General features: G+C 67.8%; 123 protein-coding genes and 3 pseudogenes (1 of these 126 cut by a window edge). 74 read left to right on the top strand and 52 right to left on the bottom strand.

Going from position 1 to position 111,187, the window contains the following annotated elements:
* The 5 genes from NP4_RS26995 to proB all read left to right on the top strand — a co-directional run.
* On the top strand, positions 1–160 hold the end of the coding sequence (locus NP4_RS26995) for a translation initiation factor IF-2 N-terminal domain-containing protein (protein WP_068003535.1). Its footprint begins 3,080 nt before the window's first position; 160 of the gene's 3,240 nt are visible here — the last part of the coding sequence; the start codon falls outside the window, past its left edge; it ends in the stop codon at positions 158–160.
* 307 nt (positions 161–467) lie between these two features.
* Positions 468–779 (top strand): 50S ribosomal protein L21, encoded by a 312-nt coding sequence (rplU, locus tag NP4_RS26990; protein WP_068003532.1) that lies wholly within the window; start codon positions 468–470, stop codon positions 777–779.
* A 34-nt stretch (positions 780–813) separates the two neighbouring features.
* Positions 814–1,080: a 50S ribosomal protein L27 gene (gene rpmA, locus NP4_RS26985; RefSeq protein ID WP_062515311.1), complete on the top strand. Its 267-nt coding sequence runs from the start codon at positions 814–816 to the stop codon at positions 1,078–1,080.
* Positions 1,081–1,193: 113 nt separating this feature from the next.
* Entirely contained in the window at positions 1,194–2,648 is a 1,455-nt protein-coding gene (gene obgE / locus NP4_RS26980; protein WP_068003604.1) for a GTPase ObgE, read from the top strand.
* A gap of 63 nt (positions 2,649–2,711) precedes the next feature.
* Positions 2,712–3,833, top strand: a complete 1,122-nt coding sequence (proB, locus tag NP4_RS26975; protein ID WP_068003529.1) for a glutamate 5-kinase — start codon at positions 2,712–2,714, stop codon at positions 3,831–3,833.
* Between the two features lie 7 nt (positions 3,834–3,840).
* On the opposite strand, the gene NP4_RS26970 is transcribed toward proB, so the two are convergent.
* From NP4_RS26970 to NP4_RS26935, 8 genes are all read right to left on the bottom strand, one after another.
* Entirely contained in the window at positions 3,841–4,986 is a 1,146-nt protein-coding gene (locus tag NP4_RS26970; protein ID WP_068003526.1) for an RNA polymerase sigma factor, read from the bottom strand.
* Positions 4,983–5,390, bottom strand: coding sequence for a YciI family protein (locus tag NP4_RS26965; protein WP_068003525.1), 408 nt, complete (start codon positions 5,388–5,390; stop codon positions 4,983–4,985). The genes NP4_RS26970 and NP4_RS26965 overlap by 4 nt, the downstream gene beginning before the upstream one ends.
* 44 nt (positions 5,391–5,434) lie before the next feature.
* Positions 5,435–5,932: a pyridoxamine 5'-phosphate oxidase family protein gene (locus NP4_RS26960; protein WP_068003521.1), complete on the bottom strand. Its 498-nt coding sequence runs from the start codon at positions 5,930–5,932 to the stop codon at positions 5,435–5,437.
* A 70-nt stretch (positions 5,933–6,002) separates the two neighbouring features.
* Positions 6,003–6,557, bottom strand: a complete 555-nt coding sequence (locus NP4_RS26955; RefSeq protein WP_068003519.1) for an SRPBCC family protein — start codon at positions 6,555–6,557, stop codon at positions 6,003–6,005.
* A complete protein-coding gene (locus NP4_RS26950; RefSeq protein ID WP_068003516.1) occupies positions 6,554–6,871 on the bottom strand; it encodes an ArsR/SmtB family transcription factor in 318 nt (105 codons plus the stop codon). The genes NP4_RS26955 and NP4_RS26950 overlap by 4 nt, the downstream gene beginning before the upstream one ends.
* A 60-nt stretch (positions 6,872–6,931) precedes the next feature.
* Positions 6,932–7,969, bottom strand: coding sequence for a hypothetical protein (locus NP4_RS40245; RefSeq protein WP_082876262.1), 1,038 nt, complete (start codon positions 7,967–7,969; stop codon positions 6,932–6,934).
* Positions 7,966–8,340 carry a hypothetical protein gene (locus NP4_RS26940; RefSeq protein WP_068003510.1) on the bottom strand — a complete coding sequence of 125 codons (375 nt, stop codon included), beginning with the start codon at positions 8,338–8,340 and terminating at the stop codon, positions 7,966–7,968. Before NP4_RS26940 ends, NP4_RS40245 begins: the two co-directional genes overlap by 4 nt.
* A 93-nt stretch (positions 8,341–8,433) precedes the next feature.
* The gene (locus tag NP4_RS26935) at positions 8,434–9,135 is read right to left on the bottom strand and encodes an ESX secretion-associated protein EspG (RefSeq protein ID WP_068003507.1); all 702 of its coding nucleotides are present in this window, start codon (positions 9,133–9,135) and stop codon (positions 8,434–8,436) included.
* 301 nt (positions 9,136–9,436) lie between these two features.
* On the opposite strand from NP4_RS26935, the gene NP4_RS26930 reads away from it, so the two are divergent.
* Positions 9,437–9,940, top strand: a complete 504-nt coding sequence (locus NP4_RS26930; RefSeq protein ID WP_245998332.1) for a DUF4254 domain-containing protein — start codon at positions 9,437–9,439, stop codon at positions 9,938–9,940.
* Here NP4_RS26930 and NP4_RS26925 read toward each other — a convergent pair.
* Both NP4_RS26925 and NP4_RS26920 read right to left on the bottom strand, forming a co-directional pair.
* Positions 9,937–10,320, bottom strand: coding sequence for an SDR family oxidoreductase (locus tag NP4_RS26925; RefSeq protein ID WP_114755783.1), 384 nt, complete (start codon positions 10,318–10,320; stop codon positions 9,937–9,939). The genes NP4_RS26930 and NP4_RS26925 overlap by 4 nt on opposite strands.
* A 108-nt stretch (positions 10,321–10,428) precedes the next feature.
* Entirely contained in the window at positions 10,429–11,142 is a 714-nt protein-coding gene (locus NP4_RS26920; protein ID WP_082876261.1) for a GAF and ANTAR domain-containing protein, read from the bottom strand.
* A gap of 161 nt (positions 11,143–11,303) precedes the next feature.
* Between NP4_RS26920 and NP4_RS26915 the strand changes: the two genes are divergently transcribed.
* Positions 11,304–11,756, top strand: a complete 453-nt coding sequence (locus NP4_RS26915) for a pyridoxamine 5'-phosphate oxidase family protein (protein ID WP_082876260.1) — start codon at positions 11,304–11,306, stop codon at positions 11,754–11,756.
* A gap of 5 nt (positions 11,757–11,761) precedes the next feature.
* Here NP4_RS26915 and NP4_RS26910 read toward each other — a convergent pair whose 3' ends face one another.
* The 5 genes and pseudogenes from NP4_RS26910 to NP4_RS26895 all read right to left on the bottom strand — a co-directional run bounded on the left by NP4_RS26910 (position 11,762) and on the right by NP4_RS26895 (position 15,818).
* The gene (locus NP4_RS26910) at positions 11,762–12,697 is read right to left on the bottom strand and encodes a D-isomer specific 2-hydroxyacid dehydrogenase family protein (protein WP_068003499.1); all 936 of its coding nucleotides are present in this window, start codon (positions 12,695–12,697) and stop codon (positions 11,762–11,764) included.
* Positions 12,694–13,671 carry a non-homologous end-joining DNA ligase gene (gene ligD / locus NP4_RS26905; protein WP_068003496.1) on the bottom strand — a complete coding sequence of 326 codons (978 nt, stop codon included), beginning with the start codon at positions 13,669–13,671 and terminating at the stop codon, positions 12,694–12,696. Before ligD ends, NP4_RS26910 begins: the two co-directional genes overlap by 4 nt.
* 152 nt (positions 13,672–13,823) lie before the next feature.
* Positions 13,824–14,027 (bottom strand): annotated as a pseudogene (locus tag NP4_RS43450) (MerR family transcriptional regulator); the annotation flags it as partial.
* A 42-nt stretch (positions 14,028–14,069) separates the two neighbouring features.
* Complete coding sequence (locus tag NP4_RS26900) at positions 14,070–15,020, bottom strand: AurF N-oxygenase family protein (protein ID WP_068003494.1); 951 nt, start codon at positions 15,018–15,020, stop codon at positions 14,070–14,072.
* A 108-nt stretch (positions 15,021–15,128) separates the two neighbouring features.
* Positions 15,129–15,818 (bottom strand): TetR/AcrR family transcriptional regulator, encoded by a 690-nt coding sequence (locus NP4_RS26895; protein WP_068003492.1) that lies wholly within the window; start codon positions 15,816–15,818, stop codon positions 15,129–15,131.
* A gap of 78 nt (positions 15,819–15,896) precedes the next feature.
* Between NP4_RS26895 and NP4_RS26890 the strand changes: the two genes are divergently transcribed.
* Positions 15,897–16,559, top strand: a complete 663-nt coding sequence (locus NP4_RS26890) for a TetR/AcrR family transcriptional regulator (protein WP_068003491.1) — start codon at positions 15,897–15,899, stop codon at positions 16,557–16,559.
* 9 nt (positions 16,560–16,568) lie between these two features.
* On the opposite strand, the gene NP4_RS26885 is transcribed toward NP4_RS26890, so the two are convergent.
* Entirely contained in the window at positions 16,569–17,954 is a 1,386-nt protein-coding gene (locus NP4_RS26885; protein WP_068003489.1) for a serine hydrolase domain-containing protein, read from the bottom strand.
* Between the two features lie 8 nt (positions 17,955–17,962).
* Positions 17,963–18,973 carry a poly(ethylene terephthalate) hydrolase family protein gene (locus tag NP4_RS26880; RefSeq protein WP_068003486.1) on the bottom strand — a complete coding sequence of 337 codons (1,011 nt, stop codon included), beginning with the start codon at positions 18,971–18,973 and terminating at the stop codon, positions 17,963–17,965.
* A gap of 310 nt (positions 18,974–19,283) precedes the next feature.
* Here NP4_RS26880 and NP4_RS26875 point away from each other — a divergent pair, with 310 nt between their 5' ends.
* From NP4_RS26875 to NP4_RS26860, 4 genes are all read left to right on the top strand, one after another.
* Positions 19,284–19,823 (top strand): hypothetical protein, encoded by a 540-nt coding sequence (locus tag NP4_RS26875; protein ID WP_255285558.1) that lies wholly within the window; start codon positions 19,284–19,286, stop codon positions 19,821–19,823.
* A gap of 72 nt (positions 19,824–19,895) precedes the next feature.
* Positions 19,896–20,552, top strand: coding sequence for a maleylpyruvate isomerase N-terminal domain-containing protein (locus tag NP4_RS26870; RefSeq protein WP_068003484.1), 657 nt, complete (start codon positions 19,896–19,898; stop codon positions 20,550–20,552).
* Between the two features lie 9 nt (positions 20,553–20,561).
* On the top strand, positions 20,562–21,065 hold the full coding sequence (locus tag NP4_RS26865) for a DinB family protein (protein ID WP_068003481.1): 504 nt from the start codon (positions 20,562–20,564) through the stop codon (positions 21,063–21,065).
* 109 nt (positions 21,066–21,174) lie between these two features.
* A complete protein-coding gene (locus tag NP4_RS26860; RefSeq protein WP_068003478.1) occupies positions 21,175–22,242 on the top strand; it encodes a toll/interleukin-1 receptor domain-containing protein in 1,068 nt (355 codons plus the stop codon).
* Positions 22,243–22,255: 13 nt separating this feature from the next.
* Here the strand turns inward: NP4_RS26860 and NP4_RS41200 are convergent, their stop codons facing one another.
* The 3 genes from NP4_RS41200 to NP4_RS26845 all read right to left on the bottom strand — a co-directional run bounded on the left by NP4_RS41200 (position 22,256) and on the right by NP4_RS26845 (position 24,744).
* Positions 22,256–22,675, bottom strand: a complete 420-nt coding sequence (locus NP4_RS41200) for a DUF4231 domain-containing protein (RefSeq protein WP_068003474.1) — start codon at positions 22,673–22,675, stop codon at positions 22,256–22,258.
* Between the two features lie 22 nt (positions 22,676–22,697).
* The gene (locus tag NP4_RS41195; protein WP_147288028.1) at positions 22,698–23,354 is read right to left on the bottom strand and encodes a hypothetical protein; all 657 of its coding nucleotides are present in this window, start codon (positions 23,352–23,354) and stop codon (positions 22,698–22,700) included.
* Positions 23,355–23,622: 268 nt separating this feature from the next.
* Positions 23,623–24,744: an acyl-CoA dehydrogenase family protein gene (locus NP4_RS26845; protein ID WP_082876255.1), complete on the bottom strand. Its 1,122-nt coding sequence runs from the start codon at positions 24,742–24,744 to the stop codon at positions 23,623–23,625.
* A 116-nt stretch (positions 24,745–24,860) separates the two neighbouring features.
* Between NP4_RS26845 and NP4_RS26840 the strand changes: the two genes are divergently transcribed.
* Both NP4_RS26840 and NP4_RS26835 read left to right on the top strand, forming a co-directional pair.
* Entirely contained in the window at positions 24,861–25,391 is a 531-nt protein-coding gene (locus NP4_RS26840) for a putative immunity protein (RefSeq protein WP_068003465.1), read from the top strand.
* A 70-nt stretch (positions 25,392–25,461) separates the two neighbouring features.
* The gene (locus tag NP4_RS26835; protein ID WP_068003462.1) at positions 25,462–26,517 is read left to right on the top strand and encodes a fused (3R)-hydroxyacyl-ACP dehydratase subunits HadA/HadB; all 1,056 of its coding nucleotides are present in this window, start codon (positions 25,462–25,464) and stop codon (positions 26,515–26,517) included.
* A gap of 17 nt (positions 26,518–26,534) precedes the next feature.
* On the opposite strand, the gene NP4_RS26830 is transcribed toward NP4_RS26835, so the two are convergent.
* Genes NP4_RS26830 through aztA form a run of 3 tightly spaced genes read right to left on the bottom strand, consistent with a single transcriptional unit; the run spans position 26,535 to position 28,434 of the window.
* The gene (locus NP4_RS26830) at positions 26,535–27,074 is read right to left on the bottom strand and encodes a cysteine hydrolase family protein (protein WP_068003459.1); all 540 of its coding nucleotides are present in this window, start codon (positions 27,072–27,074) and stop codon (positions 26,535–26,537) included.
* A gap of 34 nt (positions 27,075–27,108) precedes the next feature.
* Positions 27,109–27,738: an HD domain-containing protein gene (locus NP4_RS26825; protein WP_068003456.1), complete on the bottom strand. Its 630-nt coding sequence runs from the start codon at positions 27,736–27,738 to the stop codon at positions 27,109–27,111.
* Between the two features lie 39 nt (positions 27,739–27,777).
* Positions 27,778–28,434: a zinc ABC transporter ATP-binding protein AztA gene (gene aztA / locus NP4_RS26820; protein WP_068003453.1), complete on the bottom strand. Its 657-nt coding sequence runs from the start codon at positions 28,432–28,434 to the stop codon at positions 27,778–27,780.
* A 51-nt stretch (positions 28,435–28,485) separates the two neighbouring features.
* Between aztA and aztB the strand changes: the two genes are divergently transcribed.
* The 4 genes from aztB to NP4_RS26800 all read left to right on the top strand — a co-directional run bounded on the left by aztB (position 28,486) and on the right by NP4_RS26800 (position 33,654).
* Positions 28,486–30,453, top strand: coding sequence for a zinc ABC transporter permease AztB (gene aztB, locus NP4_RS26815; RefSeq protein ID WP_068003451.1), 1,968 nt, complete (start codon positions 28,486–28,488; stop codon positions 30,451–30,453).
* On the top strand, positions 30,450–31,358 hold the full coding sequence (gene aztC / locus NP4_RS26810) for a zinc ABC transporter substrate-binding protein AztC (RefSeq protein ID WP_068003448.1): 909 nt from the start codon (positions 30,450–30,452) through the stop codon (positions 31,356–31,358). Before aztB ends, aztC begins: the two co-directional genes overlap by 4 nt.
* A gap of 32 nt (positions 31,359–31,390) precedes the next feature.
* Entirely contained in the window at positions 31,391–32,554 is a 1,164-nt protein-coding gene (aztD, locus tag NP4_RS26805) for a zinc metallochaperone AztD (protein ID WP_068003596.1), read from the top strand.
* A gap of 236 nt (positions 32,555–32,790) precedes the next feature.
* A complete protein-coding gene (locus NP4_RS26800) occupies positions 32,791–33,654 on the top strand; it encodes a class I SAM-dependent methyltransferase (protein ID WP_068003444.1) in 864 nt (287 codons plus the stop codon).
* A gap of 1 nt (position 33,655) precedes the next feature.
* Here NP4_RS26800 and NP4_RS26795 read toward each other — a convergent pair whose 3' ends face one another.
* From NP4_RS26795 to NP4_RS26790, 3 genes are all read right to left on the bottom strand, one after another.
* Positions 33,656–34,384: a phosphotransferase family protein gene (locus NP4_RS26795; protein WP_068003441.1), complete on the bottom strand. Its 729-nt coding sequence runs from the start codon at positions 34,382–34,384 to the stop codon at positions 33,656–33,658.
* Positions 34,385–34,432: 48 nt separating this feature from the next.
* A complete protein-coding gene (locus NP4_RS43445) occupies positions 34,433–34,651 on the bottom strand; it encodes a DUF6228 family protein (protein WP_373863874.1) in 219 nt (72 codons plus the stop codon).
* Positions 34,652–34,745: 94 nt separating this feature from the next.
* Positions 34,746–36,836: a RecQ family ATP-dependent DNA helicase gene (locus NP4_RS26790; protein WP_373863873.1), complete on the bottom strand. Its 2,091-nt coding sequence runs from the start codon at positions 36,834–36,836 to the stop codon at positions 34,746–34,748.
* A gap of 221 nt (positions 36,837–37,057) precedes the next feature.
* Between NP4_RS26790 and NP4_RS26785 the strand changes: the two genes are divergently transcribed.
* The 4 genes from NP4_RS26785 (at position 37,058) to NP4_RS26770 (ending at position 40,188) form a co-directional block, all read left to right on the top strand.
* The gene (locus tag NP4_RS26785) at positions 37,058–38,653 is read left to right on the top strand and encodes a peptide ABC transporter substrate-binding protein (protein ID WP_068003436.1); all 1,596 of its coding nucleotides are present in this window, start codon (positions 37,058–37,060) and stop codon (positions 38,651–38,653) included.
* A 200-nt stretch (positions 38,654–38,853) separates the two neighbouring features.
* Positions 38,854–39,405, top strand: a complete 552-nt coding sequence (locus NP4_RS26780) for a P-loop NTPase family protein (protein WP_211335910.1) — start codon at positions 38,854–38,856, stop codon at positions 39,403–39,405.
* A gap of 23 nt (positions 39,406–39,428) precedes the next feature.
* Complete coding sequence (locus NP4_RS26775; RefSeq protein ID WP_068003434.1) at positions 39,429–39,803, top strand: DUF4186 domain-containing protein; 375 nt, start codon at positions 39,429–39,431, stop codon at positions 39,801–39,803.
* 88 nt (positions 39,804–39,891) lie between these two features.
* The gene (locus NP4_RS26770) at positions 39,892–40,188 is read left to right on the top strand and encodes a DUF222 domain-containing protein (RefSeq protein WP_245998338.1); all 297 of its coding nucleotides are present in this window, start codon (positions 39,892–39,894) and stop codon (positions 40,186–40,188) included.
* A 20-nt stretch (positions 40,189–40,208) separates the two neighbouring features.
* Here the strand turns inward: NP4_RS26770 and NP4_RS26765 are convergent, their stop codons facing one another.
* Positions 40,209–40,577 carry a winged helix-turn-helix transcriptional regulator gene (locus NP4_RS26765; RefSeq protein ID WP_245998339.1) on the bottom strand — a complete coding sequence of 123 codons (369 nt, stop codon included), beginning with the start codon at positions 40,575–40,577 and terminating at the stop codon, positions 40,209–40,211.
* A gap of 49 nt (positions 40,578–40,626) precedes the next feature.
* Here NP4_RS26765 and NP4_RS26760 point away from each other — a divergent pair, with 49 nt between their 5' ends.
* Positions 40,627–40,986: a DoxX family protein gene (locus NP4_RS26760; protein ID WP_068003425.1), complete on the top strand. Its 360-nt coding sequence runs from the start codon at positions 40,627–40,629 to the stop codon at positions 40,984–40,986.
* A gap of 532 nt (positions 40,987–41,518) precedes the next feature.
* Here the strand turns inward: NP4_RS26760 and NP4_RS43595 are convergent.
* Positions 41,519–41,773: pseudogene (locus NP4_RS43595) on the bottom strand (hypothetical protein); the annotation flags it as partial.
* 829 nt (positions 41,774–42,602) lie between these two features.
* Here NP4_RS43595 and NP4_RS26750 point away from each other — a divergent pair.
* The 3 genes from NP4_RS26750 to NP4_RS26740 all read left to right on the top strand — a co-directional run bounded on the left by NP4_RS26750 (position 42,603) and on the right by NP4_RS26740 (position 45,114).
* Entirely contained in the window at positions 42,603–43,700 is a 1,098-nt protein-coding gene (locus NP4_RS26750) for a winged helix DNA-binding domain-containing protein (protein ID WP_245998351.1), read from the top strand.
* 336 nt (positions 43,701–44,036) lie between these two features.
* A complete protein-coding gene (locus tag NP4_RS26745) occupies positions 44,037–44,942 on the top strand; it encodes a helix-turn-helix domain-containing protein (protein WP_068003415.1) in 906 nt (301 codons plus the stop codon).
* Complete coding sequence (locus NP4_RS26740; protein WP_373863872.1) at positions 44,926–45,114, top strand: DUF397 domain-containing protein; 189 nt, start codon at positions 44,926–44,928, stop codon at positions 45,112–45,114. The genes NP4_RS26745 and NP4_RS26740 overlap by 17 nt, the downstream gene beginning before the upstream one ends.
* A gap of 35 nt (positions 45,115–45,149) precedes the next feature.
* Here the strand turns inward: NP4_RS26740 and NP4_RS26735 are convergent, their stop codons facing one another.
* Together NP4_RS26735 and NP4_RS26730 are read right to left on the bottom strand one after the other, a co-directional pair.
* Positions 45,150–45,584, bottom strand: coding sequence for a GNAT family N-acetyltransferase (locus tag NP4_RS26735; protein ID WP_068003411.1), 435 nt, complete (start codon positions 45,582–45,584; stop codon positions 45,150–45,152).
* A gap of 4 nt (positions 45,585–45,588) precedes the next feature.
* Positions 45,589–45,975, bottom strand: a complete 387-nt coding sequence (locus tag NP4_RS26730; RefSeq protein ID WP_068003407.1) for a helix-turn-helix domain-containing protein — start codon at positions 45,973–45,975, stop codon at positions 45,589–45,591.
* Between the two features lie 66 nt (positions 45,976–46,041).
* Between NP4_RS26730 and NP4_RS26725 the strand changes: the two genes are divergently transcribed.
* On the top strand, positions 46,042–46,944 hold the full coding sequence (locus NP4_RS26725) for an LLM class flavin-dependent oxidoreductase (RefSeq protein ID WP_068003584.1): 903 nt from the start codon (positions 46,042–46,044) through the stop codon (positions 46,942–46,944).
* On the opposite strand, the gene NP4_RS26720 is transcribed toward NP4_RS26725, so the two are convergent.
* The gene (locus NP4_RS26720; protein WP_068003405.1) at positions 46,941–47,828 is read right to left on the bottom strand and encodes an alpha/beta fold hydrolase; all 888 of its coding nucleotides are present in this window, start codon (positions 47,826–47,828) and stop codon (positions 46,941–46,943) included. The two genes, NP4_RS26725 and NP4_RS26720, sit on opposite strands and share 4 nt — an antisense overlap.
* Positions 47,829–47,951: 123 nt before the next feature.
* Here NP4_RS26720 and NP4_RS26715 point away from each other — a divergent pair, with 123 nt between their 5' ends.
* Positions 47,952–48,434, top strand: a complete 483-nt coding sequence (locus NP4_RS26715) for a hypothetical protein (protein WP_068003403.1) — start codon at positions 47,952–47,954, stop codon at positions 48,432–48,434.
* A 4-nt stretch (positions 48,435–48,438) separates the two neighbouring features.
* On the opposite strand, the gene NP4_RS26710 is transcribed toward NP4_RS26715, so the two are convergent.
* Together NP4_RS26710 and NP4_RS26705 are read right to left on the bottom strand one after the other, a co-directional pair.
* A complete protein-coding gene (locus NP4_RS26710) occupies positions 48,439–49,920 on the bottom strand; it encodes an alpha/beta hydrolase (protein ID WP_068003400.1) in 1,482 nt (493 codons plus the stop codon).
* Between the two features lie 95 nt (positions 49,921–50,015).
* Positions 50,016–51,179: a pyridoxal phosphate-dependent aminotransferase gene (locus tag NP4_RS26705; protein WP_082876250.1), complete on the bottom strand. Its 1,164-nt coding sequence runs from the start codon at positions 51,177–51,179 to the stop codon at positions 50,016–50,018.
* A 101-nt stretch (positions 51,180–51,280) separates the two neighbouring features.
* Here NP4_RS26705 and NP4_RS26700 point away from each other — a divergent pair, with 101 nt between their 5' ends.
* The 4 genes from NP4_RS26700 (at position 51,281) to NP4_RS26685 (ending at position 53,717) form a co-directional block, all read left to right on the top strand.
* Positions 51,281–51,646, top strand: coding sequence for a VOC family protein (locus NP4_RS26700; RefSeq protein WP_068003393.1), 366 nt, complete (start codon positions 51,281–51,283; stop codon positions 51,644–51,646).
* A 257-nt stretch (positions 51,647–51,903) separates the two neighbouring features.
* Positions 51,904–52,155: a hypothetical protein gene (locus NP4_RS26695; protein ID WP_068003391.1), complete on the top strand. Its 252-nt coding sequence runs from the start codon at positions 51,904–51,906 to the stop codon at positions 52,153–52,155.
* A gap of 45 nt (positions 52,156–52,200) precedes the next feature.
* Complete coding sequence (locus tag NP4_RS26690; protein ID WP_245998340.1) at positions 52,201–53,307, top strand: FAD-dependent oxidoreductase; 1,107 nt, start codon at positions 52,201–52,203, stop codon at positions 53,305–53,307.
* Between the two features lie 134 nt (positions 53,308–53,441).
* Complete coding sequence (locus NP4_RS26685) at positions 53,442–53,717, top strand: hypothetical protein (RefSeq protein ID WP_147288031.1); 276 nt, start codon at positions 53,442–53,444, stop codon at positions 53,715–53,717.
* An 11-nt stretch (positions 53,718–53,728) separates the two neighbouring features.
* Here the strand turns inward: NP4_RS26685 and NP4_RS26680 are convergent, their stop codons facing one another.
* Positions 53,729–54,778, bottom strand: a complete 1,050-nt coding sequence (locus NP4_RS26680; RefSeq protein WP_068003388.1) for a zinc-binding dehydrogenase — start codon at positions 54,776–54,778, stop codon at positions 53,729–53,731.
* 141 nt (positions 54,779–54,919) lie between these two features.
* On the opposite strand from NP4_RS26680, the gene NP4_RS26675 reads away from it, so the two are divergent.
* Positions 54,920–55,615, top strand: a complete 696-nt coding sequence (locus tag NP4_RS26675; RefSeq protein ID WP_211335911.1) for a helix-turn-helix domain-containing protein — start codon at positions 54,920–54,922, stop codon at positions 55,613–55,615.
* A 38-nt stretch (positions 55,616–55,653) separates the two neighbouring features.
* Here NP4_RS26675 and NP4_RS26670 read toward each other — a convergent pair whose 3' ends face one another.
* Together NP4_RS26670 and NP4_RS26665 are read right to left on the bottom strand one after the other, a co-directional pair.
* Complete coding sequence (locus tag NP4_RS26670; RefSeq protein WP_068003386.1) at positions 55,654–56,871, bottom strand: cytochrome P450; 1,218 nt, start codon at positions 56,869–56,871, stop codon at positions 55,654–55,656.
* A 20-nt stretch (positions 56,872–56,891) separates the two neighbouring features.
* Entirely contained in the window at positions 56,892–57,083 is a 192-nt protein-coding gene (locus tag NP4_RS26665) for a ferredoxin (protein WP_068003575.1), read from the bottom strand.
* Positions 57,084–57,183: 100 nt separating this feature from the next.
* On the opposite strand from NP4_RS26665, the gene NP4_RS26660 reads away from it, so the two are divergent.
* Positions 57,184–60,306 carry an AfsR/SARP family transcriptional regulator gene (locus tag NP4_RS26660; protein WP_211335912.1) on the top strand — a complete coding sequence of 1,041 codons (3,123 nt, stop codon included), beginning with the start codon at positions 57,184–57,186 and terminating at the stop codon, positions 60,304–60,306.
* Here the strand turns inward: NP4_RS26660 and NP4_RS26655 are convergent.
* A complete protein-coding gene (locus NP4_RS26655; protein WP_068003571.1) occupies positions 60,303–60,941 on the bottom strand; it encodes a DUF4097 family beta strand repeat-containing protein in 639 nt (212 codons plus the stop codon). The two genes, NP4_RS26660 and NP4_RS26655, sit on opposite strands and share 4 nt — an antisense overlap.
* Before the next feature lie 309 nt (positions 60,942–61,250).
* Here NP4_RS26655 and NP4_RS43205 point away from each other — a divergent pair.
* Positions 61,251–61,781, top strand: a pseudogene (locus NP4_RS43205) (CPBP family intramembrane glutamic endopeptidase); the annotation flags it as partial.
* Between the two features lie 156 nt (positions 61,782–61,937).
* Here NP4_RS43205 and NP4_RS40230 read toward each other — a convergent pair.
* Complete coding sequence (locus NP4_RS40230; RefSeq protein WP_245998341.1) at positions 61,938–62,867, bottom strand: endonuclease/exonuclease/phosphatase family protein; 930 nt, start codon at positions 62,865–62,867, stop codon at positions 61,938–61,940.
* 74 nt (positions 62,868–62,941) lie between these two features.
* The gene (locus tag NP4_RS26640) at positions 62,942–63,706 is read right to left on the bottom strand and encodes a helix-turn-helix domain-containing protein (protein WP_068003380.1); all 765 of its coding nucleotides are present in this window, start codon (positions 63,704–63,706) and stop codon (positions 62,942–62,944) included.
* A 32-nt stretch (positions 63,707–63,738) separates the two neighbouring features.
* On the opposite strand from NP4_RS26640, the gene NP4_RS26635 reads away from it, so the two are divergent.
* A complete protein-coding gene (locus NP4_RS26635; RefSeq protein ID WP_068003378.1) occupies positions 63,739–63,960 on the top strand; it encodes a hypothetical protein in 222 nt (73 codons plus the stop codon).
* 112 nt (positions 63,961–64,072) lie between these two features.
* Complete coding sequence (locus NP4_RS26630) at positions 64,073–65,278, top strand: MFS transporter (protein WP_211335913.1); 1,206 nt, start codon at positions 64,073–64,075, stop codon at positions 65,276–65,278.
* Here the strand turns inward: NP4_RS26630 and NP4_RS26625 are convergent.
* The 3 genes from NP4_RS26625 to NP4_RS26610 form a co-directional block, all read right to left on the bottom strand.
* Positions 65,219–65,602 carry a DUF6188 family protein gene (locus NP4_RS26625; protein ID WP_068003368.1) on the bottom strand — a complete coding sequence of 128 codons (384 nt, stop codon included), beginning with the start codon at positions 65,600–65,602 and terminating at the stop codon, positions 65,219–65,221. The two genes, NP4_RS26630 and NP4_RS26625, sit on opposite strands and share 60 nt — an antisense overlap.
* 29 nt (positions 65,603–65,631) lie before the next feature.
* Positions 65,632–65,820, bottom strand: a complete 189-nt coding sequence (locus NP4_RS40225; protein WP_255285559.1) for a helix-turn-helix domain-containing protein — start codon at positions 65,818–65,820, stop codon at positions 65,632–65,634.
* 627 nt (positions 65,821–66,447) lie between these two features.
* The gene (locus tag NP4_RS26610) at positions 66,448–67,248 is read right to left on the bottom strand and encodes an endo alpha-1,4 polygalactosaminidase (protein WP_068003359.1); all 801 of its coding nucleotides are present in this window, start codon (positions 67,246–67,248) and stop codon (positions 66,448–66,450) included.
* A 105-nt stretch (positions 67,249–67,353) separates the two neighbouring features.
* On the opposite strand from NP4_RS26610, the gene NP4_RS26605 reads away from it, so the two are divergent.
* The 4 genes from NP4_RS26605 to NP4_RS26590 all read left to right on the top strand — a co-directional run bounded on the left by NP4_RS26605 (position 67,354) and on the right by NP4_RS26590 (position 71,211).
* Positions 67,354–68,913 carry an esterase-like activity of phytase family protein gene (locus tag NP4_RS26605; protein WP_068003357.1) on the top strand — a complete coding sequence of 520 codons (1,560 nt, stop codon included), beginning with the start codon at positions 67,354–67,356 and terminating at the stop codon, positions 68,911–68,913.
* Between the two features lie 75 nt (positions 68,914–68,988).
* Complete coding sequence (locus NP4_RS26600) at positions 68,989–69,564, top strand: dihydrofolate reductase family protein (protein ID WP_068003352.1); 576 nt, start codon at positions 68,989–68,991, stop codon at positions 69,562–69,564.
* 14 nt (positions 69,565–69,578) lie between these two features.
* Entirely contained in the window at positions 69,579–69,932 is a 354-nt protein-coding gene (locus NP4_RS26595) for a YciI family protein (RefSeq protein WP_211335914.1), read from the top strand.
* Between the two features lie 13 nt (positions 69,933–69,945).
* On the top strand, positions 69,946–71,211 hold the full coding sequence (locus NP4_RS26590) for an RNA polymerase sigma factor (RefSeq protein ID WP_068003347.1): 1,266 nt from the start codon (positions 69,946–69,948) through the stop codon (positions 71,209–71,211).
* On the opposite strand, the gene NP4_RS26585 is transcribed toward NP4_RS26590, so the two are convergent.
* Positions 71,202–71,441: a hypothetical protein gene (locus tag NP4_RS26585; RefSeq protein ID WP_147288033.1), complete on the bottom strand. Its 240-nt coding sequence runs from the start codon at positions 71,439–71,441 to the stop codon at positions 71,202–71,204. The two genes, NP4_RS26590 and NP4_RS26585, sit on opposite strands and share 10 nt — an antisense overlap.
* A gap of 34 nt (positions 71,442–71,475) precedes the next feature.
* Here NP4_RS26585 and NP4_RS26580 point away from each other — a divergent pair, with 34 nt between their 5' ends.
* From NP4_RS26580 to NP4_RS26570, 3 genes are read left to right on the top strand one after another with little or no spacing between them, the layout of a single operon-like run.
* The gene (locus NP4_RS26580) at positions 71,476–72,315 is read left to right on the top strand and encodes a glycoside hydrolase family 32 protein (protein ID WP_068003569.1); all 840 of its coding nucleotides are present in this window, start codon (positions 71,476–71,478) and stop codon (positions 72,313–72,315) included.
* Positions 72,312–73,811 carry an FGGY-family carbohydrate kinase gene (locus NP4_RS26575; RefSeq protein ID WP_307597916.1) on the top strand — a complete coding sequence of 500 codons (1,500 nt, stop codon included), beginning with the start codon at positions 72,312–72,314 and terminating at the stop codon, positions 73,809–73,811. Before NP4_RS26580 ends, NP4_RS26575 begins: the two co-directional genes overlap by 4 nt.
* Before the next feature lie 32 nt (positions 73,812–73,843).
* Complete coding sequence (locus NP4_RS26570) at positions 73,844–74,311, top strand: thioredoxin family protein (protein WP_068003338.1); 468 nt, start codon at positions 73,844–73,846, stop codon at positions 74,309–74,311.
* A gap of 1 nt (position 74,312) precedes the next feature.
* Here NP4_RS26570 and NP4_RS26565 read toward each other — a convergent pair whose 3' ends face one another.
* Entirely contained in the window at positions 74,313–75,713 is a 1,401-nt protein-coding gene (locus tag NP4_RS26565) for an MFS transporter (protein WP_068003335.1), read from the bottom strand.
* A 71-nt stretch (positions 75,714–75,784) separates the two neighbouring features.
* Here NP4_RS26565 and NP4_RS26560 point away from each other — a divergent pair, with 71 nt between their 5' ends.
* A complete protein-coding gene (locus NP4_RS26560) occupies positions 75,785–76,777 on the top strand; it encodes a GlxA family transcriptional regulator (protein WP_068003330.1) in 993 nt (330 codons plus the stop codon).
* Between the two features lie 2 nt (positions 76,778–76,779).
* On the opposite strand, the gene NP4_RS26555 is transcribed toward NP4_RS26560, so the two are convergent.
* Together NP4_RS26555 and NP4_RS26550 are read right to left on the bottom strand one after the other, a co-directional pair.
* Positions 76,780–77,538, bottom strand: a complete 759-nt coding sequence (locus NP4_RS26555) for a maleylpyruvate isomerase family mycothiol-dependent enzyme (RefSeq protein ID WP_211335915.1) — start codon at positions 77,536–77,538, stop codon at positions 76,780–76,782.
* Between the two features lie 10 nt (positions 77,539–77,548).
* Positions 77,549–78,310, bottom strand: coding sequence for a nucleotidyltransferase domain-containing protein (locus NP4_RS26550; RefSeq protein WP_068003565.1), 762 nt, complete (start codon positions 78,308–78,310; stop codon positions 77,549–77,551).
* An 87-nt stretch (positions 78,311–78,397) separates the two neighbouring features.
* On the opposite strand from NP4_RS26550, the gene NP4_RS26545 reads away from it, so the two are divergent.
* From NP4_RS26545 to NP4_RS26530, 4 genes are read left to right on the top strand one after another with little or no spacing between them, the layout of a single operon-like run.
* Positions 78,398–79,420: a DUF2961 domain-containing protein gene (locus NP4_RS26545; protein ID WP_068003325.1), complete on the top strand. Its 1,023-nt coding sequence runs from the start codon at positions 78,398–78,400 to the stop codon at positions 79,418–79,420.
* A 23-nt stretch (positions 79,421–79,443) separates the two neighbouring features.
* Positions 79,444–80,448, top strand: coding sequence for a zinc-dependent alcohol dehydrogenase family protein (locus tag NP4_RS26540; RefSeq protein WP_068003322.1), 1,005 nt, complete (start codon positions 79,444–79,446; stop codon positions 80,446–80,448).
* The gene (gene xylB, locus NP4_RS26535) at positions 80,445–81,845 is read left to right on the top strand and encodes a xylulokinase (protein WP_211335927.1); all 1,401 of its coding nucleotides are present in this window, start codon (positions 80,445–80,447) and stop codon (positions 81,843–81,845) included. Before NP4_RS26540 ends, xylB begins: the two co-directional genes overlap by 4 nt.
* A 54-nt stretch (positions 81,846–81,899) precedes the next feature.
* A complete protein-coding gene (locus NP4_RS26530) occupies positions 81,900–82,421 on the top strand; it encodes a DinB family protein (RefSeq protein WP_068003317.1) in 522 nt (173 codons plus the stop codon).
* Here NP4_RS26530 and NP4_RS26525 read toward each other — a convergent pair.
* Positions 82,408–84,696 (bottom strand): LuxR C-terminal-related transcriptional regulator, encoded by a 2,289-nt coding sequence (locus NP4_RS26525; protein WP_068003315.1) that lies wholly within the window; start codon positions 84,694–84,696, stop codon positions 82,408–82,410. The genes NP4_RS26530 and NP4_RS26525 overlap by 14 nt on opposite strands.
* 100 nt (positions 84,697–84,796) lie before the next feature.
* On the opposite strand from NP4_RS26525, the gene NP4_RS26520 reads away from it, so the two are divergent.
* From NP4_RS26520 to NP4_RS26505, 4 genes are all read left to right on the top strand, one after another.
* Positions 84,797–85,708, top strand: a complete 912-nt coding sequence (locus NP4_RS26520; RefSeq protein ID WP_068003312.1) for an LLM class F420-dependent oxidoreductase — start codon at positions 84,797–84,799, stop codon at positions 85,706–85,708.
* Positions 85,709–85,712: 4 nt separating this feature from the next.
* On the top strand, positions 85,713–86,144 hold the full coding sequence (locus NP4_RS26515; RefSeq protein WP_068003310.1) for an MmcQ/YjbR family DNA-binding protein: 432 nt from the start codon (positions 85,713–85,715) through the stop codon (positions 86,142–86,144).
* Positions 86,141–86,803 carry a class I SAM-dependent methyltransferase gene (locus tag NP4_RS26510; RefSeq protein ID WP_068003307.1) on the top strand — a complete coding sequence of 221 codons (663 nt, stop codon included), beginning with the start codon at positions 86,141–86,143 and terminating at the stop codon, positions 86,801–86,803. Before NP4_RS26515 ends, NP4_RS26510 begins: the two co-directional genes overlap by 4 nt.
* Positions 86,804–86,933: 130 nt before the next feature.
* Positions 86,934–88,379 carry a glycosyltransferase family 39 protein gene (locus NP4_RS26505; RefSeq protein ID WP_245998342.1) on the top strand — a complete coding sequence of 482 codons (1,446 nt, stop codon included), beginning with the start codon at positions 86,934–86,936 and terminating at the stop codon, positions 88,377–88,379.
* A gap of 4 nt (positions 88,380–88,383) precedes the next feature.
* Here NP4_RS26505 and NP4_RS26500 read toward each other — a convergent pair whose 3' ends face one another.
* Entirely contained in the window at positions 88,384–89,205 is an 822-nt protein-coding gene (locus NP4_RS26500; RefSeq protein ID WP_068003301.1) for an IclR family transcriptional regulator, read from the bottom strand.
* A 125-nt stretch (positions 89,206–89,330) separates the two neighbouring features.
* On the bottom strand, positions 89,331–91,013 hold the full coding sequence (locus tag NP4_RS26495) for a nitroreductase family deazaflavin-dependent oxidoreductase (RefSeq protein WP_068003563.1): 1,683 nt from the start codon (positions 91,011–91,013) through the stop codon (positions 89,331–89,333).
* 125 nt (positions 91,014–91,138) lie between these two features.
* Here NP4_RS26495 and NP4_RS26490 point away from each other — a divergent pair, with 125 nt between their 5' ends.
* From NP4_RS26490 to NP4_RS26480, 3 genes are all read left to right on the top strand, one after another.
* Positions 91,139–91,705 carry a TetR/AcrR family transcriptional regulator gene (locus tag NP4_RS26490; RefSeq protein ID WP_068003298.1) on the top strand — a complete coding sequence of 189 codons (567 nt, stop codon included), beginning with the start codon at positions 91,139–91,141 and terminating at the stop codon, positions 91,703–91,705.
* A gap of 379 nt (positions 91,706–92,084) precedes the next feature.
* A complete protein-coding gene (locus NP4_RS26485; RefSeq protein ID WP_068003294.1) occupies positions 92,085–92,846 on the top strand; it encodes a transcriptional regulator in 762 nt (253 codons plus the stop codon).
* Entirely contained in the window at positions 92,830–93,303 is a 474-nt protein-coding gene (locus tag NP4_RS26480; RefSeq protein WP_068003290.1) for an NUDIX domain-containing protein, read from the top strand. The genes NP4_RS26485 and NP4_RS26480 overlap by 17 nt, the downstream gene beginning before the upstream one ends.
* A gap of 6 nt (positions 93,304–93,309) precedes the next feature.
* On the opposite strand, the gene NP4_RS26475 is transcribed toward NP4_RS26480, so the two are convergent.
* A complete protein-coding gene (locus tag NP4_RS26475; protein WP_068003560.1) occupies positions 93,310–94,164 on the bottom strand; it encodes a ribokinase in 855 nt (284 codons plus the stop codon).
* Positions 94,165–94,250: 86 nt separating this feature from the next.
* Here NP4_RS26475 and NP4_RS26470 point away from each other — a divergent pair, with 86 nt between their 5' ends.
* The 15 genes from NP4_RS26470 (at position 94,251) to NP4_RS26405 (ending at position 106,728) form a co-directional block, all read left to right on the top strand.
* Positions 94,251–95,120: a thermonuclease family protein gene (locus NP4_RS26470; protein ID WP_068003287.1), complete on the top strand. Its 870-nt coding sequence runs from the start codon at positions 94,251–94,253 to the stop codon at positions 95,118–95,120.
* An 18-nt stretch (positions 95,121–95,138) separates the two neighbouring features.
* The gene (locus NP4_RS26465; protein WP_068003284.1) at positions 95,139–95,483 is read left to right on the top strand and encodes a hypothetical protein; all 345 of its coding nucleotides are present in this window, start codon (positions 95,139–95,141) and stop codon (positions 95,481–95,483) included.
* 10 nt (positions 95,484–95,493) lie between these two features.
* The gene (locus NP4_RS26460) at positions 95,494–96,762 is read left to right on the top strand and encodes a glutamate-5-semialdehyde dehydrogenase (protein WP_068003281.1); all 1,269 of its coding nucleotides are present in this window, start codon (positions 95,494–95,496) and stop codon (positions 96,760–96,762) included.
* Positions 96,763–96,803: 41 nt separating this feature from the next.
* Complete coding sequence (locus NP4_RS26455; RefSeq protein WP_068003279.1) at positions 96,804–97,709, top strand: AAA family ATPase; 906 nt, start codon at positions 96,804–96,806, stop codon at positions 97,707–97,709.
* Between the two features lies 1 nt (position 97,710).
* Entirely contained in the window at positions 97,711–99,189 is a 1,479-nt protein-coding gene (locus NP4_RS26450) for a vWA domain-containing protein (RefSeq protein WP_082876248.1), read from the top strand.
* A 10-nt stretch (positions 99,190–99,199) separates the two neighbouring features.
* Positions 99,200–99,532 carry an MmcQ/YjbR family DNA-binding protein gene (locus tag NP4_RS26445; protein WP_068003276.1) on the top strand — a complete coding sequence of 111 codons (333 nt, stop codon included), beginning with the start codon at positions 99,200–99,202 and terminating at the stop codon, positions 99,530–99,532.
* Between the two features lie 32 nt (positions 99,533–99,564).
* Positions 99,565–100,197, top strand: a complete 633-nt coding sequence (gene nadD, locus NP4_RS26440; RefSeq protein ID WP_082876247.1) for a nicotinate-nucleotide adenylyltransferase — start codon at positions 99,565–99,567, stop codon at positions 100,195–100,197.
* 81 nt (positions 100,198–100,278) lie between these two features.
* Positions 100,279–100,674 (top strand): ribosome silencing factor, encoded by a 396-nt coding sequence (rsfS, locus tag NP4_RS26435; protein WP_068003270.1) that lies wholly within the window; start codon positions 100,279–100,281, stop codon positions 100,672–100,674.
* Between the two features lie 29 nt (positions 100,675–100,703).
* Positions 100,704–101,330: a histidine phosphatase family protein gene (locus NP4_RS26430; RefSeq protein ID WP_068003554.1), complete on the top strand. Its 627-nt coding sequence runs from the start codon at positions 100,704–100,706 to the stop codon at positions 101,328–101,330.
* A gap of 352 nt (positions 101,331–101,682) precedes the next feature.
* Positions 101,683–102,396, top strand: coding sequence for a diglucosylglycerate octanoyltransferase (gene octT, locus NP4_RS26425; RefSeq protein ID WP_068003552.1), 714 nt, complete (start codon positions 101,683–101,685; stop codon positions 102,394–102,396).
* Positions 102,397–102,410: 14 nt separating this feature from the next.
* On the top strand, positions 102,411–103,256 hold the full coding sequence (locus NP4_RS26420; protein ID WP_068003267.1) for a DegV family protein: 846 nt from the start codon (positions 102,411–102,413) through the stop codon (positions 103,254–103,256).
* 137 nt (positions 103,257–103,393) lie between these two features.
* Positions 103,394–103,774 (top strand): STAS domain-containing protein, encoded by a 381-nt coding sequence (locus NP4_RS26415; protein ID WP_082876246.1) that lies wholly within the window; start codon positions 103,394–103,396, stop codon positions 103,772–103,774.
* Complete coding sequence (locus NP4_RS41190) at positions 103,771–103,935, top strand: hypothetical protein (protein ID WP_156524945.1); 165 nt, start codon at positions 103,771–103,773, stop codon at positions 103,933–103,935. Before NP4_RS26415 ends, NP4_RS41190 begins: the two co-directional genes overlap by 4 nt.
* Before the next feature lie 101 nt (positions 103,936–104,036).
* Positions 104,037–105,656, top strand: coding sequence for a PP2C family protein-serine/threonine phosphatase (locus NP4_RS26410; RefSeq protein WP_068003265.1), 1,620 nt, complete (start codon positions 104,037–104,039; stop codon positions 105,654–105,656).
* Positions 105,657–105,660: 4 nt separating this feature from the next.
* On the top strand, positions 105,661–106,728 hold the full coding sequence (locus tag NP4_RS26405) for a cobalamin B12-binding domain-containing protein (protein WP_068003263.1): 1,068 nt from the start codon (positions 105,661–105,663) through the stop codon (positions 106,726–106,728).
* Between the two features lie 9 nt (positions 106,729–106,737).
* Here NP4_RS26405 and NP4_RS26400 read toward each other — a convergent pair whose 3' ends face one another.
* Together NP4_RS26400 and NP4_RS26395 are read right to left on the bottom strand one after the other, a co-directional pair.
* The gene (locus NP4_RS26400; protein ID WP_068003261.1) at positions 106,738–107,697 is read right to left on the bottom strand and encodes a D-alanine--D-alanine ligase family protein; all 960 of its coding nucleotides are present in this window, start codon (positions 107,695–107,697) and stop codon (positions 106,738–106,740) included.
* 2 nt (positions 107,698–107,699) lie between these two features.
* Positions 107,700–108,911, bottom strand: coding sequence for a pyridoxal phosphate-dependent aminotransferase (locus NP4_RS26395; protein WP_068003548.1), 1,212 nt, complete (start codon positions 108,909–108,911; stop codon positions 107,700–107,702).
* A gap of 92 nt (positions 108,912–109,003) precedes the next feature.
* On the opposite strand from NP4_RS26395, the gene NP4_RS26390 reads away from it, so the two are divergent.
* From NP4_RS26390 to NP4_RS26380, 3 genes are all read left to right on the top strand, one after another.
* Entirely contained in the window at positions 109,004–109,603 is a 600-nt protein-coding gene (locus tag NP4_RS26390) for a winged helix-turn-helix transcriptional regulator (protein WP_068003258.1), read from the top strand.
* A gap of 11 nt (positions 109,604–109,614) precedes the next feature.
* The gene (locus tag NP4_RS26385; protein ID WP_068003255.1) at positions 109,615–110,688 is read left to right on the top strand and encodes a dTDP-glucose 4,6-dehydratase; all 1,074 of its coding nucleotides are present in this window, start codon (positions 109,615–109,617) and stop codon (positions 110,686–110,688) included.
* Positions 110,689–110,857: 169 nt separating this feature from the next.
* The coding region (locus NP4_RS26380; RefSeq protein WP_218023991.1) for a hypothetical protein at positions 110,858–111,187 on the top strand (330 nt) is incomplete at its 3' end.

The following is a 111,187-nucleotide window of genomic DNA, read 5'->3' as shown; positions in this document are numbered from 1 at the left end:
CGACAGCAAGGGCGCGGTATTCGTGCTCAGCAGCGCCGACCGGGACGAGACGCCGAGCTTCTCGGTCGCCGATGCCGCCCCGGCCGAGGTGACGCCGCGCAGCCGTCCCCGCCGCCGGTCGGCCGGTCGCGCCGCGGGGGCTCCGGAGCATTCGGACTGATCGATCCGACGCCGGTGCCCCGTCAGCTCGAGCCGACGGGGCACCGGTTGTTTCGGGGAGAGTCCGGCAACCCGGTTTGGTTGCGGAGCGGGGTGTCCTGTAGCCTTGGACAGTCGCTGCCCGGTGACAGCAGTCTGCTGCTCGGCCTGGACGTCGAAAGACGAAGGCCCGGTTCGATCGAGAGCCACCAGGCGCTGAGGCGGCGGTATTACCAGACCAACTTGCGGCGGTCTCCGGTGCGAACCGGCAGGCGCGCCGCGCGAAGCCAAGTGCCGAGCACTAGTAGAGAAAAGAGGGCAGCCGACCGATGGCAACGTACGCGATCGTCAAGACCGGCGGAAAGCAGTACAAGGTCGCGGTCGGTGACCTGGTGAAGGTCGAGAAGCTCGAGGGTGCGCCCGGTACCGCGGTGTCGCTGGAGCCGGTGCTGATCGTCGATGGCGCCACGCTGACCACCGACAAGGACGCGCTGGCCAAGATCTCGGTGTCCGCCGAGGTGGTCGATCAGACCAAGGGCCCGAAGATCCGCATCCACAAGTTCAAGAACAAGACCGGCTACCACAAGCGTCAGGGCCACCGTCAGAAGCTGACGGTCCTGAAGGTCACCGGCATCAAGTAAGTCCGACCGGACACTGCACGAGGAGTTCTGAGACATGGCACATAAGAAGGGTGCATCCAGCTCGCGCAACGGTCGCGACTCGAATGCCCAGCGGCTCGGTGTGAAGCGTTTCGGCGGCCAGGTCGTCAAGGCCGGCGAGATCCTGGTTCGCCAGCGCGGCACGCACTTCCACCCCGGCGTCAACGTCGGCCGTGGCGGCGACGACACGCTGTTCGCCCTCGCGGCGGGTGCGGTCGAGTTCGGTTCCAAGCGGGGCCGCAAGACCGTCAACATCGTGGTCCCGGAGCCGGCGCAGGCCTGAGCCGCGCCGGAGCCGTCCGACACACTTCGAAGCGGGTCAGGGTGACAGACACCCTGACCCGCTTCGCTGTTTCCAGTACCGACCGATTTCGTTGAAGGAGGATGATCAAGGTCGTGTCCAAATTCATCGATCGCGTCGTGCTGCATGTCCGCGCGGGCAAGGGCGGACACGGGTGCGCCTCGGTGCACCGGGAGAAGTACAAGCCGCTGGGTGGTCCCGACGGTGGTAACGGTGGCAACGGTGGGGATGTGATCCTCGAGGTCGACCCGAATGTGCACACCCTGCTGGACTTCCACTTCCACCCGCACGCCAAGGCCGGTAACGGCAAGCCGGGCGAGGGCGGTAATCGCAATGGCAAACAGGGTGAGGAACTGCTGCTGAAGGTGCCCGACGGCACCGTGGTGATGAGCGCCGACGGCGAGGTGCTGGCCGATATGGTCGGCGCGGGCTATCGGTACATCGCCGCTCAGGGCGGCCGCGGCGGGCTCGGCAATGCCGCGCTGGTGTCCAAGGCGCGCAAGGCCCCCGGTTTCGCCCTGCTCGGTGAGGAAGGTCACGAGCGCGACCTCGTCCTCGAGCTGAAGTCCGTGGCCGATGTCGGCCTGGTCGGCTTTCCGTCGGCGGGTAAGTCCTCGCTGGTGTCGGTGCTGTCGGCGGCCAAGCCGAAGATCGCCGATTACCCGTTCACCACACTGGTGCCCAATCTCGGTGTGGTTCAGTCCGGTGAGACCACCTTCACCATCGCCGATGTGCCGGGTCTGATCCCGGGCGCCAGCGACGGGCGCGGACTGGGCCTGGACTTCCTGCGGCATCTGGAACGCTGCGCGGTGCTCGCGCATGTGGTCGACTGCGCGACCATGGAACCCGGCCGCGATCCGATCTCCGATGTGGACGCCCTCGAGGCCGAATTGGCCGCCTACCGGCCCGCGCTGGACGCCGATTCCGGCCTGGGCGATCTGGGCGATCGCCCCCGCGTGGTCATTCTGAACAAGGTCGATATCCCCGATGCCGACGAACTCGCCGAGTTTTTGATGCCGGAGTTCGCCAAGCGCGGCTGGCCGGTGTTCAAGGTGTCGGCGGTCAGCCGGGAGGGCCTGCGCCCCTTGACCTTCGCACTGGCGCAGCTGGTCGGCGACTATCGCGAGGCGCATCCGAAGGCGGAGCCGAAGCGGCAGATCATTCGTCCGGTCGCCAAGGGCGACAGCGGTTTCCGGGTCCTGGTCGATCCGGAGGTCGAGGGCGGCTTCATCGTCACCGGCGAACGTCCGGAGCGGTGGGTGGCCCAGACCCAGTTCGACAACGACGAGGCCGTGGGCTATCTCGCCGACCGCCTGGCGCGCCTCGGGGTCGAGGAGCAGCTGGTTCGGATGGGCGCGCAACCCGGTGCGCCGGTTACGATCGGCGACGTCTGCTTCGATTGGGAGCCACAGATTTCCGCGGGCGTCGAGGTCATGATGACTCGTCGCGGTGTGGATCCGCGTCTGGATCAGACCGACCGCCGCAGCGCCGCCGAACGCAAGCATTCCTCGCGCGTGCGCCGTGGTCTGGTCGCGGAGGACGAAGAATAGTAGCGCATCGCGAATTGGGGTGTGGCGCAAGTGGATTCGAGCACGACCGGAGTAACGGCCGAGATGGCCGACGAGCGGAACGGGCTCAGTGACGCCCGGCGGGCGATCGCGACCGCGCGCAGTGTCGTCGTCAAGATCGGCTCCTCGGCGCTGACGAGCCTCGAGGGCGGCCTGGATACCGAGCGGCTCGACGCACTGGCCGATGCGGTGGAGGCGCGGATGCGCGCCGGATCGGATCTGGTGGTGGTTTCCTCGGGTGCGATCGGCGCGGGTATGGCGCCGCTCGGATTGTCCAGGCGCCCCAAGGATCTCGCGACCAAACAGGCCGCCGCGAGCGTCGGCCAGCTGGCTCTTGCCCATGCGTGGGGCACCTCGTTCGCGCGCTACGACCGCGTGGTCGGACAGGTCCTGCTCAGCGCGGGCGACTTCGGCCGCCGCGAACATCACCGCAATGCCCAGCGCACCCTGGACCGGCTGCGCTCACTGCACGCCATCGCCGTGGTGAACGAAAACGACACCGTCGCAACCGAAGAGATCCGCTTCGGCGACAACGACCGGCTGGCCGCCCTGGTCGCCCATCTGGTCGGCGCGGACGCGCTGATCCTGCTGTCGGATGTGGACGGCCTCTACGACGGCGACCCGCGCAAGGGTCCGGCCACCTTCATTCCCGAGGTCCGCACCACCGCCGATCTCGACGGTGTGATCGCGGGCAGCGGCGGTGCGCTCGGCACCGGCGGTATGGCCTCCAAACTGTCGGCGGCGCGACTGGCCGCCGACGCGGGCGTCCCCGTCCTGCTCGCCGCCGCCTCCGACGCCGCGACCGCCCTGTCCGCCGCCACCGCGGGCACGGCCTTCGCCGCACGTCCGGTTCGGCTGTCGGCCCGCAAGTTCTGGGTCCGCCACGCCGCCGACAGCCGCGGCGCGCTGATTCTCGACGAGGGCGCGGTCCAGGCGGTGGCCCATCGCCGCCGCTCCCTGCTGGCGGCGGGCATCACCGAGATTCGCGGCACCTTCTACGGCGGCGATGTGGTCGATCTGCTGTCCCCCGACGGCGCGGTAATCGCCCGCGGCGTGGTCGAATACGACAACACCGAGCTGCGGACCATGATCGGCCGCTCCACCAACGAACTGCCCGAGGGGCTGCATCGCCCGGTCATCCACGCCGACGATCTGGTGAAGGTGTAGGCGGCGCTCACGAACGCGCGGACCGCCGCACCCGCGCCGCCTCGCGGGTGAGGTGGTCGCGCTCGGGCAGACTGGTGGCCGCGTCGGCGGCCTCGGCGTACAGCCGCGCGGCCTGCGCGAGATCGCCCGCGCGTTCGAGCAGATAGGCCCGCACCGCGGTGTATCGAGGCAGATCGGGCTCCACCTTCTCCAACTCCGCCAGACCCGCCCGCGGCCCGTCGGCCTCGCCGACCGCGACCGCGCGGTTGAGCCGAACCACCGGGCTGCCGGTGAGGTGCAGCAGTTCGTCGTACCACTCCACGATCTGCACCCAGTCGGTCTCGGCGGCGTGGCGGGCATCCGCGTGCAGCGCTGCGATCGCGGCCTGCGCCTGATATTCGCCCAATCGGTCGCGGGCCAGCGCTGCCTGCAGAATCACCACCCCCTCGGCGATAAGCCCTGTGTCCCAACGGGTTCGGTCCTGTTCGGCCAGCGGTATCAGCCGACCGTCCGGGGCGAGTCGGGACGCGCGGCGGGCATGGTGCAGCAGCATGAGCGCCAGCAGACCCGCGACCTCGGGTTCGTCGGTGGCCGCGGCGAGTTGGCGGGTGAGACGGATGGCCTCGGCCGCCAGATCCACATCGCCGCCGTAACCCTCGTTGAAGACGAGGTAGAGCACACGCAGCACGGTCGCCGGATCGCCGGGCCGGTTCAGCGGCAGTCCCGTGATGCGCCGCTTGGCCCGGCTGATCCGTTGTGCCATGGTCGCTTCGGGCACGAGGTAGGCCTCCGCGATCTGACGCGTCGTGAGGCCGCCGACCGCGCGCAGTGTCAACGCCACGGCCGAACTCGGCGACAGCGACGGATGCGCGCACAGGAAGTAGAGCCACAGTGAGTCGTCGGTATCCGGCACGGGTCCGGTCGTCGGCTCGACCTCGACGGCGAGTTCCCTTCCCTGCCGTGCGGTTTCGGACCGCGCGGCGTCGAGGAACTTGTGCCAGGCGGCCGCGACGAGCCAGGCCTTCGGATCGTGCGGTGGATCGTCCGGCCAACTCCGCACCGCGCGAATCAGGGCCTCCTGCACGGCATCCTCGGCCGCCGCGAAGTCGGCTCCGCGGCGGACGAGGATGCCGATCACCGCGGGTACCAGCTCCCGCAGCAGCGCTTCGTTCACTCGGTCGCCCGGAGCGTCGCGTCGAGCAGCGGCCGTATCTCGAGCCATTCCTGAATCGGCTTTCCGCCCGCGCCGGGGGCCGCGGACAGTTCGGCGGCCAATTCCAGTGCGCGCTCGTAGGTTTCGACGTCGATGATCATCCAGCCCGCGATCAGGTCCTTGGTCTCCGCGAACGGTCCGTCGGTGACCGGTGCGCGGCCCTCGCCGTCCGAGCGGACGAAGGCGCCCTGCGGGGAGAGGGCTCGCTCGTCGACGAATTCACCGGTGTCCACGAGCCGCGTGGCGAAGTCCCGCATGTACTGGATGTGGGCGGTGAACTCCTCGGGGGTCCACTGGTCCATGGGTACGTTGTTGGTCGGAGCGGGTGCGCCCCGGTAGTGCTTGAGCAGAAGGTACTTGGGCATCGGGTTCTCCTCGAGGTAATGAATTCGATCTTGCCGAATCGATCTCAGGCGTGCTGGCGTTCGGCGCGTTCGCGGATCAATTCCTCGACCGCGGAGGGCAGCGTGGTCTCGAAGTCGATGAGTTTCGCCCAGGTCGGGGTGACGACGATGCGGACCATACCGTCGTAGAGCGAGCGGACCTCGGCCTCCCACTCGACGCGCTGTTCGGGGGTCATCTCGTAGCTGCCGTTCATCTGGAGGTATTCCTCCGGGATCCCGTCGACGACGTCCAGTTCGACGCGCCCACGAATGAGCAGGATCTTCGGCGGATGGACCTCGGTGTCGATGGTCAGGGCGACCATCGGATTCTTGCGCAGCGCAGGCAGTTTCGGGGCGTTCTTCGTGGTGCACAGCACGATCTGCGAGCCGTTCCAGGCGAACGCGATCGGGATACTGCGCGGTGTGCCGTCGGTGGCGACATAGGCCAGCCGGGTCAGATCGCGGGCCAGCAGTTCCCGGCTGACGGGGCGGTTCAGGATCTCGGTGATCTCGTTCTGTTTCATACCCCTGGGACGGAGCCGCTCGGACGTTCTCGACATCCGGAGCGAAGGAATTCTCCAGATTTTTCGACGACTAATTCTCGATGGGAGGTTCGATCGGCTCCAGGCCGAGTTCGGCGGAGTATTGCCGGTTCAGGTCGCGCCAGCCGTAGTCGAGGGCCTTGGGGCCGACGATGGGACCGATCGGGGTTCCGGCCAGCAGGAGCGCGGCGACGTCGAGGCACAGGTGCCAACCCGCGGCCATCATCGCGCCCTGGGCACGGTCGGGGAGCTGATGGGTGAGGCGTAGGCGGGTGCCCGTGGAGGTTTCGGTGAGGGCCCAGCAGAGCGCTTGGTCGGCCCAGGTGTATTCGAGGAGTGTGGGCCGTTCGGCGCGGGAGATCCGGCCCGGCAGTTCCTGATTCGTATCGCCGTCGAGCATGATGAGGGTGACCGGGCCGGGGGAGGTCAGCGGGCGGTCGGCGGTGTAGGGGGCCCATTCGCGCAGTTCGTCGGGTTCGGTGAGGGCGGACCAGACCGCCTCGGGCCGCTGCGGGAACTCGCGGGTGAAGGCGAGCGACCATTGGCCGCCGTCGTCGACGAGTTCGACCGGATGAGCGGGGCTCGGTTGGTAGGAACGAGTGGTCATGATGAACGGTCCTTTCTGTCGAGGTGCCGCCCGAGGGCGTCGAGATGGTGATTCCACAGCCGCAGATACGGCGACAGCCAGCTGTCGAACTGCTCGAAGGGCCCGGGCGCGAGCCGATAGATCCGCTTCTGGGCCGCCACCTCGCAGGTGACGAATCCCGCGTCCCGCAATACCTTCAAATGCTTCGACACCGTCGGCTGGGAAAGCTCCAACCGGTCCACCAGTTCACCGACGGTCGCGTCCCCACCTCGCAACTGCTCGAGAATCCGCCGCCGCTGAGGTTCGGCCACCACGGTGAAGAGATCGGCTGCCATGGACTCAACATACCGCTATACGTATATACGCGCAAAGGCATGTTCGAAGCGGGCGCGGAGCTACCGCCCCGGCGGCACCACGCCCGGCTGGTCCGATGTGCTCGGGGTGGTGGACTGGTTCGGGATGGGTCCGGTGACGCCCGGTTGGCCGCCCTGATCGTTGAGCGGCGGCCCGGCCGGTGGGGGTGGGGTCGGTGCGGGCGGCGGTGGGGCCGGGGGAGGCGGTGTGGGAGAAGGGGTTTGGGGCGGCGGTGGTGGGGTCGCGGGCGTGGGGGAAGGGGATGCCGGAGGCGGGGGAGGGGGTGCGGGAGTGGAAGGTGTTGTGGGCGTTGGTGTTTGGGGTGCCGGGGTGGGCTGTGGCGGTTGGGGTGCCGGGGTTTGCTGGGGTGATTGCGGTGCCGATGGCTGGGGAGTCGGAGGCACTTCCGGTGCGGGTGGAGTCTGTGGCGGCACCGGAATCTTCTGCTGTGGTGGAACCGGTTGGGGCGCAAGAGGTTCGGGATGTGACTGTCCGGGCGCGGGCGCACCCGGCAGCGCCGGGGGTTCGGGCAGCGCCGGAATCCCGCTGCCCGCGGCCGAATACGACGGTTTGTAGATCATATTCATGGCCAGCACCGCCTCCTGGCGCATGGCCTCGGCCGCTATCTGCGCGTCGATGACGTGCACGGCCTCGAGTACGCGGGCGATCGCCCCGATCGGCCCGACCCCGCCGGGCGGAACCACGGCCAGCTTCACCGCCTCGGCCGCCGCGGCCACCGCGCCGAGCCGCGCGCCCACCTCGCCCATCACCGCGGCCAATTCGTCCAGCGATTCGGCGAAACTGCGGGTGCACGCGGCGGCCGCATCGGCGGCGGGTCCCACCCACTGCACCGAATCGATGATCCGATCGGCGTTTCCATGGGTGAGCGGCATCGAGGCGGCCAGTGTGGCGGCCCCCTCCAGCCATGCCAGCGACGCCTGCACGATCGCGCCCGCGTCGATCCGCTGGGTTCCGGCGTAGATCTGCTCGTGCGGCATGGATTCGAAATGCTCCATGGCGCTGATGTATTCGGGGTCGGTGCGCCGGGGCTGGGGCCCGTATCGGAATTCGGTCGTCATCGCGGCTGCCTCGGCGCGACCGCTCGTAGCGCGGCGGCGTGCGCCGCGTCGGCCTCCTCGTACAGGCCGGCGCTGACCAGGAACGCCTCCTTCAGCCGATAGGAGGCCGCGATGTACTGGTCGAGCAGTTGCGCGGCGTCGCGGGCCTTGCGCCCGAAACCGGCCTGTAGCTGTTCGGCGGAGAAGAAACCCCCGAACCCGTCCGTCCGCGCCGCCGACTCCAAGCGCTGCTGCAACTGCCGTAGCCGGTCGGCCTGCTGCTCGTAGATCTCGGCGCAGCGGCGAGCCGCGGCCGGATCGAAGCGCACGGTGCCGCTCTGGGCCGCCTGCAGAAACCGTGCGATATCGGCCTGGCTGGTCTCGATCGTCATGCCTACCCCTGGGATCCGGTCGGTAGTGACTCAGCCTAATCGGTCGGCGATGTCCGGACAGTACGTCTTGCCGGTATCCGCGGCGGCCGAAAGTCAGTGCGGAATACGTTTTTGCAGGTGAACCGCGATCTGCTGCGGTGAGGCCGGGACAACGTGCACAGTGTCCCCGGCCCGGATCAGATAGCGGCCGTCGCCCGCGACATCGATCCAGGTGTAGTAGACCGCAGGCGGCGGATCGCCGCGGTCCAGCCGCGGTTCGATCCGGATATGGCCCTCGGCGGTATGCGGTTTCACCAGCAGCCGTCGGATTCGCGGGGCGAGCCCGGCGGCCAGTACGGTCTCCTCGTCGCGCACCTGCTCGGCGGGCGCCGACCGCGCGGGTTCGCGACCCGCGGGCGTATCGGGCAGCAGCGCGGCGATCCGGGCGCCCAGTTTGCTGCTGTGACCGATCGAAATCGTCACCCGCCCACCGAAATCCGAGGATCGTCCCGGCTCCTGCACCGCCAGCACCGCATGGTCGTAGACCGCCGCGCCGAGCACCCGGATCTCACTGCCCGGCCCGTGCGCGCCACCGATGGCGACCACCCGGGTATGCGGCTGCGCCAGAATGCGCAGGCAGGCCGATAGATCGGGATCAGACCGCAACGGCATCCGCGCCAGCAGACTCTGCCGCAGCGCGGCCGCCTCGTCCTCGGTGCGCGGGGATTCCAGCACCCGGATCGGAAACGGGTGCCGATCCAGATCGGTCTCCCGCCAGATATGTGCGAACTCGTCCGGTGTGAAAGACCAACTCACGCCGCCAAACACCCTTCACCCGATCGTCCCGAGCCTGAACGTAGCGTAACCGGGTACCGGGCGGTCGGCCAGGCGACGGGAAAACCACTGCGCTGGGTCATCGGAAGGCCACCGAAAGGGCAGTGGGAGGGCCGGGCGAAGCGAGCATCCTGGAACTGCACCCGGCGCCGCTTAGAAGATGTCCCCTTCGCAGATTGCGGTGCTCCGGATCCGGTGCGGTCCGCCCTTGCCGCACCGGGCTCGCGGTCCGGTGCCCGTGCGCGGCGCCGGGTGCGCCCGATCGCCGCCTTGGAGGTACACGATGTACGTACCGCATCAGGACGGCTGTGCGCAGGCGCCGCCGTCCGGACCCGTCCTGTCGAGACGAACCGTCGTCTCGACACCGCCCGACTGGCACGAGTTGCTAGCGGCGTTCTGCGGGCATATCGGCGATCAACCCGAAGACCATCCCGTCACCCGGTGGGCGCGCGGCCTGGCCGAACTCCATCTGACCCGCCGCGAACACCCTCTCAACGCCGCCGAGATCGACTGTCGTCGTAATGAACTCGTCGCCCGCATCGACGACTGGATCGGCGCGCACACCACCCGTCGCCCGCGCTCGCAGTCGCTGGGCGCGGTGGTCGACGGCATGGCCGCCGCGCAGGTCCGCGCCAGCCACCTGCTGCGCAGCGTCGACGATGTCACCGACGAGCGCGTGCACGCGGCCTGGTTCCTATTGGCGTCGATGGCCGACAGCTGGACCGATCTGGTGCACGAGGCCTTCGGCATGCTGCCCGGCATACCCCGCGCGGTGCGCGGCGCCTAGCGTCGCCGACGCCGGGCCGGACGGCCGTTCACGGTGGGACGCACCGGTTTCGGCCGGGCCGGATCGGGCCGGACGGCGAGCTCGAGCATGGTCAATCCGGCGTCGCGAATCAGGATGTCCAGATCGTCGAGTACCTCGAGCACCCGCCCGCCGGCCGCGCGAATCTGCTCCGGATCGGCGGCGTCGTCCTCGAAAACCGTTCGCACCGAATGCAATCGGAGTCCTATGTCGAACAGGTGGCGCACCAGTCGATCGTGGGATTCGGGTATCGCCGAGGGCACGCCGAGCGGCACGATCTCGGAATCGAAGGCGGTGGCGACGGGTTCGACGCTGCTCGCCGCGGGCTCGGCGAGCATACGAGCAGCCTGATCGGCGGACATGGTGGCCTTCCTACGTCGAGGAGAGGACCCCAGCCGCGCTACTGGACTCGGGAGACAGGTACGTCAGCAGTGTAGCCTCCCCGCGGGGTCGCCGGAGTATCCGCTCGATCAAGAATTGCGCCGAACTCGTTTCGGCCGCGTCGGAACATTGAAATGCGGTGGTGTCGGATCGTTTCCGGTGACCGCGCGAATGACCTGAGCGGCCACCACGACCAGTTTGACGTTCTCGCGCTGGGAGGCCGCGCGCAGCACCTCGAAGGCGGCGTCGCGATCACAGTGCCGCTGCGCCATGGTGATTCCCAGGGCCTGATCGATGATCGAGCGCGAGGCCAGCGCGGACCGCAATTGCGCGGTCAATTCGGCCTGACGCGCGGAGTTGATCGCCGCGGACAGCAGGATCGCGGTGTGCGCGCTGGTCAGCATGATGGCGCGCAGGGCCGCGGGCCCGAAGGTTTCCGGCCGCGGCGAATACAGATTCAGCGTGCCGACGGCCGCGTCGTCGACCAACAACGGTTGCGAATGCACCGAGTGGATGCCCTGTGCGAGCATCCGCGCCGGATAAGCGCCCCACCGGGTTTCGGTGCTCATATCGGTGACGGCCACGGGCGTGGCGGTGTGCAGCGCCTCGAGGCACGGTCCCAGGCCCTGTCCGCGCTGCAGTTCGTCGATGAGCGTCGCGTGCGGACCGGTGGAGGCGACCGTGATCGCATCGCCGTCGCGCCGCAGGGTGATCGCGACCATCGGATGTTCGGGCAGCATTCGGGAGGTGATATCGGCGACCTCGCGCAGCGAGCCCTCCAGATCCGGAGTCGACAAGACCACCGCGGTCAGCTCCGACAGCCCGACCGCGAATTCGTCGAGATGGAAGGGTTCTTCGGCTATCCAATATTTCTAGCACCGCCGGGTTTGGTCGGCAGCCGATCCGGGAACCTGGATATGAACCGGGGGCCATCCGGTGCACAACGATCGGGGCAGACAGGGTAATGACCAGCCGAGCCGACGAATATCCGCGGTTCACGCGCCCGCCACACTCGGTCCAGCAGGTCACGCGGGATCTGTCGACGGCCGAGGCTTTCCAATTGCTGAGCCGAGTCGGAGTCGGACGCATCGTCTACACCCGCTACGCGCTCCCGACGATCCGACCGGTCAATCATCTGCTCGACGGCGAAACGATCGTCATCCACGCCCATCGCGGCGCGACCCTGACCGCCGACCGGCAGGTGGTGGCCTACGAGGCCGACACCATCGACGAGCGCACCCGTCACGGCTGGTGTGTGATCGTCACCGGCACCGCCGAACCGATCACCGATCCACAGCAGATCGCCCACTACCGAACCCTGCTGCGCCCCTGGCTGCCGGGTCCGCGCGATCAGCTCGTGCGCATCGACCCCGACATCATCACCGGCGTCGAATTCGTCGATCCCGATCCGGTCTGAGGCGATCAGTACCCGGCGGCGACGTCGATCCGGGCATTCAGCTCGCGCCCGGCGACGAAGCGCGCGACATTGTCGGCCACATGTTCGGCGAAGGCGACGGTGCGCAACTGCGGCGGATTCGAATCATGCGGCGTCACAATGGCATTCGGCAGATCCCAGAGCGGGTGGCCGTCGGGGAGCGGTTCGGGCTCGGTGACGTCGAGTCCGGCCCCGCCGATCGTTCCGTCGCGCAGGGCGTCCACCAGGGCGTCGGTGTCGATCAGGCTGCCGCGGGCGATATTGATCACCCAGGAGGTCGGCTTCAACTGGGACAGTTCGTTCTTGCCGATCAGATGGCGGGTGTCCGGGGTGGCGGGCGCGGCCACGACCACATGATCGGTGCGCGGCCAGATCTCCGAAAGCCGTTGCGCCGGAACCGTTTCGATCACCGCGGAATGTGAGATCGGCCGACCGGAGCGATTGACGGCGATGACCCGCGCGCCCAGCGGCGCGAGTAGGTCGATGAGTTCGCCGCCGATGCCGCCCGTGCCGATCACGGCCACCGTCGCCTCGCGCAGGGTGCCGATGCGCGGAAAGAATTCCGCCTGCCGCCAGGCGCGGGCGCGCAGCTGTTCGGGTAGATGTCGCACGCCCGCCAGCAGCATCGCCAGCGCGTGTTCGGCCACGCTGCGGGCGAAAGCGCCCGCGGCCGAGGTGAAGACGATATCGGGATGGCGTTCGAACACATCGGTGTCGAACCACTCCTCGACCCCGGCGGAGAACAGCTGCACCCATTCGATTCCGACGGGCAGCCGCTGCGGGAATCCGGCCGGTCCGCCGTCCCATACCAGAGCGCGCGCGTCGTCCAGCTCCGCCAGCGTCGCGCCGGCGCGGGTGATCGCCCGGCCGAGCAGTTCGGAAGTCTTGGGGCCCACTGCGATTCGTACGGGCTCCGGGGTCATGCGTTCTCCTCGTTCGATACTTCCTCGTCCAGATCGACCTCGACCTTGTCGCGGTCGGCCCATTCCACCAGTGTGGCCAGATCGAAGACCGTGTCGTCGATGCCCGCGTGCAGATCACCGAGTTGGGCGTAGCGGGCGGGCACGGTGGCGATGGTGAAATCGCGCGGATCGACCTCGTCGATCTCGTCCCAGCGGATCGGCGTGGATACGGTCGCGGCGGGATTGCCGCGCACCGAATAGGCGGCGGCGATCGTATGGTCGCGGGCGTTCTGGTTGTAGTCGACGAACAGAAGTTTCGGATCGCGGTCGCGCCGCCACCAGGTGGTGGTCACATCATCGGGGGCGCGGCGCTCGACCTCGCGGGCGAAGGCCAGCGCGGCGCGGCGCACATCCTGGAAGCCCCAGTCGGGCGCGATGCGCACATATACGTGTAAACCGTTGCCGCCGGAGGTCTTCGGCCACCCGACCGCGCCGAGTTCGTCGAGCACCTCGTGCACCACACCGGCCACCCGTCGCACCCGCGACCACGGGCAGTCGGGCATCGGATCCAGATCGATGCGCCATTCGTCGGGCTTCTCGGTATCGAAGCGGCGCGAGTTCCACGGGTGGAACTCCACCGTCGACATCTGCACGGCCCAGATCACATCGGCCAGCTCGGGCACGCACAGCTCATCGGCGTGGCGGCCGTAGCGGGGAAAGTAGACCCGCACGGTCGGGATCCAGTCCGGCGCGCCCGCGGGCAGCCGCTTCTGATGCACCTTGCCGCCCGGCAGGCCCTTGGGGAACCGATGCAGCATGCACGGACGATCCCGCAGCGCGTTGACGATCCCGTCGCCCACGCTGAGGTAGTACCGCACCAGGTCGATCTTGGTCGCCCCGGTCTCGGGGAAGTACACCCGATCGGGGTTGGATATCCGTACTGTGCGGTCGCCGACGTCCAATTCGATCGCCGGCGCCGCGGACTTGCCGGCCACCCGTCCGACGATAGCGACTCATCCGAGCACTCGTCGCCCGACCCGAGAGCCCGTGGCCTGCTCGCTGGTCGATCAGCTCGACAGCCGCACCGGTCCGGTGACCGTGAATTCGACCGGGGCGGCGTCGTCGATATCGAGTTCGCTGTGATCGCGCGAATTCGCCGCAACGGCACATCCGAGCGGCGCAGTCGGGCGATCCGGCGCGCGAGCGGTAATCGCGCGGGGGAATACCAGCGATAGTCGGTCTCGGAATCGACCCGCTGCGGCGGCGGCAGACCGGAGTCCGCGTACGACCGCAGGGCCTTCGGGGACAGCCGAGCCAGCCGGGCGAAGGCGCCGATGGTGAGTAATTCCACGGCTTCAGCCTGCGCCCGGCGTCAGGGGGAAGGTCAAGCGGTTCAGGCGGGCTGGCTGCGATAGCGGGCGGGCGGGCCGTCGATGCGCAGCGCCTTCCAGATCAGCCGGGCGGCGGGATTCATCAGACCGGCCTTCTCGACCAGCATGCGCACATCGGCGAAACCGTGGGTGAGCTGCCGTCGCGATTCGGGCCTGCGCCAATACACATCCTTGAAAACCGCGGCCGGAACGTCGAATTCGCGGCGGAATCGGCGCGGCGGCACCGCGATCAGCCACAGCGCCACCCGCATGGTGATCGGTGTCAGCACCGACAGCGCGAATCGGCTGATCGGCGACAGCTTCGGCGCGTGATGTTCGACGTATTCGTGCGCGAAGGAGATATGGCGGGCCTCCTCGGCCACGTGGATCTGCATCACGCGGGTGATCATCGGATGCATTTCGCCGTCCGACCGCAGAATCGCCTTCTGGGCGAAGTCGATCGGCTCCTCACCGGCCAGCACCATGACGAAGAACCAGGTGGGAAAGGCGATCGGCACCAGCGGGATGATCGGGGCGAGCACCCTGGTGAGGCGATTCATGCCCGGCACGTCCATGCCGATGCGGTTGACCACCTCCTGGAACATCTGGGTGTGATTGCACTCCTCGGCGGCCTCGTGGGTGCTGTAGCGGAATTCCGGCGATCCATTGGGCAGCGTGAATACGTGCTGCATCAGCCCGCGGATGAGAATGTTCTCGAACTGCAGGCCGACCTTGGCGACATTGGCCTGCCGCCACATCCCGATCCGGATTTGCTGCTCGCGGGGGAGCGCGCGATACCAGGGATGCGCCCCGAACGGGTCCGCGGTGGGCAGGATCCAGCGCTCGTCGTCGGGTCGGACGGCGAAATCCGGGTCATCCCAAGGGATATCGAGAAATGGATCGAAACGGCGATGTACCGACCCCTCGGACAGCATCGCCAGCGTTTCGGTGTAGTGCTCAGTCGTCGACGTCATCGTCTGCCTCCTCGAAACACCTGATCGCGACAGCGCGTCGCGGTCATAAGAGCACGGTAGCGCCGCGGAGATGGTCGGACAAGAGGTAAATGCGACTTGGTGTCACACTCAAATCGCGAGGGTGCTCCCCGCCAGCAGTTCACCGAGCGGACGGTCCGGATCCACGGTGATGCCGCGGGTGCGGGCATGCCCGTCCACGAGGAACCACAGCGATTCGGTCAGCATCCGGCTCACCCCGTCCTCGTCCCAGCCCTCCGGCCGGGTGTGCAGCCAGCGGGTGACCGCGCCGTCGACCATCGAGACGATCGCGAACGCAGCGACCTCGATACCGGGATCGGAGTAGCCGACCGCCGCCGCGCCGGTTTCGAACAGGTACGAGATGCGCTTGGCGATGGCGGCTTTCGTGCCGGTCACGATCGCCTGTCCGGACGGATCGCTGCTGCCCGGGCCGCGTTCGATCCACTCGTGCGTGCGCGGATGCGCCGCGACCAGCCGCACGTAGGTATCGATGAGGCGGAAGATCGTCGCGCGCAGACTGTCGGCGGGATCCAGGGTGGGCATGACCTCGTCCACATAGGACTCGACCACGAATTCCCGCGTACGGGCGTCGAGATCCCTGCGGTCGGCGAAATGCCGATAGATCACCGACCGCTTCACCCCGGCCCGGTCGGCAATGGCCTGCAGCGGGATCTCGACGCCGGGTTCGCACTCCTCGATCAACTCGAGCAGTGCGGACATGATCGCCCGCCGCCGCTCGGCATTGTGCTCACCCCATCGCCCGCCGCTGTCCGCCACCATCCCCACAGCATCGCATCCCGATCGCCGACCCGGATCGGCACATTTCGATACGCCGGCCGCTGTGCTTATTCTCGGGGGATGAGCCTCGACCCCGGTCTCGACCGCAGCCGCCTGCCGCGCGGCACGCACGGGCTGGATCGATCGGCCGTGGAGAGCTCGCAGCGCGGCCGCCTGCACTACGCGGTGCTGGAGGCGGTCAGCGAATTCGGGTACACCGCTACCACGGTGGCTCACATCGTGGCGCGCGCGAATGTCTCGCGCCGCACCTTCTACCAGTTCTATCGCGACCGCGACGACTGTTTCGCCGACGCCTTCACCGCGGCGACCGAATTCGCGATCATCAATCTGGATCTCGCGGTCGCGGGGGCCGATCGCGGCGAGTGGCGCGCACTGCTGCGCACCACCCTCACCGCATATCTGCACCTGCTGGCCGACAACAGCAGCTGTGCGCAAGCGTTGCACGTCGAATGCCTGGTCGCCGGACCGGTTGTGGCGCAGCAGCGAATGGCCGTGAAGGCCACCCTCGCCGACCGCATGCGCGCGGTATTCCGCATCGGCCGCCGCTGCGGCGATATTCCCGTCGATATCCCGGCCGGGGCCTTCGATGCCGTGATCGGCGCGATCGACGACCGCATCCGAGACTGTCTCAACGGCCCGGGTTCGGCGGCGCTGCCGGATCAGGCCGCCCTGCTGTATCGGATCACGCTGGCGCTGTTCGGCGTGCCGGACTGGGAGCGCTGAAATCCCTTCTCACCGTGGGGTATTGCCGAGCGCGAGAACCGCGCTCGCGATCTGCGCACCGGCGTCGAGGACGAGCCGGAACACATCCACCGGAACCGGTTTGTCATTACACCACAGGATGTTGCACCGGGTGGAGGCGTAGGGTCCCACGCCCAGGACGATGGCGGCGGCGGTGACCGGATCGATCAGCCTGCCGATGTCGTCGAGGTCGTGGATCGGCAGCGGTGGGCTCTGCAGACGGTAGGGATCGACGTACGGCTCGGCGGGCATATCCGACACCGCCGCGGTGATGCGGTGGTAGAGCTCTCTGTTGTCGGGATTGCCGCTGCCGGTGAGCATTCCGACCGGATTGGCGAGATCCACGCGCAGCGGAACACCCATTCGGACGATGACCATATCCCGGCTCGCAACGATGGTGACGAACTGTCCGAGCGCGCCCTCGAAGGAGTACATATCGCGCGGCGATCCGGGGAACTGCGGATGGTCGTAGCGCACGGCCGTGGGCACCTCGGTGCCCCGGTAGGTGTCGCCGGAGTTGAGCCAGGTGAGAAAGCCGTAACCGGGGTTGGCCTCGGTTCCGGTGGTGGCCTGGCGGATGTAGTCGGCGTCGACGAGTTGCCGGTCGCCCCAGCGGCCGTCGCGGAGCATGAGTCGGCCGAGCCGGGCCAGATCGTCCGGGCGCATGGCCAGGCCGCCGTTGACGGCGGTATTGCCGCTGCGGTCGCGCAGCCACACCCAGCTGTCGCGGCCTATGCCCAACGGCTGGAACACTTCTCGCTGCGCGAAGTCCTGAAAGTCGGCGCCGGTGGTGAGTTCGATGATCTTCGGCAGGACGGCGATGACGTTCTGGGCGTACTGGAAGGTGGTGCCGGGGGCGTAGTCCGCGGGTTCGGCCAGGGTTTGCAGCACCGAATCGGTTTGCAGCCCGGCGATATCGGCGGGCCAGCTGAAGTGCAGGCCGGTGGTCTGGGTGAGCACCTGGCGCACGGTGAGATTCGCGTGCGCCGGGTCGGCCCGCGGGAAGAATGCGCCGAGCGGATCGTCCAGGCCGAAGTAGCCCAGCGTGATCGCGCGCCCCACGATCGCAGCGGTCACGCCCTTCGTCGCGCTGGCCAGTGGCAGCGGCAGATTTCCGGTCGGGGTGCGGTCGCCGACCAGGCAGCCGTGCCGGTAGATCTGCACGGCGAATCCGCCCGCGTGCGTGCCGAAGTCGAGCGCGGCGTCCACCGCGGCCGAATCCATGCCCACCTGTTCGGGATTCGCGCGTGGCAGCGGCTGTCCGGGAGCGGGTTCGGCGCAGCCACGCTCGGCGATCGGCGCGGCGGTGGCGAGCGGGGCGGCCGTGGGCAGGACGGTGAGCACGGCGGCGGTCAGGCCGGTCAGCCAGGCGGGCATAGCGTTCCTCATCTCAGGGCGTCGGCGCGGGCATTGCGGTCGACGCTGAAGTAGGTCTTGTCATCCTTCAGCCGCCAATCCGGGCCGACGAAGAACTCTCGCGCTGTCGGATCGTCGAAGCCGATGTATTCCAGCCAGGCCAGCGCCGCGCCGGCGGAGAGATATGCGCCCGGCCCGTCGACGGGTGAGAAGTGGCCTACGCCACGGGCATTCGCGATCCAGGCCGGTGCGTTGAAGGTGAGGTTGTACTGCCACCAGCGCACCCAGGCGAAATCCGGTACGACGAAATCGTTGTAGCCGGTGAGGAACAGCGTCGGCACGCCGATCAGGGAGCCCACCCCGATGGGGCCCGGCTCGATGGCCAACGCGCCGATGACGTGGAACTTGGGATCGACCAGCCCCGCGGCGGGCGGGAACAGCGCCGCGGCCTGAAGTGTGGCCGCGCCGCCCGCGGAATGTCCGGCCAGCACCGTGCGGCCGAGGTCGATCTTGCCGAACAGCGGGGAATTCGCATCCCGATTCTGCGCAACGGCCACCGCCAGGCCCCATGCCGGAAGGTAGGCCAACGAGTTGACGAAGTCGTAGGCGATGACCACGACGAATCCGTGCCCGGTCCACTGCCGCGCCAGCGTGTCGTACATCCCCGGATTCGCGGTGATCCCGCCCTCGAACAGGATCAGGGGAGCGTCGGACATATCAGCGATATCGGCCGGGTAATAGGTATTCACGCCCACCGGTGATTGCAGGCCGTACGGAAACGCCTGCGTGCACCGGGCATCATCGCGATTTCCGAAGATGTGCACGGTGATATGGGCAATCATGCCCGCGACCGATTCCTGGCAGGGATTGGTGACCGTGGGCGTGGCCACCGGATGCGGTCCGGTGTCGGCGAAGACGCTCTGCGCGGTGGTCTCGTCCGCCGCGGCGGACGTCACGCTCAGCCATGTGCTCGCGGCGAATACGACTGCCGCCACGGCGGCCGCGAATACGCGCGGCCGCCCGATGATCCGCCTCGTCATTGAGGTCCCCCGGGGGAAGAAGTGATACTGACTGGTTTCAAATGGGGAGACTAAACCAAGAGTGGTGCAGGACACAACAGTCGGTTTCAGTCATGGGTCTTGCCGAATTCGGTAACCATTCGGTCTCACATAGTGCAATCTCACAACCTGCTCAACACCTGTTGTGCGGGTTGGCGATACGGTCCGTGCCCGCCACGTCGGCGCGCGGAACCGTCCGCAACGGGAATGGGGGTGCGCGTGGCGGCTCGAGTTCGGTGCGCGGGATTAGCATGGCCACAAGGGGATGGTCTGCGTGGGAAGGATGTGGGTGGTGGCCAATGGTATTGGTATGCGGATCGCGCACCTGAGGGCGCTCATCGAGCAGCCGGCGACCGGTGGCGCTGAGCGAGCGACGGCGCTGCGCATGCTCGATCGGTTGCTGCGCGAGGAACAGCGGGGCAGACCGGGCGCCGACCGACGCTACGGCAGGCATTACGACCGGGTCGCGCGGCATGCGGGTCTGGCGGAGATCGCGGATCGAATTCGCGCGGATATCGCCTTCGCGCAGACGTTTTCCGCGCCGGGGCTGCCCCCGGAACTGGAAATGAGTAATCCGGTGCGCGATGCGCCCTCGGGGATCTCGTATTCGGTCGATGTTCCGTTCGACGGTCGAATCGTCATCACGATCATGGATGTGCCGCCGGGCTGGGGTTGGGTTCTGGATGAAGGGTGTCGGACGGTCAGTCCGGCGCTGCGGACCCTCGCCGGCGAACTGGCCGAGATCCTGGCGGCCTACAACCACGACGGCGCCGATGTCGGAGCGCGATTCTTCGGCGGCGTGCGTACCGAGGACGCCACGCTGGTGTGGTGAGCGGCGCGAGTTGCGCCCTCGCCGAACGAAATTCGGTTCGCCAATCGCGACATGCGCTGCTAGCTTGCGGCCGTGGAACTCTTCTCACGCTCCTGGACAGCGCTGCGCTCGGCGGTCGCCGAACTGGCGGACGAGGATTTCGAGCGACCCTCCGGCTGCACCGGCTGGCTCGTGCGAGATCTGGTGTGCCACTTGATCATCGATGCCCAGGACGTTTTGATCACCCTCGTGACGCCCACCGACGCCGAACCGACCCGCGACGCGGTCACCTACTGGGAGGTCGCCGACACCCCGCCCACGGGATCCGACCCCCTCGACGCCCTGATCGTCCGCCTCGCCGCCGCGTACCGGGATCCGCAGCTACTGAAGTTCCACCTCGACGACCTCGGCGCGGCCGCGGGCCGCGCCGCCGAACTCGCCGATCCGGCAAGGCATGTCGCCACCCGCGATGTCGTCCTCACCGCGGGCGACTATCTGTCCGCCTACGTCCTGGAATGGACCCTGCATCACCTCGACCTGATCGCCCATCTTCCCGACGCCGTCCAGCCGCCCGCCGAAACCCTCACTCGCACTCGCGAAATGGTGGAACGGATTGCGGGAAGGCCTCTCCCGGCCACGCTGTCGGATCGCGACGCTCTGCTCATCGGCACCGGCCGCCGCGCACCTACCGATGCCGAAAGGGCCGAATTGGGCGCGCTTTCCGCGAAACTCCCGCTGATCCTCGGCTAGCGTGCAGACATGAACCCCTGTGCCGAATGCGGTTTCGAGTACGACCTGACCCTGGCCGAGCAGGTTCCGGCACTGGCCACGGAATACGCGGCCGAATACGGCGATCTACTGAAGGTCGACGACTCGGCCCTGCGCAAACGCCCCGCGCCCGAGGTGTGGTCCCCACTCGAATACGCCTGCCACATGCGCGATGTCCTACTCGTCCAACGCGAACGAATCCTGGCCGCCCGCCGCACCACGACGCCGACCGTCGAACCCATGGGCCGCGACGAACGAGTCGACCACGACGGCTACAGCGAGCAGGACCCGGCCGACGTCACCCGTCAACTGCGTGATGCGACCCTGCTGTTCACCGGCGACCTCACCCGCCTGACCGCCGAGGACTTGGAACGCACCCTGATCTTCCCCTTCCCCGAACCCACCGAGCACTCCCTGCGCTGGATGGCGATGCACACCCTGCACGAACTGCGTCACCATCTCGTCGACATCCGCCGCCAGCTCGAACCCGCGTAGTTTCTCCCTCCTTCCGGAAACTCCGGGACAGGACCGAGGATCGATGCCACCATTGCTGGTGGTTAACCGAACGTGCTGACGGTCAAGGATTTCCGCGGAAAGGGGCGGAATGGCGCGGGTGTTCCTGAGTCATTCGAGTCGGGACAGCGCGGAAGCCGCCGCGCTGGTTCGGTGGCTGAGCGAACAACAGCCCGGGCTGGCCGGAGACATCTTCCTGGATGTGGACGAGCGCGCCGGAATCGTCCAGGGCACGCGGTGGCGCGATGCTTTGCGCCGCGCCCTGACCCGCTGCGAGGCCGTGATCTGCCTGACGTCTCGGGATTGGCACGCCTCCACCGAATGCGTCGCCGAATATCTGACGGCCGTCTATCTGGGCAAGCGGATCTTCTGCGCGCGCTTGGAACCGACCACCGATGCCGACAAGACTCGCGAATGGCAACGATGCGATCTGTTCGGCGACGGCCCGATCGCGGAGATGCGGGTCGAGGGCCGCGCCGAGCCCGTGCGGTTCCGGATCGAGGGTCTGCGCCGACTGGCGGCGGGGCTGGCCGAGGCCGGGATCGGGGCCGAGAATTTCATCTGGCCACCGCCGGGCGAGCCGCAGCGTTCGCCGTATCGGGGCTGGCAACCGTTCGATCCGGTCGACGCCGCAGTGTATTTCGGCCGGGATGCCCAGATCGCGCAGGGCCTGGAGCGGCTGCGCGGAATGCGTTCTGCCGGTGCGGAATCGGTGTTCGCGGTGGTCGGTCCCTCGGGGGCGGGGAAATCGTCGTTCCTGCGCGCCGGTCTGCTGCCGCGATTGCTGCGGGAGGATCGACAGTTTCTCGTGCTGGACATCGTTCGCCCGGAGCGGCACGCGCTCAGTGGAATTCACGGTCTGGGCGTTGCGGTCCATACCGCTCGCGTGCGACTCGGACTGGCGACGCCCGCGCTGGGGGAGATCAAGCGCGGGCTGCTCGACGATATCGATACCGTGCGTACCTGGCTGGGACAGATGCGCGAGGCAGCGCGGGAACAGTCGCCCGAATCCGATAGCGCCGCACCGACAGTGCTGCTCGGGGTGGATCAGGCCGAGGAGCTGTTCGCCGCGGACGCGGGCCCCGAGGAGACGATCTCGCCGGATATCGACTACCTCGAGCTGTGCCCGGGCCTGCCGATCGACCCCGAGACCCGATGAAAGCCACGGATTCTCAATCGGATTCCGATTTCTCGGCATTCACATCGATCCAGCCGACGTTCTCCCTGCTCACCAGATTCTCGATCCGTTCGGCGAGTACCGCGCGGCGATCGGCGTTGCGATACGGTCCCGCCTCGGCGAGGTAGAGGAACTGTTCGTGCTTGAGCGCCTCGGCGGTCGCGCGATAGCTCACCCAGTTCGTCTGCCACTGGAACAGCTGCTGCGCGCCCTCGGCGACCACCACCGCGGCGGCGAGGACCGCGGTCACGACGGCCGGGGCGGACAGCGCCACCACGGGTACCACCGCCCCGACCACGATCTGACCGAGTTTGACCCGCTTGTAGGCCCGTTGTGCCGTAGTGCCTTTCGCGCTGTACCAGTTCAACTGATCGATCAGCCGGTCCCAGATCGGATCGATCTGCTCCGCACGCATGAATCGCAGTGTAGGGGGTCCGCTACGTCGCGAGCGCGGATTCGATGCGGTCGAGGACGTGGTCGGCGGCGAAGACGACCGAGCCGACCTCGACGTCGTCGAACCAGCCGAATGAGCGGATGGCGAACAGGTCGTCGGATAGTTGTCCGACGGCCGCGCGTTGCAGTTCCTCGACGCCCTTGGGTTCCGGTGTGTCGACGGCGAGGAATGTCTCCCAGTCCCATTTGCCGTGTTCGAGGCGGCCGAGTACCAGCGCGCTGTCGCCGCGGGTGATCTCGAGGGCGGCCGGGAGCTCGTTCGGCGAGGCCAGTTCGATGGCTCCGCCGAATCGGAGTTCGTCCGCATCGCCCTCGAGTTCACGGTCGTAGCGTTCGCCGTGCGGAAGTTCGACTCCCGACTGCTCGAACGAGCCCCACAGGCGGTCGCGGCGAGCGAGATATACGGCGAGTCTGCTCTGACGCGAGACCGGTCTGCCGACGGCCGTCAACCGGAGCTCACCGCCGTCGGTCGCGAACAGCGAGTCGAGTCCGGCGGCCAGCGATCGGGCCGCCTCGGTTACCGCTGTCGACATGGGTTCCGAGGGCTGCCGAGTGACGATCACCGACAGCGTGCCGATCTCGGCCGACAGCTCCATGCCAGCGAAAAGCGGCCGGTCGCGTGCCGATTCGCGTGTGATCAAGACTTTCCTTTCCTCGGTCGTAATGCGCCGGAGCGCCCTTCCCGGGCCACCGGTCCGTCCCCGGGCGCGTGACGACTGTGCAGTAACGGCGACCTGCAAGCAAATTCGGGCGAATGGGATATTCCCGAGACGGCGATTTGCGCTCCGCATCGGCAACGCCTCTGCTGAACGCGAAAAACTTTGGCGGTAAACGTCTTTCGCGCGCCGCCCGCTCGGTCCGGTCGAAGTGATTCGGGATGGAAGTAACACAAATTGTGCCGGTAGGCGTTCAGCTAACCCCCGCGTCGACCCCCAGCACCTGTTTGCCCACCTCCGTCGCGATCACCTCGGTCGAATAGGCCATCAACTGACCCGCCTGGGCGTCGCGCAGATGTCGTTGGATGGGTGATCGTTTGAGATATCCGGAACCGCCGCCGATTCGGACACCCAGTTGGGCCACGTCCACGGCGACCTTGTTGGCGAGGTACTTCGCGCGGACGAATGTGCCGAAGAAACTCGGTACGGCATTGTCGGCTTCCCAGAGGCCACGCTCGTAGAGCGAATGCGCTGCCGCGAGCCGGATTTCGGCGTCGGCCACCTCGTGCTGCACCCATTGCTGATGCGACAGTGGCGCACCCAGGATTTCCCGCGTGGTCGCTTGCTCGACAAGGGCCGCCAGCGCGGCGTCGGCGATACCGAGCGAGATCGCCGGGAGTCCGGCCGGGATGATCTCGAACTCGCCCTGGCCCGGTGCGCGCCCGCGATATTCGGCCCGCAGCACGGTGTCGTCGAAGGACAGCAGTTGGCTGCGTGTCGCGCGCAGGCCCAGGGTGTCCCAGATCGGCACGATGGATACGGTCTCGTCGGGTACCACGGCGAAGAAGGTCGGCTTCTGGTCGACCAGCGCGTTCACCAGCAGATAGTCCGCGATCTCGACGCCGGAGACGAATCGCTTCGCCCCGCTGAGCGTCCAGTTGCCCTCGACCGGGACGGCCTCGTGCTGCGGATTGAGAAAGCGATTGCCGCTGGCCGGTTCCGACAGCGCGTTCGCGAATCGCTTGCCCGCCAGGAACTCATCGGCGAAGAAGGAACCCGCCGCCTCGCGGGTGAGTTCGGCGAGGCCGACGCCCGCGCCCGCGTGCATCGTCCAGATGGTCGCGATGGATGGATCGGCGCGGGCGAGAATGCGTACGATCGCGCCGAAGGCGAGATAGCTCAGGCCGGTTCCGCCGGCGTATCGGGGCAGCGCCGCGGCGTCGAGACCGACGTCGTGCAGCGCGGTCAGGGCCGCTGTCGGGATTTCGGCATGTTCGTCGTGATAGGCCGCCTGTTCGCGAAAGCCCTCGGCCAATGCCGTGATTCGATCGACCAGCTGTTGTTCGGCGGCATCCGGTGGAAACGTCAACTGCACGGGGTCCAGTTTGAATGTTTCGCGGCAGATCCCGAGGTGTTTCGGCTCGAAGTCTTCACCGGTAGTTCAACGCTAGCGTCGAAGGTGGTGAAAGCGGCGACGAAAAGGCGGAGGCCATGGCCGAATACGAGGAGATAGCGCTGAGCGTGGCGGACTTTCGCGCGGTCACGGCATGGACCATAGCGTCCGCCGAGCGGGTGCTGCCGCTGTTCGAGGCGAGGGCCCCCGATGACACTCGGCCCCGGGAGGCGATCGAGGGCGCTCGGGAGTTCGTGCGGGAGGGTAAGCGGACGGCTCGGATGCGGGCGCTGGCCTGGGCGGGTTTCGCGGCCGCGCGCGAGGTGGGGGATCCGGCGGCCGCGGCGGCGGCTCGAGCCGCACAGGTCGCGGTGGCGGCGCCCTATCTGCATCCGCTGGCCACGCCGCATCAGTCCAAACACATTCTGGGCGCGGCGGTCTATCAGGTGTTGGCGCGAGAGTTGGCGGCGGGCGGCGATACCGGTGTGGCGGAGGTCGAGATCCGGTGGGCGCTCGATCGGGTGACCGCGACGGTTGTCGATGTGCTGCGACGCTTCCCGCCGCGCGAACCGGGGCGTACTCGGCAGGAGAGGCTGTACTACCGGCTGGATGTCGCGCTGCGCGGCTGAACCGATCGATCATGCGGTTCTGCTCTGAATTACCTGGTGCGAGAACCGATTACGATGCGGGAAAGATCAGATGAGGAGCGGTTTGGTGGAAACGACGTTCGACGCCTCCGAGTTGGTAGGGCATCGCTATCGTGTCGACGATTACTACGAGGTCGGCCGGGAGAAGATCCGCGAATACGCGCGGGCGGTCCAGGATTACCATCCCGCGCATTGGAGCGATGACGCCGCTCACGACCTCGGCTACACCGGTCTGGTCGCGCCGACGACGTTCATTTCGATCGCGGCGATGCTGGCCAACCGCCGGTTGCTCGAGACCGTGGTGACCGGCTACGACGTATTCGTGCAGACCGATCAGGTTTTCGAGCTGTACAAGCCGGTGGTCAGCGGGGACCGATTGGTCAGCGATGTCGAACTGTCCGCGGTGCGCCGGATCGCGGGCAAGGATCTGCTCACCATCACCAACACCTTCACCGATCAGACCGATGAGGTCGTGCTGATCATGCACACCACCGTCGTCGGCGCGACAAGTGACGACGTCGACGCGGGTATCACCGACACCCTCGAGCGGGTGGTCATGCACGGCATCGAATTGCCCACGCGCGCCGCATCGTCCGGCCGATCGGCGGTCGAGCCGAGCGACGCCGATTCTGTCGCGCAGGATGTGCCGACCCTGTCCGCGATCGCGCGAACTCGGGTGCCGCGCACCGCGATTCGATTCGACGACATCACCGTCGGTGACGAGTTGCCCGCTCGCACATCCCAGCTCACGCGCGGCGATCTGGTGAACTACGCCGGTGTGGCCGGTGATGCGAACCCGATCCACTGGCACGACGATATCGCCGCCCTGGTCGGGCTGCCGGATGTGATCGCGCACGGGATGCTGACCATGGGTCTGGGCGCGGGGTTCGTCACCGAGTGGCTGGGGGATCCGGGCGCGCTGATCAGATACGCGGTGCGGCTGTCGAATCCCACGGTCGTCGACGCCGAATCCGCGGCGAGTATCGAGTTCACCGGGCGGATCAAGTCGATCGATGCCGAGAACAGGACCGCGGTCGTGGTCGTCGTCGCGAAATCCGGCGGGCGCAAGATCTTCGGCCTCGCCACCGCCGAGGTCCGACTCGCATAGGTCTCGTCCGGGGTCACTCACTCAACGACGGTGACCCCGGCCCGTCGCAACTCGGCGAGCGCCGCCCGATCCCCGTCGGGATGGCTGTGTACGAATGCGGTGGCCTCGACCGGAACCGTCACCGCGTAGCCGAGTCGCACCGCGTCGCGCGCTGTTGCCGCCACGCAGACATCGGCGGCGATGCCGACGACGGTCACCGAATCGGCCCCGCAGTCGCGGACCGACCGGACCAGCGGTCCCAGACTGCCGCCGCCGTAGGGCTGCTGCGGTTCCAGCACCGGAGCGAGGACGAAGCCGGAGAAGCCACCGCGTTTCCCCGGACCCTTGTCGACGACGACGCCCCGGACGTCCAGGCCGGGATGCAGTGCGGTCCGATTCTCCGGATCGCCGTCCGGAAGATCGATCGGCGCGAAGTCGCGGGTGTAGAACACCGGGCGGCCGCTCGCGACGGCCGCCGCCACCTGCCGGTTCACCGCGGCCAGGACTCTGGGGCCGTCGGTTCCCACCGCATCGACGAACAGGTTCTGCATATCGACCACGATCAGCGCATCGCTCATGGGACCGACCCTAGAAACACAACCATGGTTCAGGTCAATGAGCGGTGAGCCGAGCCAGTTCGGCGGTGAGGTTGGCGCGGGCCGCGGTGGCGTAACGCGCCTGGGCGGTCGGGGTGCGGAACAGCCGCTCCTGGTCGAGCAGTCCCCGCAGCACGGCGGCGCGTCCGGAGCGGAACAGTTCGTCGGGGATGTGGGCGTATTCGGCGCGGACGGCGGAAGTGTATGCGGCATAGGTGGATTCGTCAGCCGCCAGGATGGCCAGATCCGCGTCGCACAGCACCGCGCCGTTGCGGTCACCGGGAGCGGGGTCGTGCCTGCTGGTGAGCCGGACCAAGCGGGCCACCTCGGCCACGGTCTGCGGCGGTAGGCCCAGGCCGGGCAGTACGGATTCGGCGAGTCGGGCGCTGGCTTCCTCGTTATCGGCGCGGTCCACGGCGTAGACGGCGTCGTGGAAGAAGGCCGCGTACCGCACGGCATCGATATCGGTTGCGTCCGTGGCCAATTCGTCGATCACTGCCAGCATGGCCGCCAAATGGTCCACCGTGTGATACCGCCGATGCGCTTCGCTGTACCGCCGCACCAGATCCTGTCCCACTGCCCGCGCCGCCACCCCGGCCAACCGCGCCCACTGATCCATAAGCTGCGCCTCGACATTCGTTCCCATCCCGGTAGTCTCCCGAATTGTTCGAGGCGACAAAAGTCTTCACGGCCGACTCGCGGCGAGCAGGCGGCCCTCGTGCAGTACCAGGGTGTGGTCGGCGCGCAGCGCCTCCTCGTGGTCGTGGGTCGCCTGCACGACGGTGACGCCGTCGTCGGCGATCCCGCGGATGATGTGCGAGATCTGCTGGCGCGCTTCGGTGTCCAGGCCGGTGGTGGGCTCGTCGAGCAGTAGGAGATCCGATTCCTGCGCCAGCGCCTGTGCCAGCAGCGCGCGTTGGCGTTGGCCGCCGGACAGCGTGGCGAAATGGCGGCGCGCCAGATCGGCGATTCCGAGGCGCGTCATGCAGTCGTCCACGATCGCGGTGTCGGCGCGGGTGAGTCGCCGCCAGGGGCCGCGATGTGCCCAGCGGCCCATGGCGACGGCGTCGCGGACGGTGATCGGCAGTGTCGGCGGCACCGCGCTGTGCTGTACCACCAGGGCGGGGCGGCATGCGCTGGCTCGCTCGAGCGTGCCGCCGCTCGGTTTCACCACGCCCGCGATCACGCTCAGCAAGGTGGACTTTCCCGATCCGTTCGCGCCGACGAGTGCGGTCACCCGGCCGGTGGGGATCGTGGCCGAGATCGCGTGCAGCACGGTTCGCGACCGGTAGCCCGCCGAGAGTTCGTGGATGCGGACCGCTCGCGCCTGCCGTTCATACATGCCGTCACCCTACTTGTTTTGACAATCATTTTCATTATAAGGTCTCGGCCCATGGATGTCCTGTTTGCCCCGTTCGAGGTCTCCTTCGTGCAGCGTGCGCTGTGGGGCGGACTGCTGGTCTCCGGTATCTGCGCACTCACCGGTACGTGGGTCGTGGTGCGCGGCATGGCGTTTCTGGGCGATGCCATATCCCACGGGATGCTCCCCGGGGTCGCCGCGGCCGCGCTGCTCGGCGGTGACCCCCTGCTCGGGGCGGCGTGTAGCGCGGGGGCCATGGCCCTGGGTGTCACCGCGCTACAACGCAATTCGCGGTTCGGCACGGATACCGGGATCGGACTGGTATTCGTCGGTATGCTGGCGGCCGGTGTCATCATCGTGTCCCGGTCGCAGTCCTTCGCCGTCGATGTGACCGGATTCCTGTTCGGCGACGTGCTGGCCATCCGCCCGCACGAGCTCGGCTACCTCGCTGGGGCGCTGATGGTTTCGATCGTCGTCGCCGCGCTCGGACACCGCGCGTTCGTCGCGTTGGCCTTCGATCCCCGCACCGCGCACACCATCGGCCTGCGGCCGCGTTGGGCGCAGGCGGTCCTGCTGGGGTTGCTGACCCTGGCGATCGTGGCGTCCTTCAACGTCGCGGGCACGCTACTGGTCTTCGGCCTGCTCATCGCGCCGCCCGCGGCGGCGCTGCACTGGGCCGACCGGATGCCGGTCGTCATGCTGCTGGCCGCGCTGTTCGGTGGGTTCGCTACCGTGAGCGGGCTTGTGGTGTCCTGGCATGCGGGTACGGCGGCGGGTGCGACCATTGTCGCCGTCGCGGTCGCGGTGTTCTTCGCCTCGGTGGCCGCGGCGTGGCTGCGCGAGCGGCTGCGGCGTCGGGCCCTGGCGGCCGTGCTGGTCGCGGTGCTTCCGCTCGCCGGATGCGGTTCGGGCGCAGGCGATTCCGCGCCGATGCCGCATGGCTATGTGCCGGGCGCGGAGGAGACCGACGCGCCGCGGACTCGACTCGTCGTCGCCGACACCGCGGGCGCTGTCCGGGTGGTCGATCTGATCGACGGGACGACCACCGCGGCGGCGCGAGTTCCGGGTGTCACCGGCATACGCGGCGATGATCGGTTCGCCTATCTCGGCGACGGCGCGGCGGTGCGCATTGTGGACGCGGGCGCGTGGACCGTCGATCACGGTGATCATATGCACTACTACCGCAGCGGAATTCGCGACGTCGGGTCGATGGGCGCAGGCGTGCCGATCGCCGCGCACAGCGATCCGGCGGTCACCGCGGTCGTCACCGATACCGGCACGACCCTGGTGGATCGAGAGGCGTTGCACGCGGGCAGGATCGTCGAGCGCCGGACGATTCCCGCCGCGATCGCCCTACCGTTCGCCGAGCACGTCGTGGTGGCCGCCACCGGCAGTGGGCGAGTGGAGATCCGTGATCGCGACGATCGCGTGATCACCGCCTTGCCGCACGCCTGTCCCGTACCGCGCGGCAACGCGTTCACTCGCCGCGGGATCGTATTCGGTTGCGCCGACGGCGCTTTGCTGGTGACCGCGAACGACGGCCGATTCGATGCGGTGAAGCTCGCCTACCCGCAGCCGGTTCCGGAGGCCGAGCGCGCCACCGATTTCGAATATCGCCCGGGCGCTACCACGCTGGCCGCCCGTGCCGGTGATCGCGGAGTGTGGCTGCTCGACATCCGCACCGGCGCCTGGCGATTGGCGGAGATCGGGCCGGTCGTAACGGCTGCCAGCACGGGCTCGGCACTGCTGACCCTGACCCGCGACGGCGTGCTGCATTGCCACGACCTCGCCTCCGGCGCGCCCACCGCGCAGGTTGCCCTGTTGACCGGCCCGGTTCCGGACGGTGTGCCGCCGACCATCCGGATCGACTCCGACCGGGCCTATGTCAACGATGCCGCCGCTCGCGCGGTGTACGAGATCGACTACCGCGACAATCTGCGCAAGGCACGTACATTCACCCTCGACCTCGCGCCGGTGCACATGGTGGAGACGGGCCGATGATCTCCTCGGCCCGCGCGTGGGTTCTGATACTCCTGCTGACGCTCGCGCCCGCGTGTGCCGCGCGCGACGACGGCCGCGCCCACATCGTCGTCACCACCAATATCCTCGGCGACCTCACCCGTGCCGTGGTGGGCGACAGCGCCGAGGTGACCGTGCTGATGCCGCCGAACGCCGATCCGCACCAGTTCGCGATCTCGGCTCGGACGGCCGCGCGGATCGAGCGGGCGGATCTGCTGGTGCACAACGGACTCGGACTCGAGGAGGGAATTCGACGGCACATCCGCTCGGCCGAGGACGCCGGGGTCGCGACGCTGGCGGTGGGTGAGCGGGTCGATCCGATCGCCTATCGCGGCCTCGAGCGAGGCGGACCGGATCCACACTTCTGGACCGACCCGGTACGGGCGCAGCGCGCGGTGCAGACCATCGGCGATCGGATCGCCGGTATTCCGGGCGTCGACGCGAATGCCGTGCGCGCCAACACCTCCCGGTATCTGGCCGAGTTGCGCGGCCTCACCGACTGGATGACCGAACGATTCGCCGCCGTGCCCGCCGAACGCCGCAAACTGGTGACCAACCACCACGTCTTCGGGTATCTGGCACAGCGTTTCGGCTTCGAGGTGATCGGGGCGGTCGTTCCCAGCGGCACCACCCTCGCCTCGCCGAGCGCGGCCGATCTGGCCGAGTTGGCCGAAACCGTCCGCGCCGCCGGGGTACCCGCGATCTTCGCCGATGCCTCTCAGCCCGACCGGCTCGCCCGGGTACTCGCCGAACAGGCGGGTCTGCGCATTCGGGTGATCGGCCTGTACTCCGAATCGCTGACCGCCGCCGACGGCGGCGCACCCACCTATGCGGCCATGATGCGCGCCGATACCGAGGCCGTCGTGGGTGGCCTGATGACATCGTGATCGCTTTTCGCACAAAAGGAATGGAGAACCATATGCGGATGACCAACCGAGCCGCGGCCTTATCCGGCATGCTCGCGTCGGTGGTGGCCCTGAGTGGCTGTGGCACACAGGATTCGACCGCGGGACACGATTCCGCGCGCGCGGCGATCGTCGACCCCGTCGCGGTGACCTACGACGGCGGCATCCATCTGCTGGACGGGAAGTCGCTCGCCCTGTCCGGGGAGGTGAAGCTGGCGGGCTTCAATCGGCTCAATCCGGCCGGGGACGATCATCACCTCATGGTGTCGACCAAGGACGGCTTCCGCGTGCTCGACGCGGTGCACGGCGAGCTGACCGACACCACGATCGCGGCGGTCGAGCCGGGACATGTGGTGCGCCACGGCGGGCGCACGGTGCTGTTCGCCGACGGCAGCGGCGAGGTCACCGTCTTCGATCCGCGACAGCTCGATCGCGGCGCGCCCGAGACCGAGGTGTATCGCGCCGCCGCACCGCATCACGGGGTGGCGATCCGATTGTCCACCGGTGAACTCGTGGTCACCCTCGGTACCGCGCAGCAGCGCACCGGCATCGTCGTACTCGACAGGGACCGCCGGGAGATCGCACGCAACGAGGACTGCCCCGGCGTGCACGGCGAATCCACCGTGCGGGGCGAGGCCGTCGTAATCGGTTGTCAGACCGGCGCTCTCGTCTATCGCAATGGTGTCATCACCAAAGTGGCGAGCCCAACGCCATACGGGCGCATCGGCAATCAGGCCGGTAGTGACCTTTCGACGGTGGCCCTCGGCGACTACAAACAGGACCGAGACGCCGAACTCGAACGTTCGCAACAGGTCTCATTGATCGATACCGCCGACGCCACCCTGCGCTTGGTGAACCTCGGCACGAGCTATACCTTCCGCTCCCTCGCGCGCGGTCCGCAGGGTGAGGCACTGGTGCTCGGCACCGACGGCCGAATCCATGTCATCGACCCGGCGGCGGGTGCGGTCGTACGGACGATCCCGGTCTCCGGGCCCTGGGAGGAATCGCTGCGCTGGCAGGACGCGCGTCCGGCGATCTTCGTGCGCGGCAACGACATCTACGTCTCCGACCCCGCCGCGAAGACGGTGCGCCGTCTCGACCTGACGACCGGCGCCACGCTCGCCTCCGTCACCCTGCCCGACAGTCCCAATGAACTCAGCGGTGTGACAACGAATTAGGAACGACCGTGCACTCGCCGGAGGGCGTCGAGGGTGGTCTCGGGGGACGTGCTGAAGCAGAAGCGAATTCCCGGGGCCGCCTCGGCTGCGGCATTGATGATGCGCTCGAACAGTTACGGTATTGAGAGCCTATGAGCGGGCTGTCGCCGAACGCTGAGGACCGGTGCGAGAGGGTCTGTGCCGTGGGTGAGTGGGCTCACAGCGCCCATGCCGCATCTATGGGTAGGTTCTCGGATATGGAGGATGACGGACCGAGCCGGACAGCGCTGGTCACCGCGTACGCCCGGGCGTATCACCAGATCGCTGATCGACCACGGATCTTCATCGACCCCTTGGCGGCGTCACTGCTCGGCGTCACCCCAGCTCAATTGATCGAACTGGGCACGCCCACAACCGATCACCCGGTCAACGCCGTCGCCGACCGCTCGCGCCGGTTGTTCTTCGCCACGCGCGCCCGCTTCGCCGAGGACCGCGTGGCCGCGTCCGTCGCCGCGGGCGTGCGGCAGGTCGTGATCCTGGGCGCGGGCCTGGATACCTTCGCCTACCGCAATGCGCGTCCGGATGTGCGCGTCTACGAGGTCGACCATCCCGCCACCCAGGCGTGGAAACGCGAACGCCTCGCCGCGGCCGGGATCGACCGCCCGGATACGTTGGCCTTCGTGCCGGTCGACTTCGAAACTCGCACCCTGGCAGCGGGTTTGGAGGCGGCGGGATTCGATCGCGGCGACCCGGCGGTGTTCGTGTGGCTGGGTGTCGTCTTCTATCTGACCCCGGACGCCGCTCGCGTCACCCTCGAATACATCGCCGGTCAGGCCCGGCCGGTCGAGGTGATCTTCGACTACCTTCAGCCCGGCGACACCGACGAGGACCGTGTGCAACTGCGAGCCCGCGCGGATCGGCTGGCCGCCGCGGGCGAACCCTTTTTCAGCTACTTCACACCCCATGACATGGCCGCTCGGCTGCACGCGCTCGGTTTCACCGACATCGAGGACCATTCCGCCCCGGATCTCATCGCCCGCTACCTCGACGGGCCCACGGGAATCGAGGGCGAAGCACAGCGTGCCCTGCGTGCGAGCCGCGTACTGCGTGCTAGTCGCTGACTCACAATCGAGATTTCAGTACGGCGATCTCGGGCGCCGGGTCGAAGCCGTGGTCGACCAGCCAGCGGATCGCGCGCAGGCTTCGCAGCGACCACCACGCATGGATCACGTCGAGGTCGACGTCTTCGCCGTAACCGGCGAGGACATCGGGCAGGTGTTCGCTGTGGCCGAGCGTCAGGGTGGCGAGGTCGAACAGGGCATCGCCCGGGGCGGCCTCGGACCAGTCGACCACGCCGGTGACCTCGTCGCCGTCGACGAATACGTGGGCGACCTGCAGATCGCCGTGGATGAAGGCCGGTGCCCACGGCCGTAGCGCGGCCTCGGCGACGCGGCGATTGCGTGCGACCACATCGGCGGCCAGGACGTTATTGGTGACAAGCCATTCGCATTCGCGCTCCAGACGCGATGCGGTCTCGTCGAGGCCGCGCCCCGGCCAGGGCGGCAGCGGTGCGGCATGCAGTTCGCGCGCGGCCGCGCCCGCCGCGGCCCAGGCCGCCGACGACGCGGTCGACGGCTCGCCGAGGCGACCCAGTGCCGTTCCCGGGAGGGCGGCGAGCGCGAGCACGGGCGGCTTGCGCCACAGAACCTTCGGCGTCGGGATCGGCGCCAAGGCCATCGCCTCGACCTCGACATCGGTATTGGCCTGATCGGTGTCGATCTTCAGGAATACCTCGCCGACGCGCAGAGTAGCGCGCTCATGATGCGCGACGACGACCTCAACCCGTTCCATACCCGCCATTGTCGATGCCCCTGCGTCCCATGGGGTTCCGAGCCGAAGCTATACAGGTTCGCCTGCTTCGATGCAGGTCGTCACAGTGGTTCGCCAAGGCGGGGAAATCGTTGTGGGACACAGTGTCCAATCCAGTTGGATATGTCCGCCGGAACCGAAGCTGGCGTCGAGCGTCAGGTGATTGGTGCGCCAGATTCGTTCGCCGGTCCAGCCGCGGAAGTCGGCGGCGAGTCCGTCGAGAAACTCGAGCAGACCCCGAGACCGCAGAACCGGCTGGCGCGGGTGGTGTCTTGCGGCCGGATGGGCGCGAATTTGGTCTCGGGGGCCGCGCCGCGGAATCCATGGCGGCGCTGCGAAATTGTCAGGTCGGGGTGGCCAGGGCGAAGGGGAGGACTGCGGGGGCGCCTGCTTCTCGGAGGGTGCGGGCGGCGAGGGTGAGGGTCCAGCCGGTGTCGGTGAGGGTGTCTACCAACAGGATTGGGGCGTCCAGGGGTGGAAGGGCGGGGGGTTGCCAGGAGTCGAACAGGGCCGCTACTCGGTGGGCGGAGTTGGCGGCCGAGACCGGCGGCCGACCGGGGCGGGGGTGGAGGGTGCCGAGGTCTTGGAGGCGGCCGACCTTGGCCAGGCGGGTGGCCAGGTCGGCGGTGAGGATGGGGTGGGTGGGGGAGGACATGGCGATGACCGAGGTGGGGCGGTGGCTCCAGTTCCAGTCGCGGAGGACGGCTATGCAGGCGTCGAAGACGGCGTCCGGCAGCGGGCCGTCGGGGCCGTCGAGCAGGGCGCGCAGGCGGGAACCCCAGCCGAGATCGCTGAGGCGGCCCAGGACCCGGCCGGTTTCGGGGCCGTCGGTTATCTTGCCCGACAAGGGGATTCCCAATTTGGCCATACCGGTCGGCCACTGTTTGCGAGGAGACAGATCGATGCCGGGGCGGTCCAGGCGGGTACGGATGGCCGCCAGATCGTCCTGGTTCACCGCGGCGTCGGGGCGCAGGCCGGTGCAATTGTCGCAGCGGCCGCAGCCCTGCTCGGTCAGGCCCGGGTCGTCGAGTTGGCGGCGCAGGAAGTTCATCCGGCATTCGGTGGTCGTCTGATAGTCGAGCATGGCCTGCTGCTCGGCCTCGCGGGCGGCGGCGAGACGCTCGTAGCGTTCGGACTCGTAGTCCCAGGGCTCGCCGGTGGCCAGCCAGCCGCCGCGCACCCTGCGTACCGCGCCGTCGACGTCGAGGACCTTGAGCACCATCTCGAGCCGCGAGCGGTTGAGCTCCACCAGCGGTTCCAGGGCGATCGTCGACAGCGGGCGGTCGCGGTCGAGGGCATCGAGAACCGCTCGCACGGCCGGTTCGCGCGGGAAGGCCACCGAGGCGAAGTAGCTCCAGATCCGGCGGTCCTCCGGGCCTGGCAGCAGGACCACTTCCGCGCGTTCGGTGCCGCGGCCCGCGCGGCCCACCTGCTGGTAGTAGGCGATGGGGGAGGAGGGCGCGCCGACATGTACGACGAAGCCGAGGTCGGGTTTGTCGAAACCCATGCCCAGCGCCGACGTGGCCACGAGCGCCTTCACCTCGTTGTCCAGCAGGGCCGTCTCCAGCGCCTCGCGTTCGGCGGGATCGGTCTGGCCGGTGTAGGCGGACACCCGATGACCGTGCGAGGCAAGGACATCGGCCAGATCGTGGGCCGCGGCGACGGTGAGGGTGTAGATGATTCCCGAGCCGGGCAACTCGTGCAGATATCGGCTCAGCCAGGCGGTGCGCTGCACGGCATCGTCCAGGCGCAACACCGACATGTGCAGCGACTCGCGATCCAGCGTGCCGCGCAACACCAGGGCATCGTCGCGACCCAGACCGATCTGACCCGCGACGTCGGCGACCACGCGATCATTGGCGGTCGCCGTGGTCGCCAATACCGGGATATCGCTGCCGAGGTCGGCGATCAGGGTTCGAATGCGGCGATAGTCCGGCCGGAAATCATGACCCCAGTCCGACACGCAGTGCGCCTCGTCGATGACCACCAGTCCGGCGTCGGCGGCCAGTTTGGGCAGGACCGAATCGCGGAAGTCGGGATTGTTCAGCCGCTCGGGGCTCACCAGCAGCACATCGATCTCCCCGGCCGCCACCCGCGCGTGGATCTCGTCCCACTCGGTGATATTGCCCGAATTGATCGTCGCCGCAACGACTCCCGCCCGCTGCGCCGCCGCCACCTGGTTGCGCATCAACGCCAGCAGTGGCGAGACGATCACCGTCGGCCCCCGCCCCTGCGCCCGCAACAGTTTGGCGGAAATGAAATACACCGCCGACTTACCCCAGCCGGTGCGCTGCACCACCAGCGCCCGCCGCCGCCCCACCACCAGCGCCTCGATGGCGGTCCACTGATCCTCCCGCAACCGCGCACCCGGCCCGGCCAGCTCGCGCAGCAGCTCCTCGGCAGATCCTCGCAGGTCGGTAGTCATGGCGCCCATCGTGCCCGAACCCACCGACATCCGACTACGGCGAACCCCGGATCCGCACCCTTTACGAATGAGACGAACGCCACCCCCAGCCGCAATCTCTTGTGCCCATGACGAATTCGATCGGTCGATTCGCCGCTGGGAATGTCCGAATTGACTACTGTCCGAGGGAACCCCACGCGGATCGTCGCGGGCCTGCCTCTCGATCGGAGAACCCGTTGAGACTCGACAGAGTGACCTCCCTCGCCCTCGCGGCGCTGCTGACCGCCGGCCTCGCGCTGACGGCGTGTTCATCCTCGGACAGCGGTGACGACGCGAGCATCGTCACCGCCAACCTCGCCGAGCCGCAGAATCCACTGCTGCCCGCGGACCCCAATGACAACAACGGCAGCCGCGTGCTCGATCGCGTATTCGCCGGTCTGAAGTACTACGACGCCAATGGTGTGGCACACAACGACATGGCGAAGTCGATCGAGACGTCGGATCGCAAGAACTACCGGATCACCCTCGAGCCGGGCCGGAAGTTCACCGACGGCACCGAGGTCACGGCGAAATCGTTCGTCGACGCGTGGAACTTCGCGGCGCTGAGCACCAACGCCCAGATCCAGGGCTACGTGTTCGGCTCGGTTGTCGGCTACGACGCCGTGGCCGCGAAAAACCCTACGGCGCAGACGATGTCGGGATTGAAGGTGGTCGACGACCATACCTTCACCGTTGAACTGACCAGCCCGTCGATCGACTTCGAGAACGCGCTCGGCTGGTCGCCGTTCTATCCGCTGCCCGCGGTGGCCTTCACCGATATCAAGGCGTTCGGCGAGAATCCCATCGGCAACGGTCCCTACAAATTCGCGCGCACCGGAGCCTGGGAACACAACGTCAAGATCGACCTGGTGCCCAATCCGGACTATCGGGGCGCTCGTCCGGCCAAGAACAAGGGGCTGCGACTGGTGATGTACCAGTCCATGGACACGGCGTACGCGGATTTGCAGGCGGGCCACCTGGACGCCCTCGACACCATTCCCAACAGCGCGCTGTCGAGCTTCCACTCCGATCTCGGCGATCGCGCCATTACCAAGCCGACCGCGCAGAACCAGCAGCTCGGCGTGCAGCCGACGCTGGCGCACTTCGGTGGACAGGAAGGCGTGCTGCGCCGCAAGGCGATGTCGATGGCGGTCAATCGACAACAGATCTGCGACAACATCTTCCACGGCGCTCGCATTCCGTCGCGTGATTTCACCGCCAGCACGCTGCCCGGATTCGACGCGAATCTGCCCGGGGCGGACGAGCTGAAGTTCAACCCGGACGCGGCCAAGAAGCTGTGGGCCCAGGCCGATGCGATCTCGCCGTGGTCGGGGACCTTTCAGTTCGCCTACAACTCCGATGGCGATCACCAGGCGTGGGTCGACGCGGTGGCCAACAGCATCAAGAACACGCTGGGCATCGATGTCGTCGGCGCGCCGTATCCGACATTCAAGGACATTCGATCCGCGATCACGGACAAGACGATCGGCAAGGGATTCCGTTACGCCTGGCAGGGCGATTACCCCACCATGCTGCAATTCCTCACCGCGAACTTCGTCAGCACCGCCGGCTACAACAACACGAACTACGTCAATCCGGAATTCGACCGTCTGATCGATGCCGCGCTGGCCGCGCCCACCGACGCCGATTCCTACAGGCTGGTGGGACAGGCCCAGGCCCTGCTGCTGCGGGATATGCCGAGCATTCCGCTGTTCGACTACGTCGCTCAGGCGGGCCGCTCGGACAAGGTCCGCAATGTCGCCCTCACCTGGAACGGGCAATTCGACTTCGAGAACATCGAGAAATAGCGCCGGATCCGGTCAGTAGCGCAGGGGTCGGAAGAAGGCGTGGATGTCGGCCGTCAGCTCGACCGGGGCTTCGAGTGCGGCGAAGTGGCCTCCGCGGTCTTTCATTTCGGTCCAGCGGGCGATGGTGTGCGAGGTCTCCGCGACCCGTCGGACGTCGGAGGGTGCGACCGTCGGGCAGGCCGACGGTGGATAATGCGTTCGTGGTCGAGAGGCGGCGGATCTCGGTGGTGGGCACTTCGGGGTCGGGTAAGAGTTCGTTGGCGAGGAGGATCTCCCGGCAGCTCGGTATCCCGCATATCGAACTCGATGCCATCCACCATCGGGCGGATTGGACGCCGATGCCCGCGGACGAATTTCGCGCTGCGGTCGCCGAGCGAATCGCGCAGAGCGCCTGGGTGATCGATGGCAACTATCACGGCAAGCTCGGTGATCTGGTGTGGAGTCGCGCCGATACAGTGGTCTGGCTGGACCTGCCGCGGCCACTGGTCATGCGGCAGATCATCACGCGAACCGTCGGCCGCGCGCTCACCGGGCGCGAGTTGTGGAACGGCAACCGGGAGGATTGGCGGAATATGTTGTCGCTCGACCCGGAGCGATCGGTGATCATGTGGGCGTGGACGACCCATGCGCGGAATCGTGCACGTTACCTCGCCGCCCAGGCCGATCCGGCGTACCGGCACCTCGAATTCATCCGAGCGCGCTCACATCGCGAGACCGCGGCTTTCCTCGCTGGTTGTGCGGGGCACGAGTAGTCGCCGGGACACTGCGGGAACCCATGACCGACGAACTCGACGACCGGCTGGATCGGATCGGCCAGCACCATTTCCGTGCGAAGTTCCGGCTGCGCGGGCGCGACCGCGCTGTGGTCGACCTGCGGGGCATCGCGATCGTGCGCAAGCACGCCGAGGATCTGATCGCCCGCAGGCTGGCCCCGGCCGAACCGCTCAACGACGGCCGACAGACGCCCTACCGCGGACATCCCGTTTTCGTTGCCCAGCACGCCACCGCGACCTGCTGCCGTACCTGCCTCGCGCGCTGGCACGACATCCCCGCAGGGCACGCGCTCGACGACACGGAGAGGGCTTATGTCGTGGAAGCGATCTGCCGATGGATCGTGAAGCAGTACGCTCCCAACCAACCTCCTCCCTGACGGGCGCCGAGAAGACGACACGGCGAATTCTCGAACATATGTTCGAGATTGGGGTAGGCTCGCCCCCGTGAATACACATTCGACTGCAGTGGCATCGGATGCTCCGGCACGCAGGTGGTCGGAACTGGCCGATGTCGACTTGTTGCGCACCCTCGTCGAAACCGAACGCCGCCGGCGTCGACTGGGTGCGGCCATGGTCGCGGCCGTCGCCGAGGCCGAGCGTCGCGGTCTCGCCGCCGACACCGGCTACCGGGATACCGCGGATCTACTGAGTGATCTGCTGCGCATCACTGCCTCCGAGGCACGTCGGCGAATCGAATATGCCGCGCCACAGGTCCGTTCGCGCTCCAGAAAGGCGTGGCGGGTGCTGACGGCGGCGAGTTGACCCGCGGCGGGTGGCGGCTGTCACGGGCGAAATGATTCGGTCGATTCCTGGAAGTCGACGAGTTCTTCGCCGTGTGTCTGTGCCCACTCCGTCAGCATTGCTATCGGCTCCTGGAGTGTCCGGCCGAGTGGGGTCAGGCTGTATTCCACTCGCGGGGGTACTTCGGCGTACCGCTGTCGGTCGACGAGGCCGTTGCTCTGTAGGCGACGCAGCGTCTGGGTCAGCACCTTTCGGGAGATTCCGCCGGACAGGGCGACGAGTTCGCTGTGCCGCTTGGGGCCGTCGATGAGCGCGTACAGGGTGACTACCGACCACTTGTTCGCGATGATCTCGATCGCCGTGCGCGCGGGGCAGTCGGACATGAACATGATTCCGGCTGGGGGACTCACGATCCGTAGGTTACCAAAAGGTACCTATCGGATTTCTAGCGTTGCCGTCATGCATATCGCAACGTTGATCTTGTCCGTCCTGCTGGCACTGGCGATGCTCCATTCCGGAGTGATGAAGTTCGTCCGCCCGGCGTGGATACGTCGATTCGCCGAAGCCGTCCACCTCACCACCCCCCAGCTCGCCGTGCTCGGAAGCCTGCAGATCGCCGCGACGATCGGTCTCCTCTGGGGAATCTGGTTCCCGCCCTTCGCAATCGCCGCCGCGATCGGGCTGGTGCTCTACTTCGTCGGCGCGATCGGCGCCCACATCCGCAGCGGCGACCGGAATATGGTGGGGGCCACGGGATTCCTCGCGCTCTCGATCGCGACGTTGATCTTGCTCGGTCTCGCTCCGGTAGGGAACGCATGAAATCGACTACCTCACCCACCCCGATACGTAGTGATCCGGGCCCCGACACCCATTCGCGCAATGGCTTCGGCCCGCCTCTCGACGCCTCACCAAGTTCGTAGCCAGTGCTCGCCGCGCCACCGGGACCTGTTTTCAGCCGGGTGGCAGGGTGGGGGCGGGGCCGGGCAAAGGTGGGGCGGGTCGGTTGCGGGGCGCCGACGATCGATCCGGCGTCGAAGGGATTCAGGACGTTGTGGACGGCCGGGGAGGGGATGTACATGTTCTGCCGGTATACGCCCGCGCCGGGGATCGGATCGAACCGCTGCATGACGATATTGGCTTTGACGCCCTGGTATTTCGGGTCATAGGTGTGGGTGTCCAGGGCATCGGCCATGCGCCAGTCGTTCTCGGATATCGGATCGCGGTGGTAGACGGCGCGGAATGCGGCGATCTCGTTGGCGCGGCGGTCGAGTTCGTTTTCGTCCGGCGCGCCCGGCGGGGTCAGCGGCAGCTGTCCGTCCGCGCCCCGGATCAAAACCGCGAGGTTCTCGTCGAAGCGTGTGGCGTCGGCGACGACATTGTTCACCCGGGCCTGCAGATTCGCGATCAGCACGTGCCGGGAATCGGTGAACGGCCCCAGCATTGTCTCGGTGACCGTTCCCGTGACGGGATCGACGGCGAGGTGTGCCGCCGCGGCTTGCCGCTCACAGTCGAGTGCTTCCTGCTTCAGCGAAACCCCCTCCTCGTAGCAGTCCAGTGCGGCCGCACCGACCTGGGACACCTCTTGGCCGTGACTGTCGATGTCCACCCGGGTCTTTCCGACGGAGTCTCTGGCGACCGTCGCCGCCGGGCCGTTCCAGGTCTGCAGCGTATTCAAGCCGTGCAGCGTATCGCGCGAATCGGTGCACGAACCCCTGGCCGAGTCGCAGATGCGGAATATCTCCTGCAATTGCTCCGGGTCGAAGCCGAGCACGTCGCCGAATGTGACCACCGGTATCCAGCCTGCCCCGAGACTTTTGCGACATCCCCCTGCGCATTGCCGTCCGCAGCCCGGTATTCGATCGCACTCGAATGCAATTTGCGACCGTGACTGTCGACGGTGTGCAGTAATCCCGTGGTCCGCGCACGCCAACCTTCGACCTTGTCCATGAGCGCCGCGCGGGTGGTGGTGAACACCGTGCCGGAATAGTCGTCCAAGTCGGTGTGGTACCTGGCGAATTCCTCGACGGCATCGGAAGCCGCCGTCGTGAACCTGTGGCCGATGACGTGGAGATCGTCCGGGTCGACCTCGATCGTCCCGTCGTCACAACAGCCCGATGAATTATCCCCCACCCCAACCATTTCTGGTCGCCTTTCGTCGAAAAGTCTTCTCCCGCTGAGCAATCCTTCCGGCAAGTCATTTTATAGAGTCGTCCGATACTCAAATGCCCCCAGAACCACTGGTGCGTATTCCGACCGGTCCGCGTTTTCCCGCCCGAGTCCTCGGGATGATCGGTTCGGTTGGGGTTAGGTTGTCGCCACGGCGATGATTCCGATGAGCGGAGGCGATCGTGAAGGTTCGAGGCAGCGATGTGATTGTGTTTCGGCTCGGAGCACACCATCTCACGAAACGGCAGGCCGCTCGGGAGTTGGGGAAGGTGGTGGGGGCGTGCGGCATCCAGAACAGTCCGCCGGGGGCGGCGTTGCTCGCCATGCATGCTCGTGCCGACGGGGTGACGTCGGAGACGGTGGACAAGGCGGTCGCCGACGACAAGGAGTTGGTGCAGAGCTGGTGTATGCGGGGTGCTCCATTCTTTTTTCCGCGTGCGGACGCGGGGGTGTTCACCGCGGGGGTTTTGCCTACCACCGAGGCGGGGCGGTTGCACATGATCGGCGGGGTCGAGCAGGGACTGGCCGTTCTCGGAATGGGGCTGGATGAGGCTGTGGGGTATTGCGGGGATGAGATCGGGGAGGTGTTGTCGGGGCGGCGGTTGGCGATCAATGAGTTGGGGGCGGAGTTGGCCGGGCGTATCGCGCCTCGACTGACTGCCGTACAGCGTAAGGACTGGAAGGCGGCGGGGCCGTATGGTCGGGGGCTGGCGTTGGGGGAGGCGGTTGTGCATTTTTGTTTGCGGATTCTGACGTTGGAAGGGCTGGTGTGTTTCGCCCCTCGCGAGGGGAACAAGGCTCCGTTCGTATTGGTCGAGGAGTGGTTGGGGGAATCGTTGGGGGAGTTGGCTTTCGGGGCGGCTCGGGCGGAGTTGCTGCGGCGGTATCTGCATTGCTATGGTCCGTCGTCGCCGAAGGATTTCGCGGCGTGGTTGGGGGTGGCGGTCTCGGATGTCGATCCGTGGTGGAAACCGTTGGCGGGGGAGATGACCGAGGTGGGGTTCGACGGGCGGAAGGGGTGGCTTCTCACCGAGGATCTCGAGGCAATGCGGTCGCCGGAGGAAGTGCGTGGGGTGCGGTTGTTGCCGCCTCGTGATCCCTATACGCAGTTGCGGGATCGAGAAACCATTGTGGACAAGAAGTTTCATGGGGAGATGTGGAAGACCGTCGGCGAGCCGGGGGCGGTACTCGTCGATGGGAAGATCGTCGGGATCTGGCGGCCGCGTAAGAGTGGTAAGAAGTTGTCGCTGACGGTGACCGCATTCGGGGCAGCGGGTAAGTTTCGGTCCCGGTTGGGTGCGGAGGCGGAGCAGGTCGCGATATTGCGGGGTGCGTCTTCGGTGGAACTGACGGTGGAAAGCGGATAGCGCCCCCAAACCGACTGTCACCCAATGGCTTCGGTGTGAAATCGATGTGCCCGGATAATTCTCGAATTCCTCATGGACGCTCCGAATCGGTCGTAAAGTTGTGGGTGCGCCCGGGTTCCGTCCCGTCGGCATAGGTCATCGGGGTGGGGCTACCTCTTCCTTCAAATCCCTCCCGGGCGCTGCGTAAGCACAGCTCGAACGTGGTCTCGGGGCAAGGATTCGGCTGAATTCGTGTGTTCTCCGAGGTCGTGATCCGGAGCTGCCGAGACGAAGATCCGGAAATCGGATGAGTCTCATCCACAATTCGCGGATTTCATCCATAGCCAGGAGGGTGCTATGCCGGACAACGATCCCGCCCATCCAGCCGACGGGCCTGCCATACCCCGGCGTCAGCTGGGGCGATTGCTTCGCGATCTGCGAGCCGGCGCAGGGTTGACGATCGCGCAGATAGCTAGGCTCATAGAGAGAGGCACGACGACTGTCCAGCGGATGGAGGCGGGCACGACGGCCCGTGTCGATCTTGATGCCATCGAGGCGTTCTGTCGGGTCTGCGGCGCGGACGGTACTACGACGGAGGCCCTGAAGGGGCTGGCGCAGCAAGGGAACTCGAAAAGTTGGTATCACAAGTATGGCGATCTGATACCCGCGAACTTCGATGTCTACCTGGGGCTGGAGGCCGAGGCTGAAATGTTGACGTCCTTCCAGGAACGGATTCCGGGCCTGCTTCAGGCCGCCGACTACGCTCGCACCCTGTTTCGGCACGGGTATCCGAACGAGTCTCCGATGGACATCGAGCGGCGGGTGGAGATGCGAATCCGACGCCAGCTCTTGCTCACTCGCAGGGATCGGCCGGTACGCCTCGACCTCATCCTCGAAGAGACAGCCATCCGTCGAGTGATCGGCAGTCGTCGGATAATGCGGGCCCAATGCCGTCACTTGGCGGATATGAGTACCCGACCGAACATCACCATTCGAATCCTGCCCTACTCCGCAGGCATACCGTTGGGAGAGCTGACCGGACCCCTGATCATTATGGACTTCCCGAAAGGGCCTATCGGAGAGCCGATTGAACCAGCGCTGGTGTATGTGGAAGGCTACCGCGGCGCAATATATTACGGGGAGGACGATGACGTCCGCGCTTATCGGTCCGCGCACCAAGCTTTGGCGCGTGTAGCGTTGAGCCCTGAGGCCAGCAGGGCACTGTTGAGGCAGGTCGCAAGGGAGTATGAGCGTGAGCGTTGATCTATCCGAGGCGGATTGGTTCAAGAGCAGTCACAGCGGTGCCAGCCAGGAGTGCGTCGAGATAGCCTTCCTCCCCGGCGGCACAGTCGGCGTCCGCGACTCCAAAGACCCGACCGGCCCGGCTCTGACCTTCACCGCCGAGGACTGGGACACCTTCATCGTAAACATCTGAGCACGGCCCCGGGCGAGTCCCCGGGGCCGCTGCCGTCAAAGCTGTACCACGTACTGGATAAACCCCCGATTCACCCCGACCTGGTCGTACAACCGCCGCGCCGTCGCATTGCTCTCATGCGTATGCCAGTACACCCGCGCGCAGCCATGCTCCCGGGCCCAACTCTGCGTGGCCGTAATCAGCGCCCGCCCAACGCCTTTGCCGCGCACCGTCGGATCGGTGAACAGGTCCTGGAGATAGCAGACGTCCGCGGTCGTCGTGCTCGGGTGTACGAGGAAATGCGCGATGCCCACCAGCTGATGGTCTATCCGCGCGCCGAGGGCGTGGATGCGGTCGGCGCTCTGGATTTCCTTCCAGGCTCGGTCGGCGATGTCGAGGGTGAGGTCTCGACCGTAGAAAGTGTTGTATCCGGCGAAAAGTCGCTCCCAGGTGGCGCGGTCGCCCGCGTGCAGCGTTCCAACTTCGATCACCCGCTCATTCTGGAACAGGAAGGGCGACGGTGGCACGGAAGGCCGCGCAGTGATCGAGGGAATTCCCGTGCGGGCACTCGAGTAGGGACCGCAGGTAGGCGCGCGCCGTATTCAGTTGGGCCACATCGGATTCGATGGCGGCTATTCGGGCGGTGACGATCTCGCGCCAATCCTCGGTGGCGAGGGCGGTGGCGATCTCGTCGATGGGGAGTCGGCCGGTGCCGCGCCAGCGTTGGATCAGCGCGATGCGGTAGACCTGGTCGCGGTCGTAATACCGATGCCCGGAGCGACGGCTGGCGGTGATCAGGCCGCGGCGCTCCCAGTAGTGCAACGTCGAGACGGGGACGGCGAAGTGATCGGCGACTTGCCGGATGGAGGCCAGTTCGTTCACCGCAACAGTTGAACTCAACCGGGGTTGAGAAGGCAAGATTCGACTTACCGGATCGAGAGGATGAATATGCCGATATCCCTGGGTGTTTCGCTACCGACCGTGCCGTCGCCGGGGGCGATGATCGGCGATATCCCCGCACTGGCACGACATGTCGAGCAACTCGGACTCGACGCGATGTGGACGGCCGACTATCTGAGTCCCCGAGGGGCCCTACTGGAGAGCACGGTCGCGCTCGCCGCGGCCGCCGCCGTCACGACCCGCGTACGGCTGGGCTTCGGTGTGATGCTGCTGGCGTTGCGACAGCAGGCGTGGGCGGCGAGACAGCTGGGCTCGCTGCAGTATCTGTCCGGCAATCGGATCATGCTCGGTGTCGGGACCGGTGTTCATCGGCACGAATGGTCGGCCGCCGGAAGTCCGTTCGCCGATCGCGGCCGCAGGACGGATCTCATGTTGAGCGCGTTGCCGGACCTGCTCGCGGGCAGGCCGACGGCCCTGCTGACCGAGCCGGGCGCGCCGACCGTGACGCTCGAACCGGCTGTACCCATGCCGGAGATCTGGGTGGGCGGTATGTCGGATCGCGCGTTGCGCCGCGTCGTCGAGCACGGCGCCGGCTGGTTGGCCTCATTGCTGACGCCCGCCGAACTCGCCACTCGCGCGGGCGCTCTGGAAACGATGGCGGCCGATGCGGGTGCGCCCATGCCCGAACTCGCCACGACCGTATTCGCCGCGCTGGGCGCGGACGCAGAAAGGCGGGGTCGCGAACGCGTGGTCCGCTTCCTGTGCGGGCTGACCGGGCTGGCCGAGTCGCGCGTGAGTCCCCTGGTGATCAGCGGGTCGCCCGAGAAGCTCGCCGAACGGCTCGACGACTATCTGCGCGCGGGCGCGAGGACCTTCGTGGTCAATCTGTCCGGACCGGATCTGCCCGGCCAATACGACCTGCTCGCCCGCACCCGCGAACTGCTCGGCTAGGCCGTCTCCGCCGCCAGATCCAGCAGTTTCCGCCGTACCAGATCCGGCCGTTCCTCGGGGATGAAATGGCCGCAGCCGGACACGTATTCGATCGTGTAATCGTCCGCGTCGGCGGTTTCGGCAGAGGCCAGGGCATGGTGGATGGCGCTGTCGTTCTTGCCGAACAGGGCGCGGATGGGCAGGGTGGCGCGGGGGCTGCGGGTGCGGCCGAGGGCAGGGACCTCGCGCAGGAGGAAGGTGCGGTAGGTATCGGTGGCGGCGCGGGCGGTTATCGGGTCGCGGAAGCGTTCGGTGTAGGCGCGGATCACCTCGGGGGAGAATTCCGCGTGGTTGGTTACGCCGCGTTGGAATACCTGAGTGAGGAATGGGGTGCGTTGTTGCAGCGGCATTCCGAGTCCGGCGACCAGCGGTTGGTACAGCAGGAAGCGCCAGGCGTGCGGTGCGAAGGTGCGTGGGCTCTGCCAGGGGTGGGCGATATTCAGGGGTATGAAGCCGGAGAAGCGCTCCGGCTCGCGCAGGGCCATCAGGAAGCCGACGTAGCCTCCCCAGTCGTGGCCGATCAGCAGCGCGCGTGGCAGCTCCAGCGAATCGAGCAGGGCTAGAACGTCGCTGGCGATCTCGTCCTTGAGCCAGCGGTGCGGGGGCGGGCCGGACCAGCCGTAGCCGGGCAGGTCGGGTGCGATGACGCGCAGGCCCTCGGGTGGGTCGGCGAGCAGGTGGCGGTAGGTGTAGTGATGTTGGGGCCAGCCGTGCAGGGCGACGACGGGGCGACCGTCGGCGGGGCCCGCCTCGGTGACATGGAAGCGCACGCCGCGCGCGGTGACGGTGGATCTGCGCACCCCCTCGATCCGCGGTGGTTCCAGGGCCGTTCCGGTACTCGCCATACCGCGATGCTAACCAGCGGATAACGCGACAGGCGCGCCACGCGAACGATTTCCGCCTGTGGGCGGACAATTCTCCGACCGTGGCATGACAATGGACGCGGCAGAACGAGGAGGAGCGGGGCGATGCCGAACAAGTTCGAATCACCTGCGGGGTGGTCTCCCCCCGGGGCGGAGTTCCAGAGCCGCGGGGTGACCGCAGGCACCTGGGCGGGGGTGCTGTTCAGTCTGGTGGTGACTCCGATCGGGATCGCGCTGGCGGCCAAAGGCGGCGCCGACATCCGCTACTGGGTGATCGTCGGCGCCGTCACCGATCGCGCGACCGCCTCGCTCGAGATCATCGGCGGGTCACTGCTGTTGCTGCTGGTGGCGGCGTTGGCGACCTTCACACCGGCGGGCACGATCGTCGCGAGTCTGGTGTGGGGGATCTTTCCGGGAGTGCTGCATCTGCTGTTTCCCGATGACACGTTCCGGTTGATCGGAGATCTGCCGTTCCTGTCCAGTGCGATGAAGGTGGCCGTGCACGCCTGGGTCACTTACGGTTTCGCGCTGATTTCCGGATTCATGCTGCTGGGGGCGGGATTGGTCGGGCTGCTACGGCGGCGATGACCGGCTATTCGCAGACCTTGGTTCCGGCGACCTCGGGATGCTCGAGGTAGTGGACGACGAAATCGTCTCCGCAGCGGTTGATTTCGTTGAAGACGAAGGTGTGACCGTCGCCCTCGCGGATCAGCAGCGGGCTTTCGAGGTACTGGGCCATGCGTTCGGCGTTCTGTACGGGGGTGGCCGGGTCGTGCCGGGTGCCGATGAACAGTACGGGCGCCGAATCCTTCGCGCGGTGTGGCCGGTAGGTACGGGCGGTGCCCGCGGTCGGCCAGAAAGCGCAAGTGTCGAGCGGGAATTCGGCCGGGCGAGGCTGGTAGTCGTCGTAGGTCGCCGCGTCGTAGATCTTGGCGGCGTCGGCTTGCGCTGTTGCTCGGTCGGTGGTCGGATCGGCGATATCGGCGCAGGTGATCGCCTCCAGCGCGCCGCTTCGGGGAGCGCCGGAGTCCCGGTACGCCAGTCGGTACATGGCGGTGCCGTCGCCGTATCGGACGGCGGTGAGCGCGTTCAGGAAGGCGGTCCAGTTCTGCGGCCACGGGAAACTGGCGGCCAGCGCTGCCAATATGGTGTCCGGCCCGACCGGATCCCACGCGTCCGTCGGCGCCGGACCCTTCTCGACGGTGCGCAGGATATTGTGAAAGACGTTCTGCGCCTGGGCCGGATCATTGCCGAGTGGGCAGGGAAAACGTCCACCCTCGCGATAGGAGGTCGCGCAGTAGGCGGCTACTCGATCGAATGTGTCCTGGTGGCCGCGGTATTGGCCGGCCCGCATTTCGACACTGTTCTCGGTGACGTCGACGACGCCGTCGAGTGCGGCGGCCCGGTAGCGGCGTGGATAGCGGTCGATGTACATCGCGGCGATCTGGGTTCCGTATGACATGGCGAGCAGATTCAGCCGCTGCTCACCGAGCACCCCGCGAATGATGTCGAGATCGTCGGTGGCCTCGTCGGACCCTATGTGCCGCAATATCTCCGAGCCGGTGGCGCGCACGCACGCGTCGACGAAGACACGGCTCGCGGCTTCCATGGCGGCGGCCGTGACCGGTTCCTCGGTGAGTTCGTCGCCGTTGGAAACGCATCTGATCGCGGGGGTCGACTGGCCGACGCCGCGCGGGTCGTAGGAGACGATGTCGTAGTGCTGGCGGATCGGTTCGGGGAAGGGCATATCGAGCATGGACAGCCCCGGATCGCCCGGGCCGCCGCTGATCAGCACGAGGGTGCCGTGTTTGGCCGCCTTCGCCGGGAGGCGCGCGATGGGGATGGAGACCTTCTTCGCCGATGCGCCGGTATTTCGATAGTCGAGCGGGGCGAGGATGCGTGCGCAGGTACTGCCCGCCGGGGGAGTGTCCTGGAACCAGTCAGGGTTGTTGCTATCCGAGCAGGGACTCCACCTGATCTGCTGGTGGTAGAAGGCGTCGCGGTTCTGCTGCGTCTCGGCCGCGCAGCCGGAGAGCAGCAGCATCGCGGCACACAGCGGGACGAGCGCGCGCATGGATCCGAAAATATACCCTCGGTCGCGACCGTGAAAAGTTCGGGTGCGCAGTGATTTTCGTGGTCTGGTACATCGAGCGGCCGCTGGTACTGTGATCAGCTCGGTTGCTTCAGGCGGCGTGCGGCTTCGGCCAGGGTGGCGTCGCGTTTGCAGAAGGTGAAGCGCACCAATGTTTTCCAGGGGGCGGGATCGTCGGCGAATACATGGACGGGGACCGCGGCGACGCCGATTCGACGGGGCATGGTGCGGCAGAAGCTCAGTGCGTCCGGCTCGCCGAGCGGCGCTACATCGGCGCACAGGTAGAAGGTTCCCGCGCCGTGGCGGACACCGAATCCGGCCTCTTCCAACGCTTTCGACAGCAAGTCGCGTTTGATCGCCAACTCGTCACGCCAGTGGGTCACCCAATCCCGCTCGTCGTCGAGGGCGTAGGCGACCGCCTGCTGGAACGGGCCGCCACCGGCGAAGGTGAGAAATTGTTTGGCGGCCAGGACGGCGTCGATCAGCGGTCGCGGCGCGCAGGCCCAACCGATCTTCCAGCCGGTGACGCTGAATCGCTTGCCCGCACTGGACACCACGATCGTTCGCTCCCGCATACCGGGCAGCGTCGCGAGGGAGATGTGGTCGACGCCGTCGAAGGCGAGGTGCTCGTACACCTCGTCGGATAGGACGAGAAGGTCTTTATCGCAGGCGATCTCGGCGATGGCGAGCAGGGTGGCGCGGTTCAATACCGCGCCGGTCGGATTGTGCGGGGTGTTCACCACGATCATTCGGGTCGCGGGGGTTATCGCGCCGCGCAGGCTGTCGATATCGAGTGTGAAGCCGTCGCCGTCGGATACCAGGCGCGCGGTGCGGCGCCGAGCGCCGGCCATGGCGATCGCCGCCGCGTACACATCGAAATACGGTTCGATCAGCACGACTTCCTGATCGGGCTCGACCAGGCCCAGAATAGCCGCGCTCAATGCTTCGCTCGCGCCGACCGTCACCAGCATTTCGGTGTCGGGATCGTAGTCCAGACCGATGCGCGCGCGGTCGCGGGCGATCGCCTGCCGCAGCGCCGGTAGGCCGCGGGCGGGCGGGTATTGATTGAAGTTGTGCGTGATCGCGTCCCGCGCGACCTCGAGCATGGCGGCGGGGCCGTCCGAATCCGGAAAGCCCTGACCGAGATTCACCGCGTCGTGGCGCAGCGCCAACTCGGTCATCTCCGCGAAGATCGTCGAGGCAAACGGGCGTAGGCGCCGCACGGTATGTGATGAGGCCACACAGACAGGCTAGGTCCTTGGGCGCGAAATAAAGTGGACCTCGGTCCGGTTACCCGGAAAAGGTGAAGACGCCCCGGGGGTTTCGGCTCTAGGGTGGAGCGATGTCTTCGGTCAAACAGGTTCAGATCACATTCGATTGCGCGGAGCCCGAGCGCGTTGCTCGATTCTGGTCCGAGGTGTTGGGGTACGAGCATCGGGGCACGGCGTGCGTCGATCCCACGGGAGTGGGTCCGCGGTTGTACTTCCAGCGAGTTCCCGAAGGAAAGGTCGTGAAGAATCGGGTGCATCTGGATGTGCGCGTCGGGACCGGGCTCGTGGGTGCGGAGCGGCTGGCCGCGCTCGAGGCCGAATGCGCCCGGCTGATTCCGCTCGGTGCGGTCCGCGGGCAGTTGCTGCTCGCCGACGAGGAGAACGAGTCATGCCTGAACATGCAGGACATCGAGGGTAACGAATTCTGTCTCGACTGAATGGCTGCTTCGACGCGTGATACGGCCCGACTCCGAAGCAGGAGTCGGGCCGTTGCCATGGATCCGGAAATACTCAGCGGCATACGTTTTCGAGCCGATCGAGGGCCTTGTTGTATTCGGAGTTGTCGTCGGTCGAAGCCGTGCTGAAATCATCACTTTTCCTTCACGGCGGAGATTTCGACGAAATACGTGATCCATACCGATTCCTCAGAGTTGGCTCACCGTTCCGTCACCTGTGCGGCGGAAGAATCGTCCAGATGAGTGTTGTGACGGATGCGGAGATCCTGGTCGCGCTTCTTCCGCTGTATCCCCTTGTCGCCGAGCGTGAGGCGATGATGCGGGCGGCGGAACGCGGGGATCGGATGGTCGAGCTGGACAACGAGATATTCCGTACGGCGGCCGAGGCGCTGCGCGGGATCGGACTCGCACAGGTGGCGTGGGCGGTCGAAGCGGTGGCGGACAATCGCTTGCGGCTCGGCACGGCGTCAGGCCCGCGCATGCGGGCGTAAGTCGGGTGCAAGGGGCGTGCAACCCGGGCGGGGAACCGTTGTGGCGTGACCGAATACATAGAGCGGCAAAGTCATTCAGTGGCGATCGTCGGCGCTGGGCTCGGCGGGCTCGCGCTCGCCCGGGTTCTGCATCTGCATGGCATCGCGGCCACCGTCTACGAGGCGGACGCCTCGCCGGCAGCGCGTGCGCAGGGCGGATTGCTCGATATCCACGACTACAACGGACAGCGGGCCCTCGAGGCGGCCGGGCTCATGGCGGAGTTCCGCGATATCGTCCTGGAGGGACGGCAGGCGTTGCGGGTGCTCGAGCCGGGCGGCAGGGTCGTGCTCGATCACGCCGACGACGGCACGGGCGGTCGGCCCGAGGTGCATCGGGCCGAGTTGCGGCGGATTCTGTTGGAGTCGCTCCCGGCGGGCACCGTTCGCTGGGGGCGCAAACTCGACGCTGTTCGCCCGCTCGACGCGGGTCGCCATGAGTTGACCTTCGCCGACGGCTCCACCGTCGTCACCGATCTGTTGATCGGTGCGGACGGGGCATGGTCGCGCGTGCGGCCGCTGTTGTCCACGGCCACACCGGAATACACCGGCACGTCGGCGGTCGAGACCTACCTGTTCGATGCCGATGTCAACCATCCCGCGGCCGCGCGAGTCGTCGGCGGGGGATCCATGATCGCGCAGGCATCGGACCTGGCGATCTTCGCGCATCGGGAAATGGATGCGACACTGCACGTTTACCTGCTGCTGCAGCGGCCGCTGGAGTGGTTCGCCGATATCGACTTCACCGACGCGACCGCCGCCACCGCGCGGCTCGTGCGGGAATTCGACGGCTGGGCACCGGAACTCACCGCACTGCTCACCGACAGCGATACCGCGCCGTCGCTGCGCCCGCAGTACAGGTTGCCGAACGGGCATCGCTGGGATCGAGTCGCGGGCGTGACCCTGCTCGGCGACGCCGCCCACCTCGCGGCCCCGACCGGTGAGGGCGCCAATCTGGCCCTGCTCGACGGGGCCGAACTCGGCAGGGCGCTCGCCGAGCACCCCGGCGACATCGAAACCGCACTCGCCCAATACGAACAGGCCATGTTCGCTCGCGGCGTCGAGATGCCGCCGGAGGCCATCGACTACTTCGAGAAGCTCATGCTCTCGCAATGAGCCGTACGGCTGGTACTCTACTATCGAACGTATGTTCGAGATTTGTGGTTCGGTGCCGTTCGAGGAGGCGCTGAGGCTCTCCCTCGTGCATGCTACGTGAGTACGCGAATTCTCAGTCTTGTCCGGAGTGCACTGTGCCATCTCATCGCACCCAACCGAAACCGTTGTCCGACAGCGAGATTCGGCGCATCGCCGCCGATGTCGAGGCGGGGCGTCGACGCACCGTGTGGTTCACCGCCGATGCGGTGGGCATGACGGAAGGGCGTTCCGGCAAGGTGGTCGCTGTTGCCGATCGGTCCGAACCCGACTATCTACGGGTGCGACCGAGCGGCTCCAGCGACACACTCGCGTTCTCGCCCGCCGAGTTGACGCTCACCAGACCCGAGCGGCAGGCCGCGCCGAAGGGGTGAACGAACCTCGGCTATGTCGCCGATCCGATTCGGCTGTCCGCCAACTGCTTTCGATCGCCGACATGCCGCATCGACGGCAGCACCACGAGTTTTCCGGTGGCTGCGTCGTTTTCCATGTGCCGGTGGGCGGCGACGATATCGTCGAGGGCGAAGACGCGATCGAGATGGGGACGGTAGCGGCCGGATTCGATTTCGCGAATGATCCGCTGCAGGGTCGGCGCACCCGCAGCGCCCTTGACGGTGTCGCTGTGGAAGGCGGTGAGTCTGGTTCCCGACGGGATCATCGCGATCGGTTCGAACTCCCGGATCGTCCAGCCGCTGAGTGAGCCCGCGACGCAGACTGTTCCGCCGCGGCGGACCAGGTGCAGCGAGTCCACCGCGGTCCTCGCGCCGACGAGGTCGAGGACGTGATCGGGGCCCTCGGGCCAGATCTCACGCAGCTTCGGGGCTCGGGATTCGCCACCGTCGAGCAGGACGTGGTCGACGCCCGCGGCGGTCAGGGCCGCCATCTTGTCCGGTCGCCTCGTCGTGGCCGCGATCTCGATGCCGCGACTCGACGCGATCGAGGCGGCGGCCATCCCCACCGACGAGGAGCCGCCGCGAATCAGTAACCGCCCCTTGCCATTCGGATCGATGCCCAGCGCGTCCAGCGCGCCCTGCGCGGTCAGATACGTTTCGGGCAGCGCGGCCAGGATTTCCCACGGCAGCGTGGTCTCGATCGGCATCAGCAGCGAATTCGGCAGCAGCGCGTATTCGGCGTAGCCGCCGTCGAATTCCCGGCCCATCTCGCCCATCACGGCGGCGACGGTCGTGCCCTCCGGCAGGGCGGGATCCGTCGACGCCGCGACGGTGCCCACGCATTCGATCCCGAGTACCCGGGGAAAACGCACATTCGGGGAGTGTCCCTGCCGGGTTCTGAGCTCCGATCGGTTCAGGCCCGCGGCCCGGACACGGACCAGACTCCAGCCCTCGCGAAGCGCGGGGACGGGTATTTCGCGGATCTCCAGGACCTCCGGGCCGCCCGCCCGGACGCAGACCGCCGCTCGCATCGTGTCGCACATGGGTTCACTGTCGCCGCGAACCGGTGCGGCCGACTACCGATAGAATGCCAACTTATGCCCATCGGCCGCCAATCTGCCGGGACGGGTGTGACCTCGCGCCTGTGGCCGTCGGGTGGGGTGCACCTGTGGCCCTCGGGTGGAATGAGTACGGCGCATGCCCATTCGCGGGGGCATCTGGTGTACGCGGCCCGGGGCGTGCTGTCGGTGTACACCGAGGGCGGCGTCTCGATCGTCCCGGCCAACCGAATCGCCTGGACTCCAGCGGGATTCACGCACCACCACCGCTCGCACGGGCAGATCGACATGCGGATCGTATTCCTCCCCGCGTCGCTGGCCCGCCTCGCTCCGCCGCGTCCCGCCGTCTTCGCGGCGACCGGTCTTGCCCGCGAACTTCTCCTGACTCTCACCAGCGCACGCGATTTCGATCGCGGCGCCCGCGCCCGACTGCATCGCGTCCTGCTCGATGAACTGCGCGAAGCGCCCGAGCAGGCGCTGCAACTGCCGCAGCCGCGCGACGACCGGCTGCGGGCCGTGACCGATCGACTCTACGAAAACCCCTCGGAAACAAAATCATTGGCCGAACTCGGCCGGGCGGTCGGAGCCAGTTCCCGCACCCTGAGCCGACTGTTCCACGACGAACTCGGTATGACCTTCTACGAGTGGCGCACCCAGCTGCGCATCCATCACGCCCTGATCCTGCTGGCCGAGGGGCACGACACCATCCGCGTCGCCCACGCCTGCGGATGGGCCAATCCCAGCGGTTTCATCAAGGCCTTCACCGATATCGTCGGCACCACGCCTGGACGCTATATACGCACATCGTATTTCGAGACCTGAGGGCAGGCGAAGGCCCGGCGCTCGGGCCGGGTCGTGGCCTAGGAATCCCATGTGACCGGAAGCTCATGTACGCCATAGATGTTCATATCGGTCCGCAGTTTCACCTCCGCGGCGGGAATGGCCAGTGCGAGGGTTGGGAAGCGGCGGATCAGCCCACCGAATCCGGCGCGCATTTCGATACGGGCCAACTGCTGGCCCAGGCACTGATGGATGCCGTGGCCGAAGGACAGATGGCCGCGGGCCTTGCGGTGGATGTCCAGGGCGTCGGGGTTCTCGAAACGCTGGGGGTCGCGGTTGGCCGCGAGCAGTGAGACGACGACGGTCGAGCCCTCGGGGATCGTCTCGCCGCCGAGTTCGATGTCTTCGGTGGCATAGCGATAGAAGATGTCGGCGACGGACAGATAGCGCATGAGCTCCTCGACGGCGTCGGGCATCAATTCCGGGTCGGCGCGCAGGGCGGCCAGTTGGTCGGGATGTTCGAGCAGGGCGAAGGTGCCCAGCGACAGCATGTTCGCGGTGGTCTCGTGGCCCGCGAGCAGCAGCAGGAATGCGATGCCGACCAGTTCCTCGATGGTGAGGTCGTCCTGGCGGGCCAGATCCGACAGCAGGTCGTCGCCGGGTTCGGCGCGTTTGCCGATGACCAGTTCGGCCAGATAGGCGTTCATCGCGCCGAAGGCGGCCATCTTCTCCTCGAGCGTCTGATCCTTCACCAGGAACTGAGCGGAGTTGACCTGGAAGGTCTTCCGGTCCGCGTAGGGGACGCCGAGCAGTTCGCAGATCACCAGCGAGGGCACCGGCAGCGCGAAATGCTCGACCAGGTCGACGGGCGGGGTCAGGCGGGCCAGCTCGTCGAGTTGCCGCTCGGTGATCTCGATGATGTGGTCCTCGAGCTGCTTCATGCGGCGCACGGTGAAGGCGCCGATCAGCTTGCGCCGCAGGCGGGTGTGGTCCGGCGGGTCCATGGCGATGAACAGACCCGGAAGCTGCGGGGAGGGTTCGGTCGCGGCGGGCATGCCGGGGGTTTCGTAGGGCACATGGACGATGCCGAGGTCCTGGCGGGAGCTGAACCGGGTGTCGGCCATGAGTTTGCGGACCGCCTCGTAGCCGGTGACCAGCCAGCCCTCGTGACCGTCGGGGAAGTGCATGGGACTGACCGGGCGAGCCGCGCGCAGCCGGGTGATCTCACGCGGCGGGTCGAACGGGCCCGCGTCGCGGTTCATGGGCAGGCCGTTGGGGACGGAAACTTGCTGGTTCATGGGTTTTCCTTATAGATCGTCTAGTGAATGGTGATCGCGCCGGACGGGCACAACTGGGCGGCCTCGCGGACCGCCCGCTCGTGTTCGGGCGCGGGGACCCGGCGCAGCGGCAGGACGCGTCCGTCGTCGCCGTCCTGGTCGAAGACGTCGGGAGCGGTCAGCGCGCACATACCCGCGCCGATGCAGCGCTCCCGGTCCACCTCGATACGCACGGTCCTGTCTCCGTGGACCTTTCGCGGCTCGGCATTGGCTGAACTGTTCACCCCCGAACTGTCGCCGGTGCGGCTGATACCGGCCTGATACCGGGCTGACATGGGAGGGCAGAATGGTCCGGTGCAGATCGGAATGCTCGGACCACTTGAAATCCGAACAGATGAGGGCGGATTGCTCGAGGTGCCGGGCGCTCGGCTGCGGGCGCTGCTGATCGCCCTCGCGCTCGAACCCGGCCGGGTGGTGTCGAAAGGCAAACTCGTCGACTGGATCTGGGGTGAGCAACCGCCCGCGGACGCGGCGAACGCCCTGCAGGCGCTGGTGTCCCGGCTGCGCCGGGCGCTGCCGGACGGATCGCTCGACGGGCAGGCGGGTGGATATCGGCTGACCGTGCGACCGCACGACGTCGACGCGGTGCGCTTCGAACAGCTGCTCGACCAGGCTCGGGCCGGGTCGGACGGACAGCAGGCCCCGCTGCTGCGCGAGGCGCTCGATCTGTGGCGCGGCGAGCTGATGCAGGACGTCGAGGTGCGCGACAGCGAGGCCGTCGAGGCGGTGATCGTGCGATTCGAGGGGTTGCGGCTGGCGGCCGCCGAGGATCTGTACGAGGCGGAGCTTCGGCTGGGTCGGGGTGCGGAGCTGGTCGCCGAGCTGACCGAGCTGGCGGCCCGGCATCCGGTGCGCGAGCGCCTGGCCGCCGCGCTGATGCGAGCGCTGGCCGCCGCGGGCCGGGGTGCGGAGGCGCTGGTGGTGTATCAGAACGCGCGTGAGGCGCTCGCGGATACGTTGGGTGTGGATCCCTCGCCGGAGCTGTCGGATCTGCATGTGGCGCTGCTGCGCGGTGAGGTGGGCGCGCAGGAGAAGGATCGCAGGACCAATCTGCGCGCCGAATTGACCCGGTACGTCGGCAAATACCCCGATATCGCCGCGGTGCGCGATCTGCTCGCGAGCCATCGGCTCGTCACCCTCACCGGACCCGGCGGCACGGGGAAGACCCGGCTCGCCCTGGAGACCGCGCGGACGCTGCTCGACGATCTGCCGGACGGGGTCTGGCTGGTGGAATTGGCGCCGCTCGGTGCGAATGGCGATGTGGCGCAGGCGGCCCTGGCCGCGCTCGGAGTTCGGGACGCACTGCTCGGCGGCGCGCCGAATGCGGAGCCGATGGATCGGCTGATCGCGGCGCTGCGCGAGCGCGAGACACTGCTGATCCTGGACAACTGTGAGCATGTGATCGAGGCCGCGGCGGCGTTCGCGCATCGGGTGCTCGGGGAATGTCAGCGGCTGCGGATCCTCGCGACCAGCAGGGAGTCGCTCGGCATCACCGGTGAGGCGCTGTGGCAGGTCGAGCCGTTGGCATTGCCCGCCGCGGTGCAGCTGCTGCGGGATCGGGCCGAGGCGGTGCGCAAGGATCTCGGCGAGGACGACCGCACGTCGGCGACCATGGAACGGGTCTGCCGGGCGCTCGACGGGATTCCGCTGGCGATCGAGCTGGCCGCGGCGAGGCTGCGAACCATGTCGCTGGATCAGCTCGCCGATCGTCTCGACGACCGGTTCCGATTGTTGACCGGCGGCAGTCGGACCGCGATACCGCAGCATCGGACGTTGCGCGCGGTGGTCGACTGGAGTTGGGAGCTGCTCGGCGAGGCCGAGAAGACGGTGCTGCGCAGGCTCGCGGTGTTCTCCGGCGGTGCGAGTCTGGATGCGGCGGAACGGGTTTGCGTCGGCGACGCGGTCGAGCAGTGGGAGGTGCTCGAGTTGCTGACCGCGCTGACCGAGAAATCACTGCTCGTCGCCGAGGACGAGGGGCCGCGGTATCGGATGCTCGGGACGATCAAGCAGTACGCCGCGGACCGGCTCGCGGAGTCGGGGGAGGCGGATGCGGCGCGGCGGGCGCATCTGGCGTATTTCGTGGCGCTCGCGGAAGCCGCTGAGCCGCAGCTGTTTCGCGCCGAACAGGTGCGGTGGCTCGCGACGCTCGAGGCCGACCACGACAATATCGTGGTCGCGATGCGCGGCGCGCTCGCGGCGGGCGACGCGGAGCAGGGGATGCGGCTCGCGGCGGCGGCGGGCTGGTACTGGTGGCTCGCCGGACACAAGGGTGAGGGCGCGGAGCTGATCACCGCGGCCGCCGAGATGTCCGGTGCGGTGGACGATCAGACGCGGGCCATGGTGTACGCGATGGTCGTCCATTTCGTCCTGAGCTCCGGGCGCAATGACGAACGCCGCGTGGGGGATTGGATTCACAAGGCGTATGAGCTGAGTCGGCACGGCCGGGCGCGCTCGCCGCTGCTGGGCCTCGTCGGCGCGCTGGAACGGATGCTGCGGGGGCCCGAGGCGTTCCTGTCCGCATTCGAACCGCTACTGGCCGACGAGGATCCGTGGGTGCGGGCGCTGGCCCGGCTGCAGATGGGTAAGCAGCGGATCATGGTCGGCCAGGCCGGACGGGAGGTGGACGGATACCTCGAGAGCGCGCTCGCCGAATTCCGGGCCCTCGGCGAGCGCTGGGGCATGTCGTTCGCGCTGACCGAGCTCGCGGATCGAATCGCCATGCGCGGCAAGTTCGCCGACGCGTGCGAGCTGATCGAACAGGCGGTCGCGGTGGTCACCGAGATCGGTGCGATCGACGATGTCGTGCGGATGCGGTCGCGGCAGGCTCAGCTGTACTGGTTGCTGGGCGATGAGGGGGCCGGCGCGGCCGCCCTGGCCGACGCGCAGCGGTGCGCGGAGCAGGTGGGTTGGCCGAACACCCTGGCCGAGGTGGCGTTGGCCCGGGCCGTGCTGGCTCGCTGGAGTGGCGACACCGAACAGGCGTATCGCCAAATCGACTCGGCGACAAAACTGTTGGGTAGCGATGCGGAGCAGTTGAATGTCAAGGCGTTGATTCACGATCTGCTCGGCTATCTGTCCGACGATCTCGACGAAGCGCGTGAGCAGCACGCCGCGGCCTTCCGGGAGGCGGCCGAGGCGGGACATGCGCCGGCGGTGGCCCAGGTACTGGTCGGGATCGCGGATCTGGCGCTGCGGGCCGGACAGGACGAGCAGGCCGCGCGATTGCTCGCGGCGAGCGCGGCGGTGCGCGGACTGCCCGATCTCTCCCAGCCGGATGTGGCCCGGATCGAGGAGGCCGCACGCCGTCGCCTCGGTGACGCGGGCTTCACCGAGGCGACGAGCGAAGGGGCGCAGGCGGATTGGCGTGAACTGGCGGAGGTCACGCTCACCCGTTAGGCGGCGGTGGCGTGGCGGATGACGATGTTGCCGCAGGCGTTTCGGGCGTAGACCCGCACGGTCTCCCTGTCGTCCTGCGCCACCGGTCCCATCTGATTGTGGACCGCGCCGTTCTGAGCATTCACCTCCAGTCGCGCCGCGCTGCCCGCCGCGATGCCGATTTCCAGTTCGCCGGTGGAGGTTTCCAGCCGCAGCACGCCGCGGGCGGCCTCGCCGATGCGGATGTCGCCCTTGGCGGCTGTCGCGGTCACCGAGCCGAGCGGGCGTTCGACGGTGATATCGCCCACGGAGACCTTCAGCTCGCTGTCGCCGAGTTCGCCCAGGCCCAGTACGCGGCCCACGCTGGTGCCGGCGTTGAGCCGGGATCCGGCCGGGACCTCGATGGTGACCTCGATCGACGGGTTGCCGCCGAAGGGGGTGTAGGTCCGCCAATCCTTCGGCGTGGTCACGGTGAGGGTGTCGTCGGCGAAATCGACCAGGGTGTGTTCGGCGGCGCGCACATCGGCCTTCTTGGACTCGTCGGCGGGCAGGATCGTGACGACGGTGTCGGTGCGGTCCGAGGCGATCACGGTGATGTTGCCGGAGAGCACGTCGGCGGTGACGGTGATCGGGTTCGGGGTGGTGAAAGTGGTCATGATGTTCATCCTTCGAGGTGTGTCTCGGTTGCTGATGTGAATACATTCGCCGGTTCGGCTGATACCGAACTGATGTCGCCCTGATACGGCACCTGACACCGGGGATGGAAATCAGGGATCTCCCGGAAGCGGTGCGCGGGCCCGATTCCGTAGCGTCGATCGGCGAACGGCGACCGAGAGGAGAACGGTGTGAGCGCCGATGCGGCCCGGCGAGGGCTGGCGGTTTATCTGGGTCTGCTGATCGCGCTGTCGGCCCCGGCCACCGTCTACATTTTGGTCGCGCGCAATCCGTTGGGGATCTGGGCGCTGATGTGGGCGCCGGGGATCGCGTCACTGCTCACCCGCCTTATTCGACGAGAGGGGTTGCGCGACATCTCATTACGCCTCGGCGGTGCGCGCGGCTGGCGCGGGCTGGGGCTGGCGGCGCTGTATCCGGTCGTCATCGGATTCACCGCCTACGGACTGGCGTGGGTCAGCGGGGTGGTCGAGTTCGTGCCGAACCCCGAGGTGTTCCCGGCCGGGTCGAACCGGATCGCGATGGTGGCGCTGCTGCTGGTGACCGGTCTGGTGACGGCTCTGGGCGAGGAGCTGGGATGGCGCGGCTACATGCTGCTGCGGCTCATCGATGCCGGAGTTCCGCGGCCGATTCTGGTCAGTGGATTGATCTGGGCGACTTGGCATCTCCCGGTGATCATCGGCGGGGCCTACCTGAGCGAGAGCGGTTCCCTGCCCGTGATCGTCGTGCTGTTCGTCATCCAGATCACGGTCGGTTCCTACCTGTGGGCCTGGCTGCGCCTGAACACCGGCAGCGTCTGGCCCGCGGTGGTCCTGCACGCCTCCTGGAACATCGTCATCCAGGACGTCCTCGAGACCCACACCTCCGGCGCGGGCTGGTTGTGGCTCGACGAACAGGGCATATTCATGCTGGCCGCCAATATCGTCGGCGTGTTGGTGATCTGCCGCGGTCCGTGGCGGATGTTGCGGACGCCCGAAAGATCAAGCGGGCGAGGGCAGGACCAGGGTCGCGAGGACCGGGCGGTGGTCGGTGCCGGGAAGATCGAGGACCTTCAGATCGCGGATGCCCAGGCGGCGGTCGGCGAGGATGTGGTCGAGGGTTACCGCGGGGATCGGGTCGCCGTCATAGGGTCCCCAGGTGCCGGTGAGGCCCTTGCCGAGGGTGGCGGCGGCGTCGCGGTAGCCGGAGGCGATGAGGTCGCGCAGGGGTGAATGGTCGAGGGTGGCGTTGAAATCGCCTGCGAGGATTCGGATCGGGCCGTCGGGGGTGGCTCGTTGCTGGCGGTGGAAGCTCTCTCGCCAGGGTTCGGTGGCCTCGTGGCCGTAGGGAGCCGCGGGGTGGACCGATTCGACGAGGATGCCGTATTGGGACAGCTCCGCGATGGCCTGCCTGAAACCCCAGGGGTTGTTGCGCTGGCCCGCGTCGCGCAGCGGGAGGCGGGAGAAGATGCCGGAGCCGCCCGCGCCCGGTGCGGGATAGCTGACGCCATAGGGGAAATGCCGGGCCAGAGCTGTCGCGAATTGCGGTGTGAGTTCCTGTACCGCAACGACATCCGCGTCCTCGGCCAGCCGCGCGAGGCGGTCCACATCGGCCCCGCCCAGACGCACGTTCACCGACATGACGCGCAGCTGTGGGCCGTGCGCGCCGTTGAGGGGATCGCTGTCGGCGAACCAGCGTGGGGCGACGCTGATCGCGAGCGCGGTGGCGGCCAAGGCGGCGATGACGGCCGAATAGCGTTGCCGCAGAACAATGGTCAGAATCAACGGCAGAATCGAAAGTGCCGCGACATACGGGGTGAAGGCGATCAGCTGCACCATGGGGAACCACGAATCGAAGCCGGAGATCCGGATCAGCGCCCAGATCGCCACTGGTACAACGGCTGTCCACGCCAAGATCGTCTTCCACCACACCGCATCGAGCCTAGCCGGGCGAACCCGGCCGGAATGTGGCCGTCCGGTGGAGATCGCGCGATGATTTCGTGCGGCTAGGACTGTGCGGAATACCTGCTCGGGGCCTGACCGGTGACGCGCTGGAACGCATCGCTGAAGGCCCCCGGTTTGCGATAGCCGACGGCGCGGGCGGTGGCGCCGATGGACGCGCCGCGGGCGAGGTGGGGCAGGGCCGCGCCGACACGGACGTGAGTGCGCCAGCGGGCGAAGGTCATTCCGGTCTCGTTGGAGAACAGGCGGGTCAGGGTGCGTACGCCCGCGCTGACCTCATGACCCCAGGCGGCCAGGTCGCGCTGGTCGGCGGGATTGGTGAGCAGGGCGTCGGCGATGGCTCGGATGCGCGGGTCGGTCGGTAGCGGTACGGGCAGGCAGCAGGAGGGGGCGGCCTCGAGCACGTCGAGCAGGACCGTTTCGATGCGGGTTCGGGTGGCATCGGAATCGGTGTGGGTGTCGAGGTAGGCGATGAGTTCACGGACCAGCGGGGTGATCAGCAGGCCGGTGGGTTCGGTCCAGCGGCTGGATCTGCGGGCGTCGACGGCGATCGAATAGGTGTGGCCGGAATGGACCACATCCACCGCATGTGCCGTCGCGGCGGGCACCCAGAGGCCGTGGGTCGGCGGTATGAGCCAGTTGTGGGTTTCGGTGCGCATGATCACCGTCGCGCCCGGCGCCCAGGCGATGAGGTGGTGGGGATGCTGATGGAAGGCCATGTGGTGGCCTCGATCGAGCCTGCCGTGCTTGACGTACAGCAGCGGAAGTCCTTCGCCCGCAGCCGTTTCCGGCGAGAGATCGGAATGCACCCGTTTACTCCTCACCCGGCCGTTACGCGGTCATGGTCGGCCACCTGCCGTCGATCAGCCACATTAACCTCCGCACCGCCGAGAATCACGACCGCATCGCCGCTCGGATGCCGATCACCTACTCCCACTACCGGGCCCTGCACACCACACACACCACCCGTCACCTCGCGGATCGTGTAATCGAATCGGATACCACCGGTCCTTATCGGCTGGCGGAAATCGTCGACGATATAAGAAATTATCAAAAGGTTTAGTCACCCCCGCGTCGTTGGCTATGGCGTCTGAAATCCGCCGGACTCGGGTGCAGAAAGTCGGTCTACTGGGAGGTGGCGCGCCACTCGAGCCAGGATGACCGGAAGGAACGATGTGTCCGAAACATTGCGACGTTGGGTCGGTGTGGTGTGCCTGTCGGCAGGGATATTCACCATTGTCACCAGTGAGATACTGCCGATCGGGCTGTTGAATTCTATTGTGGGGGAATTCAAGGTTTCGGCTGGGACCGGTGGGTTGTTGTTGACGCTGCCCGGGTTTGTGGCGCTGATTTGCGCGCCGGTGGCCGTAGTGGTGGTGGGGCGGTTCGATCGGCGGGTGATTTTGGCGGGGTTCATGGGGGTTCTGGCGGGGGCGAATTTGCTTGTCGCCGTGGCGCCGAATTATGGGGTGGTGTTGGTGGGGCGGGCCTTGGTGGGGGTGGTGATCGGGGGATATTGGTCGATCGGGGCCGGGTTGTCGCCGCGGCTGGTGAAAGCGGCGGCGGTGCCGACCGCCACGGCGATCGTGTTCGCGGCGGTGCCGATCGGGTCGGTGCTCGGGGTTCCGCTGGGAACACAGCTCGGGCAGGGGGCGGGCTGGCGGGTGCCGTTCGCGGTGCTGTGCGGGTTGTCGGCGGTGGTGGCCGGGGCGCTGGTGCGGGTGTTGCCGCCGCTCCCGGTCAGTCGAACCACCAGTGCGGCAGTGCTTTTCGGACTATTGCGGGAGCCCGGGGTGCGCAGTGGATTGGTGGTCACCGCGTTGGTGGTGGTCGCGCAGTTCGGTGCCTACACCTATGTCGCGCCGCTGCTGCGCGATGTCGCCGGAATCGGTTCGGTCGGCGGATATCTGTTCGTGTACGGGATCGCCGGGGTTGTCGGAACGCTCTGTACCAGTAGGACTTTGGTGCGCGGTCTGCGTGGCACGTTCGCCGTCAGCGCGGTGGCGATCGCGGTGGCGGTGCTGTTGTTGCCGGTGCTCGGGCGCTGGCCGGTCGGCGCGCTCGCGCTGCTGGTGGTGTGGGGCATGGCCTACGGCACCGTGCCGGCGTGCTCGCAGGCGTGGTTCGCGCGTTCGGCGCCCCGATCGGCCGAGGGGGCGACCGTGCTGTTCACCGCGTCGTTCCAGGCCACGTTCGCCTCGGGAGCGCTGCTGGGCGGACTGGTCGTCGACGCGACGTCGACGAGTGCGGTGCCGATGTGCGCCGGTGCGGTGGCGTTGCTCGCGGCCGCGGCGATCGGCCTGCTGCCCGCGCCGGGAATCTCAGTCGGGGCTGCCGACTCCGCCGCCGGGCGGGCAGTAGATCATGCCTCCGTCGGGTAGCCGCGCCGACCACGCCTCGAATCGCGGATCCGGCGGGCAGACCAGCCGAGCCCCGGTATCGAAGGCGAATTCCAGCTCCCACTGATCGACCCGGGCTCCGGACACCCGGTGATGCAGCAGACCGAGCACCGGCGCCGCGGTGCTCGGATCCTGCTCGACACTCACCTCCGACTTACAGCCCTCGGCATCGGTGAACATGAAGTTGGCGAGGTCGACGAAGGTCGCCGCCGCCCCGGCCGAGCCCACCTCGAACACGAGCCGAAGCGACCACGAAACTCGGACCTGCTCCACCTCGAGGCCCTCGAACGCAGAGAACATGCCCATGATCCGAGAATTCTACGACCTGCCCGCGCTCACCGGTCCCGATGCAGGCGCGCGCGTTGCAGGGCCCACCAGAGCTCCAGGGCGACAACCGGTTTGCGGGGGTCAGCGTTGGTGACGGCGCGGAAACGGTCGATGCGGTAGCGAACGGTGTTGGGGTGGACGATCAGTTCGCGGGCCGTGGATTCGATGTGCTGGCCGTTGTCGAGATAGCGGCGCAGCGTGTCCGTGTACAGCTCGGGGGAGTCGAGGCGGCGCAGAGGGTCGAGGCGCGACTGCGGTCATATGCCGATGTGGGACAACTCCGCCCGGGTTGCCCATACGATCTTGGATGGCGTATCGACCCGTGATTCGGATGAGATAGGCGCATGAGCACTTTCGAGGAACTCCGCGGCCGCCTGACCCTGCCGCTGATCGCCGCGCCGATGTTCCTGGTGTCGGGTCCGGATCGCCGCGGCGGAGGCGGGCGTCGTCGGGGCGTTTCCGACCGCCAATGCCCGTACCAGCGACGAATTGGCCCGATGGCTCACCGAGATTCACATCCGGCGCGCGGGCGGTCGCGGCGAATCTGATCGTGCACCGCACCAACAGCCGGATGCGCGCGGATCTGGCCGTGCTGTGCGAGCAGCCGACCGAGTTGGTGATCACCTCGGTCGGATCCCCCGCGCCGGTCGTCGATGAGTCGCACGGGGTCGGCACCCTGGTCTTCGCCGATATCGCGAGTTTCGTCGAGTCCGTGGCGGAACTTCTTCAGCGCCGGACATTCCGCGAGCGGCGTGCGCGACGTATCGCCCGTGGCCGAGCTGGTGACGCGAACCGAACGCGAATACCGCGGTGTCGCGGGCTGATCAGCAGGTGCGGCGCAGGTAGCCGCTCGCGCCCGCGGGAACCACGTCCTCATCGCGCTGCACGATGCTGATCCGCGATCCGACCTGCTCGCACGCCGCCGCGAGGCCCGCGTCGGTGTATTCGACATCGATGACATTGTCGGAGAAGGCGGTCACGTAGTCGCCGCACTCCCCGGTGTCGCCGCACTGTTCGGCGACGGCGAAGTCCAGGCCGTTGCGGGCGTGGTTGTTCGACAGTTCGGCGGCGTTCTTCTGCGCCACGGCCAGACCCTTGTCGTGGGCGTGGCCGGACAGGCGGCGTATATAGGACTGCGCCTGATCGGTGGTGAGCAGTTTCTTCGAGCGGTCGTAGCTGTCGTAGTTGTCGAGTTCGACGGCCTGATAGCGCTCGGCGGCGCATTCGTCGATCCAGCCGTTCACCTTGTCGGCGATGCGGGTCTGCTTGTCCACGGTGCGGATGTCGAGCAGGGTCTCGCCCCACTTCTCGTCGACGACGGGCCGGCCGTCGGCGTCGCGCAGCAGCAGGTCCGGGTCCCACTGGTCCTCCCCGCCCGGTTGGGTCTGGAAGGCATTGACATAGCAGATGTTGTAGAGCCCATCGGCGGGTGCGACCTTGTGATCGCGAGTGACGATACGCACGCCCTCGGGCGGGGCGTACGGGCCGCCGATCTGGTAGTCGACGCCCGCACCGCGCGGCGGTAGGACGACCGCGTTGGGCTGGGCGGCGCAATTGGCGGGAACGACGAGTGAGAAGGCGGCGGCGAGCAAGGCTGCGAGCCGCGGCAAGGCTGCGATTTTCATCAACCAGCAGCCAAGCGAATCAGGGCATTTCCGTCAAGAAGTAATCGTTCGCGATGTTCACCGGCCGGTCGTCCGGGCGTCGCCTGGCCACGATAGACAGCGCGAGTGAGTGTAAATCGCCGTATCAGTTTCGTCGTTCTCGCCGCCGCGGTGGGCGCGGCGGCCGCCTGTTCGTCCGGGGGCGACGCGCAGGGGCTGCGCACCGACAAGGGCCATCCGCTGGTCATCAGCGCGGACGAGCTGCTGAAGCAGACCGGCGGCACCGCGGCCGTGGGCGTGAGCGCCCCGCGGCACGGCAAGCTCGAACGACGCGGCGACGGCTCGTACGTCTACACCCCGCAGGCCGGATACACCGGTGACGACACCCTCACCGTCACCACCACCGACGCCGTGCGGCTCTACACCACCGATATTCCGCCGCTCGGACAGTACGGCGGAATCACGGTGCAGGCCAGCGGTTTCGGCTCGGCCTTCACGCCGGTGCCGGGTTCGTCCGACGAGTTCTACGGCCTGACCGATCGCGGACCGAACGCCGACGGGCCGAAGAAGAACGAGAAGATCACCCCCACACCGGATTTCACGCCCAAGATCGGCAAGTTCAAACTGGCCGGGACCAAGGCCACCCTGGAATCGACCATCGAGCTGAAGAACAAGGCGGGCGTCAGGTTCAACGGCCTGGTCGACACCTCCGCGCCGACGGGAGAGACCATGCGCGGTCTGGACGGCAATCCGCTGCCGCCCACCGATCACGGCCTGGACACCGAGGGCCTGGTCGCGCTGGCGGACGGCACCTTCTGGATCAGCGACGAATACGGCCCGTTCCTGGTGCATTTCGATGCGAGCGGCACCGAGATCGAGCGGCTCGCGCCGGGTAACGGCCTGCCCCAGGAACTTTCGCTGCGCACCCCGAATCAGGGCATGGAGGGCCTCACCGTCACCCCCGACGGCAAGACGCTGGTGGGTGTGATCCAGAGCGGTCTGCAGGCCCCCGGCGCGGGTTCGGCGCGCGAGGTGCCGATGACCCGGATCGTGACGGTGGATCTGGCGAACAAGGCGGTGCGGGAGTTCGTCTATCCGCTCGAGGATCCCAAGAGCCAGCTCGCGGTCTCGGAGATCACCGCGACCGGGGCGAACACCTTCGTGGTCGACGAGCGCGACGGCAAACTCGCGCCCAAGGCGAACAAGAAGCTGTGGACCATCGACCTGTCCGGCGCGACCGATGTCGGGCCCCGGTCGAGCGTGCCCGACGCGCATTACGACCCCAAACTCGGCCTGCTGGTCGACGGTAAACCGCTCGAGGTCTACGTCGGCGCGGTGTCGACCGCCGACGGCGTCGCCGCCCTGCGACGCGCCGGGATCACGCCGGTGGCCAAGAAGTCGAATCTGGATCTGGCCGGACTGGTCGACAAGCTCGCCGCCGACGGGACCTTCTTCGGCCACGACAAGATCGAGGGCGTGGCCACCCGCGACGGCGGCAAGACCCTCTACATCTCCAACGACAGCGACTTCGGCCTGGCCGGAATCACCGGGGACAATCCGCCGTTCGGCCTGAAGGCCAAGACCCTGCCCAACGGTACCCAGGACACCGGGGAGATCCTCGCGGTCGATACGACCAAGCTCCCGGCCACCACGAAAACGGCGACGGTGAAAATTTCGGTGAAGTGATGTCGATTCCGCGTGGGCTCGTTCGACGGTCAGGTGAGAGGCCGAAAACGGCCTGGAGACCGAGAGGATGAGCCCATGCGGAAATTGGTGGCTTTGGAGCACGTCACAGCGGACGGATATGTGTCGTCGGGGCAGGGGATGGGGTTCGAATGGACCTTCCGCGCCTACAGCGACGAACTCGCCGCCTACGGCGACGAGCACATCCGAGCCGATGTCGATACCGCGGTCTACGGCCGCGCGACCTATCTGGGCATGTACGAATACTGGAGCGGGCTGCCCACCGCGGAGACCTCGGGACATGAACGCGCCCACGCCGAATGGGTGAACGCCGTGGACAAGATCGTCTGCTCCACCACGCTGGAAGCAGCCGAATGGCAGAACACGCGGCTGATCCGCGGCGATCTGGCCGATGAGTTCGCCGCGCTGAAGGCGCGACCGGGCGGCACGATGTCGATTTACGCCAGCCCGAAACTGGTGCACTCGTGCCTCCAACTCGGACTGATCGATGAGTTCCGGATCATCGTGCATCCGGTGGTGATCGGGTCCGGGACGCCGCTGTTCCCGGACAAGTCGGCGCTCGAGCTGGATCTGGTCGAATCGAAGAGTTTCGAATCCGGCGCGGTCTACCTGCGCTATCGGGTCGAGCGGTAGAGGAGGATCTCATCATGCGCTATCTGATGCTGATCCGGATCGATCCGGCCACCGCACCCGTCCAGGGCCCGGACCCGCGGCTGGAAGTGGAGATGGGCAATCTCATCGAGGAGATGACCAAGGCGGGCGTACTGCTCGACACCGCCGGGCTGCGGCCCATCGAGGAGGCCACCCGGCTGCGGCTCGCCGGCGGAGAGCAGACCGTGCTGGACGGGCCGTTCACCGAATCGAAGGAGATCATCGGGGGCTACTTCCTGCTGCAGACGCGCTCGCGCGACGAGGCGGTGGAATGGGCCTCGCGGTTCCTGCGCGTGCACGGACCGGACTGGGAGATGGAACTCGAGATCCGCGAGCTGGACCACGGATGAGTCCGAACCGCGGATGAGTGCCGAGCATCGGGCGGTCGAGGCGGCGTGGCGGATCGAATGGCCGCAGCTGGTGGCGGGACTGACCCGGTTGGCCGGTGATATCGACACCGCCGAGGAACTGGCCCAGGACGCCCTCGTGGCTGCCCTGGAACAGTGGCCGCGCGAAGGGATTCCGGCGAATCCGGGCGGCTGGCTCATGCGCGTGGCCAAGCGCCGCGCCGTGGACCGGATCCGCCGCGATGTGACCTTCGCGCGCAAACTGCCCCTGCTCGGGCACGATCTGCTCACCGAACAGCATGGTGGCGCACGGGATTCGGAGATCGACTCGGGAATCACCGACGATCTGCTGCGAATGGTGTTCACCGCCTGCCATCCGGCGCTGTCGCGGCAGGCCCAGGTGACATTGACGCTGCGGATGGTCGGCGGCCTGACCGCCGAGGAGATCGCACGGGCCTATGTGGTTCCCAAAGCGACTGTGTCGCAACGGATCGTGCGGGCCAAGCGGGTGATCAGGGCTGAAGGGCTGCCGTACGAGGTGCCGGGCAGCGATGAACTGGCCGGTCGATTGACGGCGGTGCTCGAGGTGATCTACCTGATCTTCAACGAGGGTTATGCCGCGACGTCGGGCCGGGACTGGGTGCGGGTCGAACTCTGCGAGGACGCCCTGCGCCTGAGCCGCATCCTCGGCGGGCTACTACCCGGCGAACCCGAGGTACACGGGCTGTGCGCGCTGCTGGAATTGCAGGCCTCGCGCATCCGCGCCCGCAGCGACGAGGCGAATCGCCTTGTGCTGCTACCGGATCAGGACCGCACCCGATGGGATCGGCTGCTCGTGCGGCGCGGCTTCGCGGCCCTGGGCCGGGCCCACGCCCGCGCTCGGGAACGCGATGTGCTGCCGGGGACCTACGCGCTGCAGGCGGCGATCGCGGCCGTGCACGCGATGGCCGCCACCGCCGAGGAGACCGACTGGCGTCGCATCGCGGGCCTGTACGCGCAACTGGCCCAGCGCTTTCCGTCGCCGATCGTGGAACTGAACCGGGCGGTGGCGATCGCGATGGTGCACGGGCCCGCGGCGGGGCTGGAACTCGTCGACGCGGTCGCGGCCACCGGCACCCTGGACGGATATCACCCGCTGCACGCCGTGCGCGCGGATCTGCTCGCGCGGCTCGGGCGCTCGGCGCAGGCACGGGCGGCATTCGCGCGCGCGGCGGAGCTGACCGCCAACGACGCCGAGCGCTCGCTGCTGCGCGATCGCGCCGAGGCGTGCGCTCAGGAGTAGTCGCGGAAGGTCAGGACGAAACCCACCAGACCGATCGCCACCAGCGCGATATAGCCGAGCACGCGCAGCGCCGGATGCGGCAGCTGCTGGACCGCGAAGCCGCCGAGCATGGCCACGAGGAGCATGAGCACGCCGTAGAACGGCGTGCGCTGGGGATGTCGGCCCATACTGGAGGGATAACCCGGTTCGCGGGAATCATCGGTGATTTCGGGCACCCGGCGTGTCGTCACGGAACCGGCGGGGGTGAACGGGCACGGTGACGGTATGAACGTAACCTCGGGGTCGTTCCAGCGCATCTACGATCCGAGCGTGGGGGAGGTGCGCGAGTGGTATATCAACGACCACACCGTGATTCGAGCCGCGGACGGGCAGTGGCATCTGTTCGGCATCACCCATCCGGAACCGGCCGATCCGGAGAACGAGATCGAATTCGCCCACGCCACGGCCGATGAGCTGTTCGGCCCGTGGACCAAGCGCGCGCCCGCGCTGGTGGTCGATCACTCCTACGGCGAAACCCATCTGTGGGCCCCGCATGTCGTGCACGACGGCGAGCTGTACTACATGTTCTACGCCGGTGGCGGCGTCGACCGGACCGCCGCCGCGATCAATCTCGCCGTCTCCACCGATCTGTGCGACTGGCGGCGTCATCCCGGCGGCCCGTTGTTCGTGGACGGCTACGACGCCCGTGATCCGATGGTGCTGCGCGTCGGGGAGCAGTGGGTCATGTACTACTGCGCGACCGCCGAACCCGGCGGCGGCAATCATATTGTCGCCTATCGGACCAGCGCCGATCTGGTGGAGTGGAGTGAGCGCGAGATCGCCTACACCGATCCCAGCGCGGGGACCTTCGGCGGGCCCACCGAATCGCCGTTCGTGCTGCCGCACGACGACGGGTGGTATCTGTTCATCGGTCCGCGGCCGGATTATGTGGGCACCGATGTGTTCCGCAGCGACGATCCGCTGGCGTTCCGAATCGAGGATCAGGTCGGGCATATCGCCTCGCACGCGGCGGAGATCGTCGAGGACTGCGGCACATTGTGGATCACCAGCGCGGGTTGGGGGCAGGGAGGTGTGTCGATCGCGCCCTTGATCTTCGATCGGTGAGGGATGCTGGTGTGGTGATGTTTCTCGGTATCGACATCGGCACGTCCAGTTCCAAGGGTGTGCTGGTCGACCAGGACGGCCGAATCGTCGCCAGAGCCGAACGGGCACACGGGGTCTCGACACCGCATCCGGGATGGGTCGAGCACGATGCGGAAACGGTGTGGTGGTCGGAGTTCGTGGGGCTGATCGGCGAACTGGTGCGCACCGACGAGGATCGGGCCGCGCTGGGCGCGCTCGCGGTGAGCGGTATCGGTCCGTGTCTGCTGCCCGCCGACGAGCGCGGCGATCCGCTGCGGCCCGCGATCCTCTACGGCGTCGACACCCGCGCGACCGCCGAAATCGCCGAGCTGAACTCCGAACTCGGGGCGGAAGAGGTGTTGCGTCGGGCCGGTTCGCCGCTCACGAGCCAGGCCGTCGGGCCGAAGCTGCGCTGGCTGGCGCGGCACGAATCGCGGGTGTACGAGCGCACGCGAATGCTGTTGATGGCCAGTTCGTTTCTGGTGCACCGGCTCACCGGACGGTATGTGCTCGATCATCAGTCGGCCAGTCAGTGCGTGCCCATGTACGACCTGCATCGGCGCGAATGGTCCACGGACTGGGCGCAATCCGTCGCGCCGGGCCTGCCGCTGCCCGAATTGGCCTGGCCCACCGAGATCGTCGGGCGGGTGACGCGAGCGGCGGCCGCGGCCACCGGACTTCCGGAGGGCCTGCCGGTCACCACCGGAACCATCGACGCGTGGGCCGAGGCCGCCAGCGTCGGGGTGCGCGCGCCCGGCGACGCCATGGTCATGTACGGCACCACCATGTTCCTGGTGCAGGTGCTCACCGATCCCCGGCCGCATTCGGGACTGTGGGGCACGTGTGGAACCTGGCCCGGCACATACACTCTCGCCGCGGGAATGGCCACCTCCGGTGCGGTGACCGACTGGCTGCGGCGGCTGGTCGGGGGTGAGTTCGCGGATCTGGTGCGCGAGGCCGACGCGGTGCCGGTAGGCAGCCGCGGCCTGATTCTGCTGCCGTACTTCGCCGGTGAGCGCACGCCGCTGTTCGATCCCGACGCCCGCGGGCTGCTGGCGGGGCTGACCCTCGGACACGAGCGCGCCGAGATCTATCGGGCCGCGCTCGAGGGGATCGGTTACGGGGTGCGGCACAATCTCGAGGCGATGGCCGCGGCCGGGGGCGGGGCGCGGCGGCTGGTCGCGGTCGGCGGCGGGACCAAGGGCGGGTTGTGGACGCGGATCGTCTCCGATATCACCGGTCTGCCGCAGCAGCTTCCGGCCGAGACCGTCGGCGCCTGCCTGGGTGACGCGCTGCTGGCGGCCGAGGCGAGCGGTGTGACCACCACCGAGTGGAATCCGGTGGTCGCGAGCGTGACGCCCGAACCCGCGCACACCGCCGTCTACGACGAGTTCTACCGGCACTATCGGCGGCTCTACGAATCCACCCGCGAGACCGCCCACTTCCTGGCCGACCAGCAGCGCCTGGCGGCTCGCTGACGCGACACACCGATTCGTGGATAATTCGAAACATGTCCACGCAGGTATTGACCGAGCAGACCTTCCAGCGGACAGTGGCCAGCGGGGCCATCGTGCTGGTCGACTACTGGGCCGATTGGTGTGGCTGGTGCGACCGATTCGCCCCGATCTTCGAGGAGTCGTCGAATCAGCACCGCGATATCGTGCACGGCACCGTCGACGCCGAGGCCGAGACCGGCTTGGCGGCGGCCGCCCAGATCACCAGCCTGCCCACGCTGCAGGCCTTCCGCGGCGGTTTGATGGTGTACTCGAACCCCGGCTTCCAGACCGCCGCCCAGCTGGAGGATCTGATCCAGCAGATCATGTGGCTGGATATGGACGCCGTTCGCCGCGAACTGCAGGAGCAGATCCCGGGTTTCACCGATCCGCTCGCCGACCCGGCCCCGACCGGGCCCGCCCCGACGGCCGGGCTGGCCGCGGGGGGCTCCGCCTACGGCTGGCCCGGGCTTCGTCTGCGTTGAATCACGCGTGGGCAGTGGGCTTTTCGTGAAAGGCCCAACCCGCGACGGCGGCCAGCAGGCCGGTGGCGGCCATGTAGTACCAGCCTGCCCGGTAGTCGGACAGCCCCGGGACGGCCGCACCCGCGAGGATCGCGGTCAGGATCGCGACGCCGAGAGCGGAACTGGTCTGACGGGCCATCATCAGCATTCCCGAACCCAGCGAGAGCTGTTCGGCGGGCAGTAGCGCCGAGGCGCCGAACAGCGGGGGCTGCAGCAGTGAGGTGCTCACGCCCGCCAGGATCGCGCCGGGCAGGAAGGCCAGGGCGTAGGAGGCGCTGTGGGCGGACAGCACGATCCACCACAGCGCGCCCGCGGCGATGGTCATCCCGCCGAGGGCGGCCGAGGCGCGGGCCCCGATGCGGGCGACCACGCGGCCCGACAGGGGTGAGGACAGCAGGCAGCTCAGGCCGATCGGGGCGATGGCCAGGCTCACCCGCACCTGCGAGTAGTGCCACTGGTGAGTGAGGAACAGAGTGGCCGCGAGGATCAGGGCCGCGAAAGCCAGGTAGTAGCAGAACACCCCGACGAAGGCGATGCGAAACATGCGGTGGCGCAGCACGACCGGGCTCACCACCGGATCCGGATGCCGCCGCACGTGCCAAGCGAACACCGCCGCGAGCAGTGCCGCCGCGGCCAGGCTCGACAGCGTCGCGGGCGAGGCGTAACCCCATTCCGAACCCTGGACGAACACCGTGGTGAGCGCCGCGGTGGCGCCGAGAATCAGTGCCGCGCCGAACAGGTCGAGGGTGCGCCCGGCGTAGCGGCGGATATCGGGCAGTACCCGCACGCCGAAGACGAACGCCGCGACGGTGAACGGAATATTGAGCAGGAAGATCCAGCGCCAGCCGGCCTGCAGCAGTAGCCCGCCGATCACCGGCCCGCCCCCGGCCCCCGCCGCCGCGATCGCGGTCCAGATTCCCATCACGGTCGGATGCCGACGAATCTCGAAGCAGGGCAGCACCAATCCCAATCCGGTCGGCACCAGCAGGGCGGCCGCGGCCGCCTGCACGATCCGGGCGGCGATGAGCGCCACCAGATTCGGGGCCAGCCCGCAGGCCAGCGACGCCACCCCGAACAGCGCGATGCCGATCAGGAAGCCGCGTTTGCGCCCCGTGTCGTCGGCGAGGCGGCCCGCGGGGACCAGGAGTGCGGCCATCACGATCGTGTAGGCGTTGAGCACCCAGGAGACCGCACCGGCCGAGGCGTGGCCGAAGGAGGTCTGCAGCGTCGGAAAGGCCACGGTGACCGCGAACAGATCCAGGATCGCGAGGAATTGCGCGATGCCCGCGACCGCCAGCACCCGCCATCGGCGCGACGATCGAGTGTCGGGAGCAGTGGTCGAGGCGGTGGCGGTAATGGTCATGGTGGCAACTATCCGGTCACGAGATCGCCGCTTCGAGTGGCAGATTTGCCAATATGCGCTAGATTTCTGACATGACCGAGAGGCATCCGGGCACCGTCGCGGTCGCCGTCGCGCCGGGGCAGCCAATCTTCGAAGTGGCCATTCCGTACCAGGTTTTCGCCGAACCGCCGGTGGGCGTGGATCCGGCGTGCTGGTACGAGTTCCGCATGTGCGGACCGCGCGGGGTTCGTCACGCGACCCTGCGCGACCCGTTCGTCACGCTCACCGATTACGACTACGACGATCTGATCACCGCCGATACCGTCATCGTCCCGGCCACCCCCGATGTGCGGCAGCCGCCGCCCCCGGATCTGGTCGAGGCGGTGCGGGCCGCCTACGAGGCCGGGGCGCGGGTGGCGGCGCTGTGCTCGGGCGCGTTCGTACTCGCCGAGGCCGGACTGCTGGCCGGGCGGCGGATGACCACGCACTGGCGCCACGTCGAGGCGCTGCTGGATCGCCATCCCGATATGGATCTCGACCCCCGCGTCCTCTACATCGACGACGGCCGCATCCTCACCAGCGCGGGCACCATGGCCGGAATGGATCTGTGCCTGCACCTGATTCGCAAGGATCTCGGCTCTCAGGTCGCCAATGCCGCGGCCCGCGCCCTGGTCGTACCGCCGCATCGCGCGGGCGGCCAGGCGCAGTACGTACGCTCGCCGATGCCCGCCGACCCGGCCGATCCCGGTCTGGCCGCGACCCTGCAGTGGGCGCTCGGCTGTCTCGAAAAGCCTTTGACCGTGGGCGATCTCGCCAGGCAGGCGGGAATGAGCGAGCGCACCCTGGCTCGGCGGTTCCACGCCGAGCTCGGCGCCACCCCACTGCGCTGGCTGCTGTCCCAGCGCATCATCCGAGCGCGGGAGTTGCTGGAGGCCAGCGATATTCCGATCGATGCCGTAGCGCAGCGCTGCGGGCTGGGCAGCGCCGCCAATCTGCGGGCGCATTTCGGCCGCGAGGTCGGTATCGCGCCGAGTGAGTATCGGCGCTCGCACCGGACCGGTCGCCACGAGGTCGTCCTGGGCTGAGCTCAGAACGCGGTGCGCGCCAGCCAGGTCGAAAGAACCGCCGGATCGCCGGTGACGCGCACACGCGGTTGCTCGGCCGGAATCCGCCGCAGCAGCACCAGATACAGATCCGTGGCCGTCGCCTCGACCCCGACGGTGGTCGGTGCGATGTCGTCGTCCCAGGCGATCACGCTGTCGGACCGGCGGATTCGCCAGTGGTCGGCGTCGTCGGTGGCGTGCAGCGACAGGGTGTGCCCGGCCTCCAGCGGCGGTGGGAACCGCGGCGAACCCATTGTCATGAGACCGAGCAATTCGGAAATGCCGTCGGCGGCGAGGGCGGGATCCAGATCCACCTCGCGGCCCAGGGCCAGCAGCGCGTCGGCGCGATGGCCGGTCGCCTCGTGCAGGCGGCGGCGCTCCCACCACTGACTCGGGCGCGGCTGCGAAAACGGCGTCCAGACAGGCACTTCCGGTCCGACGGCCTCCACGGCGTCGGTCACCACGCGCGCGCTCTCGCGCAGCCAGGCCGCGGCCTCGGTGACATCGCGCGGGCGGCGGATGTCGGGAACCTGTGCGAAATCCAATGCTTCGGTGGCGCGGTCGGTGATCATGGCGGCGGCCCAGCGGTGCCCGCCGCCGACATGGGCGACCAGATTGGCCAGCGTCCAGTCCGGGCAGGTGGGGATCGGTGTGGCCGGATCGGAGCCGAGGTAGAGCTCGGCCAGACGGTCGGTCTCCTCGAGCAATGCCCCGCGCACGACCGTGGTGTCGAGAGAAGTCACGATGCGCACGCTAGTCACCATGATCGGTGCGGACCACTCGGGTCGGCTCGCCGGAGGGACCGTCGAGCCGATATCCGTCGAAAAGCCTGCCGGCGAACAGATCCAGCACCCGGGTGACCGCCGCGATCATCGGCTCGTCCGCGCCCGCGGCGACCGAGCGCACGGCATGGGCCAACTCCCGGCCGTGATCGGTGCCGTGATCGAGATCGAAGGCGGCCAGTTCGCGCAGCAGATGTTTGCCGCTGCCGGTCCAGCGGCGATGGCCGACCAGCAGCAGATCCGCCGCGTGCTGCCACAGCCGGGCGGCCAGCAGCAGCCGCTCGTCGGCGTGGCTCGCGCCGATCAGATCGTCGAGCATATCGGTGAGCAGATAGCGGGCCGCGCGTAATTCCCTGCCGCTCAACGGCTCCGGCCCGGCGGTCAGCCGATGGCGGCTGATCTCGCGCAGCCGCGCGCCGCTGCCGTCACCGTCCACCAGGATCACCGATTCGCCGATCAATCGCAGCGTGCTCGGTTTGCGGCGTCCGATCTCGCGGCCGCAGAAATGCGCCAGCGACGCCTCGGTCTGCACGAACAGCTCGACCGGCCAGCCGTTGTAGTGCAGCGATTCCCGATACGGCGCGGGCGGTCCGGACAGCAGGACGGTGATGTCCAGATCCGATGTGGCCGTGGCGGTTCCGCGCACCGTGCTGCCGCCCAGCCAGGCCGCCCGGGCCTCGGGGAACAGCTCGCGCACCAATTGTCCGGCGATCTCGTGCCCGTCGGTCGTCACCCCTCCATCGTGCACCCGCCGACCGGCCGAAATCGGGGCTCGACTCCGATCCGGCTCCGAAGCGGCGGGTCGCGTGCCAAAATCGGGATGGTGCACGAGATATGGCGGCTCGATCAGGCACGTACCCGTTCGATCAGCGCGGAGAACTTCACCGGCGCACCCGGCCAGGGCGGCCGCGCGACCACCGGAACGGGTGCGGACGCGGCGCGCGATCTGGGCATCGGCTGGAAGGTGTCACCGTCGATCCTGGTGGATTCGGGGCAGACGGCCGTCCTCGCCGATATCACCGGACCGGGCATCATTCGGCACTTCTGGCTGACCACCGACCGCTCGGTGCTGCAGCAGATCACCCTGCGGGTATTCTGGGACAGCGATACCGAACCGGCGATCGATGTGCCGCTGGGCTCGTTCTTCTGCAATGCCTGGGATCAGCTGGCGCTGGTGGACTCCGAGATGATCGTGGTCGCGCCCGCGGGCGGGCTGAACAGCTACTGGCCCATGCCGTTTCGCGCGCACGCCCGCATCGAGCTGACCAACGGGTCCGATCACACCGTGCCGGTCTACTACCAGGTGACCTATCTCGAGGAGGATGTGCCGCGGGAGGCGGGCTATCTGCAGGCGCGGTGGCGCTATGTCGATCCGCTGGGCCATCCGGCCATTCACACCATCCTCGACGACGTTCCCGGGCCGGGTCGTTACGTCGGCACCTATCTGTCGATGCAGCCGAACGCCCCGGGCTGGTGGGGCGAGGGCGAGATGAAGTTCTACTTCGACGGCGACACCGAATTCCCGACCATCTGCGGCACCGGCACCGAGGACTACTTCGGCGGCGCGTGGAACTTCGACCGCGACGGCCGCTACCGCATGTACTCGACCCCGTATCTGGGCTTCGTACAGGCGTTGCCGCCGGATCAGATCTATCAGCCTCAGCAGCGCTTCGGCATGTTCCGCTGGCATGTGCGCGATCCGATCTGCTTTCAGCGCAGTATGCGGGTCACCATTCAGGCGCTGGGCTGGGGTTCCAACGGCCGCTATCTACCGCTCGAGGACGCGGTGCTGGGTTCGACCGCATTCTGGTATCGAAACCGCCTGGTCACCGCCCGACGCTGAACCGGATCGGGCATGGTGGACAGATGCGTGCCTTGGTGATCGATAAGCCCGGACGGTTCTCGGTCGAGTCGGTACCCGATCCGAGCCCGGGCCCGGCGGAGGCGGTGGTGCGGGTCGGGGCGGTCGGCATCTGCGGTACCGACGTGCACATCGTCGAGGGCGAATTCCCGCCCACCCCGTATCCGATCGTGCCCGGACACGAATTCGCCGGGGAGGTGGTAGCCGTCGGCAGGGAGGCCGCGGGCGTGCGGGTGGGCGATCGGGTGGCCGTGGATCCGTCGCTGTTCTGTGGACGCTGCCACTACTGCGCGATCGGGCGGGGCAATCTGTGCGACAACTGGGGTGCGATCGGCGACACCGTCGACGGTGCGATGGCCGAATACGTCGCGGTGCCCGCGGCCAACTGTCATCGGCTGCCCGGGCATGTCTCGGCCGCGCACGGGGCGCTGGTGGAGCCACTGTCGTGCGCGGTGCACGGATTCGACGTGCTGCCACGGCAATTGGGTTCGCACTATCTGATCTATGGCGCGGGCACGATGGGATTGCTGATGCTCCAGTTGGCCACCGCGGCCGGGGCGGCGTCGGTATCGGTGATCGACCTCAATGCCGGACGGCTCGAGGTGGCGCGGATCCTGGGGGCCGACGCGGCCTCGACCTCGGCCGACGACTTGGACCGGCCCGAGGGCTGGGAGATCGTCATCGACTGCACCGGCGCGATCCCGGCCATCGAGGACGGGCTGGCGCGAGTCCGGCGCGGGGGCACCTTCCAGCAGTTCGGCGTGGCCGCGGCGCAGGATCGGGCGGCGGTGTCGCCGTTTCGGATCTACAACGACGAGATCACCATCGTCGGCTCGATGGCCGTACTGCACAGTTTCGGGCGGGCGGTGGATCTGCTGGGCGAGGGGGTCGTGGACGCCGACACCATGATCACCCACGACTTCGCGCTCACCGAATTCGACGAGGCGCTGCGCACATTCCGCTCCGGCAGCGGACGCAAGATCCAGATTCTGCCGGCGGGGCGGCCCTGATGCTGGTCGCGGGGATCGATAGCTCGACCCAGTCCTGCAAGGTCGTGGTCTGCGAGGCCGACACCGGAAAGATCGTGCGGCAGGCCAGGTTCGCGCATCCCGACGGTACCGAGGTGCCCGCGCGGGCGTGGTGGGACGCCTGGCTCGCGGCCGCCGACGGACTGCTCGACGGGGTCGCGGCGATCGCGGTGGCCGCCCAGCAGCACGGGCTGGTGACTCTGGACGAGCGGGGGCGGCCGGTGCGGGACGCGCTGCTGTGGAACGACACTCGCTCGGCGGGCGCGGCGGCCGACCTGGTCGAGGAACTGGGCGGGCCGGGGGAGTGGGCGAAGGCGGTCGGCAGTGTGCCGCTGGCCGCCCATACCGTCGCGAAGCTGCGCTGGCTGGCCGACCACGAACCCGCCCATGCCGATCGGGTCGCGCGGGTGTTGCTGCCGCACGACTATCTCACCTGGCGATTGCGCGGCGGCACACCGGATGTGGAGCCGACCACCGATCGCGGCGACGCCTCGGGCACCGGGTACTGGTCACCGGCCCAGCAGCGGTATCGAGACGATCTGGTGCGCATGGCATTTCGGGGCAGACTGCCGGAACTGCCGCGGGTGCTCGGGCCCGCCGAAGCGGCGGGGCATACGCCCGACGGTGTGCTGGTGGCTGCCGGGACCGGTGACAATGCCGCCGCCGCACTGGGTTTGGGGCTCGACGATGGTGAGGTGGTGGTCTCGCTCGGAACCAGCGGCACCGTCTTCACCCGCAGCGCGGCCCCCTCGGCCGACGCCACCGGGGCCGTCAACGGCTTCGCCGATGCCACCGGGGGCTATCTGCCGCTGGTGTGCACGCTCAATGCCGCCCGCGTTCTCGAACATACCGCGACCCTGCTGGGCGTCGGACTCGACGAACTGGAAACCCTTGCGAACCGGTCGGTTCCGGGCGCGAACGGCCTGACCCTGCTGCCGTACCTGACCGGCGAACGCACCCCCGATCTGCCGGAGGCGACCGGTACGCTGCACGGTCTGACCCCGGACACCATGCGACCGGAGCATATGGCCCGCGCGGCCGTCGAGGGCATGCTGTGCAATCTCGCCGACGCGCTGGACCATCTGCGCGCGCTGGATCTCGAACCCCGCCGCGTGCTGTTGATCGGCGGGGCCGCGGCCAGCCCGCTGGTCGCCACCGTCGCGCGCGATATCTTCGGCCTCGCGGTGACGGTTCCCGAACCCCGCGAATATGTCGCCCTGGGCGCGGCCCGCCAGGCCGCCTGGGCCCTGGCCGCCACCGCTGACCCACCCGAATGGCCGTCGCCGCCCGCGCGCGAGATCGCGGCCGACGGCGTCGGCGGGGGCGCTGCGATTCGCGAACGTTACGGTCGGATCCGCCGAATCGTCCACCTGCGGTAACCGACCGGCAAAATTGGGATGAGACGGTGGAATCGGTCGCCTACAGTCGAATCCATGACCTGGATCGTTCCGGTGATCGACCGGCCCGAACCGCTCGGCACAGGCGCCGAACGGGCAATGTTGCAGTCGTGGTTGGATCACCATCGGATGACCTTGCTGCGCAAATGCGAGGGGCTCAGCGACGAGCAACTCAAAATGCGCAGTGCCGAGCCGTCGGAGCTGACGCTGCTCGGGCTGATCCGGCATCTGACCGATGTCGAACGCGCCTGGTTCCGTAAGCGGGCGCTCGGGGAGGAAATTCCGTATCACTATGGCACGGAGGCGGATCCGGACGCGGACTTCCGCGAGGCGGGTGACGCCGATGCCGAATACGCCGTCGCGACGTTCCGCGCGGAGCTCGAGGCGTGCGACAAGGCCGTGGCCGAGTTGCCGCTCGAGCACACCTTCGTCCACCCGCGTACCGCGGAGGTATTGAGCCTGCGCTGGATCTACCTGCACATGATCGAGGAGTATGCCCGGCACAACGGGCATGCCGATCTGCTGCGCGAACGCATCGACGGCGTCACGGGGGAATGAGCAGGCCGTGATCGCGGGCCCAGCCCGCGATCTGGGTGCGCGAGGTGAATCCGAGTTTGGTGAGAATGTGCTCGACGTGGGTTTCCGCGGTGCGCACCGAGATCACCAGTTCGGCGGCGATGCGCTTGTTGCTGTGTCCCACGGCGACCAGGCGGGCGACATCCTTTTCCCGCCGGGTGAGCACATCCAGTGCGGCCGTATCGGCGCGGCGCGGCGCGGCGGACGCGGGCTCGGGCAGTACGGTCTCGCGACCGAGCGCGTAATCGATGGCCGCGGGCAGCGGTAGGGCCGCGCCGCTGTCGTAGGCGGCGCGGAAGTCCCGCTCGCCCAGCGCATCCCGGACCTGTTCGCGCACCTTCTCTCCGACCGCGGAGATGATCGCGTCCGCCAGCCGGACCGTACTGCGCTGCAGGGTCTGGGCCGCGCCCATCAGCCGGGCCGCGCGTTCGAAATCACCGCGCGCCGCGTCCGACCACGCCACGCCCTCGAACGCCGAGGCCAACCACACACAGCGATCGAACAGGGCCAGCATTTCGATCGCGCGCGCCATGTATTCGGCGGCCGCGTCCTGATCCCCGCGCCGCCAGTGGTCGAGGCCGACCGCCCACAGCGCCAGCCCGCCCAGCAGATGCGAATCGTATCGCGTGGTCAATTCCAGGAATTCGGCCGCGATCGTGGCGGCGCGCTCCTCGCCCAGGACGGTCGCGCAGATGAATCCGAAGGCGAGGCTGTCCATTTCGACGGTCTCCCGCCCGCACGCGCGGGCCAGGACGGCCGCCTGTTCGCAGCGGGCCAGCGCACCGGCGGTGTCGCCGTCGGTGAAGGCGATCAGCGCCGTGCCCAGGCGCGTTTCGGCGATGATGTCGTCGGCGTCCAGATCCGTGGCCAGCGAGACGCATTCGGTCATCAGCCGGTCCGCCGATTCGCGATCGGACAGCAGGGCCGCCAGCGAGCCCGCCGAGGACAGCGCCCGCGCCCGCACCGGCGTCGGATCCGGATAGCGGGCCAGGGCGTCGGTGAGCCAGCGAAAGCCCTCCGACAGGAAGCGGTAGTGCTCCCAGTACGGCCGCAGCGCGGTCGCGGTCTCGAGCGCCAGCTCCGGCGCGTCGGTGAGGGAGAACCGCAGCGCCGAGCGGAGATTCGCGTGTTCGCGGCTCAGTTCGCGAAACCACGCCACATCCTCGCCGCCGCGATAGGCCCGCTGGCCGCGCAGCGCCAGGGCCCGGTAGTGCGCGCGGTGGCGGGTGCGCACCGCGATCTCGTCGCCGTATTCGAGCAGTCGGTCGTGCCCGAACTGCCGAATCGGTTCCAGCATCGAATATCTGGCCGAGACGTCCTCGTAGCGCAGGGTGAGCACCGACTTGTCGACCAGGCCCGTCAGCGCGTCGACCACGCTCGGATCGCCCGGGGGCAGTGCGCACACCGCCTCGGCCGCGTCGATGTCGAAACCGCCCGCGAAGACCGAAAGCTGCTGCCACAGCTGCTGTTCGGCGGGTGAGCACAGTTCGTAGCTCCAGCGGATCGCGCCCTCGATGGTCTGCTGGCGCTGCGGTGCGGTGCGCGGTCCGGCGCGCAGCAGTTCCATGGTGTTGTCCAGGCGGGCCAGGATCTGTTCGGGGGTGAAGACGCGAAAACGCAAGGCCGCCAGCTCGAGCGCCAGCGGGATGCCGTCGAGGCGGCGGCAGATCGACTCGAGGGTGTCCTGATTGGCCGGGGTGCGGGCGAATCGGGGGTTGGCCGCGGTCGCGCGCTCGACCAGCAGTCGCAGCGCGTCGCTGTCGGGCACGGCGACCGGGAGCGGCGGTACGGGCATGACCTGTTCGCCCGGGATGCCGAGAACCTCGCGGCTGGTGGCCAGTACCCGGACCCGGCCGGTCGCCGCGACGATCTGCTCGATCAGGGCCGCGACGGTGTCGATGAGGTGTTCGCAGTTGTCCACGATGAGCAGCAGCCGCTTGGCGGCCAGGAATTCGGTGAGCCGCCGCAACGGGGCGGTGGTGTCGTCGCGCAGGTGCAGCGCCTCGACCAGACTCAGCGTGACCAGCTCCGGATCGTGCACATCGGCCAGTTCCACCAGCCAGACCCCGTCGGGGAACGAACGCGCGACGAACTCACCCACCTGCCGCGACAGCCTGGTCTTACCCACTCCGCCGGGACCGAGCAGGGTCAGCACCCGCGTGGTGGCCAGCAGCCGCCGCGCGGAGTCCAGTTCGTCGCGGCGGCCGACGAAGCTGGTGACTTCGGCGGGAAGGTTTCCGGTGACACGCCGCGCCATGTTTGACAACACTATCGTCACCCCGATTCCCGGTGAGTGGGCTTCGGCGCGACGGGCATAGTCTGGATGGGATTACCGAGATCATGAGGAGGCACCCGCCGTGCGCATCGGCATCATGCTCGACCAACCAACCGGACCGGACGCCCTGCTTCGGCTGACCGACGATCTGCGGCAGGCCGCCGACGAGGGTTTCGAGTCGGCCTGGCTGGCACATATTTTCGGCCTGGACGCGCTGACCGCCTTCGCGGTGGCCGGTAGCCGGGTGCCCGGCATCGAGCTGGGGACCGGCGTGGTGCCGACCTACCCGCGTCACCCCGGCGCGCTCGCCCAGCAGGCCCGCACCACCGCACTGGCCGTCGGGCCGGGACGGTTGAGCCTGGGTATCGGGCTGTCGCACAAGGTCGTCATCGAGAATATGTACGGCTACGACTTCGACAAGCCCGCCCGGCACATGAAGGAGTACCTGTCGGTGCTCTCGCCGCTGCTCGAGGGCGAGCCCGCATCCTTCACCGGCGAGACCATCCGCGCCAATCTGGCGCTCGAGGTGCCCAATGAGGGCCCGGTGCCGGTGCTGCTGGCCGCGATGGGACCGGCGATGCTGAAGCTGGCGGGCAGCCGGACCGACGGCACCGTGCTGTGGATGACCGGCCCGGCGACCATTCGCTCGCATATCGCGCCGGTTATCACCGAGGCCGCCGCCGCGGCGGGTCGGCCCGCCCCGCGCGTGGTGTGCACCCTGCCGGTGTGCGTGACCGACGATGTCGAAGGGGCCCGCGCCAAGGCGGCCAAGGCGTTCGAGGTCTACGATTCGCTGCCGTCCTATCGCGCCATGATGGATCGCGAGGGCGCGGCCGGTCCCGCCGATCTGGCGATCGTCGGCACCGAGGATCAGGTGGCGGCCCGCATCCACGAGATCATCGCCTCGGGCGCAACGGAATTCGTGGGCGCGCTGTTCACCCGCGACGAATCGGCCGCGCGCACCCGCAAACTGCTCGCGGGCTTGGCGGACTGATTCGATGGCCCGGCGGGCGCGGGTATCGGATGTGCACGAGCTGGCACTGGCCATGCCGCATGTCACGATCGAGCCCGGCCCGGCGGGCAATCCGGTCTATCAGGTCGGACGCAAATCGTTCGTCTTCTTCCGCTCGCCACGACCGGATGCCGTCGATCCCGAGACCGGCGAGCGCTATACCGATGTGATCATGTTCTGGGTGCCCTCGGAATCGGACAAACTGGCGCTGGTACAGGATCCGGATTCGCCGTTCTTCACCACCGCGCATTTCGACGGACATCTGTCGGTGCTGTTGCGCGGGGCCGATATCGGGCGGCTCGACCTCGACGAACTGCGCGAAGTAGTGCAGGACGCGTGGCTGTCACGGGCGTCGCCGGCGCGGGTGCGCAAGTTCCTTGACCTCGAGCGTGCTCGAGGTAGCACGCTGGAGCCATGACACAGACCGCAGAGTTCTGGAACACCGTCTACGACAACGACACCGCGCCGTGGGTGATCGGAGAGCCGCAGCCCGCGATCGTGGCGCTCGAAAGGGAGGGCCGCATCGGCGGGCGGGTGCTGGATCCGGGCTGTGGCGCGGGTGAGCACACCATCATGCTGACCGAGCGCGGCTACGACGTGCTGGGCGTGGACCTGTCGCCCAGCGCGGTCGCCTACGCCGGTCGCAACGCGGCCGAAAAGGGCGTGCCCACCGCGCGATTCGAGGTCGCCGATATGGTCCGGGTCGGCGCGGATCCGGAATACGCGGCGCGCCTGGGCCTGTTCGACACGATCGTGGACAGCGCGCTGTTCCACGTATTCCTCGACGATCCCGAGATCCGCGCCGCCTATGTGCGCAGCCTGCACACGCTGTGCAAGCCCGGCGGCACACTGCATCTGCTGGCGCTGTCGGATGTCGAACCGGGTTTCGGCCCGCGCATCAGCGACACCATGATCCGTGAATCCTTCACCGACGGTTGGGAACTGGAGGAGTTGTCGCCGGCGCGGTATTCCGGCCGGATCACCGAGGCGCTGCCCGAACAGCCCGAGAGCCTCCAGGTCGCCGCCGACGGCACCGTGCGCGTCGCGGCCTGGCTCGCGCGGATTCGGCGCGGGTAGCCGGATCGTCCTCGGGGATGACGGCGGGATCGTCCAGAGGTCGCACGAACGCCACGCGCCGCGGCTGATGTGCGGGGGTTCTGTGACCGGGCAGCATGGCCGGTGACAGATCCAGCCTGGGAGGTCGAACGTGCAGACGCCGGTAGAGTCCCGCCCATCCGCCCCGGCCGTGCCCGCCCTGGCGGCGCGGCCGGTGATCGCGATCGCGGCCGTCGTGGCGTTGGCCCATCTCGCCTGCGGCTTCGGCCGCGGCTACTGGTTCGACGAGGCCTATATGCTCGCCATCGGTCGACACCACCTGGATTGGGGTTCGGCCGATCAGCCGCCGATCGCCCCGGCGCTGGCGGCCGCGCTGGATTGGCTCGCGCCCGATTCGCCCGTGGTGATCCGAATTCCGGCGATTCTCGCGACCGCGGCCGCGGTGCTCGTCGCGGCGCTGATCGCCCGGGAGTTCGGTGGGGATCGGCGCGCGCAGATCATCACCGCGCTCGCACAGGCCACCGCGCTGTGGGCGACCCTGACCGGGCACTGGCTCACGCCCTACACGCTGGAACCGGTGCAGTGGCTGCTGCTGTTGTGGCTACTCGTGCGCTGGGTGCGGGTGCGCGACGATCGGCTGCTGCTCGCGCTGGGGCTGGTCGTCGGGATCGCCGCGGAGACCAAATTCCAGGTACTGCTGCTGTGCGTGATGCTCGGGGTGAGCGCGCTGGTCTTCGGTCCCCGGGAGCTGGCCCGGCGGCCGATGCTGTGGGCCGGAGCCGGTCTGGCCCTGCTGATCGCGCTGCCGACCCTGGTGTGGCAGGCCCGTCACGACTGGCCGCAGCTGCGGATGGGTCCGGTGGTGGCCTCGGAGGCGGCCGCGCTCTACGGCGGACGGCCGGGGGTGGCGGTCGCGCTGATCATCATGGCCGGTGTGGCGGGTACCGTGCTGGCGCTCTACGGGCTGTGGCAGTTGTTGCGCGCGCGGGAATTGCGCGCCTATCGCTTCGTGGGCGTGACGGCGGTGGCGCTGTACGTATTCTTCGTCGCCACCGACGGACGGCCCTATTATCTCGGCGGGCTCTACGGAATTCTGTTCGCGGCGGGCGCGATCGGATTCCAGCGGCGTCGGCTGGCGGGCGGGCGATTGCGCTGGGCGGTCTGGCCCGCGGGCGTGCTGAGCGTGGCGGCGGCCGCCGGAATGCTGGTGGTCTCGGTATCGGCCGATGATCCCGGGCCGGGGGAGAAGATCGCCGGGCGGACCATGACGGCGTATCGGCAACTGTCGCCGCGGGAGCGCGACAGTACCGTGGTCGTCGGCGAATCCTATATCGTGGCAGCCTATCTCGACGTGTACGGCCACGATCTGCCCCCGGTGTACAGCACCAACCGCAGCTACGGATACTTCCCGCCGCCGCCGGATTCGGCCCGCGACGCCCTCTATGTCGGCAAGGCCCCGGACGAACTGCGCGACCGCTTCGCTTCCTGCCGCAAGCTTTTCGACGACGACGAGGAACAGCAGCAGTGGCTGTGCACCGACCGCCGCGATTCCTGGAAGGTGCTCTGGCCGCGGCTGCGGCACCTGGATATGCGCTGAGCGGTCAGCGCCAGCGCGCCCGGCGCGGGAACAGCATGCGCCCGGCCTCGTGCGATACCTCGAGTACGACCCGCGCGAGCCGGTCGAAACTCATCCCGTCGGCCCGACCCGACAGCGACAGCGCCGCCGGGGCGGTGCCGCGACCGCGCAACGGCGCCGCGACACAGGCGATTCCGAGCACGGCCTCCTCGCGGTCGATGGCCAGGCCCTGGCGCTGGCGGATCTGGGCGAGTTCGCGCTGCAGGGCCTCGGGTTCGCAGACGGTGCGCTGGGTCAGGCGCGGCAGTCTGATACGGAAGGCCGCCTCGGCGATATCGGGTTCCAGCGCCGCCAGCATGGCCTTGCCCAGAGCCGTTGCGTGCGCGGGCATCCGGCCGCCGAGGCGGGTGGGCAGGGCGGCGGCGAAGCGGCCGCCCGCCTTGTCCAGATACACCACATCGCGCCCGTCGAGCACCGCCAGATGGCCGACCATGCCGGTGCGCTGGGACAATTCGTGCAGCAGTGGGCCGACCGCCTCGCGGATCTCGTTGTGGTCGGCGGTAAGTCCGCCCAGCTCGAGGGTCCGCATTCCCAGCCGATAGCCGCCCGAGGAGTGCGCCAGCCAGCGCAGCCGGATCATCTGGTCCAGAATGCGATGCACGGTCGAGCGCGGCAGTCCGGTCCGGTCAACCAGCTCCAGCAGCGTGAGCGTGGGGGTGGAGGCATCGAATGCGTCGAGGATCAGCGTCATTCGTTCGATCATCGACACCGGGTTCGAGCCGCGCTCCGCCGGGTGACGTCCGGCGGCGGTGGCGCGTTCCGCGGAGGGCAGCTCGGTGACGGTCATAGGTACCTCCGTTGGCTCACTGGCAGCCTAGAAGCCGGGCCACCAGGCATGAGCGTTTCCGATTTGTGTCACCAGTCACAGTGCTTGTTCTGTGAGCGCGGCGAATCCGTGGAATTACGTACGTGTTACCGATTGTCGGTAAAGGTCACCCGCACCGAGATCGGGGTGGTCTGCAGCGCGGCGAAACCCGCGGCCGTCAGCGGGGCCAGGCGCGGATGCGGTGCGAAGGCCCGCGCGCGGGCGACCACATCGTCGTCGGGGCGCAGTTCGGCGCGGCCGGTGCGCCACCGATCGCCTTGGCGCAGCCGGATTTCCGGATTGGCGCGCACATTGTTGCCCCAGCCCGAGCGCAGGCCGTGCTGGCAGATGATCCACGCGCCCAGCTCGTCGTAGAGCACCGAGACCGGCACCCGGCGCGGCTGACCGGATTTGCGGCCGATGGTCTCGAGTTCGGTCGCGAAGGCCGAGCGCACGCCCGCCCGATCCAGGGCGCGGAACGCCGGATTGACCATGTAGCGGCCGACCGCGCGCTCGATGGCGAATTTGCGGGCGTTGCGGTCGGGCCTGGTCTGGGCGCGCTTGGGCCGGAACGCGTCCAAACCATTGCGCCGCACCATGGTGACGGCCGTGCGCCACGGTGAGCGTGCCGGATCCGGATCCAGCCCCGCGCCGAGCCGGTGCAGCTGATCGGTATGCCACTGCAGATCCAGCGCGCCGTCGAACGCCTTGACCGTGCGCACCTGAGCCAGCCGCCCGCGCAGGCCCAGCGAAATGGCCGGGGGCCGTAGGGCGTCGGTGCGTTCGGCGAGCAGATCACCCGCCGCGTCGGTGATCACCGCCGACGGGCGGCCGACGCCGACCACATCGCAGGAGCCCGATTCCACCGCCTCGGCCATCACCGACCGCGTCCGGAAGCCGCCGGTCACCGCGAGCGGGACATCGGCCGCCAGGGTGCGCACGGTCTCGGCGTACTCGAGGAAGTACGCCTCGCGCGAGCGGGTGCTCGACGAGCGGCCCATCATGGCGGGGGATTCGTAACTGCCGCCGCTTATTTCGATGAGGTCGAGCCGTTCGGCGGCCAATTGCTCGATCACCGCGCGCGATTCGTCCTCGGTGAAGCCGCCGCGCTGGAAATCGGCCGAGTTCAGTTTGATGCCGACCGCGAAACCCGGGCTCACCGCACCGCGAATGGCGCGCGCGACCTCGATCACGAATCGCGAGCGCCGCTGCGGATCCCCGCCCCAGTCGTCGGTGCGGCGATTGGCCAGCGGGGAGAGGAACTGGGAGACCAGATAGCCGTGCGCGCCGTGGATCTGCACGCCGTCGAAGCCCGCGGTCTCCACGACCCGGGCCGCGGTGGCGAAGCGGGCGATGATGTCGAGGATCTCCGCCTCGGTCAGCGCGCGGGGGGTCGGCATGCCCGGAATGCCGAGCGCGATCGCCGACGGGGCCACCGGCCGACGCCGCGACGCGATCGGATTCGACTGCCGCCCCGGGTGATTCAGCTGCACCCACACCGGGGTGCCGCCGTCCTTACCCGCCTTGGCCCAGCGGGTCAGTTCCTCGAGGTGCCGCTCGTCCTCGATGGCCACATTGCCCGGCTCGCCCAGTTGCGTGCGATCGATCATCACATTGCCGGTGACGATGAGCCCGAAACCGCCCGTACCCCAACGTCCGAACAGCCGCTCGAGCCGCTCGTCCGGACCGAGCCCGGCATCGCCGAGCCCCTCGCTGAGAGCGGATTTCATGATGCGATTCGGCAGCACCTGCCCGCAGGGGAGGTGGAGGGGTTCGGTCAAGGTGGCCAAGGTCGTACTCCCTTCCGCGCGATCCACCCGATAGGTAGACCGACTGGTTTACTCGGAGGGTAGTACACCGATCGGTATACATCAAGGGTAGGCTGGTGGTCGACAGTGCAGGAAAGGGGTCGGATATGGGAGCCCGCGATCGGCTCATCGACAGTGCCATGGAACTGATGCGCCGCAACGGGGTGGCCGGGACGGGCATCGCCCAGCTGCTCGAGCACAGCGGTATCTCACGGCGTTCGGTGTATCTGAACTTCCCCGGCGGCAAGGCGGAATTGATCGCCGAGGCGACCCGGGTCGCGGGCCAAGGCTACAGCGCGCTGATGCGCGCGGTCACCGCCAGCGCGGATCTGGCCACCTGTCTGGCCGCCTTCCCCGGCATCTGGCGAGAGGTCCTGGTCACCAGCGATTTCACCGCGGGCTGCCCGATCGTCGCCGCCGCCCTGAGCCGCTCGGAGGCCCCGGCCGCCGCCGACGCCGCAGGCGAGACCTTCGTCGACTGGGAACAAATCATCGCCGAACGCCTGCGCGCCGAACACGTGGCCCCCGACACCGCCCTGTCCCTGGCGACGACGATCATCGCCGCGGTCGAGGGCGCGGTTTTGATGTCGCTGGCGACGCGCTCGGTCACACCACTGGAACGAGTGGGGGAGCAGATGTCGGCACTGGTGGCCCAGTACACCCGGGTGGCGTGAGACTACTTTCGCCAGACAATCGTGGCGACGAGTACCGCCAGTGGAATGCCGGTTACGACGAAAAGACCTGTAGGCCAACCGAGCAGCGTCATGACGCCTCCTGGCGTATTGCGTCCCGCGTGGCCTCTGCCGGCCCCCGCAGTTCGAGATAGAAACCTGGACAACTCCTCGAACCCTGCGAGTCTCCGTAGTCGTACACCTCCAGCACGCCTCCGTCGAACTCGAATAACCTTGTCGGCCAATTCATGTCCGGCCCCTTCCTCTTCTGTTCATCCAGACGCTAGGGAAGGTCGCTGGACGCCTGAACTCCGTGCGGGACGTTCCAATGGACACTTGAAATTCCGCAAAACGTCCCACATATGTCCTTTATGGTGCGTGTATGAGCCAACGCCTGAGGTCGGCGATGCTGCGAGCGCAATTGGATTCGGTCATGCTCGCCAAGGCCGTCGGTGTGGATGTAAAGACGGTGAACCGATGGCTGGCAGGACGGGTTCCCCACCAGCGCACCCGTCTCGCCGTGGCGAGCGTGCTCAGCGAATCGGAGACCAATCTCTGGCCGCAGACTCGGCCGGACTTGAAGGCCGGGTCCCCTGCCACCGCAGAAGTGCTCGGCGCGTACGGCCACCGAGCCGACATACCGCACGAGCTGTGGACGTCGTTGTTGCTCGGCGCGACCGAGCAAGTCGATATCATCGGGTACGCCTATCCGTTCGTATTCGAGTTGCTGCCTGATGCGGCCGAGGTCGTCGCGGAGAAGTGCCGCAACGGCATTCGGGTTCGGCTTGCGTTCGCGGATCCGGATTGCTCACATGTGATCGAGCGTGATGATCTCGAGCAGATGCATGGAACCTTGCCGGGCCGGATCAGGAATGCGCTGAGCATGCTGGGTCCGTTGACGACCGCGTCGGGTTGCGAGGTGGGCTTGCACACTACGCATCTGTACAACTCGATATTTCGGTTCGACGATCAGATGATCGTCACTCCCTATCTCGTACGTGCCCGTGGGTACCAGCATCCGGCACTACATCTCAGACGGCTGTCTCCGCACGGCATTTTCGCGTCCTTCGCTGATCAGGTCGAACAGGTGTGGGAGACCGTCACCTCTTATCCGCAAGGAGTCATTGATGAGCAGACGGCGTGATTACTACAACGATCCCCAGGCGCCCAAGGCGAACAGCTTGGTGCCGGGTGGGTCGGCGTTGGTGGTCGACGAGGCCGGCGACGTGCTGATGCAGCGACGGAGTGACTCAGGTAACTGGTCGTTGCCGGGCGGGACGATGGAGATCGGAGAAACGCTCGAGCAGTGTGTGATTCGGGAGACCAAGGAGGAATGCGGGCTCGATATCGAGATCACCGGGCTGTTGGGGATTTACACCGATCCGGAGCATGTCATCGAATATGTCGACGGTGAGGTCCGGCAGGAGTTCAACATCACCTTCTTCGGGCGAGTTCGCGGTGGGCGGATCACCGTCAGCGACGAGTCGACGGAGGTTCGATTTGTCGGTATGGACGAGCTGGCGGATTTACCGGTGCACGAAACGGTTCGCCTTCGGCTACGGCATTACGCGGAGCAGAGGGCCGAGCCCTATCTCGGCTGAGGCGTCTCACCTGCCCAGCAGCCGCTCGATCTCCTCGCGCTGCGGAATCGACGCGCTGGCACCGAGTTTCGTGGTGGCCAATGCGCCCGCGGCGCACGCCCAGGACAGGGCGGTCCGCGGGCCCTCGTGCCAGTGGGCGGCCAGGGCTCCGGTGAAGGTGTCGCCCGCGCCGGTGGTGTCCACGACCTCGACCGCGACGCCCGGGGTGTCGAATTCGCCGTCGGGGCCGCGGTAGTGCGCGCCGTCGCCGCCGAGGGTGGTCACCACGTGCGGGACCGTATCGAGGGCCGAGCCCAGTTCCGCGGCCTCGCCCTTGTTGACCACGGCGATGTCGACGGCGGCCCACAGCTCTGGTGAGAGCTGCTGTACGGGCGACGGATTCAGTAGGACCGCGGTGCCGTGGGCGCGGGCGTGGCGGGCGGCCGCCAGAACCGTGTCGACCGGAATCTCCAACTGGCACAGCAGAACATCGGCCGCGGCGATGGTGGCGAGGTCGGCCTCGGTCAGTTCGGTCACGGTCGCGTTGGAGGCGGGGACCACGATGATGCTGTTCTCACCGGAGGTGTCGACGATGATCGTGGCGATGCCGCTGGGGCCGTCCACCGAGCGCAGCTGTTTCGTTCCGACTCCGGCGTCGTCGAGGACCGCGCGCAGGCGATCGGCGAACAGGTCCCTGCCGACGGCCCCGACGAATTCGACCTCGGAACCCGCGCGCCGCGCGGCGATGGCCTGGTTGGAGCCCTTACCGCCCGGCACCATCTCGAATCCCGTGCCCAGTACCGTCTCGCCGGGTTCCGGACGCCGCCCGGTGACCGTCACCTGATCCATGCTGATACTGCCCACCACGACAATCCGCGCCATATCCGTACCGTAGTTGCCGGGGCGCGGTCGTGCCGGTGGTGGGATCATCATGGGTAGGTCGGGGCCCGATCGTGGAAGAGGCCACCATGCCGTTTCTGATCATCGAAGGAACATTCCGCGCCAAGGGCGCACAGCCGGACGGCGATTCGGTGCGGTTCACGCCCGCCGATCCATCGCAGTGGGATCTGGTCCGCGGTGCGCATCCGGTCAAACGCAATGCCTCGGGCGCGGCCCAATTGCGTCTGGACGGTATCGACGCGCTCGAGACGCACTACACCCCGCCGCACGGGGCCCGCGCGCATCAACCGCTGCCGCTCGCCCACGCCGCCGCCGACGAGCTGCTGAACTGGCTGGGATTCACCGGCGTACAACGCAATTCCGACGAGACCGTCACCGCCTGCGATCAGGATTCGGTGCCCGGTTTCATCCTGACCCGTTCCGCCGATCTGTACGGCCGCTGCATCGCCTTCGTCGGCCGCGGCGGCGCACCCGCGGCCTCGGGCAGTCCGGTATTCGTCGACGCGGCGCTGGTACGCACCACCGTCAACCATCACCAACTCGCCCAGGGCCTAGCCTATCCGACCTACTACCGCGATCTGTTCCACGATCTGCGCGACGAATTCACCACCGCGGTCACCGTCGCCGCCTCCGCCAAACTCGGCGTGTGGGCCTCGGACGCGACCACCTCCGGCGCGGTGATCGCCACCGAGACCTCGCTGGCCGACGATGTCGTCATCCTGCCCAAGCTGTTCCGCCGCCTGGCCGACTATCTGGCCCTCGGCGCGGGAGATCTCTCGCTCGCGGGCTTCCCCGATTTCCTGGCCCAGGCCCAGGACAAATTCTTCATCCTGTCCACGGGGCATTCGAGCGTCGGCCTGGACGCCATCGTCGAGGTCGACGGGAACACTGTCCGTATGACCCACCCCGCCACCGATCTGGTCTTCGACGAGAAATGAGTGAGGCCGATCCGAGAAATGAGTGAGGCCGATCCGCATATCCACGTCGAGCAGCACATCGTGCGGACCGGGGCCGATGCGCGCAACGCGATGGTGTCGATGCTGGGCTTCGCGCCCGATCTGCCGAGCGTCGTCACCACCGGTTGCCGGGTCCGCGTGCCGTTCGCGATGACCTCACTGCATCCGGAGAAGGTCACCTGTCTGCCCTGCCGTGAATTCGCACAGCGCGAATATCTGCGCCTGGCCGATCAGATCACGCTCGCCAGCCGCATGCCCGGGGTGAACATCACCGCCGCGCAGGCCGCCGAGGCCGCGGCCGGACTGCGCGATATCGGCGGCCGCTTCGGCGCTCCCGGTCAGTAGGCTGTTCAGCATGACTGCTCCCACTGCCACCGAATTGGACGACGTCCGCGCGGTGGTGCACGACGCGGCGCGCCGGGCCCGGGTGGCGTCGCGGACGCTCGCCCAGCTCACCACCGCTCAGAAGGATGCCGCCCTGCACGCCGCGGCCGACGCGCTGCTCGGCGCGAAGGATCGGGTGCTCGCGGCCAATGCCGAGGACATCGAGATCGCCCGGGCCGCCGGCACCGCCGATTCGCTGCTGGACCGGCTGCGCCTGACGGAGGCCCGCATCGACGGCATCGCCTCGGGTCTGCGTCAGGTCGCGGGTTTGCCGGATCCGGTGGGCGATGTGGTGCGCGGCTCGACCCTGCCCAACGGGCTCGAGATCCGGCAGGTGCGGGTGCCGCTGGGTGTGGTCGGCATGGTTTACGAGGCGCGGCCCAATGTCACCGTCGACGCCTTCGGGCTGGCGTTGAAATCCGGGAACGCCGCCCTGTTGCGCGGATCCTCCTCGGCCGCCCGCTCCAATGCCGCACTGGTCGCGGTGTTGCGGGAAGCGCTTGCGGCCCAGGAACTTCCGCCGGACGCGGTGCAGCTGCTGCCGAGCGAGGACCGCTCCAGCGTCACCCATCTGATCCAGGCGCGCGGCCTGGTCGATGTCGTGATTCCGCGCGGCGGCGCGGGCCTGATCAATGCCGTCGTCCGCGACGCGCAGGTTCCGACCATCGAGACCGGCACCGGCAACTGTCACGTCTACGTGCACGCCGACGCGGATCTGGCGATGGCCGAGTCGATCCTGATCAATGCCAAGACCCGTCGCCCGAGCGTTTGCAACACCGCCGAGACGGTCCTGATCGATAAGGCCGTCGCGGAGGTCGCGGTGCCGCGTCTGATCGCCGCCCTGGAACAGGCGGGCGTCACCATCCACGGCGATCTGCCCGGCCTGGTCCCCGCCACCGATGAGGATTGGGCCGACGAATACCTCACCCTCGACATCGCCCTGAAGGTGGTCGACGATCTCGACGCCGCCGTCGAACACATCAACCACTGGGGCACCGGCCACACCGAGGCCATCGTCACCGCCGATCTGCGGGCCGCCCGCGAATTCACCAACCGCGTGGACGCCGCGGCGGTCATGGTCAACGCCTCCACGGCCTTCACCGACGGCGAACAATTCGGCTTCGGTGCGGAAATCGGCATTTCGACCCAGAAACTGCACGCCCGCGGACCCATGGGCCTGCCGGAACTCACCTCGACCAAATGGATCGTCTGGGGAGACGGGCAGATCCGACCGGTCTAGCTGTACCGTCGATCACAGACGTTTTTTACGGTGCATACCGAATGCGCCGGGGCCCGAGGAGGACCGCAACAGTGCAGACCGCAGCGCACGAGCCGATCTTCGCGTCGGTCGACGACGTGCTGGCCCGGCTCGCGACGACCGGCTACCTGGCCGACAAGGCGACCGCGACCTCGGTATTCCTGGCCGACCGGCTCGGCAAGCCACTGCTGATCGAGGGTCCGGCCGGTGTCGGCAAGACCGAACTGGCCCGGGCCGTCGCCCAGGTGGCGGGTGCGGAGCTGGTGCGGTTGCAGTGCTACGAGGGCATCGATGAGGCGCGGGCGCTGTATGAGTGGAATCACGCCAAACAGATCCTGCGGATCCAGGCCACCAGCGAAAACGGCTGGGAGGAAACGAAATCCGACGTCTTCAGCGACGAATTCCTGCTCTCGCGCCCGCTGCTGACCGCCATCCGGCGCACCGATCCGACCGTGCTGCTGATCGATGAGGCCGATAAGGCCGATGTCGAGATCGAGGGCCTGATGCTCGAGGTGCTCAGCGATTTCGCCGTCACCGTCCCCGAACTCGGCACCATCACCGCCACCCGCCGCCCGTTCACGGTGCTGACCTCCAACGCCACTCGCGAACTGTCCGAGGCGCTCAAGCGACGCTGCCTGTATCTGCATATCGACTTCCCCGACGAGGAATTGGAACGCCGCATCCTGGCCAGCCGGGTGCCCGAGTTGAAGCCCGCGGTGGCCGCCCAGCTGGTGCGGGTCGTCCACGTGCTGCGCGGTATGCAGCTCAAGAAGCTGCCCTCGGTCGCCGAATCCATCGACTGGGGTCGCACGCTGCTCGCGCTGGGCTTGAAGGATCTCGACGACAAGACCGTCCGCGCCACCCTCGGCGTAGTGCTCAAACATCAGAGCGATCACCAGCGCGCGCTGGCCGAGCTGAAGCTGGCCTGAGATGAGCAAGCGCAGCCCCGCCCGCGCCCTGATCTCCGGGGCGCTGCGCGGGCCCGCGGGCTCCGCCGATCCGCCGCCGGAACCGCTTGCGCCGCACGGATTGTCAGGCCATCTGGTCGGTTTCGTGGAGGCATTGCGCGGACGGGGAATTCCGGTCGGCCCCTCGGAAACCGTCGACGCCGGACAGGTGCTCACCGTACTGGACCTGATGGACCGGGAAATGCTGCGCGAGGGCCTGGCCTGCGCGCTGCTGCGTCGCACCACCCAGCGCACCACCTTCGACGGACTGTTCGATCTGTGGTTCCCCCCGGCCCTGGGCGAGCGCGCGAGCGCCGAGGACGTCGAGATTCCGCGCCGCGCCGACGGCGAGATCGACATCTTCGAACTGCGAAAGATGCTGGCGCAGTTGCTGGCCGCGGACCCCTCCGGTGAGCGGACGCGGGAGCTGCAGGAGCTCGCGGCGCAGATGGTCGAGCAGATGGGTCAGTACCAGTCGGCCAACGGGCCGTCGTTCTCGGCGTATCAGACCCTCAAGGATCTGCAGCCCGAACTGCTGGTGAGCAAGATCCTCGCGGGTTTGGCAGCGGGGAGCGACAATTCGGATTTCGACAACGAGATCGCCCGGCGCGCGGCTCGCCAGCGCATCCGCGATTTTCGCAGCACCGTCGAGGCCGAGACCCGCCGCCGCGTCGCCGAACGCATCGGCCGCGAACGCGTAGCCACCTACGGCGTGCAGCGCCAGGCCGAGGACGCCGATTTCCTGCGCATCTCGGAAAACGAACTGGCCGAGCTGCGCCGCGGCAGCCAGCGCCTGGCCCGGGTGCTCGCCGCCCGCCTGGCCGCGCGTCGCCGCCGGGCCCGCCGCGGGGAGATCGACCTGCGCAAGACGTTGCGCAAATCCATGTCGACCGGCGGCGTGCCGATCAAGCTCGCGGCCCGCAAACCGCGACCGACCCGACCGGATCTCGTTCTGCTGTGCGATATCTCGGGTTCGGTCGCGGGTTTCTCCAGCTTCACCATGATGTTGGTGAACTCGCTGCGCGAACAGTTCTCGCGGGTGCGGATCTTCGCTTTCGTGGACCGGGTCGACGAGGTCACCCACATCTTCGATCAGGTGACCCCGCTGGATCAGGTGACCCGGCGCATCTTCACCGAAACCAAGGTGGTCGGCATCGAGGGCCACTCCGATTACGGCGCCGCGCTACGCGTCTTCGCCGAGAACTTCGGCGAGGCGGTAACCAGCCGGACCTCGCTGCTCATCCTCGGCGACGCCCGCACCAACTATCGCGACCCCGCCCTGGACACCCTGCGGGAGCTGGCCGGCGTGGCCAAGCACGCGTACTGGCTCAATCCGGAGGGCGAGAAGATGTGGGGCACCGGCGATTCCGCCGCGCGCCGCTACGCCGAAATCGTCGAGATGCACGAATGCCGCTCGGCGCGACAGCTGACCGCCGTCGTGAGCCGACTGCTGCCCGTGTAGAGGAGACGCCGTGGATCTGCTGCCCTACTGTCTGTCCAAACCGGGCGCCCGCGAGGACGAACCGTGGGAGGGCGATGTCGTCGCCAAGGTTGGTGACAAGATCTTCGCCTTCGTCGGCCCCGATTCGGTGACCCTCAAATGCGGTCGCAATCGCGAGGAGGCCGACGAACTCGTCCGGGTCTATCCGGACGAGGTGAGCCCCTCGGCCTATATCGGGCGCTACGGCTGGAACACCGTCCGGCTCGGCGGCACGATTCCGCTCGATGAGCTGCACGAGCTCATCGATATCTCCTACGACGCGATCGTGGCGAAACTCCCGAAATCCAAGCGGCCCGCGAGCTGACCACCGGCTCCGAATCGCTAAGCTCGGCATTTGTGCAAGAAACAGGTCGGCGCAAACTAGGCGTGATGGGCGGCACCTTCGACCCCATCCATCATGGGCATCTGGTTGCCGCCAGCGAAGTCGCCAATCGGTTCGAGCTCGACGAGGTGATCTTCGTGCCGACCGGGCAGCCGTGGCAGAAATCCGGCAAGCAGGTCAGCGCCGCCGAGGACCGCTATCTGATGACGGTGATCGCGACGGCCTCCAATCCGCGCTTCTCCGTCAGCCGCGTCGACATCGACCGCGACAAGGAGACCTACACCGTCGACACCCTGCGTGACCTGCAGGAACAGTATCCCGACGCGGATCTGCACTTCATCACCGGTGCGGACGCGTTGTCCAGCATCCTGACATGGCAGGATTGGGCGGAGCTGTTCGAGCTGGCGAAGTTCGTCGGCGTGAGCCGTCCGGGGTACGAACTGAACATCGATCATCTCGCGGAGCATCTGCGCGACAGCCCGGCAGATGCCGTGACGGTCATCGAGATCCCGGCCCTGGCGATCTCGTCGAGCGAATGTCGCCGCCGAGCCGCCGAGGGGAGGCCGGTGTGGTACCTGGTTCCGGACGGGGTCGTGCAGTACATATCGAAGCGGCATCTGTATGTGCCGAATGGGAACGGAAGGTGACACAGGCATGAGTGGTCAGGCGCGGAGGAGGCAGCGGAGCGTAACCACGCAGCGCCCCGCTCATGCCGAAAGGGCTACAGCATGACTGCATCCGCCGAAGCGGTCGACATCGCCCAGGCAGCCGCGCGTGCGGCCGACGAGAAGCTGGCATCGGATGTGGTGGTGCTCGACGTCTCCGAGCAGTTGGTGATCACCGACTGCTTCGTGATCGCCTCGGCGCCCAATGAGCGTCAGGTCAACGCGATCGTCGACAATGTCGAGGAGAAGCTGCGGCTGGCCGGACACAAGCCGGTGCGCCGCGAGGGCACTCGCGAGGGTCGCTGGGTGCTACTGGACTATGTCGAGGTCGTGGTCCACATCCAGCACAGCGACGAGCGCAACTTCTATGCGCTGGAACGGCTTTGGAAGGACTGCCCGCAGGTCGCGGTGCCGGGGCTGGGGGACCCCAGGGCCGACGGCGCCGGAGTCACCGAGTGAGCAGACACGCCGGTGTGCGGCGGCTGATCATGTTGCGCCACGGTCAGACCGAATGGAACGCGGCCGACCGCATGCAGGGTCAGATGGACACCGACCTGAGCGAATTGGGTCGCCGACAGGCCAAGGACGCCGCGCGCGAACTGCTTTCGCACGAGGCCATCGCCATCCTCTCCTCCGATCTGCGCCGCGCCTACGACACCGCGACGGCCTTGGCCGACCACACCTCGCACGAGGTGGTGCGCGATCCGCGGTTGCGCGAGACCAGCCTCGGCGAATGGGAGGGTCTGACCCACATCGAGGTCGACGCGGGCTATCCGGGCGCGCGTCAGACCTGGCGGCTGGACCCGACCTTCACCCCGCCCGGCGGCGAGAGCAAGATCGAGGTGGGCGCGCGGGCGCTGCCCGTGGTGCGCGAATTGTTCGTCGAGCGCACCGACTGGCCCGGCCGTACCATCATCCTGGTCGCGCACGGCGGGTTGATCGCGGCACTGACCGCGGCTCTGCTGGATCTACCGGAGAAGAACTGGCCGGTGCTGGGTGGGTTGGCCAACACCAGCTGGGTGCAGCTCAGCAGCCACGGTCCGAGCATCGAGCAGCCCGGGTGGCGGCTGGACGTGTGGAACGCGGCGGCGAAGGTAGCACCTGATGTCCTCTGACAAGCCCTCCTCCCGGAACGACGAACCCCGGCAGGTATCCGACGAATTGCTGCGCAAGGCCTCGGAGGGGCCTGTGCGGCATCTACCGGATGCCCTGTTCGGCGGTCCCGCGGAGCCCTCCCCGACGCCCCGGCCGAGCTCCGGCCGCGACGACGAACGCTCCGGCGAGGTTTCGGACGAACTGTTGCGCAAGGCTTCCGAGGGGCCGGTCCGGCATCTGCCGGATGTGCTGTTCGGCGGTCCCGCGGGACATGGCGACGATTCGGGAGCCGACGAGGGGGATACCGGGCCGCCGGGGGAACCGGCGGACGATCTCGACCTCGCGACGACCGAGCCGACGGGACGTCCCGTCCTGCTGGTCATCGCCGACTCCCTGTCCTACTTCGGTCCCAAAGGCGGCCTGCCCGCCGATGATCCGCGCATCTGGCCGAACCTGGTTGCGGCCGAGCTGGATTGGGATGTGGAACTGGTCGCTCGAATCGGCTGGACCTGCCGGGACGCCTACTGGGCGCTGATCGGCGATCCGCGGGTGTGGGCGGCCGTACCGCGCGCGGGAGCGGTGGTCTTCGCGACCGGCGGCATGGACAGCCTGCCGTCGCCGCTGCCCACCGCGCTGCGCGAATTGATCCGATACCTGCGACCCCCGGCCCTGCGCCGGGGGGTGCGGTCGGGCTATCAGTGGCTGCAACCGCGACTGTCGAAACTCGGTCGGCCGGTGGCGCTGCCGCCGAAGGTCAGCATCGACTACCTCGAGCAGTCCCGAAACGCCTTGGCGCAGTTGCGACCCGACCTGCCGGTCGTGGCCGTGCTGCCGTCGGTGCACAACTGCGAGGCCTACGGTCGCGTCCACTCCGGCCGCGAACCCGCGGTGCGGGCGCTGCGCGAATGGTCGGCGAAAACGGCTGTCCCGCTGGTGGATCTGGGTGAGGCCGTGCGCGACAACATCTTCTCGGGAGAGGCCAATCCGGATGGGATCCATTGGGGCTGGGAGGGCCATACCGGGGTGGCGCGGGCGATGGTGAAGGCGCTGTCCGAAGTGCGCGCCGCCGGGGCGGTGCCCGAATGATGGTGCGGTAGCGCATGCCCGTTGTGGTCGTGACCGATTCGTCCGCGAGCCTGCCCGCCCGGCTGGTCGAGGAACTGGGCATCGATGTGGTGCCGCTACACGTGCTGGTGGACGACCGCGCGCTGCGTGAGGGCGTCGACACCTGCGATATCGACTACGCCTCGGCGACGGTGAGCACCTCGGCGGCCTCGCCGGGTGAGTTGCGCGAGGCCTATGAGCGCGCCCTGGACCGCAGTGGCGGCGACGGCGTTGTGGCCGTGCATATTTCGCGTCAGCTGTCGGCCACCTGGGAGGCCGGTCGCCAGGCGATCCGCGATATGGATGCCGCCGACCGCGTGCGCCTGGTGGATTCGCTCAGCGCTGGACTCGGCACGGGCCTGCCCACCCTGTCCGCCGCGCGCCGCGCCGCGGCCGGAGCCTCGCTGGACATCGTCTACGACACCGCCGTGGCAGCCGCCGGTCGCGGCCGCGCGTTCATCGTGGTCAACCGCACCGAACAGCTGCGCCGCGGCGGCCGCCTCAGCAGCGCCGCCGCGTTCTTCGGCACCGAACTGGTCACCAAGCCGATCCTCCAGATAATCGACGGACGCCTCGAATTGCGCGAAAAGGCCCGCACCCGCTCCAAGGCCTTCGCCAAACTCCTCGCCGCGGCCGTGGACGCCGCGGGCGAAGACGGCGCGGCCCTCGCGGTCCAACATCTCGGAGCCCCCGAGGCCGCCGCCATCCTCACCGACCAACTCACCGACCTCATCCCTGGCATCCACGAACTGGTCACAATGGAGTTCGGCCCGACCCTGGCGGTGCATCTGGGACCGGGAGCCGTCGGCGTACTGGTCGTTCCGGGAGGCTGTGGCGGTTAGGATCCGCGTCACCCCCGCGTTCGGTACATGATCGTCCGATTACACTCGAAGGCTGTGCGGTGTTGAGAACACAGCCTCGCAGTCTCCGAACCCGCGGTCCGTGGTTTTCTCGTCGGCATCGCGAGAGAGGTCGTCAGGTGTGTTACGAGGACCAGTGGCGCGGTTTCCGCATCGACACGGTCCCGGTCGACGAGGCTGTGGTGGTATCGGCGACCGGTGAAGTCGACATTCATACCGCGCCGCGGCTGCGGAAGGCTGTTGACGACGCGGTCGCCCGGCGCCCGGCACAACTGGTGGTCGACCTGTCCGGAGTGGAATTCTTCGATTCCTCGGGGTTGAACGTATTGCTGCACGCCCGCCGGATCGTGGGGGAGTTACGAGTCGTGGCCGCCTATGCCGCGCGACGGCCGTTGGAGGCGACGGGATTATCGGAGGTGATTCCGATATTCGGCAGCGTCGAGGAGGCGCTCGCCGCCGACCCGTCGTCCAGCCCTCGCGAAAACGGCGGCCATATATGACCGTCGAGCCGCTCGTCATCGAATTCCGTTCTGTCCCTGAGGAACTCGCCCGCGTGCGCGGGCTGCTGTGGACGTGGCTCACGTCGACCGCCGCCGATCCGACACATGGTCGACCCGATGCGCGGATCCGGCGGCACAGCGCGGCCGCGGCCTGCCGCTGATGCGAACGCTGGTGTCCGACAACCGAATCGCCCCGGGCGTCGACGGCACGACCGTCGAATCCACGGCAGCGCCCACGAACTGACCCGGAGGAGAACAGGACTTGGACGAGGCGCTGTTCGCGAGGCCGCTGGAACGTCGTTCCCGCTGGTCGGAAGTCCCGCATCCCGTTGTGGTGGTGGACCGGTCGGGTGCCGTGGTGGACCTGAGTTCGTCCGCCCGGTCGCTGCTGCCCGAGATCGTCGCTGGTCGGCGGCTGCACGACACCGGGCCGAGCTGGCTTTCCCTCGCCCATGACGATCGCGGTGCGGCCGATGCGGTGGCCGGTCGGTCGAATGATCGAGTCTTCCATGCACACGCCACCGAACTCGAGGACGAATCGGTCGCGTGGTGGTTGATCGAGGACGAGGCTCGAGCGCTACGGGCCGCGCACGACGCGCTGGCCGAGGAGCGTGAGCGCACGGCGTTTCTCACCGAGACGTCCGATGTGCTGCTGGCGTCGCTGAATGTCGAGCGATGCATGGAGACCACCGTGCGGATGGCGGCGAGTCGACTCGCCGACGCCGCGGTCGTAGTCGCGCCCGCGGTCGGGCGGAGCCTGCCGATCACCTCCTGCTCCGAGGGCATCGTGCGGCATCGACAGATCGAGGCGGATCCCGAGTCGGTGGTCGGTCTCGGCGAGGCGCTGCGTGGTTTTCCGCCGGTGCCCTCGCGCTGGATCGATCCGGCCGCGCTCCCGGATTGGCTACTGCCCGAGGATTTCTCGGGCCCGGTCGGTTCGGTCGTGATCACCCCGCTGCCCGGACACGGAGTGCCGGCCGGTGCGCTGATCCTGCTGCGTCGAACCGATCATCAGGTGTTCAGCGAACGCGACGAGGTCTTTGCCCACCTGTTCGCGGCGCGGGCCGGTATCGCCCTGTCGGCGGCGCGATTGTATGCCGAGCAGGCGAGTATCACCGGCGTGCTCACCCGCGACCTGCTGCCGCCGCGGCTGCATCGGATCGAGGGCCTCGAATTGGCCGGCGGCTACCGGGCTTCGGAGAATCATCAGGTCGTCGGCGGTGACTTCTACGACGTGCATCCGGCCGCCGTACCGGATGGGGAAACGCTGGTCGTCCTCGGTGATGTGTGTGGAAAGGGACTCGAGGCCGCGGTGCTCACCGGCAAGATCCGCAATACCGTCGCGGCGCTGGTGTCGATGGCCGACGATCACGAACGGCTGCTGAACCTGCTCAACAGCGCCCTGCTGTCGTCGGGGAACACGCGTTTCGCCACCCTGGTCCTGGCGTCGGTGACCACACGAGACGATGGGCTCGAGTTGCGTCTGACTTCCGCCGGACATCCGCCGCCGCTGATCGCGCGCGCCGACGGTCGCGTCGAAACCGCCGAGACCCGAGGGCAATTGGTCGGTGCGCTACCCCGGATCACCGCCACCACGTACCGCACCACGCTCGCGCCGGGCGAGACCTGTCTGCTCTACACCGATGGCGTCACCGAGGCGCGCGGCGGCCCGCTGGGTCGCGACATGTTCGGTGAGCACCGGCTGTCCGCGGCGGTGGCGGAATGCGCGGGCCTGCCCGCCGAGGCCGTTGTCGAACGCATCCAGATGCTCACCGCACAGTGGGTGGGCCACCGTCAGCACGACGACATCGCCGTGGTGGCCATCACCGCCCCACACCGCCCGCGGCCGGGCGCGGTCCGGGTCAGCGGAACGGGAGGTTGAGCGGATGACAGAACTCCGGACGGACGCCCCCGCGGCCGTCGACCCGCGTCCGATTCGTGAACAACTGTGGGGCGCGCTCGCCGATCGCGACGAATACGCCGCCGTGGCAACCGTTCTCGGTGCGGTGGCGGCGGGATTGCCCGCGGAGGCGGTGCTGCTGGAGGTGATCGCGCCGGTGCAGCGCCGGGTGGGTACGGAATGGGCGGCCAATCGTCTCACCGTCGCCCAGGAACATGCCGCCACCGCGATCAACGATCGTGTCATCGCGGCCCTGGCGCATCACCCGGACCGCGGACCCGAGACCACGACGGGTCATGTGGTGGTGGCCTGCGTGGACGGGGAATGGCATGCGCTGCCCGCCCGCCTGCTGGCCGAGGTGTTGCGCCTGCGCGGCTGGCGTGTCGACTTCCTCGGCGCACAGGTGCCCACCCCACACCTGATCGCGCATCTGCATCACCGCACCCCCGACGCGGTGGCCCTGTCATCGTCGATATCCACCCGGCTGCCCACCGCTCACGCCGCCATCACGGCATGTCAGGCGGTCGGGGTCCCGGTCCTGGTGGGCGGGGCGGCCTTCGGGCCCGGCGGTCGGTACGCGCGGCTGCTCGGCGCCGACGCCTGGGCCCCGAATGCCACCGCCGCGGCCGAACTGCTCGCCGACGGACTGCGCCGAATCCACCCCGGCCCCTTCGTTCGGGCCGCCGACCCGCTCCCGCATCTGGCCGATCAGGAATACACCATGGTCGCCCGGACGGCCGCACAGCTGGTCGAGGCCGCCATGATCGAGCTGGAAAACCAGTTCCCGCCGATTCGGCGCTACACCGATGAACAGCGCGATCGCACGGTGGAGGACATCGCCCATATCGTCGATTTCTTGGCAACCGCCCTGTATGTCGACGACGACGACCTGTTCGCCACCTTCATCACCTGGACCGCCGAAATCCTCACGGCCCGTGCCGTTCCCGCCGCGTCACTGCATCCCGTTCTGACCGTTCTGGCCGCCCGACTGCAGGACTTTCCCCGGGCCCAGCGCCTGATCGCGGCCGCCCGGGCCGCAGTGGTTTCGCCCTGAGCCGTTCGCTCAGGCCACGGTCGCGAATCGGAGTATTCGTTCGCACAGCGCGGGAAAACTCCACCCGGCGGCCCCGGCGGCCAGCGGCAGTAGGCTGGCCGTGGTCAGCCCGGGCAGCGAATTGACCTCCAGCACACGCGGATTTCCCTCGGCGTCGAGCATCAGGTCGACGCGAGCGTAGGACCGGTCGCCGAAACCCAGCGCGTCGGTCGAGCGGCGTGCGAGGTCGATCAGGTTGTCGCGCAAGGCATTGTCGATCGGGGCGGGGCAGATTTCGCGGGAACGGCCGATCTGGTACTTCTGCTCGTAACCGAACCAGCCATCACCGGCCTCGATCAGCACCGGCGGCAGCGCCACGGAGCCGACGATGCCCACGGTGAACTCCGCGCCGGGCAAAAACTCCTCCACCACGGCCGGACCGTCGACTCGCGCGAGCGCCGCATCCACCTCATCGGCGCTATCGCATTTGTACACACCGATACTCGACCCGTCGCGCGCCGGTTTGACGATCCAGCGCGCATTCACGCCCGCCTCGAATGCTCGAGGAACCGGGACCGATGACGCTGCCAGCGTGGCGAGGGTGTCGATCTTGTCCCACGAGCGCGCCATCACCTCCGAACACGCGCCGGTGCTGCGGATTCCGCGACGCTCCAATTCCGCCTTCAACTCGCCGGACTCACCGATGCCCCCGTGCAGTGCCAGGAAGACGACATCGCCGTCGATGGCGTGCCAGAACTCCTCGTCGCGCAGATTCGCCCGGAACGAGGCGGCCAGACGATCGCCCTCTGCGGCCGGTGGCGCGAGACGGTCTACGCCGGTGGCGAATTCGGCGGGCCGGGGCCACACGGCCGGATCGATCGCGACGACGCTATGTCCCGACTCCCGCAGGGCGGCGGTGACGGCCGCCGTGGAGGCCGCCGAGACGGCCCGTTCGCTGCTCTCCCCGCCCCCGAGCACGGTGATTCGCATACTCACTGCCTGTAGGTCGCGAGGAAGCGTCCGATGCGCTCGATGATCGCCTCGAGTTCGTCGGCATGCGGCAGCGTCAGAATGCGGAAGTGGTCGGGTCGCGGCCAGTTGAAGCCCGTGCCCTGCACGATGTGCAGTTTCTCCTGCAGCAGTAGGTCCAGTACGAATTGCTCGTCATCGTGGATCTGGTACATCTCGAGGTCGATACGCGGGAAGGCATAGAGCGCGCCCTTGGGCTTCACGCAGGACACACCCGGGATGGCATTGAGCGCCTCCCACGCGCGTTCGCTCTGCTCGCGCAACCGGCCGCCGGGCAGGGTGAGATCGTAGATGCTCTGATGTCCGCCGAGCGCGGCCTGAATCGCCTGCTGCGCGGGCACATTCGCGCACAGTCGCAGCCCGGCGAGCATGGTCAGACCCTCGAGGTAGCTCTGCGCGTGCTGCGTCGGGCCGGATACCACCAGCCAGCCGGACCGAAATCCCGCGCAGCGGTAGGACTTCGACAGTCCGGAGAAGGTCAGGCAGAGCAGATCCGGGGCCAGCGACGCGGTGGCGGTATGCGGCGTGTCGTCGTAGCGGATCTTGTCGTAGATCTCGTCGGAGAAGACGATAAGATTGTGCCGCCGCGCGATTTCGAGCAGTTCGCGCAGGACCTCGGGCGGATAGACAGCGCCGGTGGGGTTGTTGGGGTTGATGATCACCAGCGCGCGGGTGCGGTCGGTGATCTTGGCCTCGATATCGGCCAGGTCGGGATACCAGTCGGCGGCCTCGTCGCACAGGTAGTGCACCGCCCGGCCGCCGTTGAGCGTGGTCGAGGCGGTCCACAGCGGGAAATCCGGTGCGGGGACGAGGACTTCGTCGCCGTTCTCCAGCAGCGCCGTCATGGCCATCATGATCAACTCGGAGACGCCGTTGCCGAGGAAGACGTCCTCGACGTCGACATCGCCCAATCCGAGGGTCTGGTAGTACTGCACGACCGCGCGCCGCGCCGACAGCAGGCCCTTGGAGGTGCAGTAACCGCTCGAGTTCGGCAGGTTGCGAACGATGTCCTGCAGGATCTCCGCGGGCGCCTCGAATCCGAACAGCGCCGGGCTGCCGGTGTTGAGTTTCACGATGTGATGGCCCTCGGCCTCCAACCGCGCGGCGTGCTCGGCCACCGGCCCGCGAATCTCGTACGACACGCCCGCCAGCTTGCTCGACTGCTTGAGCTGCATGAACATCCCTTCTCGGTGCGGTTGCCGCACACTCTACTTGGATTCTCCAAGTTTGCACTTGGAATTTCCAAGCGGCCAGCTACAGTGGGTGCGTGCCACGCCGAAGCTACGACCACTACTGTTCCGCGAGCCGCGCCCTCGACGTCGTCGGGGACCGCTGGAGCCTGCTGGTGGTCCGCGAATTGTGTTCGGGTCCGCGCCGATACAGCGATCTGTTCGCCGACCTGCCGGGCATCAGCACCGATATGCTGGCCGCCCGCCTCAAGGACCTCGAACGCGACGGCATCCTGACCCGCCAGCGGGTCGGCCCCCGCGCGTCCACCGCCGTCTACGAGCTCACCGCCACCGGCGCGGCCCTGCGCCCGGTACTCGAGGCCCTGTCCGCCTGGGGGACAACACTTCTCGGAGATCGACGTCCCACCGACGCCGTCCGCGCGCACTGGTTCGCACTGCCGCTGGGCCGTCGCATCGCCGAACATCTGCCCGAGGGCGTCGCCACCGTGCGCATCGGCGAAACCGTTTTCCACGTGATCGTGACCTCGGCCGGCATCGTCCACCACGACGGTCCCGCGCCGGATCCCGATATCGAGGTCAACCTCGATCTGGCCACCGCCACGGCCGTGGCCACCGGCGCGGTGTCGCTCGTGGACGCGGCCCCCGGAGTGCGGTGGCCCGTGCGGGCTTCCGGCTAGCATCGGCGTTCATGGCTGTCTACCTCGTCACCGGCGCAGCGGGTTTCATCGGCGCCAACTACGTTCACCGGCTGTTGGAATGGGAGCCCGAGGCGCGGGTGGTGGCCGTCGATTACATCGGCTTCGCCGGAAACCTCGCCAATCTGGATCCGGTCATCGATCGAATCACATTCGAGCGGGCCGATATCGCGGATCTGGCGGCGATGGAGGCCGTCTATCGCCGCCACCGGCCCGACCATGTGGTCAATTTCGCGGCCGAATCGCACAACGACCGTGCGATCGCCGATCCGTCGATATTCATGCGCAGCAATGCCCTGGGCGCGCAGGTGATGGCCGAATGCAGTCGGCGCGTTCCCGTGCGCAGCCATGTGCACGTCTCCACGATCGAGGTCTACGGCGAGCTCGGCGCCGGGCAGCAGTGGTTCACCGAACGGTCGCCGCTCAATGCGAAAACGCCCTACAGCGCGGCGAAGGCGGCGGGTGATCAGATCGTGCGCGCGTACATGCAGACCTATCCCGAGATGAATCTGCGAATGACCCACTGCGCCAATAATTTCGGCCCCTACCAGCTGCCGGAGAAATTGATTCCGCTGGCGGTGACGAATGTGCTGCGCGGCAAGCGGGTGCCGGTCTACGGCGACGGCCTGCAGAGCCGGGATTGGCTGCACGTCACCGACCACTGCGCCGCGGTACACCGCGTCCTGCACGCCGAACTCGAACCGATTCCCGCGGCCGCCGCTACGGATCCGGCCCTGCTCCCGATCTTCGACATCTCCGCCCGCACGGAGGTGACCAATATCGAACTCGCCCGCCGCGTTGTCACCGAACTCGGCCTCGATCCGCAGGAGTGGATCGAATACATTCCCGACCGCCCCAATCATGACCGGCGCTACCTGATAAACCCCGAGAAGATCGAAAACCAGCTCGGTTGGCGGCCGATCCACGAATTCGACGCGGGCATAACGGAAACCGTCGCTTGGTACGCCGAGAACCGGGCCTGGTGGGAGCGAATTCTCGCAGAAAAGGGCGAGTTGCAATTCGACTGGGGTTCGGGTCGTCCGATCGGTATCGGATCCTCGTCGTAGGGCCGACGGCCGCAAGCGCCTCGGCCCGGGGCCGCGAATCCGGACGGAATGCACGGCGCAGCTACCCGCTGACCGCCGAGTTGTCCACAGCCGAAAAGCTATCCACAGACAATCTATTCCCCCTGGTCGAGGCCCAGACCGAACAGCGAGCACGGCCTAGCGTGCTCATATGGCGCGAGATGACGAGCGGGTGCGGGAGCGATTGGGGGCGCTCGACGAGGAGCGGGCGACCCGCGGCGGACGTGGGAAGCCCGCGGGATCCCACGGCCGCGATCTCGAGACGCGGATGGTCCATGGCGGGCGTGGGGATGGTTCGCAATTCGACGAACCCTCCACCGAGGGGCAGGCACCCCCCGGCGGGCATTGGGACCGTGCGAAATTGGACGGCCGCGACGACGAGGAATCCGCTGGGCGCTTCGACGAGGGGCGGGTGGTCCGTGGTGGGCGTGGGGATGGTTCGGAGTTCGCTGGGCGCTTCGACGAGGGGCGGGCGGTCAGT

It is taken from the genome of Nocardia pseudobrasiliensis NBRC 108224, assembly GCF_001613105.1.
Lineage (GTDB): Bacteria > Actinomycetota > Actinomycetes > Mycobacteriales > Mycobacteriaceae > Nocardia > Nocardia pseudobrasiliensis.
Note: the sequence above shows the minus strand (reverse complement) of the source record. Positions and strands in the feature narration are given on the sequence as shown.

Coding starts and splice junctions, on each gene's coding strand:
- rplU (WP_068003532.1), top strand. CDS start 468: ATGGCAACGTACGCGATCGTCAAGACCGGCGGAAAGCAGTACAAGGTC.
- rpmA (WP_062515311.1), top strand. CDS start 814: ATGGCACATAAGAAGGGTGCATCCAGCTCGCGCAACGGTCGCGACTCG.
- proB (WP_068003529.1), top strand. CDS start 2,712: ATGGCCGACGAGCGGAACGGGCTCAGTGACGCCCGGCGGGCGATCGCG.
- NP4_RS26965 (WP_068003525.1), bottom strand. CDS start 5,390: ATGCCCAAGTACCTTCTGCTCAAGCACTACCGGGGCGCACCCGCTCCG.
- NP4_RS26960 (WP_068003521.1), bottom strand. CDS start 5,932: ATGAAACAGAACGAGATCACCGAGATCCTGAACCGCCCCGTCAGCCGG.
- NP4_RS26955 (WP_068003519.1), bottom strand. CDS start 6,557: ATGACCACTCGTTCCTACCAACCGAGCCCCGCTCATCCGGTCGAACTC.
- NP4_RS26950 (WP_068003516.1), bottom strand. CDS start 6,871: ATGGCAGCCGATCTCTTCACCGTGGTGGCCGAACCTCAGCGGCGGCGG.
- NP4_RS40245 (WP_082876262.1), bottom strand. CDS start 7,969: ATGACGACCGAATTCCGATACGGGCCCCAGCCCCGGCGCACCGACCCC.
- NP4_RS26940 (WP_068003510.1), bottom strand. CDS start 8,340: ATGACGATCGAGACCAGCCAGGCCGATATCGCACGGTTTCTGCAGGCG.
- NP4_RS26930 (WP_245998332.1), top strand. CDS start 9,437: ATGTACGTACCGCATCAGGACGGCTGTGCGCAGGCGCCGCCGTCCGGA.
- NP4_RS26925 (WP_114755783.1), bottom strand. CDS start 10,320: ATGTCCGCCGATCAGGCTGCTCGTATGCTCGCCGAGCCCGCGGCGAGC.
- NP4_RS26915 (WP_082876260.1), top strand. CDS start 11,304: ATGACCAGCCGAGCCGACGAATATCCGCGGTTCACGCGCCCGCCACAC.
- NP4_RS26910 (WP_068003499.1), bottom strand. CDS start 12,697: ATGACCCCGGAGCCCGTACGAATCGCAGTGGGCCCCAAGACTTCCGAA.
- NP4_RS26900 (WP_068003494.1), bottom strand. CDS start 15,020: ATGACGTCGACGACTGAGCACTACACCGAAACGCTGGCGATGCTGTCC.
- NP4_RS26895 (WP_068003492.1), bottom strand. CDS start 15,818: ATGGTGGCGGACAGCGGCGGGCGATGGGGTGAGCACAATGCCGAGCGG.
- NP4_RS26890 (WP_068003491.1), top strand. CDS start 15,897: ATGAGCCTCGACCCCGGTCTCGACCGCAGCCGCCTGCCGCGCGGCACG.
- NP4_RS26885 (WP_068003489.1), bottom strand. CDS start 17,954: ATGCCCGCCTGGCTGACCGGCCTGACCGCCGCCGTGCTCACCGTCCTG.
- NP4_RS26880 (WP_068003486.1), bottom strand. CDS start 18,973: ATGACGAGGCGGATCATCGGGCGGCCGCGCGTATTCGCGGCCGCCGTG.
- NP4_RS26865 (WP_068003481.1), top strand. CDS start 20,562: ATGAACCCCTGTGCCGAATGCGGTTTCGAGTACGACCTGACCCTGGCC.
- NP4_RS26860 (WP_068003478.1), top strand. CDS start 21,175: ATGGCGCGGGTGTTCCTGAGTCATTCGAGTCGGGACAGCGCGGAAGCC.
- NP4_RS41200 (WP_068003474.1), bottom strand. CDS start 22,675: ATGCGTGCGGAGCAGATCGATCCGATCTGGGACCGGCTGATCGATCAG.
- NP4_RS26840 (WP_068003465.1), top strand. CDS start 24,861: ATGGCCGAATACGAGGAGATAGCGCTGAGCGTGGCGGACTTTCGCGCG.
- NP4_RS26835 (WP_068003462.1), top strand. CDS start 25,462: ATGAGGAGCGGTTTGGTGGAAACGACGTTCGACGCCTCCGAGTTGGTA.
- NP4_RS26830 (WP_068003459.1), bottom strand. CDS start 27,074: ATGAGCGATGCGCTGATCGTGGTCGATATGCAGAACCTGTTCGTCGAT.
- NP4_RS26825 (WP_068003456.1), bottom strand. CDS start 27,738: ATGGGAACGAATGTCGAGGCGCAGCTTATGGATCAGTGGGCGCGGTTG.
- aztA (WP_068003453.1), bottom strand. CDS start 28,434: ATGTATGAACGGCAGGCGCGAGCGGTCCGCATCCACGAACTCTCGGCG.
- aztB (WP_068003451.1), top strand. CDS start 28,486: ATGGATGTCCTGTTTGCCCCGTTCGAGGTCTCCTTCGTGCAGCGTGCG.
- aztC (WP_068003448.1), top strand. CDS start 30,450: ATGATCTCCTCGGCCCGCGCGTGGGTTCTGATACTCCTGCTGACGCTC.
- aztD (WP_068003596.1), top strand. CDS start 31,391: ATGCGGATGACCAACCGAGCCGCGGCCTTATCCGGCATGCTCGCGTCG.
- NP4_RS26800 (WP_068003444.1), top strand. CDS start 32,791: ATGGAGGATGACGGACCGAGCCGGACAGCGCTGGTCACCGCGTACGCC.
- NP4_RS26795 (WP_068003441.1), bottom strand. CDS start 34,384: ATGGAACGGGTTGAGGTCGTCGTCGCGCATCATGAGCGCGCTACTCTG.
- NP4_RS26790 (WP_373863873.1), bottom strand. CDS start 36,836: ATGGGCGCCATGACTACCGACCTGCGAGGATCTGCCGAGGAGCTGCTG.
- NP4_RS26775 (WP_068003434.1), top strand. CDS start 39,429: ATGACCGACGAACTCGACGACCGGCTGGATCGGATCGGCCAGCACCAT.
- NP4_RS26760 (WP_068003425.1), top strand. CDS start 40,627: ATGCATATCGCAACGTTGATCTTGTCCGTCCTGCTGGCACTGGCGATG.
- NP4_RS26745 (WP_068003415.1), top strand. CDS start 44,037: ATGCCGGACAACGATCCCGCCCATCCAGCCGACGGGCCTGCCATACCC.
- NP4_RS26740 (WP_373863872.1), top strand. CDS start 44,926: ATGAGCGTGAGCGTTGATCTATCCGAGGCGGATTGGTTCAAGAGCAGT.
- NP4_RS26725 (WP_068003584.1), top strand. CDS start 46,042: ATGCCGATATCCCTGGGTGTTTCGCTACCGACCGTGCCGTCGCCGGGG.
- NP4_RS26720 (WP_068003405.1), bottom strand. CDS start 47,828: ATGGCGAGTACCGGAACGGCCCTGGAACCACCGCGGATCGAGGGGGTG.
- NP4_RS26715 (WP_068003403.1), top strand. CDS start 47,952: ATGCCGAACAAGTTCGAATCACCTGCGGGGTGGTCTCCCCCCGGGGCG.
- NP4_RS26710 (WP_068003400.1), bottom strand. CDS start 49,920: ATGCGCGCGCTCGTCCCGCTGTGTGCCGCGATGCTGCTGCTCTCCGGC.
- NP4_RS26700 (WP_068003393.1), top strand. CDS start 51,281: ATGTCTTCGGTCAAACAGGTTCAGATCACATTCGATTGCGCGGAGCCC.
- NP4_RS26695 (WP_068003391.1), top strand. CDS start 51,904: ATGAGTGTTGTGACGGATGCGGAGATCCTGGTCGCGCTTCTTCCGCTG.
- NP4_RS26680 (WP_068003388.1), bottom strand. CDS start 54,778: ATGTGCGACACGATGCGAGCGGCGGTCTGCGTCCGGGCGGGCGGCCCG.
- NP4_RS26675 (WP_211335911.1), top strand. CDS start 54,920: ATGAGTACGGCGCATGCCCATTCGCGGGGGCATCTGGTGTACGCGGCC.
- NP4_RS26670 (WP_068003386.1), bottom strand. CDS start 56,871: ATGAACCAGCAAGTTTCCGTCCCCAACGGCCTGCCCATGAACCGCGAC.
- NP4_RS26660 (WP_211335912.1), top strand. CDS start 57,184: ATGGGAGGGCAGAATGGTCCGGTGCAGATCGGAATGCTCGGACCACTT.
- NP4_RS26655 (WP_068003571.1), bottom strand. CDS start 60,941: ATGACCACTTTCACCACCCCGAACCCGATCACCGTCACCGCCGACGTG.
- NP4_RS26635 (WP_068003378.1), top strand. CDS start 63,739: ATGGTCGGCCACCTGCCGTCGATCAGCCACATTAACCTCCGCACCGCC.
- NP4_RS26625 (WP_068003368.1), bottom strand. CDS start 65,602: ATGGGCATGTTCTCTGCGTTCGAGGGCCTCGAGGTGGAGCAGGTCCGA.
- NP4_RS26610 (WP_068003359.1), bottom strand. CDS start 67,248: ATGAAAATCGCAGCCTTGCCGCGGCTCGCAGCCTTGCTCGCCGCCGCC.
- NP4_RS26600 (WP_068003352.1), top strand. CDS start 68,989: ATGCGGAAATTGGTGGCTTTGGAGCACGTCACAGCGGACGGATATGTG.
- NP4_RS26595 (WP_211335914.1), top strand. CDS start 69,579: ATGCGCTATCTGATGCTGATCCGGATCGATCCGGCCACCGCACCCGTC.
- NP4_RS26590 (WP_068003347.1), top strand. CDS start 69,946: ATGAGTGCCGAGCATCGGGCGGTCGAGGCGGCGTGGCGGATCGAATGG.
- NP4_RS26580 (WP_068003569.1), top strand. CDS start 71,476: ATGAACGTAACCTCGGGGTCGTTCCAGCGCATCTACGATCCGAGCGTG.
- NP4_RS26570 (WP_068003338.1), top strand. CDS start 73,844: ATGTCCACGCAGGTATTGACCGAGCAGACCTTCCAGCGGACAGTGGCC.
- NP4_RS26565 (WP_068003335.1), bottom strand. CDS start 75,713: ATGACCATTACCGCCACCGCCTCGACCACTGCTCCCGACACTCGATCG.
- NP4_RS26560 (WP_068003330.1), top strand. CDS start 75,785: ATGACCGAGAGGCATCCGGGCACCGTCGCGGTCGCCGTCGCGCCGGGG.
- NP4_RS26545 (WP_068003325.1), top strand. CDS start 78,398: ATGGTGCACGAGATATGGCGGCTCGATCAGGCACGTACCCGTTCGATC.
- NP4_RS26540 (WP_068003322.1), top strand. CDS start 79,444: ATGCGTGCCTTGGTGATCGATAAGCCCGGACGGTTCTCGGTCGAGTCG.
- NP4_RS26530 (WP_068003317.1), top strand. CDS start 81,900: ATGACCTGGATCGTTCCGGTGATCGACCGGCCCGAACCGCTCGGCACA.
- NP4_RS26525 (WP_068003315.1), bottom strand. CDS start 84,696: ATGGCGCGGCGTGTCACCGGAAACCTTCCCGCCGAAGTCACCAGCTTC.
- NP4_RS26515 (WP_068003310.1), top strand. CDS start 85,713: ATGGCCCGGCGGGCGCGGGTATCGGATGTGCACGAGCTGGCACTGGCC.
- NP4_RS26510 (WP_068003307.1), top strand. CDS start 86,141: ATGACACAGACCGCAGAGTTCTGGAACACCGTCTACGACAACGACACC.
- NP4_RS26500 (WP_068003301.1), bottom strand. CDS start 89,205: ATGACCGTCACCGAGCTGCCCTCCGCGGAACGCGCCACCGCCGCCGGA.
- NP4_RS26490 (WP_068003298.1), top strand. CDS start 91,139: ATGGGAGCCCGCGATCGGCTCATCGACAGTGCCATGGAACTGATGCGC.
- NP4_RS26485 (WP_068003294.1), top strand. CDS start 92,085: ATGAGCCAACGCCTGAGGTCGGCGATGCTGCGAGCGCAATTGGATTCG.
- NP4_RS26480 (WP_068003290.1), top strand. CDS start 92,830: ATGAGCAGACGGCGTGATTACTACAACGATCCCCAGGCGCCCAAGGCG.
- NP4_RS26475 (WP_068003560.1), bottom strand. CDS start 94,164: ATGGCGCGGATTGTCGTGGTGGGCAGTATCAGCATGGATCAGGTGACG.
- NP4_RS26470 (WP_068003287.1), top strand. CDS start 94,251: ATGCCGTTTCTGATCATCGAAGGAACATTCCGCGCCAAGGGCGCACAG.
- NP4_RS26465 (WP_068003284.1), top strand. CDS start 95,139: ATGAGTGAGGCCGATCCGCATATCCACGTCGAGCAGCACATCGTGCGG.
- NP4_RS26460 (WP_068003281.1), top strand. CDS start 95,494: ATGACTGCTCCCACTGCCACCGAATTGGACGACGTCCGCGCGGTGGTG.
- NP4_RS26455 (WP_068003279.1), top strand. CDS start 96,804: ATGCGCCGGGGCCCGAGGAGGACCGCAACAGTGCAGACCGCAGCGCAC.
- NP4_RS26450 (WP_082876248.1), top strand. CDS start 97,711: ATGAGCAAGCGCAGCCCCGCCCGCGCCCTGATCTCCGGGGCGCTGCGC.
- rsfS (WP_068003270.1), top strand. CDS start 100,279: ATGACTGCATCCGCCGAAGCGGTCGACATCGCCCAGGCAGCCGCGCGT.
- NP4_RS26430 (WP_068003554.1), top strand. CDS start 100,704: ATGTTGCGCCACGGTCAGACCGAATGGAACGCGGCCGACCGCATGCAG.
- NP4_RS26420 (WP_068003267.1), top strand. CDS start 102,411: ATGCCCGTTGTGGTCGTGACCGATTCGTCCGCGAGCCTGCCCGCCCGG.
- NP4_RS41190 (WP_156524945.1), top strand. CDS start 103,771: ATGACCGTCGAGCCGCTCGTCATCGAATTCCGTTCTGTCCCTGAGGAA.
- NP4_RS26405 (WP_068003263.1), top strand. CDS start 105,661: ATGACAGAACTCCGGACGGACGCCCCCGCGGCCGTCGACCCGCGTCCG.
- NP4_RS26400 (WP_068003261.1), bottom strand. CDS start 107,697: ATGCGAATCACCGTGCTCGGGGGCGGGGAGAGCAGCGAACGGGCCGTC.
- NP4_RS26395 (WP_068003548.1), bottom strand. CDS start 108,911: ATGCAGCTCAAGCAGTCGAGCAAGCTGGCGGGCGTGTCGTACGAGATT.
- NP4_RS26385 (WP_068003255.1), top strand. CDS start 109,615: ATGGCTGTCTACCTCGTCACCGGCGCAGCGGGTTTCATCGGCGCCAAC.